Source organism: Providencia sp. PROV174 (assembly GCF_028480685.1).
Taxonomy (GTDB): Bacteria; Pseudomonadota; Gammaproteobacteria; order Enterobacterales; family Enterobacteriaceae; genus Providencia; species Providencia rettgeri.
On sequence record NZ_JAMPOT010000007.1, the window covers coordinates 1 to 115343 of the forward strand.

Genomic DNA, 115343 nt, shown 5'->3' on the forward strand with positions numbered 1-115343 from the left:
ATCACTATCCCAATAAACGCGATGATGCTTCGCTGACGATGATTAATTTGCTGCACGAATATCGACCTCTTGCACCATCTTCACGATGGCTCTTAGCGTAAACTGAATTGCTTTTCGATTTTTAATATCACCAAGGCTGTCGACAGCGTAAGCATTTTGATGGTCTACATTAGTCGCCAAGCTACTTTGGGTTGATGGACTCTTGATAATATCCACCAGAGATTCCACGGGAACGGTACCATCGCCGGCGCCCTGAGAAGAAACTAAGCGAAATTGCGTGTATTTGTATGCACTGCTATCCCAGAGGCCAAATGCATTATTCGATTCATTCGCGCCAGAAAAAACAAGGCGCTGATTATTTTCAGGGTTGGAGATTAAAGGACGCTTTGGACTTGGCTTCAAGGGGACTTCCTTTTCTACCGACCACGCTAGTGTATTATCCGAGCTTATTTCTGTACCATAAAAAACGTAGGTATTCGGATGATATTTTCTTTCTTCTTGATGCTCCATGAATAATTTAACTTTATCTTTCATTAAGTTAAAATATTGCTTCCAATTATTTTTAATATCTATCTGTTTTTTATCCAAAATATCTGGCTCGTATAATCGCCACCACACATCTTCGCGTAAATAAATTTCATCAAACGGATCGAATTTTCCCGTGGAAGTCTCCACGATAGAAGGATAACGGCCACTGCCTTCGACAGTGAGCCATGAGGATTGATATCTCGGGTAAGGAAGAAGCTGGAGTGGGGCAGGGGCAAACGCAAGGACAGACATGAGTTCCTTTGCGGTAGAGCCTAAGACAGCCCCTGCAATACCTTCTTGTGCCGCGCCGACCTTCATTCGCCGATACGCAGCAGGAGAGCCTAAATCCGGAATAACACCATGCACAACGCCTAAGACTTTATCTTTGCACCCTTGAAATGCCCCTTCTGGTGGGTTCATGGCATAACGCGCAATTAACCCGCCCATTGAATGGGTTAAAATAATGACTTTTTCAATGGCTAAACCATATCCATGTTTATATTTGTAAGTATCTAGAACCTCATCAATATAGGTCGCCAGATTTTCAGCAGAAATGGCGTTATCTTCAAGCCAGTTATACCCAAAGACATGCACTGAAAATAAGAAATGTTCAAAATGCGCTAACTCTTCGTCAGACAATAAGGCTTCATGCGTTCCCCCTATGGGGTTATTCACAAGATGTCGTAATATGCCTTTTGATGGACCTTTACTCTGAAAAGATTTGCTTTTATCTTTCCTCACTATATTCAAGATATCGTGTTGCCAATCATCGAGTAATGCGGTTTGGAGCACATCAAGAAACTTTCCATAACTTAAAAAAAGGGCTTTTCCCCACCCGCGTTCGCTCCTTTTGGGTAACATGTTACCGTCATCACTAAAGGGGATATTTTCACTCTGAATATACTTACCGCTATCATCAACAAAAGTAGATTCTACATTTAGAAGCTGTCTTCTTCTTTTTCCTGTTGATGTAGCGAGATATAGCGTATCCACGCCCATAAACTTATCCGCACGCCAAACGGGTTTGTGATTTTTATCTTTAAGATTCGTTCCCATAATCCCCGGAATAAAAATTACCGGAATGACTTTGGTTGGTGGTTTAATGCAGTGAGATTCTGCATTAAGAGATTTATGTTGTGCAGTGACATCATCCCAAATAACTTTGCCATTTTCCTTCCATTTGGGTAAATGGTAGGAAATATGCTGACATTCACCTACTGGTGAGGCATTATCAGAATTGTTATTCATCTTTATTCCTTTTAAATTATCACGTATTCAATAGGGTAAGACTTGCTATTTATTTTTATTTAGCTCAATTAAAGCATTATCCAGCCCTAAGCTATCTTGTGGGGGGATTTTCCCAGAGGTGTCGGTGGTTTTACTTTCTTTTATTTCATTGGCTAGAATATCAATTGAATACGAATTTTGAGAAACTTCATTAGGGATATAGGGAACAACTTTAGATTGAACAGCGAACTCAGAACTTTCCCATGACGGCATCGTTTCATTGATACTTTGCCCACCAAATTTTTGCCAGACAGCCCCACGCTCGATAATTTTATCGGGTGCGGCACATTCCACCGTGCCCTCTGCAATGCGAATATAGCCACCACCACTGGTTAAAATAATTTCCTTTTTAGCCTTGATGATGACTTTGCCATCATGACTACTGATGCTTAAATCTTTTAATGCATCTAATGACATTTCATCATGTTGAGCCTCAATCGCGATTTTGCCTTGATTGGCAAAGATTTTGATCCCGAGCTTTTGAGCAAATAGGCTGATAATTTCGCCAGCAGCCACGGTGAACTTTTTGGCAATACTAAAATCTGCATTTTTACGGGCAGTACTGATGATATTTTCACCAGCCGAGGTTTGAATGCTTTTGGGGGTGGTCTGTGCAATTCCTTCGGGTGAGGAAACCAGCAGAGCGGATTGCTGAAGTTCATTGAGTGTTTCAGACAGGAGTTCTTTCTGTGTTTGTAAATCAGCCAGCTCAGCTTTTGCAACGTTAGCGGCTTCTTTGAGAGATTCCGTTAACTGCTGTGCTTGTTTTAACTGTGCTACCGCCTCTTCCATCGCCAGCACATCCCCACCGGCTTTATCCTGCTTATCGGTGGTAATAAACAACCCGTTACCCGCACGGATCGCGCCCCAGCTATCTGTACGTAGTTCAAAACCGTCACCACGCTGTTCGCGTTCGGCGTTCACCAAATGCCCCAAGTTTAACTGGGTTTTTCCGCCATATTCCGTGCTGAGCTTAATATGCTCTTGTCCGCGTTTATCTTCCATGCGCAGTTTGTTATTCGCAGGCGTTCGGATCACATTACGGGTGTTATTTTTATCCGTCACGTGGTCGGGGTGGCGAGAATCATGGAGTGCATGAGCAATGTAAGGGCGGTCTGGGTCCCCCTCATGGAAGGCGATAGCGACTTCAGTCCCTTGAATTAGCGGGAAATGCATCCCATACGTATCGCCAGCGTAGGGTTTCGCCAAACGTACGGGCATACTTTCATAACCCTTGGTTTTATCATCACGGTCTGCATCGAATTTGACCCAATAAAACCCATGTTCATTTTGGTGGGCATAAATATCGTGGTCTTTTGCGCTGGTGACGCGTGCCATTAAGGTTCCGGCAATGACAGGGCGCGGTTTGAGTGCAGGACGCCAGCACAGTGATTCCGTGTAAGGTACGGCGTCAAAACGAACAGTCAGCGCTTTATCTCGGCTGGCGGTAAAGCGTAATCGCGTAATTAAAATCGGTGATTTAAAGACGGCCGGTAAGGTCGAACTGAGCGGGTTATCTTGAATGTTTAATACCAATAATGGCGTCAGGTCTGCTGCGCTGCTTTCTCCGCGTAGCAAAGTCTGGCGAGCCAAAAAGCGCTCGTGATCGAGTCTTGCCCAGAAGTTAGCGGTTTCAGTTTCAGGGCGAATTTTATCTCCACGGGTGAGGTGGCGGCCTTTATAGTGGTAAACATCGCCGTAGTTGGTTTTTTCGCCATCACCGCGAGTCATGTCTGCGACAGCGGAAATCAACGTATCTTCCGCCAGTCGGTGGTTATAGTCTTTGGCAAAAACAGTGCTTTCAACTACTTGATGACGTAAAGATAATCCCCAAACACTGTCGACATGGTTATCGCTCAGCCCAGATGGGCTATTTAATGGCAGCGTTTTGTCATACACATAGCCACGTTGGCTGTCAGTAAAGTGGAGCACCTCGGTTTGGGTATCATCTTGTAAACCAAAGCGGTAAAAAATACCCACTTCACTGAGTAAGCGTTCGATAAATTGGCGGTCACTTTCGTTAATTTGGTTGATTTGTTCGCGTTTTGGGTACGCTTTTTCGAGATGAAATTCGAATTCCCAGCCTTTGAAATTATGTTCACGTAAGATTTGCTCGACCACATCCGGTATGGATTGGTTAATAAAAAAACGATGACTGCGAATTTGATGGCGTAGTAGCGCAAAAAAAGGCTCGATAACTAACTGGTAGCGCGCTTCATCGGCAGAGCCTGAGAGGCGACGGAAATCGGTCACCACGCCATGAACTCGCTTGGCAACGGTAGGCTGAGTGGCGAGTCCCATTAAGTTATTTATCGGTGCACAAAAGGTCAGGCTGGCATTACGGCGTAATAATTGTTGAGCAGAAAGATCTTGGGCGGAACAGGTAAACGTAATTTGATAGCGATAGGGTTCGCTAGCGGCTTCACGCCCCGTAAAATGTTCAACGTCCAGTAAGTCTGAGCAGCCTTGCACTTCAAGGCGATAGCGGTTTTGGCCTTGGAGGAGGTTTTTGGCTGTGTCGAGTAGGCTCATAACGTTACCTCCTTAATATCACTGAAACTCAGGGTGATCCCGTCTTCTTCGCTATACCCCAAAGTCAGGCTTTGCGCTTGCTGGTGGTTAGCTTGACGCATGAGTAATTGTTGGCTAAGTACCGGTAAAATCTGCTGATTGAGTAGGCTGTCTATATTACGGGCGCCGGTGTCAGGTAATAAACAGGCGCTCACGAGGGTGTCATACAGCGCTTCTTCTATAATGCCTTCAAGCTTGTAGTGGGTGTAAAGACGCTTAATGACGCTGCTCAGTTTCATTTCAACAATTTGGCGCAGTGCGACAGGACCTAATGGACGATAAATCAGGGTTTGGAAGCGGGCAAGTAATGCAGGTTGGAAGTGGTCGCGCAGTGTCGGGCGCAATAACTCTTGCAATTCTCCGTCTGTCGATTCCGGGAACTCATCTAATTGCTGCATCAGTAAGTCGCTGCCTAAATTGGCGGTCATTAAAATCACGGTATTGCGAAAATCGATTTCGCGCCCTTCGCCGTCTCGCATAAATCCACGGTCGAAAACTTGATAAAACAGGTTAAGCACATCGCGATGGGCTTTTTCCACTTCATCAAGTAATACGACGCTATAAGGGCGCTTGCGAACAGCTTCCGTTAAAATCCCGCCTTGGCCGTAACCCACATAACCCGGAGGCGAGCCTTTTAATTGGCTGACGGTGTGGGCTTCTTGATACTCGGACATGTTGATGGTGATTAAGGATTTTTCGCCACCAAACAGGACATCAGCTAAGGCTAAGGCCGTTTCTGTTTTACCAATTCCGCTTGGACCGACTAATAAAAATACGCCTTGAGGGCCATTTTCTGAGGCGAGACCCGTACGCGCAGCACGCAGTCGCTGTCCGAGCCCTAACAATGGACTTTCTTGACCTACAACGCGTTTGCCTAGTGAGTCTTCTAACTCCAGCAGTTCGGTTTGTTCGTCTTTTAATAGGCTGGATAATGGCACACCCGTCCAGTCGGCAATCACGGTTGCCACTGTTCGCACATCCACATCCGGAGTGATCAGCGGTTCATTTTGTTGTACGAGTTCTAACTGTGATTGGATATTGCTGACATCTTGGGATTGACGGCGTTGTTCTAAGAGCTCACCGATAAGATTTTTTTCTTTCTCAAAACACTGTTCTAATTCAGTCAGCTGTATGGCGATTTGCGCATCTTGAGTGACTAATTCGCTCAGCAGGGATTGGTTGGTGGTGTTGCCAATGGCTAAGTCATCAAGGATCGCTTGCTGCTCAAGTTCTAAGGCATTACGCTTGGCTTTTAAACGCGTCAGTTCTTCAGGGAGTGTATCGAGGCTCATGCGGATACGAGCGCTGGCGGTATCGAGTAAATCCACAGCTTTATCGGGGAGTTGGCGACCAGTTAAGTAACGGCGAGATAAGGTGACAGCGGCTTTGACCGCATCATCGGTAATGTGAACACCGTGATATTTTGCATAGCGAGGTTTTAATCCACGCAGCATTAAACAGGCTTTTTCATCATCAGGTTCATCGACTTTGACCACTTGGAAGCGGCGTTCTAAAGCGGCGTCACGCTCGAAATATTGCTTATATTCAGACCAAGTGGTTGCGGCAATCGTGCGTAATTCACCACGGGCAAGAGCGGGTTTGAGCAAGTTAGCAGCATCCGCGCCACCCGCTTGGTTGCCTGCGCCAATGATGGTATGAGCTTCATCAATAAACAGTAAAATCGGAGTCGGGGATTGTTGTACGGCTTCAATCACATTTTTTAGGCGCTGTTCAAATTCGCCTTTTACGCCAGCTCCCGCTTGCAGTAGCCCTAAATCTAATGTGCGTAATGATGTTGTTTGCAGGCTGACAGGAACGTTGCCTTCAACGATGCGTAGAGCTAAACCTTCTACTAAGGCGGTTTTACCCACCCCCGGTTCGCCCACGAGAATTGGGTTATTTTTACGACGGCGGGAGAGGATATCCACCATTTGGCGAATTTCATCATCACGTCCAAAGACAGGGTCAATCGCGCCTTCGCGTGCTTTTTCGGTCACATCCACCGTAAATTTATTCAGGACGGCCAGTAGAGCTTCACTCAGAGTGTCGCCAATTACATTTGAGTTTTTCGCCTTTTCTACCTCGTTAGCGTCAGATGGCGTTTCTTGGGATAAAGACTGATTATGTGCGGCGAGTTGTTGTACATCAGGTCGTTCATCGGATTGCGCGTCAAGCATCGGCCTTAAGCGCTGAAGTTGGGTCGTACTTAATGTCATTAACGGCCACAAATTATCATTCGGTACCAGTGACGGTTGCTGAGTCATGGCAGACAAGAGATGCACGCTGCGAATGTGTTCGATGTCTTCATCCAGAGACGCAATCACCCACGCTTGTTGAATGAGTTTAAGGAGAGGTTTCGATAAGGAAGGGCGGGTATGAATGGAGCGTGGTAAGCTGTCGATATCTGTCAGTAAACTCTGCCAAAGGGCTGACATATCCCACTCATAGCGACGAGCTAACACCGTGATATCGCTTTCCCCCATTTCCAATAATTTGAGCAACCAATGTTCAATGGTAATTTCCGCATGCGCCCGTGTCTGGCAAAGTGAAGCTGCCGCTTCTAATGCGCTGGCACAGTAAGGGTTTAGGCGACGTAATAGCATCACGGATGAATTGTCCATAATCTCTCTCTTGTATTGGGGGGAAATGGTTAGAGACAGCAAGGAACGCTACCGCCCCTAACCGTTAACCGAGGTTCATTAGGTATCAAGATAAATTGTGTGTTGTGTGTCATCGGCGTACGAATACGTACAAAAAAGCAGACGCCGAAACGCCTGCTTGTTCTTAATTAAGCGGTAGCACGCTCATTCCACGAGTCGGAATGAATGATGTTGCCGTCTTTGTATGTCCAAGTGATTTTTTCATAGCGCAGCTCAATCTCTTCGAGATGGTTGTGCTTCTCTTTATTAGGGTCTTTAATGTCGTGCATTTTTGGCGCGACTTTGACTACTTTGACGTTTTCGAGCTTGGTATTGAAATATTCGACTTCTTGTCCTGCATCATCAATGCGGTACCATTTGAATTCGGCTTCTTTCAAGGTTTGGCCAGTCGTTACCGCTTTGTACAAATAAGGGCTTGATGCATCAATTTCTTTCACGAAAATAAAGGGTGTATGAATACGTGTACCTGTTAACTTACCGGTATTGTTATCGGTTGGGATGTACAGGTTATGGTCTTGTGCGACCACTTCAATACTGCCTTCACGGTCTTGTACATTAACAGAGCCCTTGATATCTGCACCGCCGTCATCTTTTAGCCATAAATAAACAGGAATAGCCATTGTTACTTCTCCTTTCGGGTCGAATGTGTGTCATCGTCCATCGGTGACACGGTTTGATTATCTGTCTCTTGGCAAGCATCTGCCTGAGGGATGAGTCGTATTTCAACGCGCCGATTCTTCGCTCGGCCTTCAGCGGTTTGATTATCGGCAACAGGGTTATTCTGGCCATCTCCTCGAACGGCAAAACAGGCTGGACTGATATCACTGGTCTTTATCATCCAATCTCTAACCGATTCAGCGCGTTTCAAGGATAGTGTTTGATTGAGTGCTGGGTTTCCGGTGTTATCGGTATAGCCAGAGACGACAATCAACCAACCGGGCTTCGCTTTAATATTGAGTAAGGCGTTGACTAAAACCTTGGTGGCACCTACTTTTAGCGACGATTGTCCCACATCGAATAGCGATAAGCTGTCAAGGCTGACCATTTCGGGGGCATTTTGAACAATGATAGGCGCAGGAGGTGGTGGGGGCGCCCAACCACTTAATAGTGCATGCAAGTAGGGTAATATTCTCGTTCCCTGATATAACGCTAAAGAATGAGAGGTTGGAACGCCTTCGCGTTCCCAGCGCGCTAATTGAGCAGCATCATCTTGTAGTTGTTGGTAAGCAGTCTGTTTTGGTGCAAGTGGTGTATCCGACAGTTGCGAAAAACGCGCAATATCTTCGCCAATATGACGAATGAGTTGCTGATTATGGTAGTAACTTCCGATTAATGTGCCTATTAAGAAAACACCAAAAATAATTCCGATAGCGCCGAGGGTTCTTTCTGTACGGCTTAAGCTAATATCATGGTGTAAGCGACGCAACATTACATCGGGCAAAGGTAGCAAATCCGAGGTTTGAATTGATGAATATAGAGGCAGCATGGTTTTTTCTTGAATAAATTGCTGCCATAAATTGTTTGGGTGGCTAGTGATATCAATCCACTGAATAGCCCATGCTGAAGGGATTTGTTTCGGTGCTCCAGCTTGAGGTAGTATGAATTGAGGAACTAAAACTTGGTTTAGCCAGCTTTGTAAGGTATCTAGCCATAGAGAAAATTGCAGGCTTTGTTCTGATTGTCCGATATGCGTGGGTAGCCACACAGAGTAAGGGACTGACATTGCACCTTCTTGCTCTACCTGAAATTCAGTTTGGTGGCTGAGTAACGTCATCCAAGGTGTATGTTTATCATCAACTTGCATAGCGGTATCAGCGTGATGAGGTTTAGAAAGGTATACCGTCACCCAAAATGGTAATTTAACCCCTGTTTTTTGACGGCTTTCCCCAATAGCTCGACGCCAATTGAGTAGCGTTTGTGTCAGGGTTTCTTGTTGGGTAAGTTGCTCAGGTAATACAACATAAAGTAAGGATAAGTGCCCAGATAGCGAAGGCGCATATTCCACCAATGCGGCAATTAGATTAACGAGCTCAGTGGGTGCGGATACGCGGATATACCAACCTTGATTTGTTTCTCTGTGTAATTGGGCATCCAGAAATAGCGCTTGAGATTGACCACAGACTAAAATGACAGGTCCTTGATAATTATCAGCCGGAAATGCACCTGTATAATCATGTTCAGTGGATAACACTTGGCGTCGTTGTTTATATTGCCAAAACAGCATTCCACCCGTCAGTACTAAGACGAAGACGGAAACAAAAATGGTGACACTTTGCCCTAGAGACCAAAACCCCCAAAGTAGCCACAAGAAAAGCCCCGTAGCAAAAAGTGTCAGACACGGTTTGATTGGATTTTGCATGCCTATCCTTGTGTCATCCACTGTTGTAGTAAATGTTCTAGCGAAGCACTGAGCCCCCACCACATGGCGGCGAGTATGAGAATGCCGCCTATCCAACCAAACCAGTAAAGTCTGCGACGGCTAAACCGTAATTTAGGTTTTACGACGAGAGGTAATTCTGAAGTGACCAGATAGTCCGGAAGTTGAACATTCAGTTGAGCGACGATCCGCTCACGTTCTGGCGCTTCTTTTTGACGAAACTTACCGACAAACCCGAGGGTAAGCACACGATGAAAACAGAGCAAAACGTCAGGATTAGGCGCGGTTTCATTTAAAATACCGCGTAGGCGATCCCAAAGTTTGTCTCCCGCTTCTAATGTATTGAAGTAGCGGGCTTGCAAAGGAGATTGGATCCAAGTGTTGTACCCATCATCTTGGTGCTGGCGATTCATCACGCTTTCATCAATTAGCGCACATTGGGCATATTGCATATGTTCAATGGCTGATTCGGGGTAGCCATGTTCGAGCAATTTTTGGCGTGTTTCATCAATGAGTTGGCAAACGTGACGATAAAAACTATCACCTTGAGTGATGGCAGTGCCTTGATGTAATTGACAAACCATCAACCAAGTTTGAGCGAAGATCATATCGATAGTATGGTGCGATGTTGTATTGTTCATGAGCGAAGTACCGCAAATAGCTCTAATTGAATGTCACCTAACGTGCTTGGAACATAGAAAGCACATTGCCCTGAAGAGAGCATGGCTTGACCTGCAGGTGTTTCAATATCTAGCGCAAAATATTGATTCTCTAAACGAAGTGGAACCGCGGTTGGTACATGGTTGAGTGGTTTTAAGGGGATACCATTGAGTGCCACATTGACCACATCGGCAACATCATCACGACTACCTGCTTTGCACAGTAAAGGAAACTGAGCAATAAGCAGATGAGCAGGTAAAGATGAGCGAACGGATAAATAGAAATCCGCCTCTTCACGTAAGCGGCCATCATGAAGCTGCCCTTTCCAGAAAGGACCTTCTTTTACTAATTCAATACTGATAACACGCGAAGGTAAGCTGGCTTCAAGTAGCGTATTTAATAAAGAAAAAAGCGGTGGAAAAACCTGCTCAGGCTGCTCATGTTTGTATAGTGGAATATCTTCCAATTTATGTTCTAAAGAGAATGTTAATAAGCTCCCTGCTAAACGAGCAAGTTCTCGATAGAGTAATTCAGGATGACGATGTAATGCAGACCCGAGTTCATTGAGTACGGGTTCAGCGCTGTTTAGTGAATTCAATAGCCAAAATAATGAGACATCAGCAACGACAAAGTCGGCCATTTTTTCATTACTTTCGCGACGTAGAGCCATTAAACGGCGGCGTTTAGCCACTAATCTATGCATAAACTCAGAGAGTAATGAACGTAATTCAAGGCTACCCTGACAAGCAAGCAAGGGGGGAATAAAACGGTTGTCGAATTCCCACATCCCTTGAGCGTTGCGGATAAGCCGTGCAACCGGACAGGTCATATAGGCTTCATTCTCATCATGTGCAAAACGTAGCGTTGCCACATGACGCAATACGGCAATATCCGTTTCCTCATGTCCGAGCAGATCTTGAACTTTAACCCACTCTTGACTAAATCGACGAGGGCGATCAGTGCCCGCTTCAGAGGCTAAGTTGCCACCATTTGCTAGCATTAAAGGTAATGCTAAAACGATGTCTAATGACTGGCGGTCTGCGTAGTCAGCAAGGGATAACACCGGAGGAAGCGCATCAGCCAGAGTAGTGTCAATAAGTGTACCATCATGGAAACGCACAACCATTTTTTGTGCGCTAACGCGAGATAAGGTTAAAGCACTGGCATCAAATTCCGCGCTAATCACCCCCCACGTTGAGGCAATACCCATTTGAGCAACGACTTCAGCGACATGGTTGTCCCAGCGGGCTTGTTGTTGAAATTGCTGAGGGGCCAAAAAGGCCCCGTCTGTCCATAGGGGACGGTAGATTTTCATCCTGAATGACCTTTATGAACCGTTAGGCTTTGGCTTTAGGCATTTGTGAAACTAACGATAAATCAACATCCATACCTTCGACTTGGAAGTGTGGGACGGCATACAGTTTCACGCGGAAGAAGCCAGGGTTATCTTCAATATCTTCGACAACCACTTTTGCATCGCGTAAAGGATGAGAGGCTTGTAAATCATCCCCCGGATCGGTCATTTCAGTCACTAAACCACGCACCCAGTTGTTGAGTTCTAATTCAAGAAGGCGTCTATCTTTGGTGGTACCAATGTTTTCACGTTGGATCAGTTTCAAGTAATGTGCGATACGAGATAATAGGAAAATATAGGGCAAGCGGGCGTTGATTCGACTGTTTGCTGTCGCATCGGCGGTGTCATACAGTGCTGGCTTCTGGGCTGAGTTGGCAGAAAAGAAACAGGAATAATCACGATTTTTGTAGTAAGACAGCGGGATAAAACCAAGATTCGCAAACTCAAACTCGCGGGTTTCTGGGATCATCACCTCAGATGGGATTTTGACCTGACTACCTGTTCCTAAATCAAATAAATGAATAGGTAAATCTTTCACTGCGCCACCTGCTTGCGGGCCACGAATTTGCACACACCAGCCATTATTGATAAAGCTTTTTACCATATTAGCAGCAAAGGCAAATGTGGCATTCGTCCACAAATATTTCTCGTGATCTGGCCCTTTTACTTCTTCGACGTAATTGAAGCTACGAACAGGTACAGTATCTGGACCATAAGGTAGGCGACCCAATACACGCGGCATGGTTAAACCAATATAACGGGCATCATCCGAGTCACGGAAGGCTTTCCATTTGATGTATTCTGCACGGTCAAAGTAGTTACCAATATCTTTGATTGCAGCCACTTCTTCCATGGTTTCTTTACCAAAGAATTTTGGTCCAACAGAGCCAATAAATGGCATATGGGCAGATGCGGAGACTTTAGAGATACTACGTAATAAGGCGATATCTTGAGGGCTGCGATCGAATTCATAGTTAGAAATCATCGCTGCAATAGGCTCACCACCTGGAGTGTCATATTCTGCAATGTAGGTATGGTGGTAAAGGCCACTTTGGATAATTTCTGGGCTATCTTCGAAATCTTGGCGTAGGTCATCTTTGGCGATATCCAGTAGCTCAATTTTGACGTTTTGACGAAAATCAGTGCGATCAACGAGGAATTTTAAACCACGCCAAGTAGATTCAACTTTTTGGAAGTCTTGATGGTGCATCACTTCGTCAAGTTGTTGACTAATTTGATTATCAAGTTCAGCAATATGATGATCAAGTAAGTTGCGGTCTAAACGTTCCACTTTTTGACCGGATGATTTTAAACGGTCTAAAAAGACTTGAACAGCAACCGTGACACGTTCATCCGCAGTTGCATCCGCTAGTGCAGTATTATCTTGGAATTCATTAATATCACTAATTGTAGCAACAGGGGTTAAATTAATTTTTTCAAATAAAGAAGCATAAACACCGTGATTAGACGTATCATCAAGTACAGTTGTTGCACCTTGGGTTGATTCAGTTTTTACAGACATCAGCATAATCCTTTAGTAATCCAAATTAATCTTTCTTCGGTGCAAGTTGGGCTAGCTCTTCGCGCAGTTCATCACTGAGTGTTGGATCCTTAAGGATATTTTCCAATTCACGGCGAAACGTGGCGTTATCGAGGAGATTAGATTTTAGGTCGCGTAGCAGATTACGCATGGCTAACATTGCGCGCAGTTGTGGGATTTGACGAGCCACTTGCTCGGGTTCAAAGTCCGCCATGTTTTTAAACGTTAATGCGACACTTTCTTCACTTCCATCCCCTGCTAAGGTGTTTTTAACCGTTAGATTGACTGACGGTGAGAATTCATTGAGGACGCTGTCAAAGTTATTTTTATTGATATTGACTTTTTCACGTTCAGATAGCGCACGATCATCTTGCCCATGACTATAATCACCAACCGCTAACAGCTTCAGGGGTAACTCGACTTTTTTCTGAGTCCCCCCCGTGTGCAGATCTAATTTAATATTAACCCGCGCTTTAGGGACTTCATTTTGAAAGCTATCTGACATGAGTGAATTTCCTTGAATTTTAACAGGTATATTTCTTGTATATTGTTAAATAGTTACAATTGAATTTGATATATTTAACTTATGTGATTATTTTATTTATATCTTCACCAAGTAAATAAATCAACTTTTCTTATCAATAAATGTGAATGCAAATTAATGTATTTTTTTGAGTTATCTTAGTTTTGTAATTTTAAAAACCAATAATATCAATATGTAATGGGTTTTTTTTCTTATAATTGTGATTGTTCTGTGTCAATCAAACCTTTTTGTAACACTTTATTTCAAGTTGTTACAGAGTAATTCATAAGAATATTTACTAGTTTGTTGTGTGGGAACCCTGATTTTGAATAGAAAATTACTTTATGAAAAGGAATTGATGAGCCTTATGAAAAATCATCACTTTTAATGGCCTTTGATAGAAATGCGTGACATCGAGCATTATTACGACCGCAGTAAAAAAGGGATATTGCAAAACAGCCACGGCCATTTGATGACAAACGCAAAAATTGGGTTGTCATCAATCTAAAACGTTATTTTGATGTGAGGATGAAAAGGTAAATACATCAAGCTTGCGTAAAGCTTTAAAAGAAGAATATGTTGCTGAAGTTTCAAGGCTGATTAATAAGGAGAATGGTGAGATCTCTGCGAAGGGCTCCAAATGATATTTTTTTCTCTTTTCCTGCAAATGGGTATTTCATTCACCAGTATTTTGAACCGTTAATAATGACTTGCAGGTATAACTCGTCTCAATCAGCCATCTTATAGGCTTTTTCTCTAGGCTTAGCTGTATCTACTTGACGTGCATTAAGTGGCATTGAGGGCCTGATTTTTTATTGAACAGGACGAGCCCCTATTTATTAAGCCTCCAATTATAAGTTGATTTAGGTTTTATTGGGTAGAAGCCGGTTGACGTTATAATCTTAAATAAAGAGATTTAATTGATTAGAAAGGATTTTTATTGAGTTAGGTAGACTTCGGGAGAGTTAGGCATGGTGTCCCCTGCAGGAATCGACTATTTAATTCAATGCATTGATATTTAATAAATATTATTTTTTTATTTTATTTTCTATACACATTGCTATACATAAACTCTTTGCTGTAGAACATCAATTTCATATATTTGTTTTAGAGTAAATATTATACAAATCATTTATGATTTATTTTAGATTTTCCCCTGAAATTTAAATATGTTAAATTTCAAAGTGTTATGTTTTGTTTTCGTGAAATTACAAATAATTAAAATTCTTTACAAAAGAGCGTTATTTAACCGTTTGTTAAATTCTCAATTTTATATTGGGAGCGATTAGTTATGAATGATAATGACTAGTAATACGGATAATTATTTGTTGCTATTTGAGGTGTTTAAAAATCAGACATAGATAATAATTCTCAAAATCACGCCTTAGCCCCTCTCTTTACCATTCTTAATGTCTGTGTAAATATAAAGACATCCAACGACATCTAGTAACATCTAATAAAATTCAAAATAGAATTTAATTATAAGGGAATAACTATGAGCTTATTACCTTTGGGGGAACTTAACACCGAAAATAGGTTGTTAAGGCTACCAGAAGTAACTTTATTAACAGGTCTACCAAGTTCCACAATTTATTTAAAGATGAAATCGAACGATTTTCCTAAGCAAATGAAAATAGGGTCACGTTCTGTTGCATGGTTAGAGTCTGAAATAAATGAATGGATAATCAATAATGCAAGGAGAAGATAATGACCGAAAATATATCTTTCTATAAAGATGAGTCATTAAGTTTTATTTTAAATTATAAATCAATCCCATTTGAAGCTAACGGTAAAGATACAGGGTTTATTATTCGCGCTATAGAAATAAATCATCTATTTATGTTAAGAAATAAAATTAATACATTAGGTGAAATCATAGGGTTTAGCTTTGATAATTCAATGCCAACTGCAAAAGAAGTGAAGCTACTCATTGGTAAAGGTAATCAACTTTTAGAAAAATATACAGCAGATTGTGATGTGCAGGTTCAGCAACTAAAGGATGCGGAAACCTACTTGGAAAACCTGAGTGAAGGGCGATTGAAAAAGCCAAGTAACTATAGAACTGCTCATGCATGGGCATCAGACTCCTATGATAAAGTTGAAAGAGCGAGAGGATGCTTAGGAAATTCTCAGGACAAGTTAAGTAAGATAAGTGGGGTATATGGACTGTTAAGGCCAGTGGTTGAACAGTTATTAAAAGAAAACGTAACTGGTTATAAATCGGAGTTTTTAATTTCAATACCGAACGAGAAAATAACTACTCATTCATTAAGGTCTAATATGAATTGGGCTTATTCAAATGAATGTAATTTAATATTAGATGAGTGTGAAAACTTAAAAAACCACATAAATAAAATCGTTGGTGATTGCCATCTATCAACTGATAAATATGTGAGAAGAAACACCTCTGATAATCAACTGAATTATTATAAAGAGTATTATGATATTAATAATAAGTCAGTGAATGCAGTATTAACTGCTGATGAATATGTCTCTAAAATGGTTTCTATTCAAAAAAGAATTCAAAATAAATTAGAACTAATGTAATAAATATAAAAGGAATATATTATGTATGCTACTACAGTACCAAATGTGGCAAGGGATTTTCACGCCAATTTTACACGCGGTGCAAATTATTTTTCTAAAAATAATAAAACATTTTCAATTACTAATGCATCTGAAACTTTATTGCGCGTAGCAATATCAGACTCAAATTGGTTCTTAAATAAATTAACAATAGCCGATGTAAGTGAAATCAAAGGGGATACAGTTAACCTTGGCGATAGTAGCCTTCATACTGGTCGTTCAATTGAGGAGCGTTTTCATAAGCGTTTAAGTATGGATGCTATTTCTTATACGCTAGAGGAAACGGATACCTGTACGGCTCTTACCTACGAACAGCTTTCGATAATTGCAAATAGCCGTAGTGGTGATGATGAGCACTTTACTAAAGTGATGTCTGATTTGTTCTCTAAAACAGTATCGTTAGACATGATACGTGTCGGCTTTAATGGCGAGTTTTGTGGGTTTCCAACAAAGCCAGAAAAATATAAACGAGGGCAAGATGTTAACTGTGGTTGGCATACCATAGCAAAATCATTTAATCACGGCTCTCAAATTGTAACGGATCAAATTGTTTTAGGTAAAGACGGTGATTTCCCTAACTTAGACGCCATGGCCAACTTTCTTATTATCAAAAAAATACCCGAAGAGTTTCGTGAAGACCCTAGATTAGTCGTATTGGTTGGCTCAGAACTTGCTGCTTTATACCGTGAAAAATTATTTAGAGGGGCAGATAACGCCGCAGATATTCAGGCAAGTCAAATGGCGTTAAGTACGGTTGCAGGACGCTTCGCTATTATTCCACCGTTTATGCCTGGTCGTCGCTTAGTGGTTACCACATTAGATAATTTGCATATTTATACCCAGAAAAATACCCGTCGTTTTCGTGCTGAGTTTGTGGATGACAGAAAAGTCTATGAGCACAGTTATATTAGAAATGAAGGTTATGGCCTTGGTGATGGAAATCTCTACGCTGCCATTGATGAAAATGCCATCCAAATTGAAGACGGGGTATTTTCATTATGAGTGACCCTCAATTAATAACTAATTGGATTTGTGTTGCTACAGAAGGGCAAACAGTCGATGAGCGTACGATTAAATCTGAATGGTTACAGGAAATGGCTGATACCTATGACCCTAAGTATTACACAGCTTTAATTTGGGAAGAACATAACCGTAATCTTGAGAATTTAGGTGAGGTTATCGATGCAAAAGCCGACATGATGAATGGTAAAATGCAGCTATTTTTGCGATTAAAACCAACCAAGAAACTGATTAAATACAATGAAGAAGGTCAGAAATTATTTTGCTCAATTGAGGTAGAAGAGGACTTTCAAGGAACGAGTATTTTTTATCTTGGTGGATTAGCGGTGACGGATAATCCAGCAAGCATAGGTACGGATAGATTACGCTTAAGAATTAACAACTTATATTTCGCTAATAAAAATTATAGGTATTTACTTAGTTCACCAATGCATTTTAACCTATCAGGTGGTTTAACCAAATCTAAAAATAACTGGTTTTCTGCTATCTCTGCGGGGTAAACCCTATGCCCAGATTGCTCTGGGCATAGCCTCAAATATCTATTTTTCCCAATTTAAGACATGTTAATTATGAAAATAAAAGGGTTGCATCCGTCTAAACGGTTGGGCTATATTGATCACACGTTAGCAAAATCTAACGTCGGGATTGGCGTCCTGAATCAGTTACTGGCGACACATGACGCGCCTTGCGTCTTTTTTTGTGTCTATGCCTACGCGCACCCATTAAATGCGGTTTTGTATCGCCCTGATTCTATGGTGGCGTTGGCGGGGCAGCCTTCGGGCTGGCTGGATTCCAGTAACTCCAGTTACGCCAACCCTGTCAACGTCACCACCCCCGAAATTGGCGTTTCAGGTGGTGACTCCTTAACTAAGTTACTGGAGATCATCGTCATGATGGCAACCCCTACCCAAACTCAATTTAAATTCTTATTCTTGAGCATTAAACGTGCTGGTATCACTGCAAAGCCTTGCCGTCGGGCTGCTATTGCGTCAACTGAATATGATGCACGCATGCTACTTGCTCATGATTTCATCTTGCTTTTTGCAGGTCGCTTACCTGTAAGTCAAACAGGGGAGTGCTAATCATGAAAAATACAAATTATATCAATACAGTCATTTCTGCATCGGGCGAAAAACAATTATTAAGAGCCGCGCAAATGACGAGCTTTCTATCTGAATTACTTATTGCTAGTTCTATTAATGGTCAGCGCCATGTCTCAAGTGAGGGAATGGCGGCAATGATGGAATGTTTAGCGGAGCAGGTTGAATTTGTGATCAGCGAAAGTAGCTTAATGAATAAGGACATAAAACAATGAGTTTACTAAACAGTTCTAATTCATTAACTGCCTCCACTCAATTGCCATCCGTTACGGATATTATGCGCTCTGCAAATGGGCGTTGGCACTATATTTTAACGAGTTTGGGTGTTTGCGTTCCTGATAATCATAAACATGGCGCTTGCCCGAAATGTGGTGGTAAAGACCGTTTTCGTTTTGATGATAAAAATGGAAAAGGTACATGGTTTTGTAACCACTGTGGCAGTGGTGATGGGTTGGATTTGCTCAAACTAGTGACAGGAAAAGATACGAAAACCGCTTGTTTTGAAATCAATAAAATATTGCTTCTACCAGAGTTTAGTAAGATCACGCCTACCAAAGTAAAAAAAGTAAATGCGGCTCGGGGCATCGAATTATTTGAAAAATTGAAAGCGTCGTCATACCTAGGGGAAAGCCAATACTTAACAAATAAGGGCTTAATTAACCATCAATGTTTAATTACCCAGAATTCCTATAAACAAGGTGAATTAAGTTTCCCAATCGGCTCAATATTGTTGCCATTGGTCGATAATCAATTTCAGGTTAAAGGTGGGCAACTTATCAGCCCAGAAGGTGATAAGGCATTGTTATCTGGTTCTGGGCTTTCAGGTTCATTTATTGTTGTGTCAGGGGAACCACAAGACACACTTGAACAAATTGTGATTACTGAGGGCTTTGCTACGGGGTTAAGCCTATCAAAGGTAATTGATACCTTTATTGTGGCCGCGGTTGCGGCTACTAACCTTGTGAAAGTCGCTCAGCAGCTACGGGAACGTTATCCATCTGTAAAAATCATTATTGCGGGTGATAACGATTTTATAGATGGTAAAGAGAATACGGGTAAGGTGTGGGCAGAGAAGGCCGCCAAAGCAGTTGATGGTTGGATCACCTTACCGCCAACTCATTACAAAGCGGATTGGGATGATTACCGACAAGAAAATAGCACGGTCAAAGTCAAAGAAGCATTCTTTGAGGAAATGACATACTGCGGTAAGGATAAAGCCTATTTACCCCAAGGCTTTAGGCTGACCCAAGAATATTTGTGGTATGACAAACTAGTCAATAAATCGGATGGTGACACCGAGGTTAGAAACATCAAAATCAGCAGCCCGATAAAAGTCACCGCGATCACCTGCGATGCAGACGGCAGTAATTACGGCCGTTTATTGGAATGGGATGATACCTACGGAAATTGCCGTAAATGGGCAATGCCAATGGAAATGTTAAGCGGTAGCGGTGAAGAATTACGTCGTGTACTTTTGGTGAACGGGCTTTCATATATCAACATTTCGGGGCAGGCCCGCGCGCATTTAATGGAATACATTTCATTGTGCCGACCAGAGAAAAAAGTCACTTGCGTAAATAAAACGGGCTGGCATGGCAACGTGTATGTGTTGCAGGATGAAGTTGTTGGAACAGGGGCAGATTCTGTTATTTTGCAAACTTCCAGTGTGCAAGGCAAAGATTTTAGGGTAGCAGGCACTAGCGACGAATGGCGGGAGCACATTGGTAAATATTGCGTTGGAAACGCTAGGCTGGCGTTTTCCGTAAGCCTTGCCTTTGCGTCATCATTATTAAAATTAGTCGGTGTGGGAGGCGGTGGCTACCATTTAAAAGGTGAATCAACAGACGGTAAGACGACCACCATGAAAGTGGCGGCTTCGGTTTGTGGAGGTACGGATTACTGGTACACATGGCGGGCAACAGGTAACGCGCTTGAGGGAACGGCTTGCCGTCGTAATGACGCTACGTTAATGCTGGATGAAATCCGTGAAGTGGACGGACGCGAAGCGGGTAACATTGCTTACATGCTGGCAAACGGTCAAGGTAAAGCCCGCGCAAAAACAGACGGCAGCGTCAGAGAAACAAACCGCTGGAACTTACTGTTTCTCTCAACGGGTGAATTGTCATTGGTTGAACATGCGGCCAATGCAGGCGAACGCACCTATGCAGGGGTTGAAGTCCGTATGATACAAATCCCAAGTGATTCAGGTAAACACGGTGTATTTGAGGACTTACATCAATTTGCTAGCGGCAAAGCCTTAGCGGAATACCTAGAACATGCAGTCACTAAATACCACGGCACCCCGTTCCGTGACTGGCTGAAATATCTTACAAATGATCTCACTTTCATCTCAGGTACAGCAAAAGCGTTATTAAAAGAGTACACCGCCAAAATGATGCCCGAAAATGCAGGTAATCAAGTTGGGCGGGCTATCACCCGTTTTGCCCTTGTCGCGATGGCGGGGGAGATTGCCACAATTGCAGGGATCACAGGCTGGCAGGAGGGCGAAGCCTATATTGCGGCTGAAAAGTGCCTAGCGGCTTGGATGAAAGAGCGGGGGCATACAGCAAATCAGGAAGATATCACCGCCTTAGAGCAAGTGACCGATTTTATCTCACGTAATCAATTTAGCCGTTTTGCGGATTGGTATGATGAGAATAGCCGACCACTCAATATGATGGGCTTTCGTCGTGTTGAAAAAGGCACGAACAGCCAAGAACCTACGGTGCAGTTTTATGTTCTATCTTCCGCATGGAAAGAAATATGTAAAGGTTATGACTCAAGGAAGGTTGCGCGTTTATGTATTGATAAAGGTTGGTTAGAAGCAGGTAAGGACGGTAGGTCACAAAACAGCATACGCCTACCAGAAATAGGACTTAAACGTGTTTATTTGTTCAATAGTGACGTGTTGGGCTCAGCTGAATGATAGTAATGAAACTAACCTTCTTATATTTAAAGTGTAACAGTGGTAACAAAGGTAACAGCTAGGGCTATCAATGCTTATAGCTGTTACCAGTAAATTAATGTGAGTGGTAACAAGAGGTAACAAAAATAGGTTGTTACCTTGCGTTACACGTGATTTTGCAGGAAAGGTAACAAGTTAAATTATTTAAAATCAATGATGTAACCAGTGTTACCACTGTTACCAGTGAAATTGGAAATGGATGTATTTAATAAGCTTTGTTCTGGAAGGCATATAAGGCAAGGGGGATTAGCAATGCGAGTAATGAAAATATACTGCCCTGAGTGTGGTCAGGAAGCCAAAATTCAGAAAATTGATAGGCAGGGTAGGGATAATACTCATTATATTTATTGTTCGTGCTCTGATTTTGAATGTGGCCACACTTATAGGCTAACGCTGACGTTTTCACATTCTATTTATCATAAAAAGCCCGAAGATCAGCCAAAGCAACTATGTTTTGACGTTATCGAAAATAGAGCATAATCAAAAGTAAATTAAGGCGAATGGTATAAAGGTAATTTTGACATGTAACCAAGTGGCGATTATTACTAATGGTAATTAAATATGTTTAATGAAAAACGCAATATTCGAATAGAAGTGAGTGACAATAAAAAAGTTATAGAGCTAAGGGGATATACAGAAAAAGAAGCCCACCGTTTGATTGATACGTGGTTAAATAAAGATTCATTAGTTCAAAAAACAAACACTAAAATAAAAAAGTAATTCGTTCATATTTCAGTTTTCTATTTCCTCTCAACCCGCATAGATGCAGGCTTTTCAGTTTTTATGCGGCTCATACTCTTAAGTTAAAATCTCACGTAAAATAGAAAAGTTATTTATATTCAAATGATTATAAATTCATTCACTAAGTGTACTTCACTTGTAAACTGAAATTTATTGAAAATCTTTTCCCACATTTCAGTTTACAATTTTCGGCAACGCCCTAGCCTTGGTAAGGCTTAGCGATATGTTTTGTAGAATTTTAAAACTGAAATAATTTTATGATCCAAATTGTGCAGGCGGGTGCGGTGTAGTGAATTTTACTTGTAAATAAATTATGCTTCGTTAATTTATTTAGAGAGCTTTTTGGATATTTTTTTGTGATGTGACTTAGTGACTTTTGATGTGAAATTGATAAACAGTGTGATACATAGCTCTGATTACGACCAAAATAATTTTATTGGTTGTTACGTTTAAATTATAAGTTGTATAGTAAAGTTTTATTAGTGGGATTAAATATAAATTAAATATCAACTCAGATTTAGAGGTGTAGTGTGAGATTTTCTGAATATTATGGTTTGAAAAAAAATCAGCAGCATCTTGATTTCGTAGATATTCCACTGGATACAGACATTCCTGTATTTTTAGATCCTAGCTCTATTAAAAGTATTAATTCAGCCTGGGGTAATGAGTTAACGTCATGTTTACAAAGCTTTTTTGATAAAGTTATTACGCTAATGAGTCAGGGTAACCAAGAAGGCGCAATTAAATTATTAAGTCGTTTAAATGAAAGTAATGAGTATCACTTGGGATACTCATCAGGAGCTTCAAAGGGGAAGGGATTTGGGAAGGATTCAGCAACATCTGTATGGTTAGCCTTGACTAGAAGCAAAGTAATTTCAACGGGACTACTAAAAGATCTTGAAGACACTGCATTATTAATTCCTGGTATTGGTATAGATATGATATCGGATGCAGTATGTAATATTTTAAGAGGGCCTTTTATTCGATACACGCAAAACATGTGTGAATATTATGGAGTGAAACTTGAAAAAAATATAGCATCAGGTTCTATTTGGGATGCTCATAAGCAGTGTTGGTATGATGAGCTTGTTTCATTACCTAAAACAAGTTATGGGAAAGTTATATTAGTTCCTAAAAATTTAGTAAGGCATCAATTGTCTTATGATTCTGATGAGTATTATCGACACTATTTACTACCTGCAATGCAAGAAGAACACCTTAATTCTAACAGTTCGTTAGTTCAAGTTTTAAAAAGTGGAGAAAGAAGAGTTACAAAGAAAAGTTTAATTAAAGAATATGGAAATAATAAAGACAGTGTTGGGAAACAAACATTATCAAGAAAAAATATTTTAGACGAATATAAAGAAGATAAGCAAATTGGGTTAAAGCCACTAACGCTAGAAGAATTTCATTTAATGGAAAGTAATCAAAATAAATTAAATGATAATTTTAATGAAGAGATTAGAAAAGAGTTAAACCAGCTTGTGTCTGATATGATGGCTCTACCTACAGGAGCAAGTAAGGCTAGTGAGTATGAAGATATAATTGAAAAAATATTTACGATTATTTTCTATCCATCATTAGTCTATCCAAGTAAACAGCACAAGATACACAATGACAGAAAACGAATAGACATTACGTATACTAATGAGTCTAAGGAAGGTTTTTTTTATTGGTTATCTGCTCATTATTGCTGCCCATTTATGTTTGTTGAATGTAAGAATTATTCTAATGAAATAAATAATCCTGAGCTGGATCAAATCAGTGGTCGATTTTCACCATCTAGAGGAAAGGTTGGAATCTTAGTTTGTAGAAAAATAAAGAACAAAAAATTATTTATGGCTCGATGTATTGATACTAAAAATGATGATAGGGGGTACATTATTCCACTAGATGATGAGGACGTTAAAAAACTAGCAGAAGACTATTTAGATACTGAAAATAATCAAGATTTTCCATTGTTAAGGAAAATATTTAGAGACTTAGTTAATTAAACTAGTATCTTTATTACATCTTTTTATAAGGTTGTAATTTAAACAGTGTATTTGCCTGCTTTTGATATGATTAATTCCAACTGAAAGGCAGGCAGATTATGGACGAGAAGAAACTTAAAGTCTTGCATCTGAATTCGCAAAAGGTGTTAAAACTGCAGCAGGCCTCAATCATCTTATCCGCATGGCCATAAAATCAACGGTGGAGACTACGTTATGTGGAACTAATCGAAACATTTTTATCATAAAAAATAGCCAAAATCAGTGCATAGCACACGTCATGGCTATTTATCCAAAAACACTATTATCATTAATTAGTTTATTTTTCTTGCGTAGCCAATCAATACCTACGGCATAAAAACCCTTTAGGAATATTGATGACTTAAAAGGCTTTCCAGACTCATTAAATAGTGTTTATCCGTAAATATAGGTTCAGTTATGTATCATTTATATGGTATAAATTAGCTTAAATATGACTCTTGGAAAGATTACAAAGCCGTGATTGTAGGGATTAAAAACTGTATATCACACCTTCACAGAAGCTTCAGCACTTATACTGTTTGAACAGTTTTGCAGTCTAGATATAAAAAATCCCCATAAATAAGTAAAAGTTGGTTTGTACATTGGGAAAACTTGAATATTTTTTTCGCTTTACCTGACGATATGGGCAAAGCCATTTATTTAGTCATCGAATTGGTATATAAAAATGGAGTATGTCGCCCCAAAACTGGAAACAATAAATGAGCCGTTTTATTACTAAGTTCGGTACTCGTTTTAGAGACAACCTTTAATGAGTGGGTAAATAGGCTGAATTATTTACAGGATCGAATCATAATAATTGTAGAGAGTAAAATTTCATCATTTTAATTCTACTTTCTAAATACAAAGCATGGTTATAAATTCCACGGATGGAGTTTTTATCAACATGCGCAAGCTGCAATTCTATCCACGCACTATCAAAGCCTTTTTCATGCAAAATAGTGCTCATCATGTGTCTAAACCCGTGACCTGTCAGCCTACCTTTATAGCCAACTTTGGCGATGACCTTATTTATACTCGCATCACTGATTGGTTTTCGTACATCATTACGCCCAGGGAAAAGTAGCGAGTAGTTACCTGAAATGACTTTTAGCTTATCAAGGATCTCTAATACCTGTGGTGAGAGAGGAACTAAATGAGGGCGACGCTTTTTCATTCGTTCTTTAGGTATTTCCCAAAGTGCATTTTCAAAATCAAATTCTGACCATTCCGCGAATCTTAACTCAACAGTTCTAACACCTGTTAGCATTAATAGCTGGGTGGCATATTTCGTGATTTTACTGCCTTGGTAGTTATTAAGCGCTTTGACAAAATCAGGAATTTCACTTTCTTGCAAGAATGGGAAATGTTTGGTTTCAGGCTTATTCATTGCGCCAGACAAATCAGGGGCAGGGTTATATTTTGCTCGGCCTGTAATAACTGCATACCTAAACACTTCACCACAACGACGGCGAATTTTACTTGCTTGCTCTAATGCCCCGCGTTTTTCTATCTTCTGCAATACGGCAAGTAATTCCAATGGCGCTAATTGGTCAATAGGCCGACTACCAATGAAAGGGAAAACATCATTTTCAAAACAACGCAATATTTCGCTCGCATAGCCTTTTGACCATGTAGAGCATTTTGATGCATGCCATTCCATTGCAACGGCTTTAAACGTATTTTCAGCAGCGTATTTTTGTGTGATCTTTTCCGATTTGCGAGCATCACTTGGGTCTATGCCATCTGAAAGCTGTTTTTTTGCTTCATCTCTTTTTCTTCTGGCATCGGCTAAAGAAATTTGTCCATACACGCCAAATGAAATCATTTTAGGCTTACCCGCAAAGCGATAACGAAATCGCCACCCCTTGGAACCATTGGGTTCAATGAGAAGGGATAAGCCATTGCCATCATTTAGGGTGTAAACCTTATCTTTAGGCTTAGCTTTACGAATTTGGATATCAGTGAGCAGCATAATGTGTATAGTTTTTTTATCGAACCTAGACCTATACACAATACTATACACATTAGTACTTAGATTCCACTAGAAGTTACTAGACCTTCTTGGAAGTCAAAATAATTAATTGTTTGTTTTTATTTGAAAAATTGGAAGTCTTGAGAGGTGTTTGGAAGTGGTAATGGTGTCCCCTGCAGGAATCGAACCTGCAACTAGCCCTTAGGAGGGGCTCGTTATATCCATTTAACTAAGGGGACTTTTGGCGTCATAATTACGACAGCGAAGGCATTTTACTGTTCAGACCTAATTGAATCAAGTTGTTACGGGCAAATAATCGAATTTATCTACCATAAATATTTTTTTGACTGTTTTTTATTCGAAAATAGGGGGTTATCATTTTTAAAGTTGAGTGAGGGAACATTTCTGTTTTGTACTAATTGTTCAATTTTCTTATAATAAGAATATGATTAATTGGCTTATAATTAGCCTTTATGATAATCAAATAACTCAAAAGGATTAACATAATTCTTTTTTTAGCCTTACTATAAGCAAAACAGTTATTACAGTGGAAAGTACCGTAGTAGGACGGTGCAGGGAATGGAGAAATGTTATGAAGTTTCGCATGACGGGTGTTTTTCTGGCAGGGGTGCTGATTGCAGGTTGTGCAAGTAGCATTGATCCAGAAACACATGAGCGTTCAGACCCTTTAGAAGGGTTCAACCGAGCAATGTTTAATTTCAACTATAACGTCCTTGACCCTTATGTCTTGAGGCCTGTAGCGGTTGCTTGGAATGATTATGTCCCGATGCCAGCTCGTAATGGATTAACCAATTTTTTCGTTAACCTTGAAGAACCTGCAAGTATGTTAAATAGCTTCCTACGTGGTGAAGTGACTCAAGGTTTCAAACATTTTAACCGCTTTTTCCTTAATACCGTCTTTGGTATGGGTGGCTTGATTGATGTGGCATCAATGGCCAATCCTCAGCTAGTTAAGGAAGAACCCAAACGCTTTGGTAATACCTTGGGTTATTACGACGTGGGCTATGGTCCCTATGTGGTGCTACCGGGATATGGCAGTGCAACACCAAGGGAACAAGGTGGTGATTTAGTTGATGATTTATATCCAATGCTAAGTTATCTCACATTCTGGATGTCAGCAGGTAAGTGGGCACTGGAAGGAATTGAAACCCGAGCAAGGTTATTAGATTCAGATGGATTGCTGAAAAACTCTTCAGACCCGTACTTAATGATGCGAGAAGCCTATTTCCAACGTAATGATTTCTTATCAAGTGGTGGCGCGTTAAAAGCAACAGAAAATCCAAATGCGGCAGCGATTGAAGACCAACTTGATTCGATAGATTAGTAAATTGAATTGTTTTGGAAGGTTTATCACTCTCTTGTATACGAATGATACTAGAGAGTGATAAATAAAAAGCTAATCATTGTCTCTTTTTCCTCGTTGAGAGATAGTGTCAATCAGGGCGATTACCCCTAATACACCAATAAAACCGACAGTAAATAGTGTTCCCATAAAACCTCCTAAGTTTTTGTCATTGTTGCCTCTTTTACATGCCTTCACGGCCGTAGCCAATAATAGAATATAGCGTGATTAATACAGTTTGATGAAAAGCCATACATATTAGTGGATATCATCAGTATAAATTATGCTATTGGGTTGTACTTGCAAATAAGAACATTCAGAGAATGAATTATAATTTAATGAAATATAAAGCGAATTATCTCAAAAGTGAGGTTGTATCTATTTTATAAAGAAATGAAAAAGTGAATTATATGCTTAACATTTAATTTACATATGATGTGGGTTAGGGTCAAGAAAATTTATGTTAAGTTTTGAAAATTAGTGGGATGGGAAAGTTGAAATCGAAAATAATATCAGGGAGAAAGCACTCCCTGATATTTAAAAACTCAATTAATTAGAATGCGTAGTTAAAGTTCACACCATATAACCATGCAGAACCTTCAGATTTGAAATGAGTCATTGTGTTTGGCTTGTCTTCGCTTAATTTCTCATTAATATTGACTTTTTTGCCATGCATGTAAGCAATACCAACATCAACAGAGGCATTTTCATTAAAGGCATAAGTGGTACCTGCACTTAACCAGTAACGGTCTTGGTCAGGAATGGAAATTGAACGATATTTGGCAGGTACAGGGCTTTCATCGTAAGCAATACCTGTACGGAAGGTCCAATTATCATCATAGAAATAAGTGGTACCCAGTGCTAAACGCCATGCATCTTTAAAGTGTTCTGGTTTATGGAATAACTCATCCCCATTACTTTTTTGATAGGCAGTTAAATCTTTAAATGTACTCCAGCCAGTATAGGAAGCACTGTAGTGAAGAGCCCATTTAGGTGCCACTTTATGGTAACCGGAAAATTCCCAGATATCTGGTAAGTTAAGATCAAGTTTACCTTTAACACTAGAACCATTTAGCCCGCCAACCATTGCTGGAAGGTCGTTTGAGAATTTACCATCTTCAAACTTAACTTTAACTTTCGAACGGTAAGTGAAGCTTAAACGGTTGTCTTGATTAAATTCATATAAGATACCGGTATTCCAACCGTATCCCCAGTCATCACCTTTAAGCTTGGCTGCAGTTGTGCTTGGCGTCACGCCTAAGAATGATGGGATTTGTGAGGCTCCAACTCCCATATGACGCGTTATTTCGGCATCTGCATAGACAGCGTTAACACCTAAACCAAAACTGAAATTATCATTGAAACGATATGCACCGCTCAAATTTAAGTTAACGGTTTTTAAATCAGTCTTACCACCAACAGGCCCACCAGCATAATCCTTAGGGAAATCAGTTGCTAAGCCAAAGTTGGTGGTCATTGATGTACCAACAGCCCACTTATCATTAATTGGGAAAATGAAATGGGCATTAGGTACAACTGCGCTTGGAGCAATATCATTGGAAGTAAAAGCACTATTATCGCGGCCTTTAATATCAACACTTGGGTCAATATAAACGGCACCAATAGAAAGAGAAGGGCGATCAAACAACATCATGGCAGCAGGGTTTCGGCTTCCCTCACTTGCGTTGTCGCCCATCGCACCAGCTCCCGAAAACGCGCGTCCCAGTGCGGATGTAGAATATTCATTAAGCAAAAAACCAGCCGCGCCTGCGTTGGATGATACAATTGCCACTGCTATTGCTAAAGCTGATCTAGAGAACAGGTTTTTCTGGCTCATGACCAAAACCCTCTTATGTTTTATTTTGAATAAAGCGACTTCTATCGCAAGAAGCGCAGAATTGTAGGGTCCCTTGCCGTTATGACAAATCAGACCAGTTACTAGAGTATAGGTCTGACCACCTGATATGTTGCAAGCTTGTTTTGCTATTATTGTGAAATTGTTTTCAAAAATGCGACATATTTAACAAAATAGCAACATAAGCGGACGAATTGAGAACAATAAGTATGCGAATACGGGGTAAGATCAAACTTATGTTTAATTATTAGCGATATATTTTGATACACACTAGTTTTTAGCACTTTTTCAGCGTTATGATAGCGACTTAACAGTTTGTTTATTTGGAGAGTAAAATGACTGATGCGATTAACCGTTGTAGCGCGGATGAAACCGCAGCCTGCTGCTGTGTAGATGTAGGAACAGTATTGGATAATAAAGACTGTACTGCGTCGTATCAGCATGTTTTTGCTACACAAGGTGAAGCTGAAACCATGCTGAAAACACTCACAGAAAAAGCAAAATCTGTTGAGTCTGATCCTTGTGTAATAACCCATTCTATTAAGCCTGTAGAGGGTGGTGCTGAGCTGACGGCTGAATTTAGTTTTAGCTGTGAAGCAGAAAGCTTAATTTTTCAATTAGGCCTTCGTTAATCAAACGTTTGAATTTGCTCTGATTTGCCTTTTATCGCTAAAACGGTGGTCTGATTAACACTCAGTGATAAAAGGCTTCCTTCATCCCCTCATTTTCCCTTACTGCAATTTGTTGCGTTTTTACTCTAAGTTGCGTACCTGCTCGCATTTTTAATTAATACCCATTGATAATTGTGAATTTTATGTTAACAATCATTACAGGTCAGACCTCTTTATCCGGTTAGTGAGTTAGTTAACTATAATTTTCATTTTTGCTTTAGCAGGAGCGACCATGAATCAACATCTCCACCATGGTGAAAATACAGATAAAACAAATGAAAGGATCGCCATTGTCAGTGGTCTACGCTTGCCTTTTGCAAAGCAATCTACGGCATATGCAGGAATTCCAGCAGTCGATTTAGGTAAAGCGGTAGTTGCTGAGTTATTAGCCCGTAGTGATTTAGACAAAAACCTGATTGAGCAACTGGTATTTGGCCAAGTGGTACAAATGCCCGAAGCGCCTAATATTGCGAGGGAAATTGTTCTCGGAACAGGTATGAGCGTCTCAACGGATGCTTATAGTGTATCCCGAGCGTGTGCGACGAGTTTTCAAGCAATTGTTAATGTTGCACAAAGTATGATGGTAGGTGATATTTCTATCGGTATTGCTGGCGGGGCGGATTCATCTTCTGTGCTTCCTATTGGCGTATCAAAAAAATTGGCAGAGACATTGTTAGCTTTAAGTAAAGCAAAGTCTGTTGGGCAAAAATTATCACTGTTAACGAAATTACGCTTGAAGGATTTAGCGCCTGTCGCACCGGGTGTTGCGGAATACTCTACGGGGCTACGCATGGGGGATACCGCGGAGCAAATGGCGAAAAGTTATCAGATCAGCCGAGCCCAGCAAGATGAACTCGCTCATCGTTCGCATATGTTAGCGGCAAAAGCGTGGGAAAATGGCGTTTTAAATGATGAAGTTATGACTACCTATATGCCTCCCTTTAAGCAAGCATTTTCCCAAGATAACAATGTGCGTACAAACTCAGTCTTGTCATCTTATGCGAAATTAAAACCTGCATTTGACCGCAAGCACGGTAGCGTTACTGCAGCAAATAGCACGCCGTTGACGGATGGTGCCGCTGCGGTGTTGATGATGACAGAATCTCGAGCAAAATCGTTGGGTTATACACCGCTTGGTTATATTCGAAGTTATGCGTTTTCCGCGATAGACGTATGGGAAGATATGCTATTAGGGCCTTCTTATGCCACACCACTCGCTTTAAAACGAGCAGGGTTATTGTTGCAAGACTTATCCCTGATTGACATGCATGAGGCCTTTGCTGCGCAAACTCTTGCTAATTTACACATGTTTGGTAGCCGTAAATTCGCTCAAGAGAAACTGGGAATGGACCACGCAATTGGCGAAGTGGATATGGAAAAATTTAATGTCTTAGGCGGTTCTATTGCTTATGGGCACCCATTTGCGGCGACAGGCGCACGAATGGTGACACAAACCCTAAATGAGTTACGTAGACGCGGTGGTGGGTTTGGGTTAACGACAGCTTGTGCTGCGGGTGGTTTAGGTGCAGCAATGATTTTAGAGGTGGAATAATGGCTCAAAATTCTGCTATAGAAGTTACAAGAGAAAAAACACAACAGGCCTTTAGCTTAGAAATTTATGACGAAAATGTGGGGGTGATCTTCATTGATGTCCCCAATGAAAAAGTAAATACACTAAAAGCGCAGTTTACGGAGCAATTCCTGGCGATTTTACAACAAGCGCAGTCTACCTCAGGTTTGAAAGGGCTAGTTATTACCTCAGGAAAAAAAGACAATTTTATTGCAGGCGCTGATATTAGCATGATAGCAGTCTGTGAAAATAAATCCCAAGCCAGTGAGCTGTCAAAAGCAGGTCACGTACTGTTTGATAAAATCGATAACTACCCATTGCCTATTATTGCTGCGATACATGGTGCGTGTTTAGGGGGTGGGCTAGAACTTGCTTTGGCATGTCATGCGCGGGTTTGTTCCAATGATGATAAAACGAAATTAGGCTTGCCTGAAGTACAATTGGGGTTATTACCTGGCTCCGGGGGAACTCAGCGTTTACCTCGGTTGATTGGTATTCCGCATGCATTGGATTTAATGCTGACAGGCCGCCAGCTAAAAGCTAAACAGGCGCTGAAAATAGGGTTGGTTGATGATGTGGTTCCTGAGCCTATTTTACTCGACGTTGCGGTGAAAATGGTGAAAAAAGGGGGCGTTCAGCGTCCCGCTATCCATTGGCAACAGCGTTTATTAAGCAGCAAATTACTACGTAATAAAGTGTTTGAGAGTGCCAAACAAAAAACACTAAGCAAAACTAAAGGCCATTATCCAGCCCCAGAAAAAATTATTCATGTTGTGAAAACCGGCATGAATAAAGGTTTGCAAGCAGGCTATGCGGAAGAAGCGAAAGCTTTTGGTGAGCTCGTGATGACACCAGAGTCTGCTGCATTACGTAATTTATTTTTTGCGGTTACTGCATTAAAAAATGAAACGGGGGCACAAGCAACACCATTGAAAATTGATCAAGTTGGTGTACTTGGCGGCGGGTTGATGGGGGGAGGAATTGCTTATGTCACTGCGTTTCAAGGTAAATTACCCGTCCGCATAAAAGATATTTCAGACAAAGGCGTCACTCAAGCCTTGCGTTATAGCTGGGATCTACTGACCCAGCGAGTTACCAAGCGGCGATTATTAGCCCGAGAACGTGCAGCTGTTATGGCTAAGGTATCAGGCACATTAAATTATCAAGGGCTCGAAAACGCAGATATTGTGATTGAAGCCGTATTTGAAGATTTAGCACTGAAACAAAAAATGGTTGCTGAAGTTGAAAAGATGTCGAAACAGCAAGTTATTTTTGCTTCTAATACATCATCTTTACCTATTCACCAAATTGCACAGAAAGCGACTCATCCCGAAAGAGTGATTGGCTTACACTATTTTAGTCCCGTCGATAAAATGCCTTTAGTTGAAGTGATCCCTCACCAACAAACAGATGAAACTACAATTGCGACAGTGGTTGCTTTAGCGAAACGCCAAGGTAAAACAGCGATTGTTGTGGGGGATGATGCAGGCTTTTATGTCAATCGCATTTTAGCACCATTTTTATGTGAAGCCGCGCAATGCCTTGTTGAAGGTGAATCAATTGAACACATTGATCGCGCTTTAGTTGAATTTGGCTTCCCTGTTGGGCCATTTAATTTGTTAGATGAAGTGGGCATTGATGTAGGAACAAAAATTTTACCGATTTTAGTTGAACGTTTTGGTGAGCGTTTTAAGGCGCCTGATATCCTCGACAAAGTGGTTAAAGATGACCGTAAAGGTAAGAAAAACGGCAAAGGTTTTTATGAATATGGTCATCACACCAATAAGTTGTGGTTTTGGAAAAAAGCCAGTAAACGTCAAGTTGATAAAACCATTTATTCACTAATTGAAGTGGTTCCCAACAATAAACTGACTAAAGCGGATATTGCACAGCGCTGTGTCATGATGATGCTTAACGAAGCTGCCCGCTGCCTTGATGAAAACATCATTAGAAATGCTCGTGATGGAGATGTGGGAGCGGTATTTGGTATCGGTTTCCCGCCCTTCTTTGGTGGTCCGTTTAGGTATATGGATAGCCTAGGGATTGCAAAAACGGTGGAAACTCTGAATAACCTCGCCGTGAAATATGGTGATAAATTCCAGCCTTGTGAATTGCTATGTGACATGGCAGAGAATAATCGAACCTTTTTTTCTGCCAATGTAGAAGGTGGGGTTGATGTAATAAAACCAAGTAATGAACAATAATGGCGTGGTGAGCTAGCCTATTAACTGTTTGTTGCTTTGTTCAATAAAACCAATCAATGCCTGATACCAAACATATTTTTGGTTATCAGGCTTTTTTACGTAAAGCTCGTATGATTAGAATAAATCATTATATTAAATTTAACTAATTGATAATAAATACTAAAATTTAACATGCGACATGGCCTGCTAAAAAAACATACACAAAAATTTACTCAAATCATTTTCTTTGTTGATCATTTCATGCAGAATCACATTTCACCCCAACTGATGGTTACTTTTACAACAATTAGCTTAACAACAAAAGAATAACCGCCTTAATCAGGTAGGTTACTCAGATGGTGGATTATGCAAGTTTATATTATGCGTCACGGTGATGCAGCGATACACGCGCCTAGCGATGCTGAGCGCCCATTGACACAAAAGGGAAAAGACGAGTCAGTATTGATGGCTCAATGGCTACAGAATCAAGGTATTAAAATTGATTCGGTATTAGTGAGCCCCTATTTAAGAGCAGAACAAACTCGGCAAGTTGTGAGCCAGCACCTTGATTTGCCAGCAAAGTCGGAAGTTTTAGGGCAATTAACGCCAGGAGGGAATGCCGCATTTGTGGCTGACCATATTCGCGATATTGCTGTGCTAGGCGCAAATGCGATATTGGTTGTATCTCATTTGCCACTGGTTGGCTATTTAGTGTCGGAGTTGTGCCCACATAAAGAACCACCGATGTTCACGACATCAACAGTGGCATGTGTTGATATTGATGTGGCTCATCAAAAAAGTCAGTTTGAATGGATGTTGAGCCCATCTCAATTGCTATTTGCTAAATAATACAGAACAACATGAGCGCTTAGCGGCGAGCGCTCTCAGCAGTTTCTATAAGCAGCAATAAGGCTGCATTACCGCCCCATTCTTTAGGTGCTTGGTGAAAAGCAATAATATCAGGATGTTGGGCAAGCCAGAGTGGTGTTTGCTGCTTTAAAACATGTTTACCATGGCCGTGCATAATGCAGGCGCAATAGACATTTTCACGCTTACAGGCCGCAATAAGCGCGCCAATTTCTTGCTTTGCTTCCATTTGTGTTAAGCCATGTAAATCTAAAAACAACTCCGGAGCGTAGTCACCGCGGCGAAGTTTTTTTAATTCATAAGGATTAGCATCAGGCCTTAAATAACGCGTTGGGCCTTCATTTTCAAGTTGAGGTTGAAATTCATCTGAAAAATAAAAAGAGGCGTCAACCTGTTCCTGTATGATTTTTTTATTGGATGGTTGTGTCACTTTGGCGCGGACAGGTGCGTGCAGGACTTGGTCCTGACGGATTTTTTTTGCTCCATTAATGGCTTCTTTGAAAAGACGAACATCTTCATCTTCTAGACCAAATTTTTTCTTCATAATTTTACTAATATATTTTTGTGATTAATTTTTCTGGTTGGTAGTGTAACTCATTTTTGATGAATGGTGATAATCGCAGATTGTTCGTGTGAAGTAACATATTTATAACCTTTTTACAGGTAAGCATTGACAAAAGGGGACTTGCTAGTCTAATTGTATATACATATCTATACGATTTATTAATGCAATGAATAAAACTGAATTCAACAACAATAGGAAAAGCGATGGTATTCAAAACACACTCTCGGGATGTCGTTTGGCGTAATGGCCGTATTGCCACTATGGATCCAGTACTATCAGCCCCTTATGGACTGATTAATCACCATGATTTAGTTGTTCGTGATAATAAAATAGTTGCAATTGTTCCTACTCAAGACATTGAATTGAATGACTGCGAAGTTATTGATGTCGAAGGTAAATTAATAACTCCTGGATTAATCGATTGCCATACACATTTAGTTTTTGGCGGCGACCGAGCTTCTGAATGGGAACAGCGAATGAATGGGGTTTCTTATGAAACTATTAGTGCGCAAGGTGGCGGAATTAATTCGACTGTGCGTGAAACCCGCAAAATGAGCGAGAACGAATTATTTGATCGGGCAAAGCCAAGGCTCGAAGCATTAATTCAAGAAGGTGTCACAAGTATTGAAATGAAATCAGGCTATGGGCTCGACTATGAAAATGAAGAAAAACAATTATTAGTCGCAAAGCAGTTATCTGCACAATATCCTATTTCAGTCAGTTCAACTTTACTTTCTGCTCACACTGTCCCCGCTGAATATAAAGATAAACCTGATGAATATATTGATTTGATTTGCCAAAAAATCATGCCTGAATTATGGGAAAAAGGCCTGTTTGAGGCAGTAGATGTTTTTTGTGAAAGTGTGGGATTTTCCCTTGCTCAAAGTGAAAAGTTATTTTCAGCGGCTCAGAAGTTAGGGATCCCAGTAAAAGGGCATGTGGAGCAGTTATCAAACTTAGGTGGCAGCGAGTTGGTTGCCCGCTACAAAGGTTTGTCGGTTGACCATATTGAATATTTGGACCTAGAAGGGATTAAAGCACTTAAAGCGAGCGGAACCGTAGTCGTCTTATTGCCGGGGGCATTTTATTTTTTACGGGAAACCAAACTACCACCAATTGAGCTGTTACGGGAACATGACGTTCCTATGGCGGTCTCAACAGATTTTAACCCAGGTACCAGCCCTTTTGCCTCATTGCGTATTATTATGAATATGGCGGCCGTATTATTTAAGCTGACACCTGAAGAGATATGGGCAGGGGTGACACGTAACGCTGCGAAGGCGTTAGGCCGCGAAAATAGCCATGGGCAATTAAAAGTGGGTTTTGTTGCGGATTTTGTTGTGTGGAATGCGCAAGAGCCTGTAGAAATGATTTATGAACAAGGGAGTAACCCACTGTTCATCAGAGTACATGAAGGCAAAATTACCCATCGTAACGGCTGAAATGGGTGGGCTGCAGTTCTAACTATAACAATAATGAATAGCGGTGAATGAGGTTGTTTGCCGCTTTTTACCCTAAAAATTTGCTGTTTTTTGTTTGTTTTTATTAAAATTGCATCATTTAATTATGTTAATGCTTAATAATTAAGCATGATGTTTTTATTCGCGACTGTCAGGATAAAAAATGTCCGATAGCACTAAGGTCGTGTTGTATGCTATTCAACGAATAGCATATTAATACTTAAGATTTTAATCATTAAATTGGAAATGACTGTGACAGCCGATAAAAAGGATAAACAAGGGACACCACTCCCGCTATATTTGCAAGTGAAACAATCGATAATTGAAAAGATCCACACCGCAGAATGGCAAGCAAATGACCGTATTCCATCCGAGTCTGAGCTCGTGACACAGTTTCAATGTAGTCGAATGACTGCTAACCGGGCACTACGTGAATTAACCGCTGAAGGGTTATTGGTTCGCTTGCAAGGTGTGGGAACCTTTGTGGCTGAGCCAAAAGGGCAATCTGCACTATTTGAAATACACAGTATTGAAGCGGAAATACTAGCAAGAAACCACAAATACAGCTGCAGGATAATTAAGCTCGAAGAAATTCAAGCGTCGCCCGCGCTGGCAAATGAGTTAAATATCAGCCCAGATACCATGGTGTTCCATTCGATTATTGTCCATTTAGAGAATGATGTCCCTGTTCAAATTGAAGACCGATATGTCAATGCGTTAGCAGCTCCGGATTACTTACAGCAAAATTTTTTATCGATTACACCACATGATTATTTGTCTCAAGTGGCTCCTTTAACACAAGGGGAGCATATTGTGGAGGCCGTGGAGGCAGATGAACGTTCCGCGAGGTTATTGCAAATTAATACAGGTGCATCTTGCTTGTTAATTACAAGACGTACTTGGTCTCAGTCCTTTACGGTGACAAGTACAAAATTATTGTTCCCGGGTCACCGTTATAAGCTGAAAGGCAGTTTCACGTCATAAGTTTTTTTCACCACGTCAAAGCATGGGCGGAATGATATAAAACATATTTTCCGCTTATCATATCGAGTGCATGCCTTCTCTACCTATTTTGTGTGAATTTATTGTAAATCAAATGTGATCTGGCAAGCAGATTTAGAATAAAGAAAATACAGCAAAATATCAGATGATTTATTTATTTCATTGTTTTATTTGACTAAAAATATTTTTATATCATATTTTTTTAATCTTTATGTTAAAAGATTAATTGATCGTACATGTATATACAACTATATCTATAGGAACAAGAAAAGGTAGCTAATGGACAGATAAAAGAGGGTATACAAGTGACAGCACTGAATAATAAATATCGAAATATCGAAATTAGGGCACCGAGAGGGAATACATTAAATGCCAAAAGTTGGCTGACAGAAGCTCCATTACGCATGTTAATGAATAACCTTGACCCTGATGTTGCAGAAAACCCTCATGAATTAGTGGTATATGGCGGTATTGGGCGAGCAGCACGTAATTGGCAATGCTATGACCAAATTGTCGAGTCCCTGAAGCAGCTTGAGAGCGATGAAACGCTGCTGGTTCAGTCAGGTAAGCCTGTCGGTGTTTTCAAAACCCATGAAAATGCACCACGTGTTTTAATCGCCAATTCAAATCTCGTACCACATTGGGCAAATTGGGAGCATTTCAATGAATTAGATGCGAAAGGTCTTGCCATGTATGGGCAAATGACCGCAGGTAGCTGGATCTATATCGGTAGCCAAGGCATTGTTCAAGGAACGTATGAAACCTTTGTGGAAGCCGCTCGCCAGCACTTTAACGGTGATTTAACTGGGCGTTGGGTATTAACAGCAGGGCTTGGTGGAATGGGGGGAGCCCAACCTCTTGCTGCCACACTGGCGGGTGCCTGTTCATTGAACATTGAGTGCCAACAAAGCCGTATTGATTTCCGTTTAAGAACTCACTATGTGGATGAACAAGCGGCTGACCTTGATGATGCGTTAGCGCGTCTGAAAAAATACACATCGGAAGGAAAAGCCATTTCTATTGCACTATGCGCCAATGCCGCTGAAATTCTTCCTGAGCTTGTCAAACGTGGGGTAAAACCAGATATGGTGACCGATCAGACAAGTGCTCATGACCCTTTGAATGGTTACTTACCCATTGGTATGAGCTGGGAAGAGTACCGTGAACGCAGTGTTCAAGACCCGCAAGCCACTGTATTGGCTGCAAAAAAATCTATGGCTGAACATGTTAAAGCGATGCTGGCATTTAAACAGCAAGGCATTCCCACCTTTGATTATGGAAATAATATCCGTCAAATGGCTCTGGAAATGGGCGTAGAAAATGCGTTTGATTTCCCCGGTTTTGTACCTGCTTATATCCGCCCGCTATTTTGTCGCGGTGTTGGTCCATTCCGCTGGGTTGCGTTATCAGGAGATCCTGAAGATATCTATAAAACAGATGCGAAAGTGAAAGAGTTACTGCCGGATGATAAACACTTGCATCGCTGGTTGGATATGGCTCGTGAACGTATTAGTTTCCAAGGTTTGCCAGCGCGTATTTGCTGGGTTGGTCTTGGGGAACGCGCTAAATTAGGTTTAGCATTCAATGAGATGGTAAGAAGCGGTGAGGTTTCAGCGCCGATTGTTATCGGTCGTGATCACTTAGATTCAGGTTCAGTAGCCAGCCCAAATCGTGAAACAGAATCAATGAAAGATGGTTCTGATGCAGTTTCAGACTGGCCATTACTTAATGCGTTATTAAATACAGCCAGCGGGGCAACGTGGGTGTCTTTACATCACGGTGGTGGCGTAGGTATGGGCTTCTCTCAGCACTCTGGCGTGGTAATTGTGTGTGATGGAACGGATGAAGCAGCAGAGCGCATTGCCCGAGTACTGCACAATGACCCTGCAACTGGTGTCATGCGCCATGCCGATGCAGGCTATGACATTGCTATCGCATGTGCGCAGGAAAAAAATCTTAATTTACCGATGATTAAAACACGTTAAGGAGTGCCATTAATGACTAAGTTAACTATTCACCCAGGAAAAATGACACTCGAAGACCTGCGTATTGTTTTCCAACAATCGGTAACAGTGGCATTAGATAAACGCGCTCACGGTGCTATCGAGAAAAGCGTTGCGACGGTCAATAAAATTATTGAAGAAGATAGAACCGCTTATGGTATCAATACCGGCTTTGGTTTACTTGCTAATACGCGTATTGCGACTAAAGATTTACAATCATTACAACGCTCTATTGTGATGTCTCACGCTGCTGGTGTGGGTGAACCGTTAGATGATGACCTCGTGCGCTTAATCATGGTTCTCAAAATTAATAGCTTAGCGCGTGGTTTTTCAGGGATCCGCCTTGAAGTCATTAATGCTTTGATTGCATTAGTAAATGCGCAAGTTTATCCATTTATTCCTGCGAAGGGGTCAGTGGGGGCTTCTGGAGACTTAGCGCCATTGGCTCATATGAGTTTAATTCTGTTAGGAGAAGGAAAGGCGCGTTACGAAGGCAAATGGATTTCAGCGAAAAAAGCGTTAGAAAAAGCAGGGTTAGCGCCACTAAAATTGGAAGCCAAAGAAGGTTTAGCGTTATTAAACGGCACGCAAACATCGACGGCTTTCGCGTTGAAAGGGTTATTTGAGGCAGAAAAATTGCTGCTATCTGGCATTGTTTGTGGTGCGCTTAGCGTTGAAGCCACATTGGGCTCTCGCAAACCCTTCGATGCTCGAGTGCAAGAAGTTCGGGGGCAAAAAGGGCAAATTGATGTTGCGGCGATGTACCGTGATGTTTTATCACCGACCAGTGAATTGGCGAAGTCTCATGAAAACTGTGTGAAAGTGCAAGATCCTTATTCATTACGTTGTCAGCCGCAAGTGATGGGCGCTTGTTTAACCCAAATTCGCCAAGCAGCTGAAGTGATATTAATTGAATCGAATGCTGTGTCGGATAACCCGTTAGTCTTTACTGATAATGGCGATATTATTTCAGGCGGTAACTTCCATGCAGAGCCTGTCGCTATGGCAGCCGATAATATTGCGCTGGCATTAGCAGAAATCGGTGCGTTATCCGAACGTCGCATTGCATTACTGATGGACACCCACATGTCACAGTTGCCACCTTTCTTAGTGAATAACGGGGGGGTTAACTCAGGATTTATGATAGCTCAAGTCACCGCGGCTGCATTAGCCAGTGAAAACAAAGCATTAGCCCACCCTTCGAGTGTTGATAGCTTGCCGACATCAGCCAACCAAGAAGACCACGTATCGATGGCGCCTGCGGCGGGTCGTCGTTTATGGGAAATGGCAAAAAATGTCACGGGTATTTTAGCCATTGAATGGCTTTCAGCGTGTCAGGGAATGGATTTCCGTGAAGGTTTGAGGTCGAGCGAAACCTTGGAGAAGGCACGTAAAACATTGCGTGACCAAGTGGCTTACTATGATAAAGACCGTTATTTTGCCCCTGATATCGAAGCGGCAATTAATTTAATTAACCAATATAAACTGTCTGCGCTGTTCAAGGCTGGCGCTGTTTTCCCTAACTAGTTTATCAAGCAAATAAAAGGTGGCCGGCAATGTACTGGCCGCCTGAAGTATTTATCTGCACGACAATAAAATAATACGAAGGATAAATCATGCAAAGCACATCACAACTTGCGCGAGGGCTTTCTGCGCGTCACATTCGATTTATGGCTTTAGGTTCTGCGATTGGTACAGGTTTATTTTATGGTTCAGCTAAAGCAATAGAAACCGCTGGGCCTGCGGTATTACTCGCTTATATTATCGGCGGTGCCGCTGTATTTATGGTCATGAGAGCACTGGGTGAAATGGCGGTCCATCGACCACTTGCGGGGTCGTTCTCACAGTACGCCAGCCATTATTTAGGGGCGAGAGCCGGTTTTTTTGCGGGTTGGACTTATGTTTTTGAAATGCTCATTGTTTGCTTGGCAGACGTGACGGCATTTGGTGTATATATGAAGCTGTGGTTTCCTGAGGTTGCACAGTGGATCTGGGTGTTGAGCATTATTTTCTTTATTGGTGCAATAAACCTATGCCATGTGAAAACCTTCGGCGAAATGGAGTTTTGGCTGTCAATCATTAAAGTTATCGCGATTATTGCGATGATTGTTGGTGGGGCCGCCATAATGATGTTTGGTTTTGGCCAAGCGGCTGACCATGCGGTTGGGGTATCGAACTTATTTATTCACGATGGATTTATGCCAAATGGTATTGGTGGGGTGATTGCGTCCTTTGCCGTGGTGATGTTTGCGTTCGGGGGTATTGAAGTTATTGGTATTACAGCGAGTGAAGCGAAAAACCCTGAAACCACGATTCCAAGAGCGATTAATGCAGTACCAATTCGTATCTTACTCTTTTATGTTCTGACTTTATTTGTCTTGATGTGTATTTACCCATGGAACCAAATTGGGCAGCAAGGTAGCCCGTTTGTGCAAATTTTCGATAGCTTAGGTATTCAATCTGCGGCGAATATCTTAAATATTGTGGTAATCACTGCGGCAATTTCGGCAATTAACAGCGATATCTTTGGTGCTGGGCGTATGATGTATGGCATGGCACATGAAGGACAAGCACCAAAAGCCTTTACCAAGCTGACAAAAAATGGTGTACCTTGGATGACGGTATTAGTGATGGTCGCGGTATTGCTGGTGGGTGTGGTATTGAACTATGTCATCCCTGACGATGTGTTTGTGGTGATTGCGTCAATTGCGACGTTCGCAACGATTTGGGTATGGTTGATGATTTTACTGTCGCAGTTTGCAATGCGTAAAAAAATGTCGCCAGAAGAAATTAGCCAATTAAAATTCCCTGTGCCTATGTGGCCTGTCGCTCCTATTTTAGCTATCGCATTTATGGTATTTGTCTTTGGTGTCTTGGGGTATTTTGAATCGACACGAATTGCATTATATGTCGGCATTGTTTGGTTAGTATTACTGACTATCGCCTATGCACTTTGGGTGAAAAAACCAGCGAAAGAGGCGGAAGTGGTACTGCAAAACGAAAGCTAGTATTGTGACTTCCTTGCTGAACTTATTATTTTTCTTCACGCCCTTTAGCTAAAATAAAGGGCGTTTTTACGTCTAAACCTGTTTTAATAAGTGTGATAACCAGATTCCCTCGGCAAATTTTATTACATTAATCTGCTGATTTGTCTTTCACTTCGTGGCAAACTTTAGCTATTCATATATTCCCTTTCAAAATACAGGCTGGAGAACCCCTTCTTGGAAAAGATTTTCGTTGATGAAGCCGTTGCAGAACTTCATACCATTCAAGATATTTTACGTTGGACGATGAGCCGCTTTAATGCTGCCAATGTGTACTATGGTCATGGTACAGATAACCCATGGGATGAGGCGCTACAATTGGTGTTACCAACACTTTACTTGCCTCTAGACCTGCCCGATGAGCTATTAACATCTCGCTTAACGCCAACAGAACGCCACCGCATTATTGAGCGAGTCTTGCGACGTATTAATGATCGTATTCCGGTTGCATATCTGACTAATCGCTCATGGTTCTGTGGCCATGAATTTTTTGTTGATGAACGAGTGCTTATTCCTCGCTCGCCAATTGGTGAATTAATTAATAACCACTTTGTTGGCTTAGTGGCGGATGAACCACAAACTATTCTTGATTTATGCACCGGAAGTGGTTGTATTGCGATTGCTTGTGCTTATGAATTCCCTGATGCAGAAGTCGATGCGGTTGATATTTCAAGTGATGTGCTAAGCGTTGCTGAGCAAAATATTGCTAATCATGGTTTAGAACACCGGGTGATACCGATTCGCTCTGATTTATTCCGTGATATGCCAGAGGTCAAATATGACCTGATCGTGACAAATCCACCGTATGTTGATGCGGAAGATATGGACGATTTACCGGAAGAGTTTCGCGTCGAACCTGAATTAGCACTAGCTGCTGGAAGTGATGGTTTGAAACTGGTGCGTCGTATTTTAGCGAATGCACCGCGTTTTCTGACGGAAGAAGGGGTTTTAGTGTGTGAAGTGGGTAACAGCATGGTTCATCTGATTGAACAATATCCTGAAATTCCATTTATTTGGCTCGACTTTGAATACGGCGGTGATGGTGTGTTTATGTTAACTCGTGAACAACTTGTTGAGCATCACGCACATTTTGAGCTTTATATCGATTAATCAACAGTTGCGTGATGTTCTAAGATCATGTAATCAATAATAACGACACAACGATATAATAATTAACAACCAAAATTCTTGATAAAACAAGAATGGCTTAGAATAGGAAACTCCGATGGCAGGAAATTCAATTGGGCAACTGTTTCGTGTGACCACATTTGGCGAGTCACATGGCGTTGCATTAGGTTGCATTGTCGATGGGGTTCCCCCAGGCTTAGCACTGACAGAAGCAGATTTACAAAAAGATTTAGACCGTCGTCGCCCGGGAACATCACGTTATACGACTGCGCGCCGTGAGCCTGACCAAGTGAAAATTTTATCAGGTGTCTTTAATGGTGTGACAACCGGAACTAGCATTGGCTTACTGATTGAAAACACTGACCAACGCTCGCAAGATTATGGTGCAATCAAAGACGTGTTTAGGCCCGGCCATGCAGATTACACTTATGAACAAAAATATGGCCAGCGTGATTACCGTGGTGGTGGTCGCTCATCAGCACGTGAAACGGCAATGCGTGTTGCCGCAGGCGCGATTGCGAAAAAATATTTACAAGAAAAGCTCGGCGTGCAAATTCATGGGTGTTTAACGCAAATGGGGTCAGTCGCATGTGAAATTAATGACTGGTCAATCGTCGAAGAAAATCCATTTTTTTGTCCAGATCCTAGCAAATTAGAGGCTCTTGACGAGTTATTGCGCGGTTTAAAGAAAGAAGGTGATTCGATTGGCGCTAAAATTACCGTTATTGCAGAGCATGTGCCTGCGGGCTTAGGTGAGCCGGTATTTGACCGTTTAGATGCCGATCTCGCTCACGCGTTGATGAGTATTAACGCGGTGAAAGGTGTGGAAATTGGTGATGGCTTCGGTGTTATTGCGCTCAAAGGCAGTGAAAACCGTGATGAAATTACCCGTAATGGCTTCACATCAAACCATGCAGGCGGTATCTTAGGCGGTATTAGCAGTAGCCAGCCTATTATTGCGCATATTGCGTTAAAACCGACATCCAGTATTACCGTTTCAGGTAAAACACTCAACCGTGATGGCGAAGAAGTTGAAATGATCACCAAAGGGCGTCATGACCCTTGTGTGGGGATCCGTGCAGTACCGATAGCAGAAGCGATGATGGCGATTGTTCTAATGGATCACTATTTACGTCATCGTGGTCAGTGCGCGGATGTAACGCCAGCAATGGAACCGTTTGAGTAATCGTTTTACTGTATGTTATGTAGTGCTACGGAGCGGCCTAATTAGGTCGCTCCATTAATGATGAAGGTTCGGATGAAGCCTCCTAAAAATACCTCATCTAGGTTGTGATATTACCAAACCTGTTTGGCGATATATTCACATCAACATCATGATATTTCTTCTCTTTGGATAGTAAAATGGATTGGCTAACCGCCGTTGCTCCTGAAGTTTACGCTTTACTCTTCTTTGTTGCGCTATTTGCAGGGTTTATTGACTCCATCGCGGGTGGTGGTGGGCTATTAACGATCCCAGCTCTGTTATCCGTGGGAATCACACCAGTTGAAGCGTTAGCAACCAATAAATTGCAAGCTGTTGGCGGTTCGTTTTCTTCAACACTCTATTTTGTCAGGCGCAAAGCCATAGATTTACGAGAACAATTGTTTCCGTTCATTATGACCATGATTGGTGCCATGCTGGGTGCGATTGTCATTCAAATGATTGATACCGCGTTCTTAAAACAACTGTTGCCTATCTTGGTGATTTGTGTCGGTTTATACTTTTTATTAACGCCATCAATCGGTGTGCAAGACCGCCAACAACGAATCAGCATGCCATTTTTCGGGGTGGCAATTGGGATGACACTGGGCTTTTATGATGGTGCATTTGGCCCCGGAACTGGTTCCTTTTTGGCATTAGGCTATGTTCTGCTGCTCGGCTATAATCTTGCTAAAGCCACCGCCCACGCGAAGTTACTTAATTTTGCCTCTAATTTTGGCTCTTTAGTGTTCTTTATTATCGGGGGTCATGTTCTTTGGGCATTAGGTTTTGTTATGCTAATCGGCCAAATGGTTGGCGCTCGTTTAGGTGCGCGTTTGGTCTTAACCAAAGGACAAAAACTGATCAGGCCAATGATCGTGGTGATTTCGTTACTGATGAGTATTAAATTACTCCATGATAGCCATGGTGACGTGATTAAAGCTTGGTTTCTCTCATTATTTTAAGATGATTTAAATTATTCATGAGTACACATAATTATCAGGATCTAATCAATATCTTTGATGAATGTTTTGGTGTGACATATAACACCAGGCTGGTAAAAGGGGATGATGAACCCATTTATTTACCTGCTGATGAGGCTGTGCCTTATCATCGTATCGTATTTGCACACGGTTTTTTCACCAGTGCGCTGCATGAAATCTCACATTGGTGTATCGCAGGGGAAGCAAGGCGCCAGCAAGTCGATTACGGCTATTGGTATTGCCCAGACGGTCGAGATGAAAAAACACAGTGTGAGTTTGAAGTGGTAGAGATTAAACCTCAAGCGCTAGACTGGCTGTTTTGTGTTGCTGTTGGCATTCCATTTAATGTCAGTTGTGACAACTTAGAAGGGGATTTTGAGCCTGACCGCATTGCGTTTATGCGCAAAGTTCATGCGCAAGTGATGCTTTATTTAGAAAATGGTATCCCTGAACGCCCATTACGCTTTATTAATGCGTTACAATTGTTTTACAATACGCCACCTCTTTGTGCAGAAGCTTTTCCTTATCCGGAAGATATTTTTGCCTAATGAACACACATTTAAGTAAGGATTAAGCATGCTTGCGGATTTAGAAACACGCATACTAACGAAGATTGATGATATGGTTGAGCACGCGAGTGATGATGAACTCTTCGCTGGCGGCTATTTGCGTGGTCACTTAACCCTTGCTGTGGCTGAGCTGGAAGAAGAAAACGAAATCAGCTCTGAAGCATTATATCAACGTGTCGAAGTCAGTATTCAAAATGCCATCAAAGCTGGCGAATTGACACCACCAGACCAAGTACTGGTATTAGATATGTGGAAAAACTTATTAAATAACGCAATTTAATTTGTAATGTTATACATTGAAAGCGGGGAAACCCGCTTTTTTGTTAGCTAAATTTTGTTGTGAGTAAAAATGATGGCGAATATTCGTTTAGCAATCCCCCTCGATGCCAAACATCTTCCTACCGTAGAAATTTCTGCAGGGCAGGCATTCACGAGTATCGAAAAATATCAATGGCTTGCCGAAGGTGATGGGCAAACAGAGCAAGACCACCTCGATTTCATTTCCGAGCAATTAGAATGGGTTGTAGTGAATGATTGTGATGAACCAATTGGCTTTATCAATGCTGAAGATCATCATACTAGCCTACATATTTGTGAGGTTTCTGTCTGCCAGCAATGGCAGGGGCAGGGGTTGGGTAAAAAGCTGATTAAGCAGGTCCTTGATGCCGCTTTGGCACGGAATATCACGGTAGTGACATTGACCACTTGCCGTGATGTACCTTGGAATGCACCTTATTACCAACGCTTAGGTTTTAAAATTCTTGAAATTAATGAGTTAACCACCGAGTTACAGGCTATTTTACAGTCTGAAGTCGAGGCGGGGTTTGCCGCTGAAGACCGTTGTGCAATGGCTATCTCATTAACATAAGGTATTAATAAGGGAGTTTAATCGGGCGACCTAATAATAATTTCCTTACCCAAAAACGGTTTGGGTTCAATTCTGCAAGGGTTTCATCGTCAAGCGGAAGTATTTGCCCAAAAATTTGAGCAGCGAGCAATTCCGCACAAAGGGGGGCAGTGGATAACCCTCTTGACCCTAATGCCCCAAAAATAAATAAATTCGGGTGCACAGGCGCTAATGCAATAGGTTGTTCTTTGGCTATTTTACTGGGTAAATCATGGTAATGTGCCAGATGTTGTTCAAAATCAGGCACATTGCCTAATAAAGGGAAGTGGTCGCGGATAACACAACGAATACCTTGGCGTGAATGTTGCTGCGAGATGTCGATGTCCCTAGGCCAAGCCACATCAGGTAGGTTATCAATTAGTTTTTGGCGGTTTCCTTGTTGCTCTTCTTCACTATAATCTAAATCAAGTCGCTCACGTTGGTAGCTAGCACCTAAGCAATGTTGTGTACCAGAGGCATCGGCAGGGGTTAAATACCCTTCAAAGCACAGAACATTTTTCAGTTGTTGTAAGGTGTGATTGGTGGGAATGTGGCTCACTTGCCCACGCACAGGTGAAATGGGTAAATTGCTGGTTTGAGAAAATTGACGCAGTTTGTGCCCATTGGCAATAACGACAGTTGAGTGAACACGTGTTAGCTCGTTTTGCGATCCTGTTACCTCAACCAATAGCTGCCAATCTTGTTCAGTTTGTTTTAATTCCACCACATTATGTTCAAAACAGAAGGTAACGCCTTTTTGCTGCAAATATTGCTGCAAACTCTCACAAAATTGGGCAGGGCAAAGCCATCCTCCAGACGCATAATGAATGCCATCATGGTTGACATCAACGCCACAAATATCACTCAGTTGTAGACGGTTTTTACCCATAGCAAAATCGTCAGGCCACTCGGTTTCTAACATTCCCGCTATTTTACGAGCCACTTTATCGTTATACGCTAATTGGCTGACACCGCACCATTGCCCTTCAAATGCGAGCCCTTGTTTTTCCAATTGATGGTAAAAGCGGGAAGCAAAAGGGAAAGCACTGACAAAAAAGCGCTCAAGTGGGTCGTTATTGCCGGTGAGTAAGGGGTAAATAGCCCCTTGGCGATTGCCTGACGCATTTTGTGCAACTTGGGCATCTTGGCAGTATAAGGTGACTTTAGCACCACGGTTATGAAGAGCGTAAGCCGCCGTTAAACTGGCGAGCCCACCGCCAATGATAGCAACATCCGTTGGGTTGTCTGCTTTTCGTCTTGCGAACCAAGGGGTTGGAATATCAATTTCTTTTTCAGCTAATACTCCAGTTAACATTTCTCGCTTGTTACCAAAGCCTTTGACTTTTTTAAGGGTGAAACCCGCTTGTTGCAGGCCTCTCTTGACCGCACCTGCCACGGTAAATGTCGCAAAAGTCCCATTGAGACGGGCTAACGTTGCCATATTAGTGAACAGTTGTTCATTCCACATTTCGGGGTTTTTTGAGGGGGCGAAACCATCTAAAAACCAAGCATCTATCTTATTGTTTAAGTTGTTTTTTAGTAAAGATATTTGCTCATTAACATCGCCAAACCATAAATCTAATATGATATGGCCATTTTCTAAAATGATCCGTTGGTTACCCGGTAAGGCTTGTGGCCAGCTTTCACAAAGGGTTTGCGATACGTCAGCAAGCTCAGGCCAGCAGCGATGTGCAGCGATTAAATCTGTTTTTGTTAAGGGGTATTTTTCGAAACTGATGAAATGTAGTTGCTGCAATGCTGCATTTGGATTTTCGGCTTTAAATTGGTTAAAAGATTGCCATAATGCTAAAAAATTCAAGCCTGTACCAAACCCTGTTTCGGCAACTACGCAGGTTGCAAAAGGGTGCGTCGCAAAGCGGTCAGGAAAATGATTTCCTTGCAAAAATACATGGCGAGCTTCTTCTAGGCCATCTTGGTTAGAAAAATAGATATCTGCAAACTGTTCAGACATAGGAGTACCTTCGTCATTCCAGCTTAGGCGTGCGGTTTGTACAGCGTTCTTTTTCACGGTAAGCCTACATTGTTTATATAATTTCTAAATTTTACCGCTGATATCGGTGTAAGGCTACCGCCATAAAAATGTCTTATTAGCGTCACAAAGAAAAAAATACAAATATTTACCCTGATCGGACTTGTTCAGCGTACAAGTGTAAGCTAAAGTGACAACCTGTAATCCCGCAATCATATAATTATAGTCATGAGGTAACGAATGAAGCGTGCAGTCATCACTGGTCTAGGTATTGTTTCCAGCCTTGGTAATAACCAGGAAGAAGTACTGGCTTCTCTGAAGGAAGGTCGTTCCGGGATCACTTTCTCAGAAGAATTCAAAGAGGCAGGGCTACGTAGCCATGTCTGGGGTAATGTCAAAAACTTAGACCCGAAAGACTTAATCGACCGTAAAATCTTCCGTTTTATGAGTGATTGCTCCGCCTATGCTTATTTATCAATGGAACAAGCGATTGCGGATTCAGGTTTAGCAGAAGAACAAGTTTCAAATTTACGTACAGGTATCGTTGTTGGTTCTGGTGGTGGTTCTCCACGTAACCAAGTTGCGGGTTCTGACGGTATGCGTGCCAAAGGTTTACGTGGTGTGGGCCCATACATGGTAACTCGTGCAATGGCATCGGGTATTTCTGCTTGTTTAGCAACACCGTTTAAAATCAAAGGTGTAAACTACTCAATCAGTTCTGCTTGTTCAACATCAGCGCACTGTATTGGCCATGCGGTTGAATTGATCCAATTAGGCAAACAGGATGTCGTTTTTGCTGGTGGTGGTGAAGAACTGAGCTGGGAAATGACCTGTGAGTTTGACGCGATGGGCGCATTGTCGACTAAATACAATGAAACGCCAGACAAAGCATCAAGAACTTACGATAAAGACCGTGATGGTTTCGTTATCGCAGGTGGTGGCGGTATCGTCGTCGTTGAAGAGTTAGAGCACGCTTTAGCTCGTGGTGCGCATATCTATGCTGAAATTGTTGGCTATGGTGCAACGTCTGACGGTGCAGATATGGTTGCGCCATCAGGTGAAGGTGCTGTACGCTGTATGCAAATGGCAATGCAAGGTGTTGAAAAAATTGATTATATCAATACACACGGTACATCAACACCAGTGGGTGACACCAAAGAGTTAGAAGCTATCCAAGAAGTGTTTGGTAGTAACTCCCCAGCAATTTCTGCAACGAAAGCGATGAGCGGTCACTCATTAGGTGCTGCGGGTGTCCACGAAGCAATTTACAGCTTGCTAATGTTAGAACACGGCTTTATTGCACCAAGCATTAATGTCGAAAATCTAGATGAGAAAGCAGCAGGCCTGAATATCGTGACTAAACCAACGGAGCAAGCGCTGGAAACAGTCATGTCTAACAGTTTTGGTTTCGGTGGAACTAACGCCACATTAGTGATGAGCAAATACAAAGCATAATTTGTATCGTACTAACTAATTTAATAGACGAGAACCCCGGTTCTCGTTTTTTTGTTTAATCACTACCTCCGCTATCTCCTCCCCCTGAATCGGATGATGAACAATCTGAACTTGAATTATCATTAGAACAATAATGGTTGCTTGAGCGGTGATTATTATCACTGGATGAGCAGTCATAATAAGGGGGCGTGTAGCTTGAACTCGAATTATTTGAATTCACTCGATATGCAGTTTCCTTCACATTTTTACGCACTTCAAATATTTGACTTTTGCCTTTTGACCAACCAATAGTCACCAAAGTGGTATTTTTCTTTACGCTGATATACAGCATTTTGCCACAAAAAATATGCATTTTACCCAGAGCTTTTATTTGGATATAACCGCTATCTTTTTCCGTGATAGTTACGGGTTTTTGGCTATAAATGGTGTAACGGTCACCATAGACATCAATGGTACGCGTATACGCTAACGGTTTCGGCTGGATATTAAAAAGGATGAAAAGTAATCTATCGAACATTATATTTAATATTTTAATGAATGAGCCTAACAAAATAATTCATCAAAAGTCTTTCTTCACTCGTCTTTGTCTGATTAAACAGTTGTAGTTCATTGTTCGAATAATAAATCATCACTTTATGCAATTTTTGGTAGGGTATTTATGCCATGATGACGACGAGATTAAAGACATTAGGGGATTATATGAATTTCACAAGATGTAGATATTGGAAAAATGACTTTAATATTTTAACGCATCGTGTACTTAAAATTATTACCACGAAATTTAGTAACATGATTTATAGAGTGAGAAATTGTTCTATTTCCTGCCCATTATTTACTAAAAAGCACACAAGTAGGCAACAGATAAACGGCCATATACTGCCTAATTTTATCTATCGAAACGAAGTGATAGCCAGTGCTAGCCAAGTCATTCGTTCTCATGAGTCGCTGTACTCAACATATTAAAAATAAAGTCGAAATACAAAATTTAAGTAAAAAAATGCCCCAAAATCACACTGGGGCAAAGTTTTACAGAGATTGTATGAACAGCAGTTATCGTATGAACAACCGTGAATTATGAAACAGAGGAATGTTTACGTTTACGAATACGTTTTACAATAGGCGGAAGAATTAGTACTAATACCGCCAGTGTTAATAAACTTTGAGAAATCGTACTGCTCCACAGAATATCGAAATTTCCATTACTGATGGATAATGAACGGCGTAAGTTTTGTTCTAGCATTTCCCCCAATACAAACCCTAAAATTAATGGCGAAAGTGGGAAGTTCATTTTTCGTAGAATAAACCCAAATACGCCAAGCCCCATCATGAGTAACAAATCAAATGTCGTACTGTGAACGGCATATACCCCGACAGCAGAAATGCAAGCAATCGCAGGGACTAAAAACCATAATGGAACCGTTAACATACGCGTGAATAAGCCAATTAATGGAATATTCATGATGAGCAGAACTACGTTAGCAATTAACAAAGCTGCAATTAACCCCCAAACAATATCAGGTTGCTCAGTAAACATACCTGGGCCTGGGGTGATATTATAGAGCGTTAGCGCCCCCATCATTACCGCAGTTGTCCCTGAGCCCGGAACGCCAAGGGTTAACATCGGGATAAATGAACCACACGCAGAGGCATTATTGGCCGCTTCTGGTGCAGCGACACCGCGAACATCACCATTACCAAAATCGCCTTTTTCGCCACTGATTTTCTTTTCAGTCATATAGGTGATAGCACTGGCAATGGTGGCACCGGCACCCGGTAAAACGCCAACAAAGAACCCAATGAAAGAGGAGCGTAAAGCAGGGCCAGCACACGCTTTGGCCTCTTTGCGATTAAACAGCATTCTACCTGTTTTACGGATCAGTCCTTGGCCTGTTGCCGTGCCTTCTAGCATCAATAAAATTTCACTAACAGAGAACAAACCAATAACTACGACGATAAACTGCACACCATCTGATAAATGTACGCTATCAAAGGTAAAACGATATTCCCCAGAGTTGGCATCTACACCCACAGTAGCAAGTGATAAACCAATTAATGCCGCTAATAGCGATTTAATTGGGTTTTGGCTCATCATACTGCCCAAACAGGCGATAGCAAAAACCATCAAAGCGAAATACTCAGCAGGCCCGAAAGCCAAAGACCATTGCGCTAATAAAGGAGCAAATAAAATAATACCCACAATCGCAATCGTTGAGCCAATGAATGAACTCACCGCAGAAATTGACAGTGCAACGCCACCTTTACCTTGTTTTGCCATCGGGTAACCATCTAGTGTGGTCATGATTGCCGCGGCATCGCCAGGGACGTTGAGCAATATTGATGAGATGCGCCCACCATATTCACAACCTAAATAAACCGTGGCGAGTAAGATTAATGCAGACTCAGCTGGTAATTTAAGTGCAAAGGCCAGTGGTAGCAAAATAGCAACACCATTAATGGGGCCGAGGCCGGGAAGCATCCCAACAATAGTACCAATAAAACAGCCAATTAAGGCGATCAAGATATTTTGAGGAACAAGAGCAACCTCAAAACCTTGTGATAGGTACATCCAAGTTTCCATGATTTCGTTCCTTAATTAAGCAAGCTACCAATAGGTAAGGTTACATCTAGCCATTTATCAAAGGCATAGAATAGAAAGATACCTAAGACGGGGCCGGAAATAATCGCGGCGATAGGCGTTGCACCAAATAGCAGAGCAATACTGATGGTGAGTAAACTGGTGGCAATCGGGAATCCTAACCATTCAAAAGCCCATGCATAGATAACAAGTGCAACGACTAACAAAACTAAACGACGTAATACATAGGGTTTTGGCCATTCAACGGCTTCTTGCTTGCCAAATAGTAAGGCAAGGGCACAAAGCGCCATTAAAGAGAGTATGACAACCGGAAAAGGGCGGGGGCCCAGTGGTTCATAACTAAACTCACTTTGGATCCCCCAACCAATATAAATTCCGATAGCACACAGTATTAGCCAAACTATGGCAAATATGCGTTGGCTCATCGCTCACTCCGTTATTTAGCTAAACCGAAGGCACGGGCTTGTTCACGATATTGCTCGATTTCTTTTTTGACATAGCTATCGAGTTCTTGCCCGGTTAAGTTGTATTCAAATAAGCCGCGGAGTTCGCGCTGTTTTTTGAATTCGTCGGTTTGTTGCAGTTTTTGGAAGGCTTCAACCCATTGGTTATAGTCGGCATCAGACACTTTGGGCCCCATATAGAAACCGCGAATGATTGGCCAAACGATGTCATAGCCTTGTTCTTTAGCTGTTGGGATGTCAGATAAACCATCTCCAAGGCGTTTGTCTGAGTAGACAGCAAGGATACGAATTTTGCCTTCATTGATATACGGCGTCATTTCGCTGATATCCCCTGAAAGGACTTGAATATGGTTACCCAGTAGTGCCGTTAAGGTTTCTCCGCCCCCTTCAAAAGCCACGTAACGCATTTTGCGAGGGTCAATATCAATGGCTTTGGCTAATAAGGCGGTTTTCATCCAATCTTGGCTACCAATCGACCCTCCTGCACCAAAGACAATGCTATTAGGATCTTTTTTGAAGGTATCCATTAAATCTTTAAGAGTCTTATACGGTGAGTCCGCACGCACGGCAATCATACCGTAATCGCTTCCGACACTAGCCAGCCAGCGCACATCATTTTCGTTATAGCGACCAAACTTACCTTGAGCAAGATTGAGTAAAGAACCGCCGGAGAAAGCAACAATGGTGCCAGGTTCTGCAGGGCGTTGAGCGACAATGGCGTTATAAGCGACCGCGCCAATACCGCCAGGCATGTAGGTCACTCGCATTGGTTTTTCGATTTCTTTGGTTTCAAGAAGAGACACTTGTACTAATTTACAGGTTAAATCAAAACCACCGCCAGGTTTGGCGGGGGCAATACATTCTGTTCGTTCAGGTAGGGCATTTGCTTGGTTGATGCCAACTAAAAATATTGCTGTTGCTAAGGCCTTCTGTGTGAATTTTTTCATTCTTTTTTCCTTACTAAGACAATAATTAGAGGTATATATTGTTTACTTCTTGTTGTGTTGGTATGGCATCATTGTCTGATGAAGCTTTCATTTACCTTTCATTAACAAATATTATTATTTTTATGTGATATATATCAGATTGTTTTGTATTTTTGCTTTTTTGTTATGTTAACTTAATGTTAAATTAATCACGTTAATGGTGTTTATTAACAATAGTTGTGATGGACACAGTAAATATGCGCACATTTGCTTTCCATTCATTCAATGGAATGCCAACGTATACTGATAAATAATTATAATGAGTATGCGGAATGAGAATTTTATTGGTTGAAGATCATGACGAATTGTCATTATGGTTACAGAAGGCTTTGTCGTCATCTGGGTTTGCAGTTGATGTTGCTAGTGATGGCGCGATAGCAGACCAGTTATTACAAACTGAGCACTATGAATTGGTCGTGTTAGATGTATCACTCCCGAGAATGAGCGGGCTTGAGGTATTAGCGCAAATGCGCAAACGTCATCAAGAAACGCCAGTCTTGTTATTAACGGCGAATTCAGACGTAGCCGACCGAGTACAAGGGCTAAATGCAGGGGCTGATGACTACCTGACAAAACCTTTTGATATTGCGGAATTAGAAGCGCGTCTTCGCGCTTTATTGCGACGTAGTCAAGGGCAAGTGAATGAATCACAACAGTTTGGTTTACTCAGTTTCCATGAGGACGGTTATTTCTTATTAGGACAAGAACCACTTGGCTTGACGCCAAGAGAATATGCGGTGTTAAACACCTTATTTCATCGACGAGGGCGCCCTGTTTCTAAAATGCAATTATTTGAGCAGGTGTTTTCGCTGTCAGATGAAGCCAATTTACAAAGTATTGAGTTATATGTTCACCGTGTTAGAAAAAAACTTGCCGGTTCGGATGTTAACATCAATACCTTACGCGGATTGGGATACCGATTAGAGCAGTGTAGTGTATGAAATTAGTCTCTCATCCACGCTCTCTCTTTCATCAGTTGCTGCTCTTCTTCGGTATCCCCCTCATTTTATTGGGAAGTTTTTCGGTTTATACGCACTACTACAGTGCAAAAAATGCCGCAAACTTAGCCTATGACCGCACATTATTAGCTTCAGCTCGAACCGTCGCGGAGCGCTTGCAAGTCGTCGATGGGCACCTCTCAGTCAGTGTGCCTTATGTCGTGCTTGATAGCTTTGAGCTGAATAATAATGACCGAATTTTTTATCAAGTTATTTCCCCGGACGGTGAAACTATCTCTGGTTATGATGACTTACCGCCGATTCCCCCGTATTGGATGCGCTCACAGCATTATACTGCGCTAGTTTATTTTTATGATGCGCAGTACAAAGGCTTACCTATCCGCATTGCTGCATTTTATCAACCCATTAATGAAGGCGGTATCACCGGGATGGTTGAAATCCGTGTGGCGGAAACAGTTTATTCGCGACAAGATCTTGCTAATCAATTATTAATTTCTGCACTGATGAGCCAAGGCACTGTGGTGTTTTTAACTTTGGTACTTGCCTATATTTTGCTTAGCAAGTTATTGGCACCGCTAAAAAAATTATCCCATTTAATGTTAAGCCGTTCCGCTAATGATTTAACCCCATTGCCTGATTTACTGCCGTGGTCTGATTTATCACCATTAATTGATGCATTAAACCGCTATATTTCCCGCCTAAAGCGGATGGTTCGACGGCAAGAACGGTTTAGTGCGGATGCCTCTCACCAACTTAAAACGCCGCTAACTGTTCTCAAAACACAGGTTTCTGTCGCGATTAATAGTCAGGATGAAACCCAAAGGCAACAGAGTTTACAAGCCATTGATAAAACTCTTGATAACACGATCAATTTGACGGATAGGCTTTTGCAGCTATCACGCTTAAAAGCCCATGAGAAAGAAGCCATTACACAGTATCGCGCCATAAATTTGGTGGATATTGTTCACCAAGCCTGTTTCACTCGGTTACCCCAAGCAGAAAGCCAACACATTGATTTAGGTTATGAAGGTGCGGAAACGGCATGGATTAAAGGCGAGCCTATTTTATTAGCAGAGATGTGTGCAAATTTAATTGATAATGCTATCAAATATACCCCTGCAAATGGAGTGGTCACCGTTCGTGTGGTCAGCAGTGATGACCATCTTCATTGGATTTTGGAGGTAGAGGATTCAGGTCCTGGGATCCCAGACGCTAAAATTAACCGTTCTATGGAAGCTTTTACTCGATTAAATAACGCGTTAGGAAAGGAAGGTGCAGGACTAGGGCTTGCTTTAGTGAAGGATATTGCCAGTTATCATGGTTCTGAACCACAGTTATTAAAAAGTGAGTTACTTAATGGATTGTTGGTTAGAATTGCATTTAAAGCAAGCCAAGCGCCACACTGAAAAGAACGCCCTAATTAGGGCGTTCCATTAGTGACAAAGTTTAAGAATAATAAAACTTGATGCACTTAGTTTCGTATTGGTACTAACACCTGTGGTAGTGTGTTATTTGAAAGCTCTGAGTTAAAATTACTGCTTGTCATTTGTTGTGAGAAGCCGGCTATGAATCGGATTAATGTGTCTGCGAGATTATAATAATCGTTAGTATTTGTAGGTACGTTATGTATGCCCAGCAGGTGTATTTTTCCTTTTTGTTCCATAAGTAATTTTTTTTCTCTTATTTTTGAGTCAGTTTGGTATATTTCCTTAACCAAAGAAAGTGTGTCTTTATGGGACCATTTTCTATCGCGATAGTCCAAATGCTGATAAATAAATTCTGTTAGATTTATTTCTTCATCTTTTTTTTGATTCATTAGTGTATTTCGTTTGTCAATATCTATTGACATATCTGGTTTTTTTTTCAAGTTAATCTTTTCATTAAGTGATTCAATTAAAGAAGTAGTATTTCGTAATGCATTTATTTTATCGCCAATCGTTTGGTAATAATTTCCCTCACTGGTTTCAGAGGAAATCGATTTTAATGGAACAAAATTATGAATCTGAGAAATATAAGTATCTGCTTTCATATTTAGATTTTCATATTCTATTGTTATATTAACGTCTTCTTCATTAATATTAATAATGAAAGGCATCGGACTAGAATATTGAGAAGATAAATATAAGTTATTATTTAGTTCTAAATTAATGAGTCTCAGGGAAACTTTTGTTTTTATTAGATAATCATAATGCTGAGATATTAAATTTTCAATGTCGTTACGGATTTTTTTGGGGTTTTTCAGTATCGTATTTTCAGCGAGATAATTAGATAAATTATCCTTTATGATAGACATGTCGTTTTCTAATTTATCTATTTCGTGTAAGAATGTCTGTTTGTTTTTATATAGATTCGCTTTATTTTTTAATTCAATTTGAATTCGTTGGTAAATTAGGCTAAATAATTTGTCTAATTTATTTTCGATGTTTTTATGATATCTTTCTTTATCAACATAAATAAATGGAGGCATTAACTCAGAAGTTAATATTTGATTTTTTATGGTTAATTCAATGTTAATTTTAAATCTATCAAATGATTTTAATGACTCAGTAAGCAAACTAAACTTATTATTATTTGATTGGCTTTCGATAAAAGCATTTCTGTCGAATTCTTTATAATTGTTAAAGTGTTTAATGGTGTGATTTAAATTTTTATGGTTTTTTATTTCTTGTATGTTTGAAGTTAAATGTTGAATTTCTGCGTTGTCAGCATTTAGTTCTAAAATATATTTACTTATTTTATTAATAGTGTTTTTATCTTTATGATAATTAGAGTTTTCATTGTTTAGGCTTTCTAGTGATTCTTTGATTTTATTTGTTGTATCTTTGTGGGTTATAGCTAATTGCTCTGCTTTTAATTCAAGTTTGTACGTTTTATCTATAATAGATAACCTTTTTTCTTGAATATCGACTGTTTTTTCTAAGTATAGTTTGAATAAAACATCGGTATCATCTAACACTTTATTAAAATTATTGACTTCTATATTTATAGAGTCTAAAAGATCAACGATTTCTTTAGGTGTATTTTTTTCTTTTGAATTAAATATGTTGTGTACCTGATCGTTTAGCTCCAATAGCCTTTTAATATCTAAATCTGATACCTCTATGGATTTATATTGAGATAATTTTGTTTTTAATTGGCTGGTTAATTCTAAAATGTGTTCTTTATCACCTAGTGAAGAATTTTTAGTGGTATTGTTTTGGAGGGTTTTATTATATTCATTATTTGCTTTATCTAGTGTGTTTAATTTATCCATTTGTTTGATTAATAGGTTTCTAACTTCAGTTTCTATGTACTGTAATTTGAACCATTCTACGCTTGTATATTTTACATGAGTTTGTAGCTTGCCAATTTTATTTAGTATTTTAATATAAATATTATTGCTTTCTTTTAAGTTTTCATGGGAATCTTTGACTATCTTTTTTAAACGAGAAGCGTCATTGAATGGTTTTTCAAAAATTGATAGGGTTGCAGAATGATTAGTTTCCTGAGATATATTGTGGTTGTTTATATTACCTTGTGGTTTTTCTTTTTTGTTTAAATTTGATATTTGGTTTGTATTCATAGTAAACACTCCATGTTAATGATTATTAGACCTGCATGTAAACAGGTTTAATATAATCGAACAAAAGGAGAGAGACTAATTTTTATTTTATATAAAAATACGATTAATATAATTTGAATTATTAGCCAATAATTTTTTAAATTATATTATAGATGGAAGTTATGAAATGTTTTTATCTGGTTATAAAAATGATAGTTGTAGATAAAGGCGCCAAAGGAAATTAGCGCCTTCATAGTTCAATTAGTTATGAATTAGACTGAAATCCCACTCTTTGAGAGCTTTAATGGAATCCTTATCTTGGTACTTAGCACCCAGTTCAAGGTAATCATGGGCTTTTTGGATATCTTCCTTGGTTTTGTTACCTACCCAGCCGTTATAGTACATATAAGCGAGCTTATATTTTGCCATAGCGTGGTGGTTACCTTGTTCAAGGTCTGTCATATCGTAATATTTTGCTGCGCGGACATAATCTTTTGGCATGCCTTGGCCAAAATAGAGCATATCCCCAGCTAAATGTGCAGTATTACTGTCATTTTGTTGCGCGCCTAAATCAAAATAATAAAGCGCTTTCGGGAAGTCTTTTTCAATGCCACGCTCATTATCTTTACGGTAAAGATTGCCTAAAATATTATAAGCACGAGGGTAGCCATTTTTCCCTGCTAATTCATAGTAGTAGATCATCTTTTGTGTATCTTCGGGGACACGTTCTCCGCGTGCGTAAGCGATACCTAATGAAAAGGCTGACATTTTGTCTCCTGCCTCAGCTTCGACTCGCTGTTTTTCAATTTGCTCGGCAAAACGGCCATATTTCTCGTAGGCTTTTTCATCGGCAACTTGTTTCTCAACCTCTTGTTTATCTTGAGCTGAAAGTTTATCCATTAGCTCAATAGAACTTGGTTTTTTATCAAGTTGCAATGCGTAGTAATAGGCTTGTTTGGCATCACCTTTTTCTACATATGCTTCATAAATTGCGTCAAGTGCATATGTTGGATGGTAATATAACGAAATTTTATACCATTCGATGGCTTTGTCGATATTGTTATCAACATTGCAATCGCCTTTTAAATAGGTGGTTCCCATCTCTTCAGAAAGACTTTCTGGATAATGAATATAGTGTTTGTCGGTATTTTTCTGGAAATTGCTTTTTTCAATCCACTCCTTCAAATATCGGCTTGCTTTATCCATATCTACATTATCGCTGTTGCTACAATATTTACCGGGGTAATAGATCTGATAGAGCTTTTTGGTTGCGGCTAAATCGCCCTTATCATAAGCCTGTTGTAAATAAGTTAAGGCTCGAGTGTTATCACTATTGGCATAATAGTGATACAAGTTCACTAGTGCTCCGGTACGATGGTTTTCTTCACTGAGTAGCAACGCTAAATATTTTTGTTCATCTTTGGGGCGGTTGAGCTTCCTTTTTTCATCTTTAATCCCATCTCGATACAAATCCACCAGCGCATTGAAGGCGTTATTAGAAAGTTTCTCATCGGTTGATTTCATACCTTCTTGTAGATATTGAATGGCTAAATCATATTCAGGAGAGCCAGAAAGAATTTCGCTATCATATAAATGAGTTTGGGCTAATTGAATTTTAGAGAAAAGGTCTCCTTGAGCCGTACCTTCAATGTAATTCTGACGTTTTGCTTGGCTATCTTCAGTCACTGAATCAAGGGGTTGATAAGCGGCTAAATTGCCAGCCTTGATACTTTTCTTATACCAATCTTGCGCCGCGAGATCTCTACCGCGCGAACTATACCAATCCCCGAGTTTAATATAAGCGGCTGTATCGCCTTTTTGGGCAGGAACAACGAGGGTTTCATAGACTTCAATATAATCATCAACCCGTTTTGGATTAGAATGTTTGCGTAAATAAATGATGGCTTCATCCCAATCAGGTGCCATTAACCAAGCGTTTTTTTCGTCATTTAGCACGCCCATATAGCGCATCTCACTATAGAGTGCGATGGCGTAGTCATTCCCTTCATCACTCGCTTGTTTTAGGTATTTAGCCGCTTCAAAACGATCTTCCTTGACACCTTGGCCATAGAAATAAGCTCGGCCCACTTTGTATTTTGCAGAAGGGCTGTCATTGAGCGTTTTCATGCCAATATCATAATCATCCATGTACTTGATGAATTCATTACCCCAACTGCCTGATTTAAGGTAATACTCACGTGCTTTTTGTCGATTAGGCTGAACAAGCTGGCTACCTTTTAAATATTGATGTGCCAGTTTACGGGTATAGTCTTTGCTACCAAGGGCGGCTAATTGGTCGTAATAACCTAATATTTTCGCTTTATTGGCATCAAGGTATTGATCTTGTTGGTAATAATCAATGAGCTCTTCAAGTGCGCTTTCTTGATTGAATTTTGCACTTTTCTCTAAATATTCAAGCCATTTTTTCTGATCGACTTTCTGTCCATAATTACCATATTTATATGCATTGGCCAGTGTGCGCAACGCGTCAGGGTCGTTTTGCTTCACTTTTACTTGAATATTGGCAAACGAGGCTTTAGATTTTTCAATTTCTCGTTTACGCGATTTTAAAAAGCTATAATCAGGGTCAGAAATTTGGTTGTAATAGAAAAGGGCGGTATCATAATTGGCATCTTCCCCGTAGTTACCGTCTTGGTAAATTTCCCCTAACTCATATAAGCAGCGGTTGTTTTTAAGTGCTGCACATTTTTTATATTGAGGAATTAAATCTTTTTGAGTCAGTCCAGTAATTTGTTGGAAGCGAGATTTATAATACGCCTTATCATTGTGATAAGTGACGCCATCAAGGTTTTGTGCGATATATAAATAAGCGGATGCACTGCCTAATTCTGCCGCCTTTAAAATATAATCGTATATTGGTTTTATTTCAGCATCACTTAACGTGTCAACTTGAGTTAATTGAGTCAGTTTATTGATCCCATATAAATAGGTGATATCAGCATCATGATTAATGAGTGGCTCAATTAATTTTTGTGCCTCAGCATGGTTATCATATAACGCCATTTTTACCAAAATTGCTTTTGTGTCAGCGCGATTTAAACCAGTTTTTAACAAAACATCTTGAGCGATTTGTAGCTCATGTGGGCGTAATTCAGCTTGTGCTTGAGGTGAATGGAGTACATTGACAACTAGGTTAGCGATTTTATCGGTTTCTGTTGGTCGGTATTTTAATAATGCAGCGGCATAATAAACTTGGCTATTATAATTACGATTAATTGATTTTTCATATAAATCAAAAGCGTGATCGCTATTTTTTTCTGCATCCTCTTTGAGTAAATAATCAGCATATAAATAAGCTAAGGAATAATTTTCGCGTTTAATGACATCCTCTTTGAGGATATCGATAATCGTTTTTTCATCGATAAGTGCTTTAATATCATAGCGATAATATAATTGTACTAATAGGCGCTCAGCGGTTGATGGATAACCGTTTGCATTAAGGTTGTCGATGAGTAACTTAGCCGCTTTTTGCACATCCTGCTTAGTACCAAATGCAATAATATAATAACGTGCTAATTGCACTTGAGCATCATAAGTGGGATCTATACGATTTGCTTTTTCTAGAGCAGCGAAGGCTTTTTCTGGTGAAAACAACGGACTGCCTTTAACACTATAAACATCACTGGCTACCATTAAAGCTTCTGCGGAGTTCGGATATTTTTCTATTAAAATAGGGGTGTATTTAGCGACAGTATTACTGAGTTTTCGGGTTGGAAACTCGTAACTGGAAATCGCTCGTTGATTGATGGTAACTAGCGCGTCTAAATCACCAAGATCTGCTGCAGCGGTGAGATATTTTTCAGCTAAAGCGTCATCACGCTTAACGTCGCTAAATGTACTGCCTGAATAGACTTTATAAGCCTGATACATTGCGGGAGGATATTGGCCTTCAGCGGCATCAGTTAAATCCTGAATACGATCTTTGTCGGCTTGGTAATTTAAATATAAGGCTTTAGGTTGTTTGGCCTCTACAAGCGGCCGGATATAAGCCATCGCACGGTTTTTATTTCTCCGCACGCCATCGCCAGTCATATATTTTTGGTACAGAGCATAGATAGCGTTCTCGTCACCACGGCTAGCACGCTCTTCTAAATTAGTGATGACTTTTTGTTTTTCTTCTTCTGTTTGTGAGCCATACAATGATAAAGCTCCTGGTTCTAATTCACTTGCGTCAGAAATGTATTCTAGCGCAGAGGAAAAAGAGAGGCGTTCGTACTTTTTGGCTAGTAACGGGTTCGGTGGTACGCCGTTACCGCCATCTTCATAAATTGATGCGAGTAACATCGCGGGTAAGGGAAAGTCGTTGCTAACAAGCGGTGTTAATATTTCAACGGCTTTTTTACTGTCATTCTCTATGTCATGAGCGATATAACCCAAGGCAAATTTGGCCAATCTTGAGCCTTGGTCAGAGGCCAACGTAAAATATTGGCGAGAGAGTTCGATATTTTGCGGTACTTCTTCGTATTTATCAGCTAAATAAATACCTCCAACCATTTCTTGTGCTTCTTTTACACCGAGGTCAGCGGCTTTAGTTAAAGAGGTTAACCCATTTTCATCTGTTGAAGTGTCTTCTATTAGGTGTTTATAACGGAAAAAGCCAAGGTTATATAACGCATTTTTATTGTTAGCTTCCGCCGCTTTAATTAGCCAGTTTTGAGCTGCCACATCATCGGCTTTCGTGCCAATACCGTCTTTATACATCATCGCTAAGGCGAAAGCGGATTGTGAGTCTTTCTCTGCGGTTTTTTGGAATTGTTCAAACGCAGCTTGAGATTCACCTTGTTGATATAAATCATAGCCTAATTGTGAGGGAGAGGATGAGTTGGTGGTATTGACGAAATAAATGCCAATGGCTACAGCAATTATTATCAATACGAGCAACCCAACTTTAAACGGCTTAGTCATTGTCATTCCTTATCATAGTGGTTACTTGCCACGATCCATTTAGATTTATCGCGCTATAACGGCTTATTGAGTGGAGTTGATACTCCTAAAGGGGTATTTGATTTTGCTTAAGTCTAATTGGAATTTCAGAAGGTTCAATCGGATTATCCTTCATCTGAAAAACGGTAATCCGATAAATGATACCAATGATGGGCGAACTAAAGGTGAATTGAGTGATTTTAAAATGTCACAAAGTATTAATAATGAGGAATATTAAAGGAAAATAAACGAAGGAATGAAGAGGATTTCAAACATAGCCCCACAACGTGGGGCATATGAGTGACGACATTGCATTTATTGCTTTTGTAACTCTATTCTACTGGCAAGAATCCTCTTGAACCACCTTTTTTTCACGGCGGAATAATTCTGTCAGTGGCGTACGTAATTGTTGCGCTAACATTACCCCGAGTAAGACCACACCACCACCGATTAAATGGTAACTTTTGAGTTCTTCACCTAAGGCAAAAATGGCGATAATGGCGGTGAAAACGGGTGCTAGGTTCATAAAAATGGAGGTTGTATTCGCCCCAAGGCGCATAACTCCTTGGATCCATAATGCAGGCGCAATAATGGAAGCCGCAATACCTGCAAATACCACTAAACCGATATTTTGACTGTTCAGAGAGACATCTTCAGCTAATAAGAAATTAGGGAACAGCATGATAACGCCAAAGAAAACTTGAACGTACAGTGAGTCCCAACTGGATAACTGGATTGACCAACGTTTAGTAAGCACACCGTACAGGGCATATGCCGCAGACGCAACCAACATCATGGCTTCCCCTTGGCCTAAGCCTTGTGAGAATAACGCGCTTGGGCTTCCTTGGCTCACTAACCACACTAATCCACATAATGAAAGAATTGAACCTAGCACAATCCCCACGGTAGGAATAACGCGTAGTACAAAAATACTAATAATTACTGTTAGTAATGGGATCATGGAGTTCATAATTCCCATAAAAGTAGCGCTCACGCTGTGCGCGGCATAATAAGCTAAACTTTGGTATAGCATCATCCCTAAAGCGCCTAAAATGGCAAGCTGCCACCAATGCTTCCTGACCATTTTAAAATTTCGAAGCACAGAACGTAATACAAAAGGCGTCATTACAAGCAAGGCCAGCGCCCAACGGTAAAAAGAGATTGCCGCAGGGTCAATAGCGGTTGATGCTGCTTTGTTAACAATGGCATTAATTGACCATAATAAAACCGCAATCAGCGGAAAAAGAAGATTTTTCATTAAAACACTCTCCCATATTGAATGGGCGCTAGTATACATCTGTCCGATTTTTTATATATACTGATAACCAGACAATCGATAACGCTTTTCAGACAGGTACCATGGAAAATTTAAAATCAGACATTTGGCAAATCAGCGAATGTAATATCGCAGAGCCTGAATTGGTTGCTTTTCGGCATGAGCAAACTGCCGCCCTCACTGAGTATAAATCCCATTCGCATCCTTTTGGACAAATGCTGTATGTGGTGTGTGGCATCATGGAAATGGAGGTGGCTGGCCAACATTATTTAGCGCCGCCAGAGTTTTGCATTTGGATCCCTGCGAATATCCCCCATGCTAGCTTTAATAAAGAAAGTGTCAAATTTCGGATTATAGATTTTGCTCATGAATACAATCAAGTGCTGGCTCAACGGCCGTGTGTGATTAAGCTTAGTCCGATATTTCAATCAATTATGACGGATATGTATCAACGCGGTATTGTTCAGCCTGAAACAGAGCAAGACTTGCGTTTGGCTCATGTGCTGATTGATCAATTTCCATTGTCTCCATGCCAAGACACCTATTTACCTGTTTCAAAAGATAAATTTCTTGCTCCCATCTTGTTAGAGCTACAAGGTGACCCTGCAGATAACACAACGTTAGCACAATGGGCAAAACGCTATTATACATCGGAACGCACATTATCAAGGCGCTGCCAGCAAGAGTTAGGAATGTCGTTTAGTGAATGGCGTCAACGTTTACGCTACCTACATGCCGTTGCCGGGCTAGAAAAAGGAAAAAGTGTACATGAAGTTGCATTGGATGTTGGATATAGCTCGGCATCCGCCTTTATTGCGATGTTCCAGCAAATATCAGGTGTGACACCAGATCGTTTTCGAGCGAAAGAATTTACAGTAGAAGGTAACCTCTCATAGGCATCTGGCTTAAACCGTGGCAAAATATTGCTCCATTTATCTATATAACGACACACAACAAACAAGTGATTGATTGGGACAACAGCGTGAAAATTTTAGTCGATGAGAATATGCCATATGCTCAAACTTTATTTAGTGAGCTTGGTGAAGTGAAAGCGGTACCGGGGCGTCCTATACCAGAACAAGAATTAATTGATGCAGATGCATTAATGGTACGTTCTATCACTAAGGTTAATGAATCACTGCTCGGTAATACACCGGTTAAATTTGTTGGAACCGCGACAGCCGGTTTTGACCACATTGATACCGAGTGGTTATCAACCGCAAATATTGGTTTTTCATCAGCACCGGGTTGTAATGCGATAGCGGTCGTTGAATATGTCTTTTCCTCACTATTACTGCTAGCGGAACGCGACAACTTTGATTTGCGTGATAAAACAGTAGGAATTATTGGTGTTGGTAATGTCGGAGGGCGTTTAGCTGCTAGGTTATCGGCTTGGGGAGTCAAAACATTACTCTGTGACCCACCGCGTGCAGCCAAAGGGGACGACGAGCTATTTGTTTCTTTTGAAGATGTGCTCAAGCAAGCTGACGTGATAACCTTCCATACTCCGCTGAATATGTCTGGGGAATATCAAACTTTCCATTATATGGATGAAACGGGTTTAGCAAAATTACGAGATGGCACCATTTTAATTAACGCAAGTCGAGGTGAAGTAGTTGATAATAAAGCATTATTATCTGTGCTTAATCGAGGAAAAAAACTGAGCGTTATCTTAGATGTGTGGGAGCCAGAACCAGATTTAGACACTGCACTTTTAGCATTAGTGGATATCGGTACTCCGCATATTGCGGGCTATACGTTAGAAGGCAAAGCCCGAGGAACGACGCAAGTTTATGAAGCTTACTGCCAGTTTCTCGGCAAATCGTCACAAATTTCCCTTTCATCCTTATTGCCTAAGCCAGATATCAGTCAATTAACTTTCAATGGTAAATTAACGCAAAACCAGCTCAAAAGGTTAGTGCATCTCGTGTATGATGTGCGCCGAGATGACGCAGCGTTAAGAGCGGTTGCAGGGGTAAAAGGCGAATTTGATAAACTGCGTAAAAATTATCAAGAACGTCGTGAATGGTCATCCCTTGAAGTGATTTGTGATGATGAACAAACGGCATCAAAACTCAATGCACTGGGTTTTAAGGCAAGTTTAGTTAGCACAAAATAAATGAGTTAAAATGATCACCTATTAAATAGCGCCAATTGGGGCTATTTAATTTTTTATTTTTTAGAGGAATAGCCATGACTGAAGGTTGGAATATTGCAGTATTAGGCGCAACCGGTGCTGTAGGTGAAGCTATTATTTCACTGTTACAAGAAAGAGAATTCCCAGTCGGCGAGCTGTATTTACTGGCCAGTGAGCGTAGTGCAGGGGAGAGCGTACGTTTTAATGGCAAAAGTATTCAAGTTGAAAACGTGACTGATTTTGATTGGTCACAGGCACAAATTGCCTTTTTTGCAGCGAATGAAGGTGTCAGCCTACAATACGCTGAATTAGCGGCGCAGGAAGGGTGTATTGTCATTGATACTAGCGGCGTATTTGCTCAAGAACCCGATGTACCACTGATTGTCCCAAATGTGAATCCGCAAGTACTCGCTGATTATCGCAACCGTAATATTATTTCATTGGCAGACAGCTCAGTGAGTCAATTATTAACGGCAATCAAACCGCTGATGGACGCGGCAGGGTTAGGGCGTATTACCTTAACCAATATGTTGTCGGTTTCCAGTTATGGTAAAGCCGCTGTCGACGAGCTGGCAGGGCAAAGTGCGCGTTTATTAAATGGTATTCCTGCTGAAGAAGGCCGTTTTAGTAAGCAATTAGCCTTTAATATGTTGCCATTATTGACTGACATGGAAGGCAGTGTCGTTCATGAACGTCGTTTGGTTGAGCAAGTGCGTAAAGTACTGCAAGATGATGGCTTACCAGTGGCCGTTAGCTTTATTCAATCCCCTGTTTTTTATGGGAATGCGCAAGTCGTTCATTTAGAAACGTTGCGCCCAATGAGCGCAGAAGAAGCTAACGAAGAACTTGAACGTTTTGAAGATATTCAGGTCTCAGAAGAGGGTGATTATCCTACCCAGGTGACTGACGCGTCTGGTCATGACCAATTAAGCATAGGTTGTGTACGTAATGACTACGGCATACCAGAAATTTTACAGTTTTGGTCAGTGGCTGATAACGTGCGTTTCGGTGGCGCATTGATGGCGGTAGAAACAGCAGAGAAACTGGCTCAGGAGCTGTTTTACTAATGTCTGAGTCTACACAGTTGTATCGAATCGCATTAGGTATTGAATACAACGGCAGTCGTTATTTTGGTTGGCAACGTCAGCAAGAAGTTAAAAGTGTTCAAGGCTGTTTAGAGGAAGCTTTGTCAAAAATTGCAGCGGAGCCAATTAGTGTGTTTTGTGCAGGGCGTACAGACGCGGGTGTCCATGCTACCGGGCAAGTGGTGCATTTCGAAACCTCTGCCATTCGTAAAGAAGCGGCTTGGACTATGGGGGCGAATACCCATTTACCTGCGGATATCGCTGTTCGCTGGTGTAAACCGGTGGCTGAAGAGTTTCATGCACGTTTTAGTGCAACAGCGCGTCGATATCGTTACGTGATTTTTAATCATCGTTATCGGCCTGCGATTTTATCGAGTGGCGTAACGCATTTTCATTATCCACTCGATGAAAAAAGAATGCATGAAGCGGCACAGGCACTATTGGGTGAGCGTGATTTTACCTCATTCAGAGCAGTCCAGTGTCAGTCAAGGTCGCCATGGCGTAATGTGATGCATGTGAATGTCAGTCGCCACGGTAATTATGTGGTGGTAGACATCAAAGCCAATGCATTTGTTCACCATATGGTGAGAAATATTGTCGGAAGTCTGTTGGAGATTGGATGTGGTAACCAAAACATTGATTGGATGGCGCATCTTCTTGAATTAAAAGACCGTACAAAGGCAGCTGCAACTGCAAGAGCAGAAGGGTTGTATTTGGTGAGTGTCGATTACCCAGAGAAGTTTGAACTACCTCAGAATGTGATGGGGCCGCTTTTTCTGGCAGATGAACTGATGTAAAGCGAATTTTTATTTATCTCATAATTATTGCAAATAGCATGGATGCTATTATTGATGAGGATTATATGGAATTTATCACTTTTATTATCGACTTTATTTTACACATCGATGTACATCTTGCTGAACTGGTCAGAGATTATGGTACGTGGGTCTATGGTATCCTGTTTCTGATCCTATTTTGTGAAACAGGGTTAGTGGTCACACCATTTTTACCGGGAGATTCGTTATTATTTGTTGCTGGCGCGATTTCGTCATTAGACAGCAATGACCTGAATGTCCATTTAATGGTCGCGTTAATGATTACTGCAGCGATTATTGGTGATGCGGTAAACTACACCATTGGGCGTATTTTTGGTGAGAAATTATTCAAAAATCCGGACTCGAAGATTTTTCGTCGGGTTTATTTAGATAAAACCCATGCTTTTTATGAAAAACATGGCGGTAAAGCGATTATACTGGCGCGCTTCGTGCCGATCGTCAGAACTTTTGCACCATTCGTTGCAGGAATGGGTAAAATGTCTTATCGTCACTTTGCTTTTTATAATGTGACGGGCGCATTTATTTGGGTATTATTATTCACTTATGCGGGTTATTTCTTTGGTGAATTACCGTTCGTACAAAAGAATTTGAAATTACTGATAGTCGCGATTATCTTTGTTTCAATTTTGCCGGGCGTTGTTGAAATTATTCGTCATCGTCGAATAGCAGCGAAAGAAAAGCGTGCGGCAGCGCAAAAAATCGATAACCACTAGATGGTTTAACAAGTTTTTATCCACAGTGAGATATCATTGTGGTTTAATGGCAAAAAATTACATACTGGTGATAACCAGAGTGAATCAGACAAAAAGGTCCATTAATGAGCTGGATTGAAAAAATTTTAAAGAAAGGTAACTTGACCCAATCACACAAAGCCAACATCCCAGAGGGAGTTTGGACTAAATGCGATAGCTGCGGGCAAGTATTATATGGTGCTGAATTAGAGCGTAATTTATCCGTGTGTCCAAAATGTGACCATCACATGCGAATTCACGCACGTCAGCGCTTAGAAACCTTCCTTGATGAAAACTCAACAACAGAATTAGGCAGCGAACTTGAGCCTAAAGACATTCTGAAGTTCAAAGATTCAAAAAAATATAAAGATCGTATTGTTGCAGCACAAAAAGAAACCGGTGAAAAAGACGCGATCATCGTGATGAAAGGCACGTTGAAAGGTATGCCAGTTGTGGCTGCGGCGTTTGAATTTGCCTTTATGGGCGGTTCAATGGCTTCAGTTGTCGGTGCGCGTTTTGTCCGTGCTGTTGAACAAGCTCTGGAAGATAACTGCCCGTTGGTCTGTTTCTCTTCAAGTGGCGGTGCACGTATGCAAGAAGCACTGTTGTCATTAATGCAGATGGCAAAAACCAGTGCCGCATTAGCAAAACTGCAAGAGCGTGGCTTACCTTACATTTCAGTATTAACTGACCCAACCATGGGTGGGGTGTCTGCAAGTTTGGCAATGTTAGGCGATATTAACGTGGCAGAGCCGAAAGCGTTAATTGGTTTCGCAGGGCCACGTGTTATCGAGCAAACTGTTCGCGAAAAATTACCGCAAGGCTTCCAACGCAGTGAATTCTTACTTGAAAAAGGCGCGATTGACATGATTGTTCGCCGCCCTGAGATGCGTGACCGTTTAGCTGAAATATTGGCGATGTTAACCAATAAACCAAGCTTTAATGAGACACCAATCATCGTAGCGGAAACGGTTGAAATCGACATCGATGCCGTTGATGAACTTGATGCCCAAGAGCCAAAAAAGGATTCTGAAAAGCATAAAAAAGATGATGAGTAATCTAATCATTCCTAATGCCAAGTCTCCATTGGAGGCTTGGCTTTCTTATCTCACCGACTTACATAGCCAAAATATTGATATGGGGTTGGAGCGAGTTGGTCAAGTTGCTAGGAAAATGAACTTAACGCAGCCTGCCCCCAAAGTTATCACTGTGACGGGAACCAACGGAAAAGGGACAACTTGCCATACACTAGAGTCCATATTTATGGCGTCTGGCTTAAAAGTTGGGGTATACAGTTCACCGCATCTTATCCGTTATACCGAACGCGTTCGTATTCAAGGCCAAGAACTTCCCGAGTCTGATTTCTGTGAGGCATTTGCCATAATTGAAGCTCAGCGAGCAGATATTTCTCTCACCTATTTTGAATATGGCACTCTGGCCGCACTGCAATTATTTAAACAGGCTAAACTCGATATTGTGATTTTAGAAGTCGGTTTAGGTGGGCGGTTAGACGCGACCAATGTCGTTGATGCAGATATAGCCGCAATCACCAGTATCGCACTTGATCACACTGATTGGCTTGGTTCAGACCGTGAACATATTGGTTATGAAAAAGCCGGTATCTTCCGTGCTGGCCATTATGGTGTGGTTGGTGAGCCGGATATGCCAGCTTCAATCAGTCAAGTGGCAGAGCATTTAGGCACGAAGCTATTTCGTCGTGGGACGGATTGGCAATACAGTGAGCAAGCAAATAGCTGGTCGTGGCAAAGTTCACAGCGTGAATGGCATAATTTGCCGTTACCGAATGTCCCTTTAGCAAACGCAGCAACAGCACTCGGTGTGGTGAGTTGCTTATTGGAAATTGATGCTGATATTGCCCAAAAAGTGACTGAGTCCGCTATTCATCGAGGTTTGGAATCAGCTCAATTACCAGGGCGCTTCCAAATTATCGGTGAAAAACCGTTGATGATCTTGGATGTGGCGCATAACCCTCATGCTGCAGGCTACTTAGTCAGTAAATTGGCTGCCTTACCTGAAACTAAAGGTCGTCATATTCGTGCGGTTGTCGGGATGCTAGGTGATAAAGACATCAAAGGTACGCTTGAGTGTTTATCACAACAAGTCACCGATTGGTACCTTGCGCCATTAACTGAGTTTAGGGGGGCTGATGTGGCTCAACTGAGTCAACATTTACCGACAGCTAACCAGTTTGACAGCGTAGAAAAAGCGTGGCAGCAAGCTTGCATCGATGCAAACGAGCAAGATGTGATTGTGGTGTGCGGGTCATTTCATACCGTTGCTCACGTCATGATGTTATTGGAAAATCAAGAAGGATAGTGCCGGTGGCTAGTAAATTTCAGAATCGACTTGCTGGCGCCATTGTGCTTGTTGCAGTGGGGGTTATTGTGCTTCCTGCTCTGCTTGATGGCGATAAGAAATACAATGAAAATGAATTTGCGGCCATTCCTATTATCCCTAAACCGGGTGATGAAGAAGATATTGAAGCAATAGCGCCTATTGTCAGTACGACAACCACTGCTTCTTCAGAAGGTGCTTCTGAAGCCATGTTGTCAGAAGCCATTACGCAGCAACAGAATGAGCAGGTTGAAACTCGGCCATCGACGACAACTCCTGCGCCGAGCGTAGTTGAACCCGTCAAGCCGGAGCCTAAGCCTGAACCTAAAGTTGAGCCGAAACCACAACCCAAACCCGAGCCTAAGCCAGAACCTAAGCCTCAACCACAGGGCAAAGCGTTTGTTGTGCAAGTGATTGCATTGAACAATGCAAGTAAAGTTGAAGAGATTGTCGCTAAACTAAGGTTGTCCGGTTACCAAGTTTATACGGTTCCTGCCAAGCCGGTGAATAATAAACTCACGCGGATCTACGTCGGGCCTGAGGCTTCAAGGCAGAGACTAGAAGCGGCTTTACCAGAACTGAATAAGATTACGGGGACAAAAGGGATAATCCAAAGCTATAAACCTTAAAATAGAATTTAAATAATCCCTAAAAGGTAAGGGGATTTAGTAACTTACTGCGGCGATTATGATTTTTTCTTTTCGCCGCTATTTTTTTTAATTTGATAGAAAAATGGTTACGCAAACGTTTTCGTTTTCTGTTAGAATGCACTTCGCTGATGTCGTGAGTGCGAATTTTGGAATGAAATATGGTCTGGATAGATTACACAATTATCGCCATTATTGGCTTCTCGGCACTAGTTAGCTTGATCCGTGGTTTTGTACGAGAGGCGCTCTCACTGGTGACATGGGGCTGTGCTTTTTTTGTTGCGAGTACGTTTTATCCTTACTTAGCGGGCTACTTTACCCGTTTTGAGGATGTGCTGGTTAGAAATGGCATTGCTATCGCCGCACTGTTTATTGCCACATTAATTGTTGGCGCGGTGGTGAACTATGTGATTAGCTCGTTAGTACAAAAAACCGGGTTATCAGGTACAGATCGAGTTCTGGGGATCTGCTTCGGTGCGCTGCGTGGTGTGTTAATAGTTTCGGCATTACTGTTTTTTCTCGATACATTTACACCATTACCTCAAAGTGAGGACTGGCAGCGTTCGGAACTTATTCCGCAGTTCAGTCATATAATCAGGTGGTTTTTTGACTACCTGCAAAATGCGTCAAGTTTCCTACCGGAGAACATTTCTCCGTCTGGCTGATGAGGAAAGACTAAATGTGCGGTATTGTCGGTATCGCCGGTGTTACACCGGTAAACCAATCAATTTATGATGCTCTCACGGTGCTTCAGCATCGTGGGCAAGATGCAGCAGGTATTGCCACGATTGATGGCAAAAACAACATTCGTTTACGCAAAGCAAATGGTCTTGTTAAAGATGTATTTGAAACACGCCATATGCTGAGATTACAGGGATGCATGGGGTTAGGGCATGTCCGTTATCCAACAGCAGGTAGCTCAAGCGCTTCTGAGGCGCAGCCTTTCTACGTAAACTCACCTTTTGGTATTACACTTGCGCATAATGGTAATCTGACAAACGCTCATGAACTCACTCGGAGTTTATTTGAAACCGCGCGTCGCCATGTTAATACCACCTCTGATTCTGAGATATTACTGAACGTATTAGCGCATGAGCTGGATAGGTTTGATCATTTCCCTCTCGAACCAGACAATGTTTTCAGCGCTGTGTCAGCCATGCATAAAAAATTACGCGGTGCATATGCTTGTGTAGCGCTAATTATTGGCCATGGTATGTTAGCTTTCCGAGACCCTCATGGGATCCGCCCGTTAGTACTAGGGCGTCGCATTACTGAAAGCGGTGAGCATGAATATATGGTCGCTTCAGAAAGTGTTGCACTTGATACATTAGGGTTCGAATTTTTACGCGATGTTGCTCCGGGCGAAGCGGTCTATGTGACGGAAAAAGGGCAACTATTTACACGCCAATGTTCTGATAACCCGCAATTGACCCCATGTATCTTTGAATATGTGTATTTTGCTCGCCAAGACTCTTTTATTGATAAAGTGTCTGTGTATAACGCAAGATTACGCATGGGGCAAAAATTGGGCGCCAAAATTGCTCGAGAATGGGAAGATTTAAACATTGATGTGGTAATTCCTATCCCAGAAACATCGTGTGATATCGCGCTAGAAATCGCACATATTCTGGATAAACCATACCGCCAAGGTTTCGTGAAAAATCGTTATGTTGGTCGTACGTTTATCATGCCGGGTCAGCAAGAGCGTCGTAAATCAGTCCGTCGTAAGCTCAATGCGAACCGCGCGGAGTTTCGTGATAAAAACGTCTTACTCATTGATGACTCCATTGTTCGCGGCACAACATCTGAGCAAATAGTTGAACTCGCGCGTGAAGCGGGAGCAAAAAATGTTTACTTTGCTTCAGCGGCACCAGAAGTGCGTTTCCCGAACGTATATGGCATTGATATGCCAAATGCAAATGAATTAATAGCACACGGTCGCGAAGTGGATGAAATTCGCAAACTTATCGGTGCAGATGGGCTAATTTTCCAAGATTTGACCGATTTAGTCGCTGCCGTCCGTGAAGAAAACCCTGAAATCACAGAATTTGAGTGCTCCGTGTTTGATGGTATTTATGTGACCAAAGATATCGACCAAAGTTATTTAGACTACCTAGAAAACTTACGAAAAGACGATGAGTTAAAGTTGAAGGATCAGAGTGAGGTTGAAGACCTAGAGATTTATAACGAAGGCTAAATTTTCGTCAATTTTCGTCATAGTTTGGGCTACAGCGTTGTTGGCTTCACAAATTCGCCCTGGTCACGTAGTTTTCTACGCTCCTAGGGTCTCTTTGCTAGCCGCCTAGCTGTAACCCTAACTATATAGAAAATCCACAGTGATTCTGATTTTTCCCATCTTTAATCTGTAGCCTAAAATATCAAGAAAACTATGACGTTAAATGAAGGCGTAAGTTACAGTTATGTCTGATTTAAAATACGTAAAAATCGAGTAAGCTAGAGGGACATTAACTGCCTATTTGGAGCGATATATGGCTGATTTCAACTCCCTTCCTGATGTGATTAAACCTTTTGTAGATAAAATCAAATCCACTAAAAAATCCCTTGTTGAAATGACGTTAACCCCAGTTGAAGACTATATATTATGGGATAGTCGTGTCGGGGGAATGCCGTATTTGCCGCTAAATGAAAAGTATCCGACGAATAGCGAAGGAACGCCGCTCAAGTTACTTGCCCAAATTAATTTTGCACAAATGCCTAACTTAGAAAATTACCCTGAAAAGGGCATTTTGCAGTTTTTTATTGGTGGTGATGACTTATATGGAGCCGACTTTGAACAAAGGCAAAAACAGGAAGATTTCTGCATTATTTATTGGGAAGAGGTTATTGAAGATGCCGCCCAATTAACCCAAGATTTTTCCGCCGTGATTGCAGCCCATTCCGATGATTACTATACCCCTATAGATCACCAATACAGTATTGAATATACGCCTGCGGAACAGTTCATCAGTATTGATGATTTCCAATTTGGCCAGAAAATTTTAGGGGTTGATAACCTCTACGATTATGAGGACCAATTTGACGGTGAAGACTTTTACGACGAATGGGTTGAGCCTTACAGTGATACTTTTGAATCAGGGGCACATTGCATAGGCGGTTATCCGTTCTTCACTCAAACCGACCCAAGAGAATACGAAAAAGATATTCAACAATATGAATTACTTCTCCAAATAAATACCGATTATGAAATAGGGATTATGTGGGGAGATATGGGAGTGGGTAATTTTTTTATTCACCCCGATGACCTGAAGAAAAGGGATTTTAGTCGAGTTGTGTATAATTGGGATTGTGGTTAATTGCTTAAATTTTCATTATAGATAGGGTTGCAGCATTGTTGGTATCTGCAATTTGAGTGAATATTGTATATAATGCGCTGAGTTATCGTGAATAGGGCAGCGAAATGAAAAAACTGATCATTGGGTTAACAGGGGCGAGTGGGGCTATTTATGGTGTCCGGTTGCTTGAAGTGTTGAAACCTGTTAAAGAGGTGGAAACCCATTTGGTGATGAGTGCGGCTGCCCGTCAAACATTAGCATTAGAAACTGACTATAGTGTAAAAGAGGTTCAGCAGTTAGCTGACCATAACTATGATAGTCGCGATATCGCCGCTGCAATTTCTTCAGGTTCGTTTCGCACTGCTGGAATGGTGATCATGCCCTGCACCATGAAGACACTGTCTGGCATTGTTCATAGCTACACTGATACCTTAGTCACAAGAGCGGCCGATGTGGTCCTCAAAGAAGGGAAAAAATTGGTGTTAGGTGTACGAGAAACACCATTACATTTAGGCCATTTGCGCTTAATGGTACAAGCGGCAGAGATGGGAGCCGTGATCATGCCCCCGATGCCAGCGTTTTATCACCAACCTGAAACAATCCAAGATATTATCAACCAAACCGTTAATCGTATCCTTGATCAGTTTGATATAGAACTGGAGCAAGACCTATTTCACCGCTGGCAAGGGGGGAAATAACCCTTACTCATCTGTATGTGGAATAAGCAAGTCAGTAAGCGCTTCTTTTAATTCTATATGCTCAAACTGGAATCCTGCTTCTTCCAACCTTTTGGGAATTGCCTGTTGACCACCCAACACCAGTGCTGCAGACTCTCCCATGATGGTCTTAATCACAAAAGCGGGCGTTCGCACAAATGAAGGGCGATTGATAACATCACCTAACGTGGCAGAAAATAAGTCATTATGGACTGGATAAGGCGATGTCATATTAAAGGGCCCAGAAAGCGTTGGGCTATCCAATAGAAAACAAATTGCCCGAACCATATCGTTGATATGTATCCATGGCATATATTGTTTTCCGTCACCGATTGGACCTCCCGCTCCCATTTTGAAAATGGGGAGAATTTTAGCCAGTAAACCACCATTCGCCGATAGCACTAGGCCTGTGCGTAATAAACAAACGCGCGTTTTTTCCGATTGTGCATTAGCGGCTAACGCTTCCCAATGCTGTGTGAGTTGGTGAGTAAATTCATCGTGGGGTTGCTCGTCTTCAGTCACGACCGACTGGCCTTGGTTGCCATAATAACCGACAGCAGAACCCGATAAAAATACACGAGGTGGCGTTTCACTGGCGAGGATTAACTCGCTCAGCTTTTGCGTCAATTTCCAACGACTATCGCACAATAACTTTTTTTGTTCTTCGGTCCAGCGCTTTTCCGCGATCGGTTCGCCAGCAAGGTTAATAACGGCATCAAAGTCATTCAGGTGAGTTTGATCATTAAGAGACGTCCAGCACTCAACCGCCTTGCAAAAATGGCTATAAACTTTCTGCGGAGAACGGCTTAACACAGTAACCTGATGTCCAAGAGAAATCAGTTTTTGGATAAGTGGTGTTCCGATTAGCCCGGTGCCGCCTGTTATGAGTATCTTCATCGCCATCCCCGTCATATTTCAAACCGCATCGTTGTTGCTTGCGTTCTGTCAGCTTAGTCACATACTTGTGTATGCTCCTTATCCCCGTCATATTTCAAACCGCAGCGTTGTTGCCTACGTTCTGTCACCTTAGTCACATACTTGTGTATGCTCCTAAGGATGCCATCTCTTAGCGCCTAGCTGCAATTTGAACTATTTAGGGGATATCCCTGAGATCAGTCACAAACTACAGCGTTATGATTTAACTATAGCATTTGTGAATACAATTTGTATGATTTGCTTGGACTACCTTAAAGAAACTTGGCCTCATTATCATTGCAATAAAGAAGTGCTTTTTATGATGGCAACTAATTACAAATTCAGCTAGGATCATCTCCATAGGCGCGGATCAATGCGGATTGATATTATCTGGCACACAATAATAATCAGTCTAATGATATAAGCATTTTTAGCTTAAAAATAAAAGGTTTACAGGATGGAACAACCAACCGAAGTCGTTGAATGGGTCGATATTGTTGATGAAGACAATACGGTGATTGCTCAAGCAACACGTAGCCAAATGCGGGCAGAAAACCTACGTCACCGTGCAACTTACATAGTTGTTCATGACGGAATGGGCAAAATATTGGTTCAACGACGCACTGATATTAAAGATTTTCACCCCGGTTTCCTTGACGCAACAGCAGGTGGGGTCGTGACAAAAGGGGAAAACATCCTTGATTCTGCAAAGCGCGAAGCTGAAGAAGAGCTGGGTATTGCAGGCGTTCCTTTTGCGGAACATGGCCATTTTTATTTTGAAGATGCGCATTGTCGTGTTTGGGGCGGGTTGTTTAGCTGTGTGAGCCATGGCCCATTTGCTTTACAAGAATCTGAAGTTGTTGAAGTCAGTTGGTTGACTCCGAAAGAGATCAGCGCACGCTGTGATGAATTTACGCCAGATTCACTCAAAGCGCTTTCTTTGTGGTTAACTCGCAATAATGAGTTAGAAAAAACCATCACTTGTGCTGAAAATTCATAACCAATCAGATTTAAATTATTAAAGGGCTATTTTATTTAGTCCTTTTCTTTATTTTCCCCAAAATCAAATCTCTAGCAAAGTTAATTTCTGGCTAATATATAACGATTAGTTATAACCAACTTGCATGCTAAACGATGTATTCATTTCCACACTAGATATAATGTGACAGAACTTAACATTTATCGTTTGCGATATGATGCACTGCTTGATGTATATATAACGCTTCGAGAGAATAAAAATGACAATTGATAAACAGAATACTTTTTTGAAACAACAACACCTTGAGAACGTAACCAATAAAGCCCGTGAGATTATGGAACGTGAAGGGATTGAAGCATTAATCGCAACCGTGGGTGATAACTTCTATCACCTAACCAGTTTTGCAAGCTTCTTTATGTACACTTTCAGGCAAACAGGCTCTGCGATTGCGGTTATTTTTCGCGATCCTTCCATAGAATCATTGGTTATTATGAATGAATTTGAAGCAGCAAATTTGTCGCTTCAAATGCCTAATGCAAAGATTAAAACATTTCCAATATGGGTGGATGTCGACGACCCTTACAACCCTGAAAATGGCAAAGTGATGAAGGCTAGGCCAATTAATAGCCCAATTGAAACGATTTTCAATTTACTCAAAGAAGCGTTGTCAGAAGCGGGGGTTTATGGGAAACCAGTTGCGATTGAATTAAATCAAATTACACATACTGGTAAGGTATGGTTGGATAGGGTTATTCCCGGTTTAAATTTGGTTGACTCTTCGCCGTTATTTAATGAATTACGCATGATTAAAAGTGCGTGGGAAATCGCTCATCTCAGAAAATCTGCACAAATTACAGAAGCCGGTATCGCTGCTGCGAGTCAATTAATCGGGGTTGGCTGTACTTCAGCGGAATTAACCGCTGCTTTTAAAGCTAAAGTGATGGAATTCCCTGAAACGAACTATAGTCGCTTCAATTTAATTTCAGTGGGCAGTGATTTTTCACCCAAAATGATCCCAGATGACCAACCGGCAAAAGAAGGTGACTTAATTAAATTTGACTGTGGTGTAGATGTGGCAGGTTATGGTGCTGATATTGCAAGGACATTTGTGGTTGGTCAACCGAATGAAAAAGTCGCTGCTATTTATCACACTATCTTAAAAGGCCATCAATATATGTTAAGCCGAGTTGCACCCGGTGTTGCATTAAGTGATGTTTTTAATGAAACAATGGCCCTCATTCGTTCTTCGGGTTTACCTCATTATAATCGTGGGCACCTAGGCCATGGTGATGGGGTATTCGTTGGGTTAGAAGAAGCCCCTTTTGTGAGCGCGGCGACGACAGAGATATTTAGACCTGGGATGGTGATGAGTTTAGAAACACCGTATTACGGGATTGGTGTTGGCGGCATTATGATTGAAGATATGCTGCTTATTACTGAAGACGGAGTAGAAATGTTAAGTCATTTGCCTCGTGAATTAATTTCTTTCGGGCAAGTGGAATAAGGGGCGGTATATGAAGTGGTATCATTATTTAGTTATTTTTCCAATCCTCGCATTAACCGTAGGTATCTATTATGCCAACCAAGTAGAACCTTTTGTTATGGGCTTGCCATTTTTAATGTTCTGGATTGTCTCATGGGTGATTATTACAGCCTTAGTTATGTTACTAATCAATGTATTAGATAATAAAAATACGAAGGAAAGCTCATGAGTTCCGCACTAATTATTATTACTATTTTTTTCCTATTTAGCATTTATCTTGCTATCCGTGCTAAAAAAGGCAAAACGATGGATCACGAAGGGTGGTCTGTCGGTGGGCGCAGCTATGGTGCATTACTGGTTTTCCTTCTAAGTGCAGGGGAAATATATACCACGTTTACTTTTCTTGGCGGAAGCGGCTGGGCTTACGGTAAAGGACCTGCGATTCTATATACCTTAGCGGTCAATGCTTTTATGGGGATCTTTTTATACTGGGTACACCCAAGAGTATGGCGCTTTGCAAAAGATAATGATGTCAGAACGATTTCTGAGTTATTTACCAAGAAATACCAAAGCCCGGGGTTAGGGTTATTGATTAGCTTGATTTCTATTGCTGCGATGGTGCCTTTATTTGTTTTGCAGCTTAAAGGATTAGGTATTATTGTTTCTCAAGCGTCTTATGGAGCAATTCCTGCGGATATTGCCATCTGGATTGGTATTATTGCAGTAACATTATTTGTGATGATTTCCGGTATTCATGGGTCAGCTTGGACATCTGCACTGAAAGATTTAATGATTTTAATTGTGGTGGTATTTATCGGTATTTATATCCCACTTCATTATTACGGTAGTTTTGGGGATATGTTTAAAGCGATAGATACAGCGATGCCAAGCTTTTTAACATTCTCCGAAACGGGTCTAAATATCCCGTGGTATATTTCCACAATATTCTTATCTGTGGTTGCCTATTTCTGTTGGCCGCATTATATGGCCGCAGTGTTTACTGCAAAAGATGAAAAATCACTGAAACGTAATAGTATTTTGATCCCAGCGTACAGCTTGATTATGCTATTCGCATTTTTCGTCGGTTATGCCTCTATACTGCAAATTCCGCATCTTGAAGGGGCGGCCGTAGATTTATCGTTGTTTGAGATATCTAAAAGCACCTTCTCACCTATTGTGGTTGGTTTTATTGGTGCTGCGGGTATGCTAACCGCATTAGTCCCAGGGTCGATGTTGTTGCTAACCACCTCTAATATGTTAGCGGGAGTTGTACAAAAAGCGATGGGTGTGAGTGAGGAAAAACGCCAGTCTGGCGTTTATGCACGCTTTATGGTGCCTGTTGTTGCGTTAGTCAGCTTGTATTTTATTTTCCACAGTAACGATACCTTGGTGGCTATTATGTTACTCGGGGTCAATATTGTTGCACAGTTTTTCCCAGCTTTATTGATGAGCTTTAAACAGAAAAACCCAATGACACCTGCGGGGGCTATTTGTGGGATTTCTGCGGGGGTTTTATTTCTTGCGGTAACCTATATCGAGAAAATTTCTTTAGCGCAATTGTTCCCTTGGTTAGGGGAAAGTTTAAGTTTCATGAATATCGGTATTGCTGCATTTATTCTGAATATTATTGTGGCAGTGGTTGTTTCGTTATTGACCCGTAAAAAATAATATTGGGATATGAAACTAAGTTAAATACCCGCCATTGATGCGGGTATTTTTATGCTGATTATTTACGAGACAATTGAACGCAAAATACTCCCGTAATCACTAAACCAATTCCAAGTATTTTTCCAAGTGGAACGGGATTTTGTGGCATTCCAAACCAACCGAAGTGCTCTATCAAGGCTGAAATCATTAACTGTCCTACAATTACCATAACAAAGAACGTCGTGCTGCCAATTCTAGGAACTAAAATCAGTGCTGAAGTTAGATAGAGCATACCGGCAAGCCCGCCAAACCAAATCCAGATAGGTTGCTGGAAAAGCTCAATACTAAAATTTGGTCTTGGTACTTTAAACATAAATAATAATGGAATGAGTACGATTATACTGATAATCAAGGAAATTGCTGTTGCCCATAGTGGATGACCTAATTGACGTGCTAAGAGTGCATTACTCGCTGCTTGGATAGGTACAACTACCCCAGCAAATAGGGCCACTAATGCCAAGAGTACCCCAGATAATGACAGTGTAGACATATAAACCTCAGAGTTATCATTATTGATTTAAGATGAGCTTAATGAGCGGGAGACTGATTGGGAAATGAACAATTTTATAAGGTACTATTCGTCAAATGAATAACTTAAGAAAATTAGATTTAAATCAATTGGTTACATTGTTGGTTTTGTTGCGAGAGCGTCATGTAAGCCGCGCAGCTGAGGCGCTACATAAAAGCCAACCTGCTGTTAGTCATACATTGAACCAGTTGCGCGAGCTATTTCAAGACCCATTATTGGTTCGCCAACAAGGACAGTACCAATTAACCAGTAAGGCTGGGGCTTTGTATGAACCATTATTAAATGCATTAGAACAGCTTGATTATTTGATTTCTCAACAAAATTTCCGGCCAGAGTTATGTCATCGGCAGTTTAATATCGCTTTATCTGACTACGGTGCGGCAATTATTACATTACCGCTCACACGTTATTTGCGGTTACATGCACCTGATGTTGATTTGAAAATTTGGCATTGTAGTCGTGAAGAAATGCAGACTAAATTACAAGAAGGGAGTTTAGATTTGGCATTTGGGGTGTTCAATTCATTGGATAATACCCTACATACACAGTCTATTTTTCAAGACCAAATGGTAAGTGTGGCAGATAAATCGATTTGCCCAAAAGGAGCGATGGAGCTGAATGAATGGCTTTCATATCCACATGTTGCTGTCAGTATGAAACCTTTTGACGCAAATGAAGTAGATATTCAATTAAAGCGCTTAAATCAACAAAGGCGTGTTGCTGTTACGGTGCCTTATTGGCAAGTTGCGCCACAATTGATTGAAAACACGGATTTGATTTTAACTGTTGCCCAGAAAGTATTTTCACAAGGAATGAATGAGCAGTGTGTTATGTTTGAGCCGCCAATTGAAATTCCGTTGCTCGATTTTCAGATGATATGGCATGAACGTAGTGATACAGACAATGCATTAAGTTGGTTAAGAAACACTATTTCCGGTTTATTACAGTCATAAAAAATGCCAACCAGTTAAGTAAGCTGGCTGGCATTCATCGCAATAATCGACTAATTAAGCGTTTTCGTTTTGTACTGCTTGGATAGCGGTTAATGCAACGGTATAAACGATGTCATCAACTAACGCGCCACGAGACAAGTCATTGACCGGTTTACGCATACCTTGCAACATTGGACCGATGGAGACAAGGTCAGCAGAACGTTGTACGGCTTTATACGTGGTATTACCGGTATTTAAGTCTGGGAAGATAAATACGGTCGCTTTACCTGCAACTGGTGAATTAGGTGCTTTGGATTTAGCCACATCAGCCATTACTGCGGCATCGTACTGTAATGGGCCATCAATCATCAGATCTGGGCGTTTTTCTTGTGCTAAACGGGTTGCTTCACGTACTTTCTCAACATCACTACCCGCACCTGAATCACCTGTGGAATAGGAAATCATCGCAACGCGTGGGTCAATACCGAACGCTTTTGCAGAATCAGCGGATTGGATAGCGATTTCTGATAATTGTTCTGCAGTTGGGTCTGGGTTGATAGCACAGTCACCATAAACAAAGACTTGTTCAGGTAGTAGCATAAAGAAAACAGAAGAAACTAATGAGCTACCCGGTGCTGTTTTAATTAATTGCAGCGGTGGACGGATAGTATTTGCAGTCGTATGAACAGCACCAGAAACTAGGCCATCAACTTCGCCTTTTTCCAGCATTAGTGTCCCTAATACGACGTTATCTTCTAGTTGTTCACGTGCAACAACCTCTGTCATTCCTTTGCTCTTACGTAATTCAACGAGGCGAGCAACATATTCTTCGCGGACTTTAATTGGGTCGACAATTTCAATACCAGTACCGAGTTCAATACCTTGCGCGGCAGCAACCCGACGAATGTCTTCTGGGTTACCTAACAGTACGCAAGTTGCAATACCGCGCTCTGCACAGATAGATGCAGCTTTAACTGTGCGAGGTTCGTCGCCTTCAGGAAGAACAATACGCTTGCCTGCTTTACGAGCTAATTCCGTTAACTGATAACGGAATGCAGGTGGTGATAAGCGATTAGGGCGTTCAGAGTCTGCAACCAGTGATTCAATCCAATCACTACTAATATGACGAGCGACATAGTTTTGAATTTTTTCAATACGCTCATGGTCATCCGCAGGAACTTCTAAGCTAAAGCTTTGTAAATTCAGTGATGTTTGCCATGTATTGCTTTTCACCATGAAAACAGGCAAGCCAGTTTCGAAGGCTTGTTCACAAAGTTGGCGAATAGGCGCATCGATATTGTAGCCACCAGTGAGTAGAACTGCACCGATTTCAACCCCGTTCATTGCCGCCAGTGATGCGGAAACTAATACATCAGGGCGATCCGCTGAGGTCACTAATAATGAGCCTGGACGGAAGTGTTCAAGCATGTGCGGGATGCTACGTGCACAGAAAGTCACAGATTTAACGCGACGAGTTTTGATTTCGCCTTCATTAACAATCTCTGCACCTAAGTGTTTTGCCATGTCAATTGCACGGGTGGCAATTAAATCAAAGTTCCATGGAATAGATGCCAGTACCGGCAGATTCAGCGCAGAAAGTTGCTTAGTATCGAGGTTAGCTACAGTTGCCTTAGTTGAATCGTCAAAGATTTCAGATAGGTCAGGGCGAGTACGACCTTGTTCATCAACAGGGGCATTCACCTTGTTGATGATCACGCCAATAATATTTTTATTGCGTTGGCCACCAAATTCGTTACGTACTAGCTCTAAACGCTCTTGCATTTGTGTAATTGAGCTGTTGCCTGGTGCAGTGACGAAAACAATTTCTGCGCCTAATGTTTTGGCAATTTCATAGTTTAATGATTGAGCAAAAGAGTGTTTACGCGTTGGCACTAAACCTTCAATTAAAATCACTTCCGCATTTTTTGTGTGGTCATGATAGCGAGCTACGATTTCTTCCATTAATACATCTTTTTTGGAAGAGGTCAGTAGCGATTCAACGTATTCCATTGTCAGTGGTTCAACAATGGTAGTAATACTTGAATGAGAACGCAGGACTTCAGTGGTTTGGTCTTTATTGCCAGAGACGCGTGGCTGTGCGATAGGTTTGAAAACGCTTAATTGAACACCTTTTTGTTCCATTGAGCGAACGACACCTAGGCTAACGCTAGTTAAGCCAACGCTGGTGCCAGTAGGTATTAACATAATTGTACGGGACACGGGAACCTCTTTCTTTCGGTTACTCTAATGACAAAACGATACCGCCAGCTAGTTGCTGGCGGTAGAAGTTGCTTATGCGGTTAAACGCGCAGTATCTTGGGCGATAACCAACTCTTCATTGGTTGCGATAACCAGCGCTGGGCGGCTGTTATCGGTAGTGATTAAACCTTCTTTACCGAAGCGTGCCGCTAAGTTACGTTCGTGGTCATATTCGAAACCAAGGATTGCCAGTTTCTTCAAGGTGATTTCACGTACTTGTGCTGAGTTTTCACCAATACCACCGGTGAAGATGATAGCATCAAGACGGCCTTCCATCAGTGCACTATATGCACCAACATATTTCGCTAAACGATGGCAGAAAACATCCATTGCGCGAGTTGCGTCTTCTTTAGTGCCGTAGTTATCTTCAACATAACGGCAGTCGCTTGTTACACCAGTTAAACCTAATAAACCCGATTCTTTGGTTAGCATTTTATTGATTTGATCAACACTCATACCTAAAGAATCATGTAAATGGAAAATAATTGCAGGGTCGATATCACCACTACGCGTTCCCATTACCAGGCCTTCTAATGGCGTTAAGCCCATTGAAGTATCAACACATTTACCGTTAACAATGGCAGTAACAGAACCACCGTTGCCTAAGTGGCAAGTGATAACATTGAGCTCATCAACAGGTTTGTTAAGTTTTTTCGCAGCTTCACGGGAAACATAGTAATGGCTTGTGCCGTGCGCACCATAGCGGCGGATACTATGCTCTGAATATAATTCGTATGGCAATGCATACAGATAAGCTTCCTGCGGCATGGTCTGATGGAATGCGGTATCAAAGACAGCGACATTTTTGTTGATCAGATGCGGGAAGGATTTTCTTGCTTCTTCAATACCGATGAGATGAGCAGGATTATGCAATGGTGCGAATGGAATAGCCGCTTCAATGCCTTCGATCACTTCGTCTGTAATTAATACAGAAGAGGTAAATTTCTCACCACCATGAACAATACGGTGACCAATGGAGGTGATTTGCTCTGATAGCTCAGGTTTTTCAGCAAGAATAGTGTTAACAATGAAATCCAATGCTTCGCTATGCGCTGCACCAGCACCTAAAGGCGCTTCTTTCTTAGCACCATCCATTTTCCACTTAATACGGGCTTCCGGGAGGTTAAAGCACTCAGCTAATCCAGATAAAAATTCATCGCCATTAGTTGGGTCGATGATGGCGAATTTCAGTGAGGAGCTACCGCAGTTTAGAACCAGTACCAGCTTACTTGACATGGAAATACCTATCGTTAATTGTTGTTGTGAAGCCTTTTAAACAACATGAAAAGACTCAGATTAAAAATATACCGCTAGAGCCTAGCGTATTTATGACCTGAAACATCATGATTGATATCATGTTAAAGGCGAAAAAGTTAAAGATCGTGAGACCTCTAGGGGTTTGATAAAGCAGGCGCTATCCTTTTTTACAAAGGTATATAAAAGTAAACCTTCGCACCTAGTGTTGAAATAACGACCAAAAACCCCAATATATATAACTGTTGTCTATCTTCAGTTTCGAAAATGGATAAAGCTACAAAGTAACAAATGCAACAGCAATTCTAAATGTGGCAGATTCTACTAAAAATATTTTATATTTTATACGTTTTTTTTAAAAATAGGGACTTTGATTGATTAAAATCATAAGTGACGTATAAAGTGGTGTTATAGCACAGGGTTACATTGCTATTAGAATAGCTGATATTTAGTAAAGTGACTTAACTTAAGGTAAATGTAATGAAATAATTTCGTTATCTTAAATGTGCTATGATTTTATCATGGCGCAATCTACAGATTATTGCCTCAGTTTTTAAGAAGTCGATAGGAAACGTTTCATGAGTACATTACAAAGTACACCGCCCGGTTTTTTTAAACGCTTTAGATTAGGTAACCGCTATCTGAAGACCTTTCCTATGGAAAAAAAACTGTCGCCAATCTTCCCCGAAATTCGCATCAACAAAGCTGTCCGCTTTGGTATTCGTTTTATGCCACCGATTGCAATTTTCACGTTAGCATGGCAAATCGCGCTAGGTGGGCAATTGGGACCCGCCATTGCTACGGCACTTTTTGCCTGTAGTTTGCCAATGCAAGGCCTATGGTGGTTAGGAAAGCGTGCTTCGACGCCTTTGCCATCTAGCTTATTGAGCTGGTTTTATGAGATCCGTGATAAGTTTACAGAGGCGGGGATCGCTATGGCACCAGTTGAACACCAACCCGATTATATGGCGTTAGCTGACTTGCTAAAACGTGCATTTAACCAGCTAGATCGCTCTTTTATGGAAGATATCTAAGGGATGATTTCCACTAAAAGGTAGATTTAACAATAAGTAATGCAAAAAGCGTGTTTAGATCAATAAAAGCGATGTTTTCACTGTCTATGATTGATGTTGAATGCGAAGATAAGCCATACTTTTTAGTGGGAGAACCATGATGGAAATGACTAACGCACAACGCTTGATCTTATCTAATCAATATAAAATGATGACCATGCTTGACCCCGATAATGCAGAACGTTATCGCCGTTTACAAACCATTATTGAACGTGGTTTTGGTTTGCAAATGCGTGAGTTAGATAGAGACTTCGGTCATTTGAGTGAAGACATTTGCCGCACTGTTATTGATATCATGGAGATGTACCATGCGCTACAAGTCTCCTATAGCAACATGGCTAACAAGGAAGACATTGATGGCCGGCGCGTGCAATTTTTAGGTTTTGATGCTGCAACAGAAGCACGCTATTTGAGCTACGTTCGCTTTATGGTTAACACAGAAGGGCGTTATACCCACTTTGACAGCGGGACGCATGGGTTTAACTCACAAACGCCAATGTGGGAAAAATATGTACGGATGCTAGCGATTTGGCATGCCTGTCCTCGTCAGTATCATTTATCAGCGGTGGAGATTTCCCAGATCTTAAACGCCTAATGCTCGTCATTCTTCGCGCTGTCGCGTTGTTGACTGCGTTCGGCTACTCGGGTCACATACTTTTGTATGCTCCCCGAGATATCCTCTTTGGTCGCCTAGCGACAACGCGAATAATTTAGAGCATATTTGCTTGTCGTATTCTGCGCTGTAGCGGTGTTGGCTTCACACACTAACCCTAGTCACATACTTATGTATGCTCCTAGGGATTAGCGCGCTTGCCGCCTAGCTACAGCACAAACTTCTTAGAGCAAATGGGATTAATAGGTATAAAATTTCAACTTCAAATCAACATTCCTTTCCTGTTTTAACTCTCAAGTGCATTCAAATCTAAGCTTTAGTATCAATCCTTAATTATTTTTAATATTGAGGTTGCGTGTATGTGCCCATTTAGCGTTAACTAATGGGCTAGAATCGATTCAATTATTATGTGAATAGCAAATAAAGGGGTAGACGTGAAATTAAAGGCAAAAGGGTTTCTATTTGATTTAGATGGCACATTGGCAGATTCCTTGGCAGTGGTTGAGCGCTGTTGGTGTAAGTTTGGTGAACGAATTGGTGTAGACTCAGCCGAAGTCATTAATTTTATCCATGGAAAACCTGCGTTAACCAGTTTGCGTCACTTTTTACCCGAAGCGAGTGATGACGAAATTATGGGGTATTTTCGCTGGTTAGAAAAAATGGAAAGCGAAGATGTGGAGGGCGTTGTGGCCCTACCTGGTGCGATTGCCTTGCTGTCACGTTTAAATGAAATTGGCGCTCCGTGGGCAATTGTCACTTCTGGTACTGTACCGATTGCCCATGGACGCCAGCAAGCTGCGGGTTTACCAGAACCTAAACATTGGGTGACATTTGAAAAAGTCACGAAAGGAAAGCCGGACCCAGAACCGTTCTTGCTTGGCGCTCAAGCACTTTCTCTTCCTGCAAAATCCTGTATTGCCTTTGAAGATGCGCAAGCAGGTATCCACTCTGCATTAACAGCAGGTTGCCAAGTGGTTGCAGTCCATGCACCAGAAGGCATGCCGCGTCGTGATGAAATTCAAGTAATTGTAAACTCATTGGCTCAAATTTCTGTTACGGGGCCTGACAAGAATGGTGATTATGAACTTTTCGTGTCTAATTTGACTTAATGGTGATTTAATCAAAGAAATTCTCCATAAAACATGCTTAACTGAATAAAATTCTTAGCAATGTTTTTTTTCGTCGAAAGGGGATATTTTGAACGGAGAATTGCTGTGGGTCTTAACCCTCCTATTAATTGCGATAGTTCTGTTTACCACAAATAAAATTCGCATGGATGTGGTCGCATTACTTGTCATTGTCGCGTTTGTGTTGAGTGATACCTTAACATTAGAGCAAGCTACAGCAGGTTTCGCAGATCCTAACGTTCTGCTAATTGCAGCATTATTTGTTATTGGTGATGGGCTTGTTCGCACAGGGATCGCTTACCAAATGGGAGACTGGCTTGTTCGCGTTGCAGGAAGCAGCGAAAGCAAAATGCTGGTTTTCCTCATGCTCACCGTCGCTGGGTTAGGCGCTTTTATGAGCTCCACTGGCGTAGTGGCTATTTTTATTCCCGTCGTTTTAAGTGTCGCATCACGGATGAAAACATCGCCTAGTCGGTTAATGATGCCATTAGGCTTCGCAGGGCTCATCAGTGGGATGATGACACTGGTGGCCACTCCACCTAATATGGTGGTGAACAGCGAATTGGTACGCGAAGGGATCAAAGGCTTCCAATTTTTCTCTATTACCCCGATTGGTATTTTAATTTTATTCGCAGGTATTGCCTACATGTGGCTGACAAGGCGCTGGCTAGGCAGTAACGAACCAGACAAACTCCCTGAGCGCTATCGACGCACCTTTCGTGACTTAATTCGTGATTATAAATTGACAGGTAGAGCTCGCCGCCTTGCTATCCGCAAGGGGTCGCCACTCATTGGCCATACGCTTGATGAGCTACACTTGCGTTCACGTTACGAAGCGAACGTAGTGGGGATTGAGCGTTGGCGTAAATTTCGTCGAGTGATGGTGAGTGCAACTGGGGGAACAGAGTTACGCGAGCGAGATGTCTTATTAGTCGATATTTCGGTGAGTGATGACGATTTACGCCAATTTTGTAGTGAACAACTCCTTGAACCGATGATTTTACGGGGAGATTATTTTTCAGACCAATCACGTGATGTGGGAATGGCTGAAGTATCGATGAATCCAGATTCTGAACTATTGGGTAAATCTTTAAGAGACATTAAATTCCGTACTCGTTATGGCTTGAACGTGGTTGGTATTCGTCGAGATGGTAAGGCGTTGGACGGCAAGTTGGTAGATGAGCCGCTTCGATTGGGTGACATTTTATTAGTCATTGGTGATTGGAAATTAATTCGCATTTTATCGACTAAGCCACGAAATTTTATTGTCTTGAATTTGGCTGCTGAAGTAGAGGCGGTGGCACCTGCTGCATCTCAGGCTCCTCATGCCTTATTTTGTTTGGCGTTAATGGTCGCGATGATGGTGACCAATGAAATTCCTAATTTTATTGCCGCACTTATTGCCTGCTTGTTAATGGGGAAATTTCGCTGTATTGATATGGAAAGTGCTTATAAGTCAATTCACTGGCCGAGTATTATCTTAATTGTTGGGATGATGCCTTTTGCGCTCGCACTGCAAGAAACGGGAGGGATTGCTCTTGCCGTTGATGCGTTAATGAAAGTTGCTGGTGGGTTAGGGCCACATGTGATGCTATTGTGCCTATTTATTTTGTGTGCCTCTATTGGGTTATTTATTTCCAATACCGCAACTGCAGTACTAATGGCTCCGATTGCCATTGCTGCGGCTCGCCAAATGGATGTCTCACCGCTACCTTTTGCGATGATTGTTGGGATCGCCGCATCCGCAGCCTTTATGACCCCCGTTTCATCACCAGTTAATACCTTAGTTTTAGGACCTGGTGGTTATAAATTTTCGGACTTTTTAAAAGTGGGTGTGCCATTCACTATTATTGTGATGTTTATTAGTATTGCAGTCGTGCCTATTTTATTTCCATTCTAAGAAAATACATTAATGGTTAATTGATATTTTTAATTAACCATTCCTCTTTTATTTGTCAATTAAATGATATTAATTATAATTTACTCTCTTGTATTTTAACTTACCATTAATCTCGTATCAAAATGCATAATATTAACTTAATTGTTTTGATAACATTTATTATTAATTTAGGGTGTATTTTATCAGGAGAGAATATGGAATTAAATAAACAATTCGTAGAACGACATTATTATGGCTTGGCTACCTTCGAAAACTTCTGGGGTAAAAAGATTAAAAAAATATCATTAGGCCATACCGCTATGCTTTTTGGAGTGGGAATGATTAATGAATATATTTTAGAAGATATTCCTAATAAAGGTATTGTGAAAGATTGCTTCGGGTTTAAATATTATTTAGGTGTGGGATCAGATATGTGGCATATCGAATTTTGGACTGAAGATGGAGAGTATTATAAATCATCCTATAACTTTTACTGCAATTTAACTGCAAGTGACAATGGTAAAGTAATTATGGGAATTAATGGTGAGTCAAAACGGTTATATCTTGACTTTCCTTCATCAGCAAATTGTTCAACACAAATAAACAGAATAAATGAATAATACATATTTTTTCTATCTTTTAAAAAATACTCAAAATAGATTTAATTATTAAGAGGTGAATTTATGGAACAAATTAAAAATGTATCAGAAAAATATCATTATGGTTATGCAACATTTGAAAATTTTTGGGGAAAAGATATAAAAAATGTGACGCTAACACATAGTGCAGGTGTTCCTTGGGGGAATATGAAGGATTGGCAACATATTGAACATATTCCGAATAAAGGTATTTTAGAGAATTGTTTTGGATTTAAATACTATATAGGTGTTGGCTCTGATATTTGGCATATTAAATTTTGGACTTACGATCGTGAAGTTTATGAATGTAAACATGATTTTAGTTGTAATATAACATCGGGTGATGGTGGTAGAGTTATATTAGGTATTAATGGTGAGTCTAGAAAGTTATACGCCCACTTTTCTTCATCTTCAGATTGTTCAACAGAGATTAGTTCGGCATAAAAAACTAAAGAATTACATTAAAATATAAAGTTATTGAGTATTAAAATAAGGAACGATACGCTCATTCCTTATTTTAAATTAATTACTAATTTCATCTAATGATAAGGTGAAACTTGGCACAAACGTTTTCATAAAATATTCCATTTCTGGGCTATTTCTTTCCGCAAGCATTTTTTCTAGCCGTCTTTTGGCTAATTTAAATTCACTATTGCCCGCAGATAGCTCTTCTAAACATTTTAAGTAGGCACACAGCGTATCAGCTTGTTTAACAATAAAATGCTCTTCTTCTGATTGTATATCTTCAATTAGTAGTGCTTTAAAATCCTCTTGTAGTTCTTCTGGGAGCATATCGAGTAGTTTTTGCTGAGCGAATTTTTCTATTTTTTTGTATTCATGAGCAATTTGTTTGTTGTGATACTTTATTGGCGTTGGTAAATCCCCCGTAATCACTTCACTGGCATCATGGTACATCGCATATAAAGCGATTTTTTCTGCATTAACGTTCCCTGCGAACTTACGATTTTTAATAATAGCGAGCGCATGGGCTACCATGGCCACTTGAAGACTATGTTCAGAGACATTCTCTGTTCGGACATTACGCATTAACGGCCAGCGGTGGATTAACTTCATTCTAGCAAGATGGGCGAAAAAGTAGCTCATAAGTCCTCTTTTTAGTGTCTGCAAACGACAAAAATTATAGCGGAAATAATGTAGCAGCGATATAATTTTATTGTTTTTTAATAAGTTACTCTTTAGTGACTATGCTTTAATATTTATTTGGCATATTAAGATGCTCATAATAATATAATCAAATTTAGACTTTAACTTAACTGCTATTTTAATTGTGTTGAATTATATAATCAAAAAAATATAATGGGTGTTCAATCCGAAAATAACGAGGCAATATGAAATATTTTCCATTTATATTATTGGGTTTTTTCCTTGTGGCAATTTATTTTATTTCTATTCTTTGATTATCAGAATAATACAGTCTATTAATGATGGCTAAATTTAGAATAAAAAAAGCCTCCGTCTCCGGAGGCTTTTTATTATGTTTAATAAATTTTTATTGGCGATAGCCTTCAAGGAAGCGGCCGAATTTATTAATCGCCATTTCAAGGTCATCTGCATAAGGTAGCGTAACGATGCGGAAATGGTCAGGCTCAGGCCAGTTAAACGCGGTCCCTTGAACTAACAACACTTTTTCTTGTAGTAACAAGTCTAAAATCATTTTTTGGTCATCATAGATATTAAAACGCTTAATATCGATTTTCGGGAACATATACAACGCACCTTGTGGTTTTACACAAGATACTCCTGGAATTTGATTAATTAGTTCCCAAGCACGATTACGTTGCTCATATAAACGACCACCAGGTTGAATAAATTCGCTAATACTTTGATAGCCACCTAATGCAGTTTGAATAGCATGCTGCATCGGGACGTTTGCACACAGGCGCATAGAGGCTAACATTTCCAAGCCTTCAATATAGCTTTTCGCATGTTTTTTCGGGCCGTTTAATACCATCCAACCTTGGCGGAAGCCAGCGACGCGATACGTTTTAGATAAACCATTAAATGTGATGGTTAATAAATCAGGGGCGAGAGCGGCAATAGAGTGATGCACCGCATCATCATAAAGAATTTTATCGTAGATTTCGTCAGCATAGATAATAAGATTATGTTGTCGAGCTAATTCGACGATTTCCATCAGTAGGTCTTTGCTGTAGACCGCACCCGTGGGGTTATTTGGGTTGATAACCACAATACCACGCGTTCTTGGTGTGATTTTTTTGCGAATATCTTCAATGTCAGGCATCCAACCTTGCTGTTCATCACACATATAATGAACCGCTTTTCCTCCCGAAAGGGAAACTGCAGCAGTCCATAATGGATAATCAGGCGCAGGCACTAACATTTCATCACCATTATTAAGCAGTGCTTGCATGGCTTGTACGATTAATTCAGAAACACCATTACCAATGTAGACATCTTCTACTGTCATTTCATGAATACCACGAGCTTGGTAATGCTGCACAATCGCTTTACGGGCAGAGTATAAGCCTTTTGAGTCGCAATAACCTTGAGAACTTGGCAGATTGCGCAAGACATCCACTAGGATTTCATCTGGAGCTTCAAAACCAAACGGGGCCGGGTTACCAATATTGAGTTTGAGGACTTTGTTGCCTTCTTCTTCTAGGCGCTTAGCTTCTTTTAATACGGGCCCACGAATGTCATAGCAAACATTATCGAGCTTACTGGATTTAGTTAGATTATTCATAGTTCTCTCATTACCCTAAGGGTTACATTGGTCGGGCCGGCGTTATTCCTTTACTGTACTCCTCCCTCAGAAGCTTTTGAAGATGCAAGGTTATTTTTGGTGTAAAAGGTTGGTTTACGCTTAAATGTAATGTTTGGTGTCTTATTATTTATTTTAAGTCGGCTACATATTCTTATAATATAAAATTAGTTGAATTATAATATCGACATTCTTTGATGTTTTGGAGTATAAAAAGTAAAAAAGCATAAAAATAGAAGGAAAAAAGAAAATTGTATCAAAATGTAATATTAAGCATTGAATCATTAAATCAGACATGATTTTTTTGCTGTAATGGCCTTTTTTTATAATAATTAGGGTGATTTTGTTAGTAATATTGATTATTTCAAGCTGCTTTCTTTAGCCAAAAGTGCTGCTTAAAATTATAACCATTTGATATTTTTGACTATGTAAAAATAGTGAAACGAATTTTATAATGTGCTTACATTAAAATAATTGTGATTACATTAAATATGTTACTATTTAATCGTATCCTATCAAACGCGTTTTAGCGTGTTTTTTAGGAAATCACCCCCTTTTTTTATTAAAATTATTTGATTTATGGAAGTATGCTATTTGTACCATGGCCTATCGTTAACGAATAGTGAGCTAGGTACAAGAAAAGTAAAATAATGAGAAGTCATTGCAGATCTATGGATTAGAAATGCACTCACTTAGTAGTCGCTATAAACTCGCTGATTCTCATGGAGGAGAGCAGAAACACCAGGTAACATAAAATTATATAAGAGAATGAACGATGATAAATTCCAATCGTCCCATCATGAACCTAGATCTTGATTTGCTACGTACTTTCGTCGCTGTCGCAGATCTTAACACTTTCGCAGCTGCAGCTGCAGCCGTTTGTCGAACACAATCTGCTGTGAGCCAGCAAATGCAACGTTTAGAGCAATTAGTCGGCCGTGAGCTTTTCGCTCGCCATGGACGAAATAAACTGCTCACCGCGCACGGATTACAATTACTTGGCTACGCAAGGCAAATACTTCGCGCCAATGATGATGCTACCGCGTCATTGACTTATAATGACGCTGATGGTGAATTGCGTATTGGTGCATCTGATGACACCGTCGATATCTTATTACCTTTCTTACTTAATCGTATCGCGTCTGTTTATCCAAGAATTGCCGTAGAAGTGCGCATTAAACGAGCACAATTTATTGAGTCAATGCTTGATAATCATGAGATAGATCTTGCTTTAACAACAGCAAGAATTAGTCACCACCCCAAAACAGCGTTAAGAACAGTGCCTGTTTTGTGGCACAGTGCGCCTGATTTTCAATTGCGTCCCAATGAGCCTGTCCCATTAGTTGTTATGGATGAAACCAATCCATATCGTAAACTGTGTACTAGTGCTCTTGATGATGCAGGTTTGTCATGGCATGTTGCGTATGAAGCAGCATCTTTACCTGCGGTTCGTGCGGCAGTCAATGCAGAAGTTGGGGTAACCGCCAGACCAATGGAAATGCAAAATGCAGATTTACGTATTTTGAATGAAGCTGATGGGCTGCCACGTTTACCAGACATTCAGTATTGGTTGTATAAGAATGCAGACGAGCAAAAAGATTTTGTTCTGACAGTATTCAGTGCGATTGAAAACAAAAAAATCCCTTATGTTGCAGCCTCAGCAAGTGAGTTGATGGATAGCAATGAGGAAGGTAATTAAGTTAATCGATTCATCTGGTTATCTTAACACCAATACTTAATTGATTTATTGTAATGACGGTAATTCCAATGAACTTGGGATTACCGTTTTTTTATGTCATTTTTACAAGTTTATTGCTGAATCACTTGTTTGTGATCAATGTGTTATTGGCTATGTGCAAATAAAATCAACGTGTTAATCACAGTCTCAATAAGATGTGAGCAGCGGTTGAGGTGGTTATCTCTGAATAAATGGCTAACGTACAGACTAATTGAGCTGTTAGGTAACAGATAATGTGAATTGATGCAGATGACTGAAACGATTATTTCAAATTGTGGAACTCAATTTTCAATATTGGGAAATGGTATTGAGAAATTTGCTTCTATGCATGCTTAAATAATGTTCAGTGATATTTTAAATAGGTTATCAACTTCAAATTTATCGATTTTTTATCAATATCCGCTCATAAAAAAAACAATTAACCACTTAATAAGTATGGTTAAATAGGAAAGACCATGAAATAATTGTGATGTAGCTGGCATAACCTGAATTTCATTATTTAGTTAACAATTTGTTATGTTATTAACAATGTTTTTTTATTGAATAGATAAAATAGCACTGGAATGTCAGTCAGTTACTTGAAGTAATGCGTTAAAAAGAGTTACAAAGACTTAAAGTGAAATTGAATGCTATGTAAACAAATTGAGTACTTTTTCAATAAAAGTGTGCGTTAGATCAAATAAAAAGCGCAATTTTTCATCTGTTAAGACAGGTTTTTCCTGAGATAATGGTGTAGTAAAAACGAATAATCAGTTAAACTAGTTTGCGTGTTTACTTGAGTATCATTACACTGACACGTTTTAGCAGATTATGGTTACTTTTTGTTGTTCTATTGTTTTCAGAGTGTGAAGCTTTTGTAACAAATACGGGTTATTTTACTTAATTTAAGTAAAGTAAATTGTAATGAGAGAGGACAAACCAAACGCAGTCAACAGACTGATTTAAGTTTGGTGATATTTTAGTTTGTGATCAATTTTGGTCTTTCTTCTCGATTAACTGGGCAATTGTGGTGCAACACTGCCGTGATGTAAAAAAGAGCAGTTAACACACCATAAGTAATGAGTAAGCAACGAGTATGTCTACATCAATCCTAGCGTTAGCCCATAACTGGGCGTTTGCGATATTCCTTATCGGCACTATCGGTCTTTGTGCTTTCATGTTGGTCGCAGGTCACTTCTTGGGTAGCCGCGCCAAAGCCAGAACAAAACATGTTCCTTACGAGTCAGGTCTTGATTCGGTCGGTAGTGCACGTCTTCGTATGTCAGCTAAGTTCTACTTAGTCGCCATGTTCTTCGTTATCTTCGATGTTGAAGCCATGTTCTTATTTGCATGGTCAGTTGCCATCCGCGAAGCCGGTTGGGTTGGTTTCATCGAAGCCGCGATCTTTATTTTGGTATTGTTGGCGGGACTGTTTTATCTGGTCCGCGTAGGGGCATTAGATTGGACTCCAGTCCGTTCCCGCGGAAAAGTTAAGCATCCTAGTGAAGTTATTAACATCAGCAATCGTCATCCGCAGTAAAAAGCGAGGCATTATACAATGGATTATACGCTCACCCGCATAGATCCGAACGGTGAGAACGACCGTTACCCACTGCAAACTCAGGAAATCGTTACTGATCCACTGGAGCAGCAAGTTGAAAACAGTGTGTACATGGGGAAACTTTCTCATGCATTACACGATGTGGTTAACTGGGGGCGCAAAAACTCTCTCTGGCCATATAACTTTGGTCTTTCATGTTGCTATGTAGAAATGGTGACTTCGTTCACGGCTGTTCATGACGTCGCCCGCTTTGGTGCAGAAGTACTGCGTGCTTCACCTCGTCAAGCCGATTTCATGGTAGTAGCAGGTACCTGTTTCACTAAAATGGCGCCTGTTATTCAACGTCTGTATGACCAAATGCTTGAACCAAAATGGGTGATTTCCATGGGTTCATGTGCTAACTCTGGTGGCATGTATGACATTTATTCTGTTGTACAAGGCGTCGATAAATTTATTCCTGTGGATGTGTATATCCCAGGTTGCCCACCGCGTCCAGAAGCCTATATGCAGGCACTACTTCTGTTGCAAGAATCTATCGGTAAAGAGCGTCGACCGCTATCTTGGGTCGTTGGTGACCAAGGGGTTTATCGTGCCAATATGCAATCAGAAAGAGAAAGAAAGCACGGTGAACGTATTGCAGTGACTAACCTGCGTACACCAGACGAAATTTAAGGCTTAAAGCCATACAGCGTAACAGAGCAATGTTGTTGCGAAATAATAAACCTGATCAAGCGTTATGGTGAAGAATGATGACAGATCAGATAGCGCAAGCGAGTAGTACCCAGCCAGGATGGCAGACACAGGATCATTTAAATGACCCTGTGCTTCTGGAACTGCGCAATCAATTTGGGCCGGATGCCTTTTCTGTTCAAGCAACTCGCACTGGCATGCCAGTGGTTTGGGTTCGTCGTGAGCAGTTACTGGAAGTGGTCGATTTCCTAAAGAAATTACCAAAACCGTATGTCATGTTATTTGACTTACATGGGGTAGATGAACGTCAACGAATTCACCGACAAGGTCTGCCAGAAGCAGACTTTAGTGTTTTCTACCACCTCATCTCTATCGATCGTAACCGCGATATCATGTTAAAAGTCGCTCTTAATGAGAAAGACCTCAACGTGCCTTCTGTGGTTTCTTTATTCCCGAATGCCAGCTGGCATGAGCGTGAAGTGTGGGATATGTTTGGGATCACCTTCCAAGGTCACCCAAATCTGCGCCGCTTGCTGATGTCACCGAACTGGGAAGGTCATCCACTGCGTAAGGATTATCCTGCGCGTGCAACTGAGTTCGACCCTTTTGTTCTGACAAAACAGAAACAAGATCTGGAAATGGAAGCACTGACTTTCAAACCAGAAGAGTGGGGCATGGCGCGTGGAAATGAAAACGAAGATTTCATGTTCCTGAACTTAGGGCCAAACCACCCATCCTCACACGGTGCGTTCCGTATCGTACTGCAACTGGATGGTGAAGAAATTATCGACTGTGTGCCTGATATCGGTTACCACCATCGTGGTGCTGAGAAAATGGGTGAACGCCAGTCATGGCACAGCTATATTCCATACACTGACCGTATCGAGTATCTCGGTGGTTGTGTGAATGAAATGCCTTACGTGTTAGCGGTTGAAAAACTGGCTGGCATCGAAGTGCCTGACCGCGTGAAAACCATTCGTGTCATGCTGTCAGAGTTATTCCGTATTAACAGCCACTTGCTGTATATCAGTACCTATATCCAAGACGTCGGTGCAATGACGCCGGTATTCTTTGCGTTTACTGACCGTCAAAAAGTCTACAACGTGATTGAAGCGATCACGGGCTTCCGTATGCACCCAGCTTGGTTCCGTATTGGTGGTGTTGCACACGATTTACCGCGCGGTTGGGAAAAACTGCTGCGTGAATTACTTGACTGGTTGCCAAAACGTTTAGAGTCCTATGTGACTTCTGCGCTGAAAAACTCCATCTTAAAAGGCCGTTCGATTGGTACAGCAATGTACAATAAAGAAGAGGCACTGGCATGGGGTGTAACGGGTGCTGGTTTACGTGCAACAGGCGTCGATTTCGACGTGCGTAAATGGCGTCCATATTCAGGCTATGAAAACTTTGAGTTCGATATTCCTATCGCGCACAACGGTGACTGTTATGACCGTGTGATGATCAAAGTGGAAGAGATGCGCCAGAGTATCCGTATTCTTGAGCAATGCTATAAGAATATGCCAGAAGGCCCATTCAAAGCCGACCATCCACTGACGACGCCACCACCAAAAGAGCGTACGTTGCAGCACATTGAAACCCTGATCAACCACTTCTTACAAGTGTCTTGGGGCCCAGTGATGCCTGCGAATGAATCATTCCAGATGGTTGAAGCCACGAAGGGTATTAACAGCTACTACCTGACCAGTGATGGCAGCACCATGAGCTACCGTACACGTATTCGTACCCCGAGTTATGAGCACTTACAGCAAATTCCTTCGGTGATCAGAGGTAGTTTAGTTTCAGACTTAATCGTCTATCTGGGTAGTATCGATTTTGTAATGTCGGATGTGGATCGCTAACCATGCATAATGAACATAACGAAAATGAGAAGCACAATGAGCTCAATGTCGTGAATGTGTTTGAACCGCAAGTCAACCATGGCTTTGTCTTAACAGAGAAAGAGCGTGAAGAGATTGAAGGTGAGAAACACCATTACGAAGATGCACGTGCTGCCTCGATTGAAGCACTGAAAATTGTGCAAAAAAACCGCGGTTGGGTTGAAGATGGCGCTATCCATGCGATTGCTGACGTCTTAGGCATCCCAGCCAGTGATGTTGAAGGTGTGGCCACATTCTATAGCCAAATCTTCCGTCAGCCAGTGGGTCGCCACATTATTCGCTATTGCGACAGTGTTGTTTGCCATATTACAGGTTATCAGGGCTTAGAAGCTGAAATTATTAAGCAGCTTAATATTCGCCCGGGTCAAACAACAGCCGATGGCCGCTTTACGTTGCTGCCAACCTGTTGCTTAGGTAACTGTGACAAGGGTCCAACGATGATGATCGATGAAGACACTCACAGCTACGTGCAGCCTGAAAATATTCAAAAATTACTGGAGCAGTATCCATGACAAATTCTGTTAATCCAGTGATCCGTACAGCCGAAACTCATCCTCTAACATGGCGTTTGCGTGATGACAATCAGCCTGTTTGGTTAGATGAGTATCGCAGTAAAAACGGATACAAAGGGCTTGAGCGCGCGCTCAAAGGTATGGCACCCGATGAAGTTGTGAATCTCGTGAAAGACGCTGGCCTGAAAGGGCGAGGCGGTGCGGGCTTCTCAACAGGTCTGAAATGGAGCCTGATGCCAAAAGACGAAAACATGAAACTGCGTTACTTCTTATGTAATGCGGATGAAATGGAACCGGGCACCTATAAAGACCGTTTATTGATGGAGCAACTCCCTCATTTGCTAGTTGAAGGGATGATCACGGGCGCTTATGCACTTAAAGCCTATCGTGGTTATATCTTCCTACGAGGTGAGTATGTTGAAGCCGCGCAAAATCTGCGTCGTGCTATCGAAGAAGCCAAAGCAGCCGGTCTGTTAGGAAAAAACATCCTCGGTTCAGGTTTCGATTTCGAACTATTTGTTCACACCGGTGCTGGGCGTTATATCTGCGGTGAAGAAACCGCACTGATTAACTCCTTAGAAGGCCGTCGTGCTAACCCACGTTCTAAACCACCATTCCCTGCAACATCAGGTGCTTGGGGCAAACCAACTTGCGTAAATAACGTCGAAACTATCTGTAACGTGCCAGCAATTTTAGAGCACGGAGACCAATGGTATATCGATTTAAGCGCAGGTAAGAGTAAAGACGCGGGTACTAAATTAATGGGCTTCTCTGGCCGTGTGAAAAATCCAGGTCTGTGGGAATTGCCATTTGGTACTACGGCACGTGAAGTGTTGGAAGATTACGCAGGTGGTATGCGTGATGGACTAAAATTAAAAGCATGGCAGCCAGGCGGAGCAGGGACTGACTTCCTGACCAACGATCACCTTGACTTGCCGATGGATTTCGAAAATATCGCTAAAGCAGGAAGCCGTCTTGGTACTGCATTGGCGATGGCGGTTGATCATGAAATCAACATGGTTTCTTTAGTGCGTAACTTAGAAACTTTCTTTGCCCGTGAATCCTGTGGTTGGTGTACGCCGTGCCGTGATGGTCTGCCATGGAGTGTGAAAATTTTACAAGCGCTGGAAAAAGGCGAAGGGCAGCCGGGGGATATTGAAACCCTAGAGCAGCTGTGCCGTTTCTTAGGGCCGGGTAAAACGTTTTGCGCTCACGCACCGGGTGCGGTCGAACCGCTACAAAGTGCCATCAAATATTTCCGTGATGAATTCGAAGCGGGTATTTCGCAAAAAGATCTGCGTAACATTGTGCAGATTGCGGGTATCCAACCAAACCTGCTGAAGCAGCGCTGGTAAATGTTTAGCGATTGAGCAACCGCTAAATAGATTTTTCACGAAGAACGTATTTTTGATTAACGCCTGCTTTATGCGGGCCTTTGGGAAGCATGCTGACTATGGCTACTATATATGTAGACGGCAAAGAATATGACGTAAACGGGTCTGAAAACCTGTTACAAGCCTGTCTTTCTCTCGGGCTAGATATTCCTTATTTTTGCTGGCATCCGGCGCTGGGAAGCGTTGGCGCTTGCCGCCAGTGTGCGGTTAAGCAGTATCAGAACGCAGATGACACACGCGGTCGCCTAGTCATGTCTTGTATGACACCCGCAACGGAAGGGACTTACATCTCTATTGATGATGAAGAAGCCAAACAATTCCGTGAAAGTGTCGTGGAATGGCTGATGACCAACCACCCTCATGACTGCCCAGTCTGTGAGGAAGGCGGTAACTGCCACCTACAAGATATGACGGTGATGACCGGTCATAACATGCGTAAATATCGTTTTACGAAACGTACTCACATTAACCAAGATCTCGGTCCATTTATTAGTCATGAAATGAACCGTTGTATCGCGTGTTATCGTTGTGTGCGTTACTACAAAGATTACGCAGATGGCACAGACTTGGGTGTGTATGGCGCACATAACTATGTGTACTTCGGTCGTACAGAAGACGGTACACTGGAAAGTGAATTTTCCGGTAACTTAGTCGAAGTCTGCCCGACAGGGGTATTTACCGACAAAACCCACTCTGAGCGCTATAACCGTAAATGGGATATGCAATTTGCCCCAGGTATCTGCCAACAATGCAGTATCGGTTGTAACACCAGCCCAGGTGAGCGTTATGGTGAAATTCGCCGTATCGAGAACCGCTATAACGGTTCGGTAAACCACTATTTCCTGTGTGATCGCGGTCGTTTTGGTTACGGTTATGTCAACCGTAAAGACCGTCCTCGTCAGGCTGTCTTGAGTAAAGATGGTGTGAAACAAACCATCTCTGCAATTGAAGCAATGCAAAGTGGTGCGCAAATTATCAATCAAGCGAAAAAAGTGATTGGTATCGGCTCTCCACGCGCGAGCGTTGAAAGCAACTATGCATTGCGCGCATTAGTCGGAGCAGAAAACTTCTATTCAGGTATTTCTGCGGGCGAGCAAAGCCGCTTAGCGCTGATGCAAAACATCCTGCAAAACGGCGGTATCTATACGCCAACATTGCGTGAAGTGGAAGGCTATGATGCGGTACTGGTACTGGGTGAAGATTTAACTCAGACAGGTGCACGTATGGCGTTATCTGTACGCCAAGCGGTGAAAGGTAAAGCACGTGAAATGGCCGCAGCGCAAAAAGTGGCTGACTGGCAAATCGCCGCAATCATGAATATTGGTCAACATGCGAAATATCCGCTGTTTATTACCAATGTTGATGACACGCGTTTAGATGATGTGGCTGCCTTTAATTACCGTGCTCCAGTGGCTGACCAGGCACGTTTCGGTTTTGCTATCGCCAATATGATTAATGGCGAAGCCCCTGCGGTGAATGATTTACCCGCAGACTTAAAAGCCAAAGTTGAAACCATTGCTCAGGCATTAGCTGGCGCGAAAAAACCATTAATCATCAGTGGTAGCCATAGTGCCAGCGAGGCAATGATCCAAGCGGCCGCTAACGTGGCATTTGCACTGAAAGCTAAAGGTGCGAATGTAGGGTTATCTTACTTAGCGTCTCATGCGAATAGTTTCGGTCTGGCAATGATGAACGCACAGCCACTAGACAGTGCATTAGCTCGCATTGAAGCGAACGAAGCGGATGTGGCTATCGTTATCGAAAACGACTTGTACCGCCACAGCAGCGTGGATGCCGTCAATAGTGCATTAGCAAAACTGAGCCACTTGATTGTTGCGGATCATCAGCAAACAGACATCATGGATAAAGCAACATTGGTTCTGCCAGCCGCAAGCTTTGCTGAAGCAGACGGTACGTTGATTAACCAAGAAGGTCGTGCACAGCGTTTCTTCCAAGTCTTTGACCCAACCTATTACGACAAAGCTATCGTGATGAACGAAAGCTGGCGCTGGATGCATTCACTGCAAACTGAAGCGCAAGAGCGTGATGCGGATTGGTCGCAACTTGATCACGTTATCGCAGATTGTGTTGCCGCAATGCCACAATTCTCAGGTATGGTTGATGCCGCACCAAAAGCGTCTTTCCGTATTCGTGGTCAAAAACTGGCACGTGAACCACATCGTTACAGTGGTCGTACAGCGATGCTAGCAAATCAATCTGTTCATGAACCTCGTCAACCGCAAGATATTGACTCTCCATTTGCTTTCTCAATGGAAGGGAACAACAGCCCAACCGCGCCACGTCAGCAAATTCCATTTGCATGGGCGCCGGGTTGGAACTCACCGCAAGCCTGGAACAAATTCCAAGCGGAAGTGGGTGGCCACCTGTTATTTGGTGACCCGGGTATCCGTTTGTTCAATTCAACACAGAGCAAATTGGCTTACTTCACTGAGATTCCAGCGGCTTATCAAGCCAATGAAGCTCAGTGGGTTGTCGCACCTTATTACCACCTGTTCGGCAGTGATGAAATGTCACAGCGTTCAGAAGTAATTCAAGAGCGTATGCCTGAGCCTTATATCATGCTGAACACACAAGATGCTGCGTCACTCGGTCTGTCAGCAGGAACTAAAGCGGAGTTTAACCATGCAGGTCAAGCGTTTAACTTGACTGTCCGCCTCAGTAATCACCTGTCTACAGGTCAAATTGGCTTACCGTTAGGAATGCCAGGTATCGCACCTTCAATGGCTGGCGTGTCAGTCAATAATCTGCGGAGGGGAGCATGATGGATTGGATTTCTCCTGAAGTGATGGAAGTGTTAATTTCCATCCTCAAATCTGTCGTCATTTTATTGGTTGTTGTGACTTGTGGGGCATACATGAGTCTGGGAGAGCGCCGTATTCTCGGTCTGTTCCAGAACCGTTATGGCCCTAACCGCGTGGGTCCGTTTGGGATGGGCCAGTTAATCGCGGATATGTTCAAAATGCTGTTTAAAGAAGACTGGATCCCGCAGTTCGCTGACAAGAAAATTTTTACGCTTGCGCCAGTGATTGCGTTTTGTTCACTGTTCTTAGCATTTGCCATCGTCCCTGTTAGCCCAACATGGCACGTTGCAGACCTCAATATCGGGATTTTATTCTTCCTGATGATGGCGGGTCTGGCTGTCTATGCGGTGTTATTCGCAGGTTGGTCAAGTAACAACAAATACTCATTATTAGGTGCGATGCGTGCATCAGCACAAACCGTGAGTTACGAAGTGTTCTTAGGCCTTTCTTTAATGGGGGTGGTTGCACAAGCAGGTTCATTCAACCTGATTGATATTGTGAACTCCCAAGAAGGCATGTGGAACATTATTCCGCAGTTCTTTGGTTTTGTGACTTTTGCGATAGCGGGCGTTGCGGTCTGTCACCGTCACCCGTTTGACCAACCTGAAGCAGAACAAGAGATTGCGGATGGTTACCACGTTGAATACTCAGGCATGAAGTTCGGTCTGTTCTTCGTCGGTGAGTATATCGGTATCGTAACGGTTTCAGCACTGATTGTGACGCTGTTCTTTGGTGGCTGGCATGGTCCATTCCTGCCGTCATTCTTGTGGTTTGCTATCAAAACTGGCTTCTTCATGATGATGTTTATCTTGATCCGTGCCTCTTTACCGCGTCCACGTTATGACCAAGTGATGTCTTTCGGTTGGAAAATTTGTCTGCCGTTGACACTGCTTAATCTGCTGGGTACTGCAGCAGTGATTTTATACAACGCTCAGTAAGGGGTGATTGAACCATGACATTGAAAGAGTTATTGGTCGGTTTCGCCACCCAAGTACGTAGTATTTGGATGGTCGGCCTACATGCGTTCGATAAACGCGAAACGCAAATGTATCCAGAAGAGCCGGTTTATCTGCCACCCCGTTACCGTGGGCGTATCGTGTTAACACGCGATCCTGACGGTGAAGAGCGTTGTGTTGCGTGTAACTTATGTGCGGTTGCTTGCCCTGTGGGATGTATCTCACTGCAAAAAGCTGAACATGAAGACGGCCGCTGGTACCCTGAATTTTTCCGCGTTAACTTTTCGCGCTGTATTTTCTGTGGTCTGTGTGAAGAGGCTTGCCCAACCACGGCAATCCAATTAACACCTGATTTTGAAATGGCCGATTGGAGACGTCAGGATCTGGTTTACGAGAAAAATGACCTGTTGATTTCAGGTCCGGGTAAATATCCTGATTATAACTTTTACCGTAAATCGGGTATGGCGATTGCAGGTAAAGACAAAGGTGAAGCGGATAACGAAGCGAAACCGATTAACGTCAAAGACCTGTTGCCATAAGGAGCGATATTCATGGAATTTACATTTTATATCGCCGGTCTAGTTGCCATTTTAGCAACTTTAAGGGTGATAACGAATACAAATCCGGTGCATGCACTGTTGTATCTGGTTGTTTCTCTGCTGGCTCTGTCAATGGTGTTTTTCTCCCTCGGCGCGTATTTTGCTGGGGCGTTGGAAATCATCGTATATGCAGGTGCCATTATGGTCCTGTTCGTGTTCGTGGTGATGATGCTCAACTTAGGGCGTTCTGTTCAAGAACAAGAGCGCGCTTGGTTGACGCCGAAAAACTGGATTGGCCCTGCGGTGTTATCCGCGGTTTTACTGGCTATCTTAGTTTACGGCATTACCTCGTTGTCTTATCAAGAAGGCATTGAGGGAACCATCATTGGAGCGAAAGAAGTGGGAATTAGCCTATTTGGGCCGTATGTTCTGGCTGTCGAATTGGCATCTTTGTTATTACTTGCAGGTTTAGTGGTAGCATTCCACGTTGGACGTGACCGTAAAGAAAACGGCGCTGACCTTGTCAGCATCGAGAAGGCGGAGGAACAAAAATGATACCTCTAGAACACGGTCTGATTTTAGCGGCGATTTTATTTGTGATGGGGCTCAGTTGCCTTGTTATTCGTCGTAATCTGCTTTTCATGCTGATCGGACTGGAAATCATGATTAACTCAACTGCACTGGCATTTGTGGTTGCAGGGAGTTTTTGGGGGCAGCCTGACGGCCAAATTATGTATATTTTGGCAATCGCATTGGCTGCAGCGGAGGCGAGTATTGGATTGGCGTTGTTACTGCAACTCCATCGTCATCGTCAGAACCTGAATATTGATAAAGTCAGTGAGATGCGCGGATGAACCTACTCTATTTAACTATTCTGTTGCCTTTACTGGGGTCGGTGCTGTTAGCCTTCTCTCGTGGACGCTGGTCAGAAAACGTTTCAGCCATTATTGGTGCGGGGTCGGTTGGCTTAGCGGCCGTCGTCGCATTCTATGCTGGCAATGAATTTTTAGCTCAAGACGCAGGTAGCGTATTCATCCAGCCACTTTGGACTTGGATGTCTGTCGGTACCTTTAATATCCCATTCACTCTAATGTTAGATGGCCTGTCACTGACCATGTTAGGTGTGGTAACGGGTGTGGGCTTCCTTATCCATGTCTATGCCTCTTGGTATATGCGTGGCGAGGAAGGTTACTCACGTTTCTTCGCTTACACTAACTTGTTTATTGCAAGCATGGTGGTTTTAGTCCTCGCTGACAACATGATGCTGATGTATCTCGGTTGGGAAGGGGTAGGGCTGTGCAGTTACCTGTTGATTGGTTTCTATTATACCAATCCAGAAAACGGTAAAGCCGCAATGAAAGCGTTCTTTGTAACGCGTATCGGTGATGTGTTCCTCGCAATTGGTATGTTTATTCTGTGGAATGAACTTGGCACATTGAATTTCAGCGAAATGGCGGTGTTAGCACCTCAAAAATTTGCGGAAGGTTCAAGTGCGATCAACTGGGCAACCTTGATGTTATTAGGTGGTGCAGTCGGTAAATCAGCACAGTTACCATTGCAAACGTGGTTGGCAGATGCGATGGCGGGTCCAACGCCAGTTTCTGCACTGATCCACGCTGCAACCATGGTAACTGCGGGTGTGTATTTAATTGCTCGTACCCATGTTCTGTTCCTGTTAGCGCCTGAAGTATTACACTTAGTCGGTGTTGTGGGTGCAGTGACATTAGTACTGGCTGGGTTTGCAGCATTGGTGCAAACCGATATCAAGCGTGTACTTGCTTACTCCACAATGAGCCAAATTGGTTATATGTTCTTGGCACTAGGTGTACAAGCATGGGATGCAGCGATTTTCCACCTGATGACGCATGCTTTCTTTAAAGCGTTGTTGTTCCTGTCAGCGGGTTCAGTCATTTTGGCATGCCATCACGAACAAAATATCTTCAAGATGGGTGGGCTGCGTAAGCAAATTCCATTCATCTACGCTGTGATGTTAATCGGCGGAAGCGCACTGGCAGCATTGCCACTGTTTACCGCAGGTTTCTACAGTAAAGATGCGATTTTGTGGGGTGCGCAGCTTGATGGACAAACTGTGTTGTTGTGGGCAGGTATCCTCGGTGCATTAATGACCGCAATTTATACCTTCCGTATGATTTTCATCGTGTTCCACGGTGAAGCGAAAATCAAAGCGCACAAGGTTAAAGGCATCACTCACACATTACCACTGGGCATTTTGGCTATTCTTGCAACGTTTGTTGGTGCATTAATCCACCAACCACTTGAAGGGGTTTTCCCAGCCGAAGCCGCAGGAAGTGAAGACGGTAAAGTCTTACTCGAAGCGATTTCTGGCGGGTTTGCTATCGCAGGTCTATTAATTGCGGTATTCCTCTACCTCTTCAGACGTTCAATAGTCGATGCTATCGCGAAAACTGCAGTGGGTCGTTTCTTCAGCGCATGGTGGTACCAAGCGTGGGGATTCGATTGGCTGTATGATGTAGTCTTTGTTAAGCCATTTAAAGGCATAGCATGGCTACTGGAAAGCGATCCGGTTAACTCTCTGATGAATATCCCTGCACATCTTTCACGTTGGGCAAATAAAGGGCTTGCAGTGAGTGAAAACGGCCAAATCCGTTGGTATGTTGCCTCGTTGGGGCTGGGTGCAGTGCTGATTCTTGCTCTGCTGCTTTTGGTTTAATTAAGGGACACATTGCGCCATGCTATTACCCTGGCTAATACTCATTCCCTTCATCGGAGGCCTGCTAAGCTGGCAGGCTGACCGGTTCAGTCATCGCGCACCGCGTTGGATTGCACTGGCAACGATGGGAATAACATTGATACTTTCCGTGCAATTGTGGTTACAAGGGAGCTACTCCCTCGTCAATCCACAAGGTATTCCACAATGGCAATCTGTTTTCTTTATGCCGTGGATCCCGTCACTGGGAATTGATTTTCATTTAGCAATTGACGGTTTATCACTGCTGATGGTCGTGTTAACGGCTATCATGGGGGGCTTCTCGATTCTGAGCTCTTGGAGTGAAAACCAGAAAAACCAAGGTGCGTATCACTTTAACCTGTTGTGGATTATCACAGGTGTGATGGGGATTTTTACCGCGGTTGACTTGTTCTTATTCTTCTTCTTTTGGGAGATGATGCTGATCCCTATGTACTTCCTGATTGCCAATTGGGGACACAAAGGGTCAGAAAATAGACAACATATCAAAGCTGCGACTAAGTTCTTCATCTATACGCAAGCAAGTGGTTTGATCATGCTGGTGTCCATCATTGGGCTCGCATTGGCGAACTACAATACTTCAGGTGTACTAACATTCGACTATAACCAACTGCTAGGTGCAGAACTCTCTAGCAATGTCGCATTTATGTTGATGTTAGGCTTCTTTATCGCCTTTGCTGTTAAAATGCCACTGGTTCCTTTCCATGGTTGGATGGCAGATACCCAAGAACAATCGCCAACAGCGGGTTCTGTGGATATCTCCGGTATCATGCTAAAAACCGCAGCATATGGTCTGTTACGCTTTACCTTACCTTTGTTCCCAGAAGCGTCTATCCAGTTCACGCCAGTGGCGATGACACTGGGTGTGATCAGTATCTTCTACGGGGCATGGTTAGCGTTCAAACAAACGGATATCAAACGTCTGGCAGCGTACAGTAGCTTATCCCATATGGGGTTTGTGACAGTCGCTATTTACGCGGGTTCAACCTTGGCTTACCAAGGTGCGGTGATTCAAATGATCACCAACGGTTTGTCCGGTGCGGCACTGATTATCATCAGTGGTCAACTGTATGAACGTACGCAAACTCGTGATATGCGCATGATGGGTGGATTGTGGAAACGCATTAAATGGTTACCAGGAATGTCCCTGTTCTTTGCTGCGGCAACGTTAGGAATGCCAGGTACAGGTAACTTCATTGGTGAATTCATGATCCTGTTCGGTAGCTTCAGCCAATTCGCGTTAGTGACCTGCATTATGGTCTTTGGTGTAGTGTTTGCTTCTATCTACTCACTGTGGATGATGCAGCAAACTTACTACGGTACACCAAAATCCGAAAAAGAAATGAAAGGGTTAACTGCACGAGAATTTGGTGTGCTGCTGGCTCTGGCTGCTTTACTGGTTATTATCGGTTTCTACCCACAACCAATTTTAGATACCTCAATTGGTTCAATGGAAACATTACATAACCTGTATTCTGCTTCACTTACAACATTAGGGCTGTAATTCGCCATGACAATAACTCCTCAAGAACTGATCGCAATACTACCACTGATGATCGTCGGGTTGACGGCGGTGGTTGTGATGCTGTCCATTGCGTGGCGACGCGATCACCTGACTAGTGCCGCGCTGACAGTATCAGGCTTTGTTATTGCGTTGCTTTCACTCATTTGGGTAGCCGACGGCTACCTAATGGATGTGACTTCGCTTATCCGTGTTGATGGCTTTGCACTGTTTTATAGCGCATTAGTCCTGATTGCCGGTATTGGAACGTCTATCTTTGCTTACCACTGGCTAGAAGGTTTTGGTGATAATAGAGATGAGTTCCATTTACTTGTTGCTATCGCAGTAGCGGGTGGTGTGCTGTTATCTATGTCAAACCATATGGCATCAATGTTTATCGGTATTGAGCTGATTTCATTGCCTCTGTTTGGTCTAGTAGCCTATACCTTTGAGCGCAGCCGCACATTAGAAGCCGGGATCAAGTACATGCTGTTATCTGCAGCCGCGTCTTCATTCCTGTTATTCGGGATTGCGTTACTGTATGCAGAATCGGGTAGTTTAAGTTTTGCTGCGGTTGGTCAAAGTCTTTCCGATAGTCAAATTCACGCACCATTGGTGATGATTGGTTTCGGTATGCTGATTGTAGGCTTTGGCTTTAAACTGTCACTGTTTCCATTCCAACTGTGGACACCAGACGTTTACCAAGGTGCGCCAGCACCAGTGTCAGCCTTCTTAGCAACCGGCAGTAAAATCGCTATCTTCGCAGTATTAGTGCGTATTTTTCTGGAAGCACCAATCGCCAATAGCAATACACTAGCGATTGTGATTTCTGTGATTGCTATTGCATCTATCCTGTTTGGTAACTTACTGGCTATCACACAAAAAAGTGCAAAACGCTTACTGGGTTACTCATCTATCTCGCATATGGGTTATTTACTGGTCGCTCTTGTTGCGTTACGCATCGACCCTGTTGCTTCACAAGTCACTATCGCAATCTACTTAGTGGGTTACTTGTTTGCGAGTTTAGGGGCATTTGGTGTTGTGAGTATTGTTTCAAGCCCTTACCGTGGTGATGATCAGGATGACTTTAGTGCATTCCGCGGGCTATTTTGGCATAAGCCAATTCTCGCAACGGTAATGACGGTAATGATGCTTTCATTAGCTGGTATTCCAATTACATTAGGATTTATTGGTAAATTCTATGTGATTGCATCTGCAGTGAATGCAGAATTATGGTGGCTAACAGGAGCTGTAGTAGTGGGTAGTGCTATTGGTTTATATTACTACCTAAGCTTTATGGCTAGCCTATATAGCCGTGATGCAGAACATGCAGAACGTTATACAGGCCCTGAAAAAGCAACGTTAGGAACGGTTGTTGCTGTTATTTGCGCCATTGCGGTTATCGTCTTTGGTGTATGGCCACAACCACTTATTGATATGACATCAACAGCGCTTGCTGTGATTAACTAATAGGTCAAAATTTCCTATTGCTAATAAACCGGTTACTTTTGAGTAGCCGGTTTTTTTTAATCGGGTAACTGGCGCTGATATTGAAACTCCATATCGTCTAAGAAAGACATGAGCACCTGGCTGGCCATATTAATTTTTTGAATATTCAATATTTTTTCAGACGATTTTTCATTAATAAAATGGCACCATCCCCACCAGTAATCCTTAATTAAGCCTATCTGAGTGATAATTGATTGTTTATGTGAGTCTATCGTGGTTATTTGATCGGCTAATAACATGAGTTGAGAAAGCTTAAATATTGTTTTATCTATATGATTAACTTCTTCTTTTAATTCCAAAATTTGATTTCCTAAATCTAATCTAACCTCGACAAGCTGTGCAAATTCTAAACCATCATCTATGACTGATAATAAATTTTTAATAAAGGCAACGGCTGATTTTAATATTTGTTTTTTATTTGTTGGCATATCAATTGAGTCAATTAATTCGTCATTTAACAAATGTTTTTTTAAGAAATCAGTGATTTTAGATTTTAATATGATATCTTCTGCGGCGGTAATAACGGAGTGTTGCTGATTAATTTCATCTATTTTTAGTATTTTACTATTTTTGGATGTGACGAGAAGTTCTTTTTGCTCAGAATATTGATGTAGTTTATGTTGATTGCTTTCTTCCAAATGAATGAGTGATAAAGAATCGGTGGTATAACTGAATTTAGTGATGATTCTTTCCAGTTCAAGTTTGAAATCCGTTAAATCCTCAATAAAGCTTATAACTAAAATCCCGTCAGGTATATTTGTATTTTCATTATTTAACTCACTTTTTAAAATATAATTTAATTTTATTTTGAGTTTCGGTATCGAGTTTCTGATTATTTCATTAATATTAAAGGATTTACTGGCTATTTTTTGTATTTTCCCATGTATAATAAAATCATAATGTATTATATTTTTATTAAATGCGGAAATTTCATTTGACATATGCCTAAATTGATAAATATCAATAGGGGGCAGTATGGGTAAATCAAGCTTATCTTGCATATTAGTACCTTTTATTGAGGGGGAGTGTTATTTGGTTGAATTTCATCAAATAACTTTATTAAATGTGTCGAGTATTCTTGAATGGTATACCAAGATGTAATAACATGCTTAAAATGGGTGATGAATTGAATAAGTTTGTCAGCGTTATTGATTTTTTTGAAAACCTCGATTGATTGAGTTATTTCGGTTAAGAGGACTAGCCACATATAATCTAAATGGTCAACGGCTAACCGGGCATCTTTAAAGAAACTATCAATTTTGTGAAGATTGATTTGAATATCAAAGATAACTTTTTTGACAAATTTATCTTTGTTGATTTGGTCACTAATTGATTTTATTTCTGTTAATGTTTCATTCTTTCTTGCCCGAATTTTTTCAGCCTTTGAACCAAAAATCCCTCCAGTGATAATGAGGCCGATGACACCACCAACTAAACCCGTAAAGCTGAGCTTCACAAAGTGTGAATACTCAAGTTCTAATTGCTGGAGTTCTTGTTTTTTCATTTTAAGTGATTCTTGTAAATAGGAATCGGTTGTTTCATTATTAGTGGGCTCAAGTTGTTTATATAACCCTTTAATATTGAATAGCAATGATTCAACATGTTGATAATTAGATAAATAACCTCCTGTAATATGCACCCGGAAATCAGAAATGATATTTTTAATATTATTTGTCTTAATGGATTGGTCTTTAATATCATCCCTAATTAATTGTAAGATATTAGTTAGTTCAGTAGCTATTTGCTGGTCATCATTTTGATAATATATTTCATCTAGTTCATTTTCATTAATATCATTCAAGCTTTCAGACACTTTTTTCAAAATAGGCATGTGGTTTATATATTCAATAATTTGTCCACCAGTTTGTATAATGTTTCGGCTAACTAGAGATAGATTGACAGATTGTTCTTTAACATGTTGTTCAACGTTATCCCAGCTATTGGCATGTTCTCGAATATTGATAATAGTATCAATTAGTTCGTCAGTGTCGATTGGTAAGGTTGTTGATGAAGTAATACCAAACCATTTTAGAATATCATTTTTTTTCCAAGGCAAAGAAAGAGAAAAGTAAACGTGGCGATGTATGCTAATTAAATCATCTAATGTGAAAATACCGACTTCACGGGT

94 protein-coding genes, 1 tRNA gene and 1 pseudogene (1 of these 96 running past the window's edge) are annotated in these 115343 nt (G+C 41.5%); 66 read left to right on the forward strand and 30 right to left on the reverse strand.

Annotated elements, in window-relative coordinates; translation table 11 throughout:
• Window positions 1–42: 42 nt before the first annotated feature.
• The 10 genes and pseudogenes from PSE60_RS03690 to PSE60_RS20585 form a co-directional block, all read right to left on the reverse strand.
• Window positions 43–1776 carry a lipase family alpha/beta hydrolase gene (locus PSE60_RS03690; RefSeq protein ID WP_272664596.1) on the reverse strand — a complete coding sequence of 578 codons (1734 nt, stop codon included), beginning with the start codon at window positions 1774–1776 and terminating at the stop codon, window positions 43–45.
• 45 nt (window positions 1777–1821) lie between these two features.
• Window positions 1822–4347 (reverse strand): type VI secretion system Vgr family protein, encoded by a 2526-nt coding sequence (locus PSE60_RS03695; protein ID WP_272664597.1) that lies wholly within the window; start codon window positions 4345–4347, stop codon window positions 1822–1824.
• Window positions 4344–7007, reverse strand: a complete 2664-nt coding sequence (gene tssH / locus PSE60_RS03700) for a type VI secretion system ATPase TssH (RefSeq protein ID WP_272664598.1) — start codon at window positions 7005–7007, stop codon at window positions 4344–4346. The genes PSE60_RS03695 and tssH overlap by 4 nt, the downstream gene beginning before the upstream one ends.
• Window positions 7008–7174: 167 nt before the next feature.
• Window positions 7175–7666, reverse strand: coding sequence for an Hcp family type VI secretion system effector (locus PSE60_RS03705; protein ID WP_004912469.1), 492 nt, complete (start codon window positions 7664–7666; stop codon window positions 7175–7177).
• Window positions 7667–7668: 2 nt separating this feature from the next.
• Complete coding sequence (locus tag PSE60_RS03710; protein WP_272664599.1) at window positions 7669–9405, reverse strand: OmpA family protein; 1737 nt, start codon at window positions 9403–9405, stop codon at window positions 7669–7671.
• Between the two features lie 2 nt (window positions 9406–9407).
• Window positions 9408–10064, reverse strand: a complete 657-nt coding sequence (tssL, locus tag PSE60_RS03715; protein ID WP_272664600.1) for a type VI secretion system protein TssL, short form — start codon at window positions 10062–10064, stop codon at window positions 9408–9410.
• Complete coding sequence (gene tssK / locus PSE60_RS03720; protein ID WP_210836358.1) at window positions 10061–11398, reverse strand: type VI secretion system baseplate subunit TssK; 1338 nt, start codon at window positions 11396–11398, stop codon at window positions 10061–10063. The genes tssL and tssK overlap by 4 nt, the downstream gene beginning before the upstream one ends.
• Window positions 11399–11420: 22 nt before the next feature.
• Window positions 11421–12965 (reverse strand): type VI secretion system contractile sheath large subunit, encoded by a 1545-nt coding sequence (gene tssC, locus PSE60_RS03725; RefSeq protein WP_210836360.1) that lies wholly within the window; start codon window positions 12963–12965, stop codon window positions 11421–11423.
• A gap of 19 nt (window positions 12966–12984) precedes the next feature.
• Window positions 12985–13482 carry a type VI secretion system contractile sheath small subunit gene (tssB, locus tag PSE60_RS03730; protein WP_210836361.1) on the reverse strand — a complete coding sequence of 166 codons (498 nt, stop codon included), beginning with the start codon at window positions 13480–13482 and terminating at the stop codon, window positions 12985–12987.
• A 701-nt stretch (window positions 13483–14183) separates the two neighbouring features.
• Window positions 14184–14297, reverse strand: a pseudogene (locus PSE60_RS20585) (Arm DNA-binding domain-containing protein); the annotation flags it as partial.
• Window positions 14298–14995: 698 nt separating this feature from the next.
• Here PSE60_RS20585 and PSE60_RS03735 point away from each other — a divergent pair.
• The 10 genes from PSE60_RS03735 to PSE60_RS03780 all read left to right on the forward strand — a co-directional run bounded on the left by PSE60_RS03735 (window position 14996) and on the right by PSE60_RS03780 (window position 23906).
• Window positions 14996–15208 carry an AlpA family transcriptional regulator gene (locus PSE60_RS03735; protein WP_272664601.1) on the forward strand — a complete coding sequence of 71 codons (213 nt, stop codon included), beginning with the start codon at window positions 14996–14998 and terminating at the stop codon, window positions 15206–15208.
• A complete protein-coding gene (locus PSE60_RS03740) occupies window positions 15208–16047 on the forward strand; it encodes a hypothetical protein (protein ID WP_272664602.1) in 840 nt (279 codons plus the stop codon). The genes PSE60_RS03735 and PSE60_RS03740 overlap by 1 nt, the downstream gene beginning before the upstream one ends.
• Window positions 16048–16068: 21 nt before the next feature.
• Window positions 16069–17088 (forward strand): P2 family phage major capsid protein, encoded by a 1020-nt coding sequence (locus PSE60_RS03745; protein ID WP_272664603.1) that lies wholly within the window; start codon window positions 16069–16071, stop codon window positions 17086–17088.
• Entirely contained in the window at window positions 17085–17606 is a 522-nt protein-coding gene (locus PSE60_RS03750; RefSeq protein ID WP_224120150.1) for a GPO family capsid scaffolding protein, read from the forward strand. Before PSE60_RS03745 ends, PSE60_RS03750 begins: the two co-directional genes overlap by 4 nt.
• A gap of 69 nt (window positions 17607–17675) precedes the next feature.
• A complete protein-coding gene (locus PSE60_RS03755; protein ID WP_272664604.1) occupies window positions 17676–18188 on the forward strand; it encodes a host cell division inhibitor Icd-like protein in 513 nt (170 codons plus the stop codon).
• Window positions 18189–18190: 2 nt separating this feature from the next.
• Window positions 18191–18421: a hypothetical protein gene (locus PSE60_RS03760; protein ID WP_272664605.1), complete on the forward strand. Its 231-nt coding sequence runs from the start codon at window positions 18191–18193 to the stop codon at window positions 18419–18421.
• On the forward strand, window positions 18418–21132 hold the full coding sequence (locus tag PSE60_RS03765) for a DUF927 domain-containing protein (protein WP_272664606.1): 2715 nt from the start codon (window positions 18418–18420) through the stop codon (window positions 21130–21132). The genes PSE60_RS03760 and PSE60_RS03765 overlap by 4 nt, the downstream gene beginning before the upstream one ends.
• A 300-nt stretch (window positions 21133–21432) precedes the next feature.
• On the forward strand, window positions 21433–21651 hold the full coding sequence (locus PSE60_RS03770) for an ogr/Delta-like zinc finger family protein (RefSeq protein WP_272664793.1): 219 nt from the start codon (window positions 21433–21435) through the stop codon (window positions 21649–21651).
• Between the two features lie 81 nt (window positions 21652–21732).
• Window positions 21733–21891, forward strand: a complete 159-nt coding sequence (locus PSE60_RS03775; RefSeq protein WP_269723906.1) for a hypothetical protein — start codon at window positions 21733–21735, stop codon at window positions 21889–21891.
• 551 nt (window positions 21892–22442) lie between these two features.
• A complete protein-coding gene (locus PSE60_RS03780) occupies window positions 22443–23906 on the forward strand; it encodes a hypothetical protein (protein WP_272664607.1) in 1464 nt (487 codons plus the stop codon).
• Between the two features lie 826 nt (window positions 23907–24732).
• On the opposite strand, the gene PSE60_RS03790 is transcribed toward PSE60_RS03780, so the two are convergent.
• Both PSE60_RS03790 and PSE60_RS03795 read right to left on the reverse strand, forming a co-directional pair.
• Entirely contained in the window at window positions 24733–25896 is a 1164-nt protein-coding gene (locus PSE60_RS03790) for a tyrosine-type recombinase/integrase (protein WP_272664608.1), read from the reverse strand.
• A gap of 164 nt (window positions 25897–26060) precedes the next feature.
• Window positions 26061–26135, reverse strand: a tRNA-Arg gene (locus PSE60_RS03795).
• Between the two features lie 353 nt (window positions 26136–26488).
• Here PSE60_RS03795 and mlaA point away from each other — a divergent pair.
• Window positions 26489–27241, forward strand: coding sequence for a phospholipid-binding lipoprotein MlaA (gene mlaA, locus PSE60_RS03800; protein WP_004912414.1), 753 nt, complete (start codon window positions 26489–26491; stop codon window positions 27239–27241).
• Between the two features lie 571 nt (window positions 27242–27812).
• On the opposite strand, the gene fadL is transcribed toward mlaA, so the two are convergent.
• Window positions 27813–29096: a long-chain fatty acid transporter FadL gene (fadL, locus tag PSE60_RS03805; RefSeq protein WP_272664609.1), complete on the reverse strand. Its 1284-nt coding sequence runs from the start codon at window positions 29094–29096 to the stop codon at window positions 27813–27815.
• Window positions 29097–29449: 353 nt separating this feature from the next.
• Between fadL and PSE60_RS03810 the strand changes: the two genes are divergently transcribed.
• The 4 genes from PSE60_RS03810 to sixA all read left to right on the forward strand — a co-directional run bounded on the left by PSE60_RS03810 (window position 29450) and on the right by sixA (window position 34387).
• On the forward strand, window positions 29450–29746 hold the full coding sequence (locus PSE60_RS03810) for a YfcZ/YiiS family protein (RefSeq protein WP_210836365.1): 297 nt from the start codon (window positions 29450–29452) through the stop codon (window positions 29744–29746).
• Window positions 29747–30017: 271 nt separating this feature from the next.
• Window positions 30018–31337 carry an acetyl-CoA C-acyltransferase FadI gene (fadI, locus tag PSE60_RS03815; protein WP_210836366.1) on the forward strand — a complete coding sequence of 440 codons (1320 nt, stop codon included), beginning with the start codon at window positions 30018–30020 and terminating at the stop codon, window positions 31335–31337.
• Window positions 31337–33559 carry a fatty acid oxidation complex subunit alpha FadJ gene (fadJ, locus tag PSE60_RS03820; protein ID WP_272664610.1) on the forward strand — a complete coding sequence of 741 codons (2223 nt, stop codon included), beginning with the start codon at window positions 31337–31339 and terminating at the stop codon, window positions 33557–33559. Before fadI ends, fadJ begins: the two co-directional genes overlap by 1 nt.
• 345 nt (window positions 33560–33904) lie before the next feature.
• On the forward strand, window positions 33905–34387 hold the full coding sequence (sixA, locus tag PSE60_RS03825; protein WP_272664611.1) for a phosphohistidine phosphatase SixA: 483 nt from the start codon (window positions 33905–33907) through the stop codon (window positions 34385–34387).
• Window positions 34388–34406: 19 nt separating this feature from the next.
• Here sixA and smrB read toward each other — a convergent pair whose 3' ends face one another.
• Entirely contained in the window at window positions 34407–34949 is a 543-nt protein-coding gene (gene smrB / locus PSE60_RS03830) for an endonuclease SmrB (RefSeq protein ID WP_210836373.1), read from the reverse strand.
• Between the two features lie 224 nt (window positions 34950–35173).
• Here smrB and hutI point away from each other — a divergent pair, with 224 nt between their 5' ends.
• The 11 genes from hutI (at window position 35174) to PSE60_RS03885 (ending at window position 47228) form a co-directional block, all read left to right on the forward strand.
• Window positions 35174–36412: an imidazolonepropionase gene (gene hutI, locus PSE60_RS03835; RefSeq protein ID WP_272664612.1), complete on the forward strand. Its 1239-nt coding sequence runs from the start codon at window positions 35174–35176 to the stop codon at window positions 36410–36412.
• Window positions 36413–36676: 264 nt separating this feature from the next.
• Entirely contained in the window at window positions 36677–37414 is a 738-nt protein-coding gene (gene hutC / locus PSE60_RS03840; protein ID WP_210836383.1) for a histidine utilization repressor, read from the forward strand.
• A gap of 323 nt (window positions 37415–37737) precedes the next feature.
• Entirely contained in the window at window positions 37738–39417 is a 1680-nt protein-coding gene (gene hutU / locus PSE60_RS03845; RefSeq protein WP_272664613.1) for a urocanate hydratase, read from the forward strand.
• Window positions 39418–39429: 12 nt separating this feature from the next.
• Window positions 39430–40962 carry a histidine ammonia-lyase gene (hutH, locus tag PSE60_RS03850; RefSeq protein WP_272664614.1) on the forward strand — a complete coding sequence of 511 codons (1533 nt, stop codon included), beginning with the start codon at window positions 39430–39432 and terminating at the stop codon, window positions 40960–40962.
• Window positions 40963–41051: 89 nt separating this feature from the next.
• Window positions 41052–42443, forward strand: coding sequence for an amino acid permease (locus tag PSE60_RS03855; RefSeq protein ID WP_272664615.1), 1392 nt, complete (start codon window positions 41052–41054; stop codon window positions 42441–42443).
• Window positions 42444–42656: 213 nt separating this feature from the next.
• Window positions 42657–43589, forward strand: coding sequence for a 50S ribosomal protein L3 N(5)-glutamine methyltransferase (prmB, locus tag PSE60_RS03860; protein ID WP_210836390.1), 933 nt, complete (start codon window positions 42657–42659; stop codon window positions 43587–43589).
• Between the two features lie 115 nt (window positions 43590–43704).
• On the forward strand, window positions 43705–44793 hold the full coding sequence (gene aroC, locus PSE60_RS03865; protein WP_272664616.1) for a chorismate synthase: 1089 nt from the start codon (window positions 43705–43707) through the stop codon (window positions 44791–44793).
• Window positions 44794–44969: 176 nt separating this feature from the next.
• Window positions 44970–45773 (forward strand): TSUP family transporter, encoded by an 804-nt coding sequence (locus PSE60_RS03870; protein ID WP_004912371.1) that lies wholly within the window; start codon window positions 44970–44972, stop codon window positions 45771–45773.
• A gap of 17 nt (window positions 45774–45790) precedes the next feature.
• Window positions 45791–46339: an elongation factor P hydroxylase gene (locus PSE60_RS03875; RefSeq protein ID WP_109911530.1), complete on the forward strand. Its 549-nt coding sequence runs from the start codon at window positions 45791–45793 to the stop codon at window positions 46337–46339.
• 28 nt (window positions 46340–46367) lie between these two features.
• Window positions 46368–46640 (forward strand): YfcL family protein, encoded by a 273-nt coding sequence (locus PSE60_RS03880; RefSeq protein ID WP_210836397.1) that lies wholly within the window; start codon window positions 46368–46370, stop codon window positions 46638–46640.
• A 69-nt stretch (window positions 46641–46709) separates the two neighbouring features.
• Complete coding sequence (locus PSE60_RS03885; protein ID WP_272664617.1) at window positions 46710–47228, forward strand: GNAT family N-acetyltransferase; 519 nt, start codon at window positions 46710–46712, stop codon at window positions 47226–47228.
• 4 nt (window positions 47229–47232) lie between these two features.
• Here PSE60_RS03885 and mnmC read toward each other — a convergent pair whose 3' ends face one another.
• Window positions 47233–49275 (reverse strand): bifunctional tRNA (5-methylaminomethyl-2-thiouridine)(34)-methyltransferase MnmD/FAD-dependent 5-carboxymethylaminomethyl-2-thiouridine(34) oxidoreductase MnmC, encoded by a 2043-nt coding sequence (mnmC, locus tag PSE60_RS03890; RefSeq protein WP_272664618.1) that lies wholly within the window; start codon window positions 49273–49275, stop codon window positions 47233–47235.
• Between the two features lie 201 nt (window positions 49276–49476).
• Here mnmC and fabB point away from each other — a divergent pair, with 201 nt between their 5' ends.
• Window positions 49477–50691 (forward strand): beta-ketoacyl-ACP synthase I, encoded by a 1215-nt coding sequence (fabB, locus tag PSE60_RS03895; RefSeq protein ID WP_210836399.1) that lies wholly within the window; start codon window positions 49477–49479, stop codon window positions 50689–50691.
• A 55-nt stretch (window positions 50692–50746) separates the two neighbouring features.
• Here fabB and PSE60_RS03900 read toward each other — a convergent pair whose 3' ends face one another.
• The 4 genes from PSE60_RS03900 to PSE60_RS03915 all read right to left on the reverse strand — a co-directional run bounded on the left by PSE60_RS03900 (window position 50747) and on the right by PSE60_RS03915 (window position 54698).
• The gene (locus PSE60_RS03900) at window positions 50747–51208 is read right to left on the reverse strand and encodes a hypothetical protein (RefSeq protein WP_272664619.1); all 462 of its coding nucleotides are present in this window, start codon (window positions 51206–51208) and stop codon (window positions 50747–50749) included.
• Window positions 51209–51763: 555 nt separating this feature from the next.
• Complete coding sequence (locus PSE60_RS03905) at window positions 51764–53269, reverse strand: tripartite tricarboxylate transporter permease (protein ID WP_272664620.1); 1506 nt, start codon at window positions 53267–53269, stop codon at window positions 51764–51766.
• A gap of 11 nt (window positions 53270–53280) precedes the next feature.
• Window positions 53281–53712, reverse strand: coding sequence for a tripartite tricarboxylate transporter TctB family protein (locus PSE60_RS03910; RefSeq protein ID WP_210836402.1), 432 nt, complete (start codon window positions 53710–53712; stop codon window positions 53281–53283).
• A gap of 11 nt (window positions 53713–53723) precedes the next feature.
• Entirely contained in the window at window positions 53724–54698 is a 975-nt protein-coding gene (locus tag PSE60_RS03915) for a Bug family tripartite tricarboxylate transporter substrate binding protein (RefSeq protein ID WP_210836404.1), read from the reverse strand.
• 311 nt (window positions 54699–55009) lie between these two features.
• Here PSE60_RS03915 and tctD point away from each other — a divergent pair, with 311 nt between their 5' ends.
• Both tctD and PSE60_RS03925 read left to right on the forward strand, forming a co-directional pair.
• Window positions 55010–55678 (forward strand): transcriptional regulator TctD, encoded by a 669-nt coding sequence (gene tctD, locus PSE60_RS03920; RefSeq protein ID WP_272664621.1) that lies wholly within the window; start codon window positions 55010–55012, stop codon window positions 55676–55678.
• Window positions 55675–57102: a sensor histidine kinase gene (locus tag PSE60_RS03925; RefSeq protein WP_210836407.1), complete on the forward strand. Its 1428-nt coding sequence runs from the start codon at window positions 55675–55677 to the stop codon at window positions 57100–57102. The genes tctD and PSE60_RS03925 overlap by 4 nt, the downstream gene beginning before the upstream one ends.
• Before the next feature lie 65 nt (window positions 57103–57167).
• On the opposite strand, the gene PSE60_RS03930 is transcribed toward PSE60_RS03925, so the two are convergent.
• The 3 genes from PSE60_RS03930 to PSE60_RS03940 form a co-directional block, all read right to left on the reverse strand.
• Window positions 57168–59258 (reverse strand): hypothetical protein, encoded by a 2091-nt coding sequence (locus PSE60_RS03930; protein ID WP_272664622.1) that lies wholly within the window; start codon window positions 59256–59258, stop codon window positions 57168–57170.
• 240 nt (window positions 59259–59498) lie between these two features.
• Window positions 59499–64163 carry a tetratricopeptide repeat protein gene (locus tag PSE60_RS03935; protein WP_272664623.1) on the reverse strand — a complete coding sequence of 1555 codons (4665 nt, stop codon included), beginning with the start codon at window positions 64161–64163 and terminating at the stop codon, window positions 59499–59501.
• Window positions 64164–64518: 355 nt separating this feature from the next.
• Window positions 64519–65439 (reverse strand): DMT family transporter, encoded by a 921-nt coding sequence (locus tag PSE60_RS03940; RefSeq protein WP_004912327.1) that lies wholly within the window; start codon window positions 65437–65439, stop codon window positions 64519–64521.
• A gap of 101 nt (window positions 65440–65540) precedes the next feature.
• On the opposite strand from PSE60_RS03940, the gene PSE60_RS03945 reads away from it, so the two are divergent.
• The 12 genes from PSE60_RS03945 (at window position 65541) to PSE60_RS04000 (ending at window position 77239) form a co-directional block, all read left to right on the forward strand.
• Window positions 65541–66353, forward strand: a complete 813-nt coding sequence (locus PSE60_RS03945) for a helix-turn-helix transcriptional regulator (protein ID WP_004912323.1) — start codon at window positions 65541–65543, stop codon at window positions 66351–66353.
• A gap of 86 nt (window positions 66354–66439) precedes the next feature.
• Entirely contained in the window at window positions 66440–67576 is a 1137-nt protein-coding gene (gene pdxB, locus PSE60_RS03950) for a 4-phosphoerythronate dehydrogenase PdxB (RefSeq protein ID WP_272664624.1), read from the forward strand.
• A gap of 74 nt (window positions 67577–67650) precedes the next feature.
• The gene (locus PSE60_RS03955) at window positions 67651–68661 is read left to right on the forward strand and encodes an aspartate-semialdehyde dehydrogenase (protein ID WP_210837023.1); all 1011 of its coding nucleotides are present in this window, start codon (window positions 67651–67653) and stop codon (window positions 68659–68661) included.
• Window positions 68661–69476: a tRNA pseudouridine(38-40) synthase TruA gene (gene truA / locus PSE60_RS03960; RefSeq protein WP_210837022.1), complete on the forward strand. Its 816-nt coding sequence runs from the start codon at window positions 68661–68663 to the stop codon at window positions 69474–69476. The genes PSE60_RS03955 and truA overlap by 1 nt, the downstream gene beginning before the upstream one ends.
• A 65-nt stretch (window positions 69477–69541) precedes the next feature.
• Entirely contained in the window at window positions 69542–70228 is a 687-nt protein-coding gene (locus tag PSE60_RS03965) for a DedA family protein (protein ID WP_042851864.1), read from the forward strand.
• Window positions 70229–70332: 104 nt separating this feature from the next.
• A complete protein-coding gene (gene accD / locus PSE60_RS03970; RefSeq protein ID WP_210837021.1) occupies window positions 70333–71304 on the forward strand; it encodes an acetyl-CoA carboxylase, carboxyltransferase subunit beta in 972 nt (323 codons plus the stop codon).
• Window positions 71294–72583, forward strand: a complete 1290-nt coding sequence (gene folC, locus PSE60_RS03975; RefSeq protein ID WP_210837019.1) for a bifunctional tetrahydrofolate synthase/dihydrofolate synthase — start codon at window positions 71294–71296, stop codon at window positions 72581–72583. The genes accD and folC overlap by 11 nt, the downstream gene beginning before the upstream one ends.
• A 5-nt stretch (window positions 72584–72588) precedes the next feature.
• On the forward strand, window positions 72589–73230 hold the full coding sequence (gene dedD / locus PSE60_RS03980; RefSeq protein WP_004912302.1) for a cell division protein DedD: 642 nt from the start codon (window positions 72589–72591) through the stop codon (window positions 73228–73230).
• 179 nt (window positions 73231–73409) lie between these two features.
• Window positions 73410–73913 carry a colicin V production protein gene (gene cvpA / locus PSE60_RS03985; RefSeq protein WP_004912301.1) on the forward strand — a complete coding sequence of 168 codons (504 nt, stop codon included), beginning with the start codon at window positions 73410–73412 and terminating at the stop codon, window positions 73911–73913.
• A gap of 14 nt (window positions 73914–73927) precedes the next feature.
• A complete protein-coding gene (purF, locus tag PSE60_RS03990; RefSeq protein ID WP_004912298.1) occupies window positions 73928–75445 on the forward strand; it encodes an amidophosphoribosyltransferase in 1518 nt (505 codons plus the stop codon).
• 292 nt (window positions 75446–75737) lie between these two features.
• Window positions 75738–76562, forward strand: coding sequence for a YwqG family protein (locus tag PSE60_RS03995; RefSeq protein WP_210837017.1), 825 nt, complete (start codon window positions 75738–75740; stop codon window positions 76560–76562).
• A 104-nt stretch (window positions 76563–76666) separates the two neighbouring features.
• The gene (locus PSE60_RS04000; RefSeq protein ID WP_210837015.1) at window positions 76667–77239 is read left to right on the forward strand and encodes a UbiX family flavin prenyltransferase; all 573 of its coding nucleotides are present in this window, start codon (window positions 76667–76669) and stop codon (window positions 77237–77239) included.
• Between the two features lie 3 nt (window positions 77240–77242).
• Here the strand turns inward: PSE60_RS04000 and PSE60_RS04005 are convergent, their stop codons facing one another.
• The gene (locus PSE60_RS04005) at window positions 77243–78154 is read right to left on the reverse strand and encodes a TIGR01777 family oxidoreductase (protein WP_272664625.1); all 912 of its coding nucleotides are present in this window, start codon (window positions 78152–78154) and stop codon (window positions 77243–77245) included.
• 475 nt (window positions 78155–78629) lie between these two features.
• Between PSE60_RS04005 and yfcD the strand changes: the two genes are divergently transcribed.
• From yfcD to PSE60_RS04025, 4 genes are all read left to right on the forward strand, one after another.
• Complete coding sequence (gene yfcD / locus PSE60_RS04010; protein ID WP_004912292.1) at window positions 78630–79172, forward strand: NUDIX hydrolase YfcD; 543 nt, start codon at window positions 78630–78632, stop codon at window positions 79170–79172.
• Between the two features lie 238 nt (window positions 79173–79410).
• Window positions 79411–80655, forward strand: a complete 1245-nt coding sequence (locus tag PSE60_RS04015) for a M24 family metallopeptidase (RefSeq protein ID WP_272664626.1) — start codon at window positions 79411–79413, stop codon at window positions 80653–80655.
• A 10-nt stretch (window positions 80656–80665) separates the two neighbouring features.
• The gene (locus PSE60_RS04020) at window positions 80666–80863 is read left to right on the forward strand and encodes a DUF3311 domain-containing protein (protein WP_210837007.1); all 198 of its coding nucleotides are present in this window, start codon (window positions 80666–80668) and stop codon (window positions 80861–80863) included.
• Entirely contained in the window at window positions 80860–82302 is a 1443-nt protein-coding gene (locus PSE60_RS04025; RefSeq protein ID WP_272664627.1) for a sodium:solute symporter family protein, read from the forward strand. The genes PSE60_RS04020 and PSE60_RS04025 overlap by 4 nt, the downstream gene beginning before the upstream one ends.
• A gap of 58 nt (window positions 82303–82360) precedes the next feature.
• On the opposite strand, the gene PSE60_RS04030 is transcribed toward PSE60_RS04025, so the two are convergent.
• A complete protein-coding gene (locus PSE60_RS04030; RefSeq protein ID WP_210837003.1) occupies window positions 82361–82831 on the reverse strand; it encodes a DMT family transporter in 471 nt (156 codons plus the stop codon).
• Window positions 82832–82926: 95 nt separating this feature from the next.
• Here PSE60_RS04030 and PSE60_RS04035 point away from each other — a divergent pair, with 95 nt between their 5' ends.
• A complete protein-coding gene (locus PSE60_RS04035; RefSeq protein WP_272664628.1) occupies window positions 82927–83823 on the forward strand; it encodes a LysR family transcriptional regulator in 897 nt (298 codons plus the stop codon).
• 54 nt (window positions 83824–83877) lie between these two features.
• Here PSE60_RS04035 and pta read toward each other — a convergent pair whose 3' ends face one another.
• Both pta and ackA read right to left on the reverse strand, forming a co-directional pair.
• Entirely contained in the window at window positions 83878–86007 is a 2130-nt protein-coding gene (pta, locus tag PSE60_RS04040; protein ID WP_210837028.1) for a phosphate acetyltransferase, read from the reverse strand.
• A gap of 87 nt (window positions 86008–86094) precedes the next feature.
• Window positions 86095–87297: an acetate kinase gene (ackA, locus tag PSE60_RS04045; protein ID WP_210837000.1), complete on the reverse strand. Its 1203-nt coding sequence runs from the start codon at window positions 87295–87297 to the stop codon at window positions 86095–86097.
• A gap of 596 nt (window positions 87298–87893) precedes the next feature.
• On the opposite strand from ackA, the gene yfbV reads away from it, so the two are divergent.
• From yfbV to PSE60_RS04075, 6 genes are all read left to right on the forward strand, one after another.
• Window positions 87894–88349, forward strand: a complete 456-nt coding sequence (yfbV, locus tag PSE60_RS04050) for a terminus macrodomain insulation protein YfbV (RefSeq protein WP_004912272.1) — start codon at window positions 87894–87896, stop codon at window positions 88347–88349.
• A 139-nt stretch (window positions 88350–88488) separates the two neighbouring features.
• Window positions 88489–88983, forward strand: a complete 495-nt coding sequence (locus PSE60_RS04055; RefSeq protein WP_272664794.1) for a YfbU family protein — start codon at window positions 88489–88491, stop codon at window positions 88981–88983.
• A gap of 452 nt (window positions 88984–89435) precedes the next feature.
• Entirely contained in the window at window positions 89436–90110 is a 675-nt protein-coding gene (locus PSE60_RS04060; protein WP_272664629.1) for a sugar phosphatase, read from the forward strand.
• 88 nt (window positions 90111–90198) lie between these two features.
• On the forward strand, window positions 90199–92028 hold the full coding sequence (locus tag PSE60_RS04065) for an SLC13 family permease (RefSeq protein ID WP_004912265.1): 1830 nt from the start codon (window positions 90199–90201) through the stop codon (window positions 92026–92028).
• A gap of 194 nt (window positions 92029–92222) precedes the next feature.
• Window positions 92223–92627, forward strand: coding sequence for a hypothetical protein (locus PSE60_RS04070; RefSeq protein ID WP_210836995.1), 405 nt, complete (start codon window positions 92223–92225; stop codon window positions 92625–92627).
• A gap of 63 nt (window positions 92628–92690) precedes the next feature.
• Window positions 92691–93089: a hypothetical protein gene (locus tag PSE60_RS04075; RefSeq protein WP_272664630.1), complete on the forward strand. Its 399-nt coding sequence runs from the start codon at window positions 92691–92693 to the stop codon at window positions 93087–93089.
• A 78-nt stretch (window positions 93090–93167) separates the two neighbouring features.
• Here the strand turns inward: PSE60_RS04075 and yfbR are convergent, their stop codons facing one another.
• Complete coding sequence (gene yfbR, locus PSE60_RS04080; RefSeq protein WP_272664631.1) at window positions 93168–93749, reverse strand: 5'-deoxynucleotidase; 582 nt, start codon at window positions 93747–93749, stop codon at window positions 93168–93170.
• A 406-nt stretch (window positions 93750–94155) separates the two neighbouring features.
• The gene (locus PSE60_RS04085) at window positions 94156–95370 is read right to left on the reverse strand and encodes a pyridoxal phosphate-dependent aminotransferase (RefSeq protein WP_004259802.1); all 1215 of its coding nucleotides are present in this window, start codon (window positions 95368–95370) and stop codon (window positions 94156–94158) included.
• Between the two features lie 793 nt (window positions 95371–96163).
• Between PSE60_RS04085 and PSE60_RS04090 the strand changes: the two genes are divergently transcribed.
• The 14 genes from PSE60_RS04090 (at window position 96164) to nuoN (ending at window position 113176) form a co-directional block, all read left to right on the forward strand.
• Window positions 96164–97087, forward strand: coding sequence for a LysR family transcriptional regulator (locus tag PSE60_RS04090; RefSeq protein WP_272664632.1), 924 nt, complete (start codon window positions 96164–96166; stop codon window positions 97085–97087).
• Between the two features lie 1114 nt (window positions 97088–98201).
• On the forward strand, window positions 98202–98645 hold the full coding sequence (locus PSE60_RS04095) for an NADH-quinone oxidoreductase subunit A (protein WP_272664633.1): 444 nt from the start codon (window positions 98202–98204) through the stop codon (window positions 98643–98645).
• Window positions 98646–98663: 18 nt separating this feature from the next.
• Entirely contained in the window at window positions 98664–99338 is a 675-nt protein-coding gene (locus PSE60_RS04100; RefSeq protein WP_004912254.1) for a NuoB/complex I 20 kDa subunit family protein, read from the forward strand.
• Between the two features lie 74 nt (window positions 99339–99412).
• Window positions 99413–101215 (forward strand): NADH-quinone oxidoreductase subunit C/D, encoded by a 1803-nt coding sequence (gene nuoC, locus PSE60_RS04105; protein WP_371031986.1) that lies wholly within the window; start codon window positions 99413–99415, stop codon window positions 101213–101215.
• A gap of 2 nt (window positions 101216–101217) precedes the next feature.
• Window positions 101218–101766 carry an NADH-quinone oxidoreductase subunit NuoE gene (gene nuoE, locus PSE60_RS04110; protein ID WP_004912250.1) on the forward strand — a complete coding sequence of 183 codons (549 nt, stop codon included), beginning with the start codon at window positions 101218–101220 and terminating at the stop codon, window positions 101764–101766.
• On the forward strand, window positions 101763–103121 hold the full coding sequence (gene nuoF, locus PSE60_RS04115; protein WP_004259820.1) for an NADH-quinone oxidoreductase subunit NuoF: 1359 nt from the start codon (window positions 101763–101765) through the stop codon (window positions 103119–103121). Before nuoE ends, nuoF begins: the two co-directional genes overlap by 4 nt.
• An 89-nt stretch (window positions 103122–103210) precedes the next feature.
• On the forward strand, window positions 103211–105943 hold the full coding sequence (nuoG, locus tag PSE60_RS04120) for an NADH-quinone oxidoreductase subunit NuoG (protein WP_272664634.1): 2733 nt from the start codon (window positions 103211–103213) through the stop codon (window positions 105941–105943).
• Complete coding sequence (gene nuoH / locus PSE60_RS04125) at window positions 105943–106920, forward strand: NADH-quinone oxidoreductase subunit NuoH (RefSeq protein WP_004912244.1); 978 nt, start codon at window positions 105943–105945, stop codon at window positions 106918–106920. The genes nuoG and nuoH overlap by 1 nt, the downstream gene beginning before the upstream one ends.
• Before the next feature lie 14 nt (window positions 106921–106934).
• Window positions 106935–107477 (forward strand): NADH-quinone oxidoreductase subunit NuoI, encoded by a 543-nt coding sequence (gene nuoI, locus PSE60_RS04130; RefSeq protein WP_004259834.1) that lies wholly within the window; start codon window positions 106935–106937, stop codon window positions 107475–107477.
• 12 nt (window positions 107478–107489) lie between these two features.
• Entirely contained in the window at window positions 107490–108032 is a 543-nt protein-coding gene (gene nuoJ / locus PSE60_RS04135) for an NADH-quinone oxidoreductase subunit J (protein WP_004912236.1), read from the forward strand.
• Window positions 108029–108331, forward strand: a complete 303-nt coding sequence (nuoK, locus tag PSE60_RS04140; protein ID WP_004912233.1) for an NADH-quinone oxidoreductase subunit NuoK — start codon at window positions 108029–108031, stop codon at window positions 108329–108331. Before nuoJ ends, nuoK begins: the two co-directional genes overlap by 4 nt.
• Entirely contained in the window at window positions 108328–110169 is a 1842-nt protein-coding gene (nuoL, locus tag PSE60_RS04145; RefSeq protein WP_004912230.1) for an NADH-quinone oxidoreductase subunit L, read from the forward strand. Before nuoK ends, nuoL begins: the two co-directional genes overlap by 4 nt.
• Before the next feature lie 19 nt (window positions 110170–110188).
• Window positions 110189–111709: an NADH-quinone oxidoreductase subunit M gene (gene nuoM / locus PSE60_RS04150; protein ID WP_272664635.1), complete on the forward strand. Its 1521-nt coding sequence runs from the start codon at window positions 110189–110191 to the stop codon at window positions 111707–111709.
• Between the two features lie 6 nt (window positions 111710–111715).
• On the forward strand, window positions 111716–113176 hold the full coding sequence (nuoN, locus tag PSE60_RS04155; protein WP_210839117.1) for an NADH-quinone oxidoreductase subunit NuoN: 1461 nt from the start codon (window positions 111716–111718) through the stop codon (window positions 113174–113176).
• Between the two features lie 56 nt (window positions 113177–113232).
• On the opposite strand, the gene PSE60_RS04160 is transcribed toward nuoN, so the two are convergent.
• Together PSE60_RS04160 and PSE60_RS04165 are read right to left on the reverse strand one after the other, a co-directional pair.
• A complete protein-coding gene (locus PSE60_RS04160; RefSeq protein WP_272664636.1) occupies window positions 113233–114216 on the reverse strand; it encodes an alpha-xenorhabdolysin family binary toxin subunit B in 984 nt (327 codons plus the stop codon).
• Between the two features lie 11 nt (window positions 114217–114227).
• Window positions 114228–115343, reverse strand: partial view of an alpha-xenorhabdolysin family binary toxin subunit A gene (locus PSE60_RS04165; RefSeq protein WP_272664637.1) — the 3' portion only. The gene runs 93 nt beyond the window's last position; the window shows 1116 of its 1209 coding nt (coding positions 94–1209); its start codon lies off the right edge, out of view; its stop codon occupies window positions 114228–114230.

Excerpts from the sequence above, each read along its gene's own strand:
- PSE60_RS03690 (WP_272664596.1), bottom strand. The coding sequence starts at position 1,776 with ATGAATAACAATTCTGATAATGCCTCACCAGTAGGTGAATGTCAGCAT.
- PSE60_RS03695 (WP_272664597.1), bottom strand. The coding sequence starts at position 4,347 with ATGAGCCTACTCGACACAGCCAAAAACCTCCTCCAAGGCCAAAACCGC.
- tssH (WP_272664598.1), bottom strand. The coding sequence starts at position 7,007 with ATGGACAATTCATCCGTGATGCTATTACGTCGCCTAAACCCTTACTGT.
- PSE60_RS03705 (WP_004912469.1), bottom strand. The coding sequence starts at position 7,666 with ATGGCTATTCCTGTTTATTTATGGCTAAAAGATGACGGCGGTGCAGAT.
- PSE60_RS03710 (WP_272664599.1), bottom strand. The coding sequence starts at position 9,405 with ATGCAAAATCCAATCAAACCGTGTCTGACACTTTTTGCTACGGGGCTT.
- tssL (WP_272664600.1), bottom strand. The coding sequence starts at position 10,064 with ATGAACAATACAACATCGCACCATACTATCGATATGATCTTCGCTCAA.
- tssK (WP_210836358.1), bottom strand. The coding sequence starts at position 11,398 with ATGAAAATCTACCGTCCCCTATGGACAGACGGGGCCTTTTTGGCCCCT.
- tssC (WP_210836360.1), bottom strand. The coding sequence starts at position 12,965 with ATGCTGATGTCTGTAAAAACTGAATCAACCCAAGGTGCAACAACTGTA.
- tssB (WP_210836361.1), bottom strand. The coding sequence starts at position 13,482 with ATGTCAGATAGCTTTCAAAATGAAGTCCCTAAAGCGCGGGTTAATATT.
- PSE60_RS03735 (WP_272664601.1), top strand. The coding sequence starts at position 14,996 with ATGAGCTTATTACCTTTGGGGGAACTTAACACCGAAAATAGGTTGTTA.
- PSE60_RS03740 (WP_272664602.1), top strand. The coding sequence starts at position 15,208 with ATGACCGAAAATATATCTTTCTATAAAGATGAGTCATTAAGTTTTATT.
- PSE60_RS03745 (WP_272664603.1), top strand. The coding sequence starts at position 16,069 with ATGTATGCTACTACAGTACCAAATGTGGCAAGGGATTTTCACGCCAAT.
- PSE60_RS03750 (WP_224120150.1), top strand. The coding sequence starts at position 17,085 with ATGAGTGACCCTCAATTAATAACTAATTGGATTTGTGTTGCTACAGAA.
- PSE60_RS03755 (WP_272664604.1), top strand. The coding sequence starts at position 17,676 with ATGAAAATAAAAGGGTTGCATCCGTCTAAACGGTTGGGCTATATTGAT.
- PSE60_RS03760 (WP_272664605.1), top strand. The coding sequence starts at position 18,191 with ATGAAAAATACAAATTATATCAATACAGTCATTTCTGCATCGGGCGAA.
- PSE60_RS03765 (WP_272664606.1), top strand. The coding sequence starts at position 18,418 with ATGAGTTTACTAAACAGTTCTAATTCATTAACTGCCTCCACTCAATTG.
- PSE60_RS03770 (WP_272664793.1), top strand. The coding sequence starts at position 21,433 with ATGAAAATATACTGCCCTGAGTGTGGTCAGGAAGCCAAAATTCAGAAA.
- PSE60_RS03775 (WP_269723906.1), top strand. The coding sequence starts at position 21,733 with ATGTTTAATGAAAAACGCAATATTCGAATAGAAGTGAGTGACAATAAA.
- PSE60_RS03790 (WP_272664608.1), bottom strand. The coding sequence starts at position 25,896 with ATGCTGCTCACTGATATCCAAATTCGTAAAGCTAAGCCTAAAGATAAG.
- mlaA (WP_004912414.1), top strand. The coding sequence starts at position 26,489 with ATGAAGTTTCGCATGACGGGTGTTTTTCTGGCAGGGGTGCTGATTGCA.
- fadL (WP_272664609.1), bottom strand. The coding sequence starts at position 29,096 with ATGAGCCAGAAAAACCTGTTCTCTAGATCAGCTTTAGCAATAGCAGTG.
- PSE60_RS03810 (WP_210836365.1), top strand. The coding sequence starts at position 29,450 with ATGACTGATGCGATTAACCGTTGTAGCGCGGATGAAACCGCAGCCTGC.
- fadI (WP_210836366.1), top strand. The coding sequence starts at position 30,018 with ATGAATCAACATCTCCACCATGGTGAAAATACAGATAAAACAAATGAA.
- fadJ (WP_272664610.1), top strand. The coding sequence starts at position 31,337 with ATGGCTCAAAATTCTGCTATAGAAGTTACAAGAGAAAAAACACAACAG.
- sixA (WP_272664611.1), top strand. The coding sequence starts at position 33,905 with ATGCAAGTTTATATTATGCGTCACGGTGATGCAGCGATACACGCGCCT.
- smrB (WP_210836373.1), bottom strand. The coding sequence starts at position 34,949 with ATGAAGAAAAAATTTGGTCTAGAAGATGAAGATGTTCGTCTTTTCAAA.
- hutI (WP_272664612.1), top strand. The coding sequence starts at position 35,174 with ATGGTATTCAAAACACACTCTCGGGATGTCGTTTGGCGTAATGGCCGT.
- hutC (WP_210836383.1), top strand. The coding sequence starts at position 36,677 with ATGACTGTGACAGCCGATAAAAAGGATAAACAAGGGACACCACTCCCG.
- hutH (WP_272664614.1), top strand. The coding sequence starts at position 39,430 with ATGACTAAGTTAACTATTCACCCAGGAAAAATGACACTCGAAGACCTG.
- PSE60_RS03855 (WP_272664615.1), top strand. The coding sequence starts at position 41,052 with ATGCAAAGCACATCACAACTTGCGCGAGGGCTTTCTGCGCGTCACATT.
- aroC (WP_272664616.1), top strand. The coding sequence starts at position 43,705 with ATGGCAGGAAATTCAATTGGGCAACTGTTTCGTGTGACCACATTTGGC.
- PSE60_RS03870 (WP_004912371.1), top strand. The coding sequence starts at position 44,970 with ATGGATTGGCTAACCGCCGTTGCTCCTGAAGTTTACGCTTTACTCTTC.
- PSE60_RS03875 (WP_109911530.1), top strand. The coding sequence starts at position 45,791 with ATGAGTACACATAATTATCAGGATCTAATCAATATCTTTGATGAATGT.
- PSE60_RS03880 (WP_210836397.1), top strand. The coding sequence starts at position 46,368 with ATGCTTGCGGATTTAGAAACACGCATACTAACGAAGATTGATGATATG.
- PSE60_RS03885 (WP_272664617.1), top strand. The coding sequence starts at position 46,710 with ATGATGGCGAATATTCGTTTAGCAATCCCCCTCGATGCCAAACATCTT.
- fabB (WP_210836399.1), top strand. The coding sequence starts at position 49,477 with ATGAAGCGTGCAGTCATCACTGGTCTAGGTATTGTTTCCAGCCTTGGT.
- PSE60_RS03900 (WP_272664619.1), bottom strand. The coding sequence starts at position 51,208 with ATGTTCGATAGATTACTTTTCATCCTTTTTAATATCCAGCCGAAACCG.
- PSE60_RS03905 (WP_272664620.1), bottom strand. The coding sequence starts at position 53,269 with ATGGAAACTTGGATGTACCTATCACAAGGTTTTGAGGTTGCTCTTGTT.
- PSE60_RS03910 (WP_210836402.1), bottom strand. The coding sequence starts at position 53,712 with ATGAGCCAACGCATATTTGCCATAGTTTGGCTAATACTGTGTGCTATC.
- PSE60_RS03915 (WP_210836404.1), bottom strand. The coding sequence starts at position 54,698 with ATGAAAAAATTCACACAGAAGGCCTTAGCAACAGCAATATTTTTAGTT.
- tctD (WP_272664621.1), top strand. The coding sequence starts at position 55,010 with ATGAGAATTTTATTGGTTGAAGATCATGACGAATTGTCATTATGGTTA.
- PSE60_RS03925 (WP_210836407.1), top strand. The coding sequence starts at position 55,675 with ATGAAATTAGTCTCTCATCCACGCTCTCTCTTTCATCAGTTGCTGCTC.
- PSE60_RS03930 (WP_272664622.1), bottom strand. The coding sequence starts at position 59,258 with ATGAATACAAACCAAATATCAAATTTAAACAAAAAAGAAAAACCACAA.
- PSE60_RS03935 (WP_272664623.1), bottom strand. The coding sequence starts at position 64,163 with ATGACTAAGCCGTTTAAAGTTGGGTTGCTCGTATTGATAATAATTGCT.
- PSE60_RS03940 (WP_004912327.1), bottom strand. The coding sequence starts at position 65,439 with ATGAAAAATCTTCTTTTTCCGCTGATTGCGGTTTTATTATGGTCAATT.
- PSE60_RS03945 (WP_004912323.1), top strand. The coding sequence starts at position 65,541 with ATGGAAAATTTAAAATCAGACATTTGGCAAATCAGCGAATGTAATATC.
- PSE60_RS03955 (WP_210837023.1), top strand. The coding sequence starts at position 67,651 with ATGACTGAAGGTTGGAATATTGCAGTATTAGGCGCAACCGGTGCTGTA.
- truA (WP_210837022.1), top strand. The coding sequence starts at position 68,661 with ATGTCTGAGTCTACACAGTTGTATCGAATCGCATTAGGTATTGAATAC.
- PSE60_RS03965 (WP_042851864.1), top strand. The coding sequence starts at position 69,542 with ATGGAATTTATCACTTTTATTATCGACTTTATTTTACACATCGATGTA.
- accD (WP_210837021.1), top strand. The coding sequence starts at position 70,333 with ATGAGCTGGATTGAAAAAATTTTAAAGAAAGGTAACTTGACCCAATCA.
- folC (WP_210837019.1), top strand. The coding sequence starts at position 71,294 with ATGATGAGTAATCTAATCATTCCTAATGCCAAGTCTCCATTGGAGGCT.
- cvpA (WP_004912301.1), top strand. The coding sequence starts at position 73,410 with ATGGTCTGGATAGATTACACAATTATCGCCATTATTGGCTTCTCGGCA.
- purF (WP_004912298.1), top strand. The coding sequence starts at position 73,928 with ATGTGCGGTATTGTCGGTATCGCCGGTGTTACACCGGTAAACCAATCA.
- PSE60_RS03995 (WP_210837017.1), top strand. The coding sequence starts at position 75,738 with ATGGCTGATTTCAACTCCCTTCCTGATGTGATTAAACCTTTTGTAGAT.
- PSE60_RS04000 (WP_210837015.1), top strand. The coding sequence starts at position 76,667 with ATGAAAAAACTGATCATTGGGTTAACAGGGGCGAGTGGGGCTATTTAT.
- PSE60_RS04005 (WP_272664625.1), bottom strand. The coding sequence starts at position 78,154 with ATGAAGATACTCATAACAGGCGGCACCGGGCTAATCGGAACACCACTT.
- yfcD (WP_004912292.1), top strand. The coding sequence starts at position 78,630 with ATGGAACAACCAACCGAAGTCGTTGAATGGGTCGATATTGTTGATGAA.
- PSE60_RS04015 (WP_272664626.1), top strand. The coding sequence starts at position 79,411 with ATGACAATTGATAAACAGAATACTTTTTTGAAACAACAACACCTTGAG.
- PSE60_RS04020 (WP_210837007.1), top strand. The coding sequence starts at position 80,666 with ATGAAGTGGTATCATTATTTAGTTATTTTTCCAATCCTCGCATTAACC.
- PSE60_RS04025 (WP_272664627.1), top strand. The coding sequence starts at position 80,860 with ATGAGTTCCGCACTAATTATTATTACTATTTTTTTCCTATTTAGCATT.
- PSE60_RS04030 (WP_210837003.1), bottom strand. The coding sequence starts at position 82,831 with ATGTCTACACTGTCATTATCTGGGGTACTCTTGGCATTAGTGGCCCTA.
- PSE60_RS04035 (WP_272664628.1), top strand. The coding sequence starts at position 82,927 with ATGAATAACTTAAGAAAATTAGATTTAAATCAATTGGTTACATTGTTG.
- pta (WP_210837028.1), bottom strand. The coding sequence starts at position 86,007 with ATGTTAATACCTACTGGCACCAGCGTTGGCTTAACTAGCGTTAGCCTA.
- ackA (WP_210837000.1), bottom strand. The coding sequence starts at position 87,297 with ATGTCAAGTAAGCTGGTACTGGTTCTAAACTGCGGTAGCTCCTCACTG.
- yfbV (WP_004912272.1), top strand. The coding sequence starts at position 87,894 with ATGAGTACATTACAAAGTACACCGCCCGGTTTTTTTAAACGCTTTAGA.
- PSE60_RS04055 (WP_272664794.1), top strand. The coding sequence starts at position 88,489 with ATGGAAATGACTAACGCACAACGCTTGATCTTATCTAATCAATATAAA.
- PSE60_RS04070 (WP_210836995.1), top strand. The coding sequence starts at position 92,223 with ATGGAATTAAATAAACAATTCGTAGAACGACATTATTATGGCTTGGCT.
- PSE60_RS04075 (WP_272664630.1), top strand. The coding sequence starts at position 92,691 with ATGGAACAAATTAAAAATGTATCAGAAAAATATCATTATGGTTATGCA.
- yfbR (WP_272664631.1), bottom strand. The coding sequence starts at position 93,749 with ATGAGCTACTTTTTCGCCCATCTTGCTAGAATGAAGTTAATCCACCGC.
- PSE60_RS04085 (WP_004259802.1), bottom strand. The coding sequence starts at position 95,370 with ATGAATAATCTAACTAAATCCAGTAAGCTCGATAATGTTTGCTATGAC.
- PSE60_RS04090 (WP_272664632.1), top strand. The coding sequence starts at position 96,164 with ATGATAAATTCCAATCGTCCCATCATGAACCTAGATCTTGATTTGCTA.
- PSE60_RS04095 (WP_272664633.1), top strand. The coding sequence starts at position 98,202 with ATGTCTACATCAATCCTAGCGTTAGCCCATAACTGGGCGTTTGCGATA.
- PSE60_RS04100 (WP_004912254.1), top strand. The coding sequence starts at position 98,664 with ATGGATTATACGCTCACCCGCATAGATCCGAACGGTGAGAACGACCGT.
- nuoC (WP_371031986.1), top strand. The coding sequence starts at position 99,413 with ATGATGACAGATCAGATAGCGCAAGCGAGTAGTACCCAGCCAGGATGG.
- nuoE (WP_004912250.1), top strand. The coding sequence starts at position 101,218 with ATGCATAATGAACATAACGAAAATGAGAAGCACAATGAGCTCAATGTC.
- nuoF (WP_004259820.1), top strand. The coding sequence starts at position 101,763 with ATGACAAATTCTGTTAATCCAGTGATCCGTACAGCCGAAACTCATCCT.
- nuoG (WP_272664634.1), top strand. The coding sequence starts at position 103,211 with ATGCTGACTATGGCTACTATATATGTAGACGGCAAAGAATATGACGTA.
- nuoH (WP_004912244.1), top strand. The coding sequence starts at position 105,943 with ATGGATTGGATTTCTCCTGAAGTGATGGAAGTGTTAATTTCCATCCTC.
- nuoI (WP_004259834.1), top strand. The coding sequence starts at position 106,935 with ATGACATTGAAAGAGTTATTGGTCGGTTTCGCCACCCAAGTACGTAGT.
- nuoJ (WP_004912236.1), top strand. The coding sequence starts at position 107,490 with ATGGAATTTACATTTTATATCGCCGGTCTAGTTGCCATTTTAGCAACT.
- nuoK (WP_004912233.1), top strand. The coding sequence starts at position 108,029 with ATGATACCTCTAGAACACGGTCTGATTTTAGCGGCGATTTTATTTGTG.
- nuoL (WP_004912230.1), top strand. The coding sequence starts at position 108,328 with ATGAACCTACTCTATTTAACTATTCTGTTGCCTTTACTGGGGTCGGTG.
- nuoM (WP_272664635.1), top strand. The coding sequence starts at position 110,189 with ATGCTATTACCCTGGCTAATACTCATTCCCTTCATCGGAGGCCTGCTA.
- nuoN (WP_210839117.1), top strand. The coding sequence starts at position 111,716 with ATGACAATAACTCCTCAAGAACTGATCGCAATACTACCACTGATGATC.
- PSE60_RS04160 (WP_272664636.1), bottom strand. The coding sequence starts at position 114,216 with ATGCAAGATAAGCTTGATTTACCCATACTGCCCCCTATTGATATTTAT.